The sequence below is a fragment of the Vibrio sp. 1557 genome (assembly GCF_033340175.1).
GTDB classification, from domain to species: Bacteria; Pseudomonadota; Gammaproteobacteria; order Enterobacterales; family Vibrionaceae; genus Vibrio; species Vibrio alginolyticus.
The window spans coordinates 170,847-286,189 of sequence record NZ_JAWOVZ010000003.1 but is presented as its reverse complement, the minus strand read 5'-3'; the positions used below and the strand labels follow the sequence as shown (position 1 = coordinate 286,189).

Genomic DNA, 115,343 nt, shown 5'->3' with positions numbered 1-115,343 from the left:
ATTACCCACAATTCCAAATGCAAGCAGGAGTAACCGGGACTAACACAATCCGTATTTATAATCCGATCAAGCAAGCCCAAGAACATGATCCTAACGGTACGTTCATCTACAAGTGGGTACCTGAGTTACAAATGGTTCCTCCCCCTCTTTTATTCGAGCCCTGGACAATGACCCAGATGGAAGCTGTCATGTATCAATTGCAGCCAGATAGCCGTTACCTTGCACCTATTATCGCACCAGACAATGCAGCTAAGGCAGCAAGAGAGCGCTTATGGACGTGGCGGAAACGAGCTGATGTGAAACAAGAAGGCAGACGAATTCTTGCGCGACATGTTAGACCCTCAAAAGAAAGTAGGACGCGATGATCATCTTTCAATCACGATGCGTACAAATGCAAACACACTCCAGGGAACCCGTTGTACCCTCAACTAGTAAGGAACACATTATGTTCAAACGTATCTTAGTTATCGCGGCGACACTGATGGCGACATTATCTTTTATGCTTCCCGTTCAGGCTCATGAGCATGGCATGATGAAAGCCGATATTGTCGACGTTGCCGCTGAAAATGGCTCTTTCAATACGCTTGTTGCTGCGGTGAAAGCAGCGGGCCTGGTTGACACTCTCAAAGGGGAAGGCCCATTTACTGTTTTTGCACCAACGGATGACGCTTTTGCAAAACTGCCAGACGGCACAGTCGACATGCTCTTAATGCCGGAAAACAAAGACAAGTTAGTATCTGTTTTGACTTATCACGTCGTCCCAGGGAAAGTGATGGCTGCCGATGTTGTTAAGCTAGACAAAGCGACTACGGTTCAGGGGCAAGATGTGATGATTAAAACCATGGGCGATAAAGTCATGGTTAACGATGCAAATGTCATCGCAACCGATGTGAAAGCTAAAAACGGTGTCATTCACGTGATTGATACTGTCATAATGCCGAAATAACACCATCCAGAGGGCGGTACACTCCGCCCTTTAGACAGAACTTCTTCCACCCTTAGCACGATTCCTCTCCATTTATCCCCAACAAACCTCCACTCATTCTCCATGATTATTAATAAGATAAAAACAAAATTAAAATCAATATCTTGCAATACGATACTGCATAATATTGACGAGGTTAAGATATCGTATCTTTCAATTTGAGAACAGGATTCCATGTCAGTGACGTTTACTTTTCCACATGTAAATTCTTAAGCTAAATTTTGGCTGCTCAATCACATTTCGGCAAACCATTCGAAAGGGTGGGACGCAAAGCTTCCGGTCTGTCAGCATTTAAAAATCTAAAAGAATGCTCATGATAGCGGGGTTACCATGACTCAGTGTTACAGAAGTCCAATTTCTGTAGCGTTGCTTTATGCTCAGCATGCGCCGGGGTGTGACATTAGTTTGTCAGTCATAACAGAGGACATGTGATGAAATCATTTCCAACCAAATCCGTACTCGCGTTAGCACTTGCAAGCATTAGCTCAGGTGCTGCGGCTCACGGTTATGTATCAGAAACCAATGGTGGTGTCGCTGCAAGTCGCTCGGCACTATGTAAGTATCCATCGCCAGATACTAACGAAAAAAATAATAACTGCGGTGCGATTCAATATGAACCGCAAAGCGTTGAAGGCCCTGATGGCTTTCCCGAAACAGGGCCTCGCGATGGTAAAATAGCGAGTGCCGAAACCGCTTTAGCAGCTGCCCTTGATGAGCAAACTGCCGACCGTTGGGTAAAACGCCCTATTCAAGCAGGTACACAAACTTTTGAATGGACATTTACCGCTAACCACGTGACGCGCGACTGGAAATATTACATCACCAAGCCTGATTGGAACCCAAACGCTTCACTATCACGAGACTCTTTTGATCTAACTCCTTTCTGTGTCGTCGACGGCAATATGGTTCAACCCCCGAAACAGGTAAGCCATCAATGTAATGTGCCTACTCGCGAGGGATACCATGTCATCCTGGCAGTATGGGATGTTGGCGACACTGCAGCCTCATTTTATAACGTGATCGATGTGAAATTTGATGGTGGCAGTCCCGTTATTCCAGATTGGAAGCAAGGCGGTCAAATTATTCCTACAATGGATTTAAATATTGGGGATTCGGTTTATACACGCGTATTTGATCAAGCAGGTGAAAACGTGGCGTATAGAACTGAACTAGAAATTACCGATGCAGCAATGGGCCAAGCGAAAAACTGGTCTTACGCACTCGCGACTAAGCTAAACCAAGAACAAGCAAAACTGCAAGCCGGGCAGTATGCAGAGGATAAATTCACTCCTGTTTATGGTACTAATCCGGTGTATCTGCAAGCAAATAGCGGCCTTGAGCGAGTAGAGATCGGCTATAACATTGAAACTCCTGTTCCAGAATACTCACTCACAGTAGATGGCTTAGCAGACGAGTATATCATTGAGTCAACACCGACAACGTTGGATCTGACACTAACTGCTGAAGGCGATTTAAATGCAGAACTCACCGTTTACAATCACCATCGCGAACCACTTGCAAGTTGGGCAAACGAAATGAAAGACGGCTCGGTAGAGGCGATATCGCTCGCTTTAAGTAAATCGGAGCCGGGTCACCATATGCTCGTAACACGTATTAAGGATAAAGATGGCAACTTGGTGGATCAGCAAACACTCGACTTTCACTTAAAAGAAGAGTCAGTTACTCCACCACCATCTGATGAGTACGATTTTGTCTTCCCTGAAGGACTATCTAGCTACACGGCGGGCACAAAAGTGCTTGCCAGCGACGGGGGCATTTATCAATGTAAACCTTTCCCATACTCTGGTTACTGTATGCAGTGGAAAGAAAGCGCAAACCATTACGAGCCTGGAATAGGTTCACACTGGGAGATGGCTTGGGATAAAGTCAACTAAATCACCCTTTGAACGTTATGCAAAAGAGTCTCACTATGAGGCTCTTTTATAATCAAACGCAAAAATGACAATTTTCCCGGTCTAAACCATGAACACCAGATAAACTAGTGAGATGCGCTCGCCCCTCAATCAGTCCCATTTCATACCCTTCTAGTAAAACGGATTGTCGCATTGATAAGCGCTGAACATGAAAATTATCTGGTGGGGCAATTACCCTAACATGTGTTCCTGGTGGAGGGTTACGAATAAACTCTAATGATTGATTATAGTTATCTGCACGTCTTAACATCGCATCCGCCATTTTGGGGTGCTCCGCAAACAGTTTCTTCATCAGCCATGTGGTCTTAACTGGCTTTTTGGCATAATTCAGCGGGTGAGAGAGTACTACGGTTATGTCGCGAGCCCCTCGACGATAAGCTTCACGCACTGGGATAGAATCAGCGACCCCACCATCGGTATAACAACCACCAGAAAAACAAGGGGTATGCTTGTAGGCAATCGGTAATGCTGTTGTCGCTTCAATCGCATGGTGAAAATTATCACGTGTCACGCGATAGTAATCTGCCTGCCCTGTATCTACATTTGTTGTCGCTGCGAGAAAAGGAACGCCATTAAACAGTTTATTTTCATCGACGGGATACAAGCGATTAGATTCTTCAAACAACCACTTCACATCGATGAGGTCCCCACCTTTAACGAAGCGAGTCGGGTCAAAAAAGCGTTTGCTTGTGGCCAGCTTAGTAATGACGTTAATACTGCGATGCGGGTAGTCGGTCAAATACCCAATCAAATTTGATGCACCAGCAGATACACCGATTGCAAAATCAAACGGTTTATAACTCTGCTCTAAAAACGCATCTAACACTCCGCTTGCGAAGACGCCTCGCATCGCGCCACCTTCTACTACAATTGCTTTTGTTGCCATATTTCCCCCATTCTCCTTGCCAAAAGAGTAATGAAATTCGTGCAATCACAACAATTGAATATTCTTATTATTGAAATAGGTGAAGTCTATTTATTTCTCTCTTAGAAAATGAAAACTAAAGTTCAAAAAATCCGTACCCGTTAGAAATGTAATTGCGGGCTTAACCAAGGTGGCAAGGTCTAAGAGAAATCTAGGAGAAAACCGTTTTATAGGCTTCGCCCGCGCCATCAATAAACATTTGAGTACCAATAACCGCTAGAATTAAGCCCATCATTTTAGTCACAACATTTAGAGCACTTGGTCCAACCGCTTTGACCAATTTGTCTCCAAACAAAAACAGTACATAGGTGATCACACAAAGGACAGCGAAAGAAACGATAGTAATAATGGTTTGATCGAAACCACCCGCTGTCGCAAAGTTCATCGCGGTAGCAATCGTTCCGGGCCCAGCTAATATTGGCATCGCCAATGGAGACACTGCAATACTCAATGCCGCCCGTTGCTGAGCTGGTGAATACGCCTTCTCTTTGGTTTTCTGATGCGTCGAATCACCTTGAAGCATGTTAAAACCTATCAAAAACACCAAAATACCGCCTGTTATTCGCAATGCATAAAGCGTGATACCAAACAAATCAAAAATTAACTTACCGGCAATAGAAAATATCGCGATGATAATAAATGCAATAAAGACTGAGCGGAGCGCAATGGAACGGATGGTTTCTTTATCTTCATCAGCAGTTAAACTCAAAAAGATGGGGATATTGGCGATAGGGTTCATGATGGCAAAGAAGCCCATAAACACCGTAACTGTATGAACAATGAGTTCTTTCATATTTTCCACTGCATTTAAATTATTGATTCTAAAAACAGTATATACGCTCTCAAACAGAAAGAGTGGTGTATTCTCGATTCGCCTTCACACTTATGCGCCAAGCATTGTTTTTCTTTTGAGATAGTTTACCGACTCATCAAATGTCGCTAAGGTGAGTCTTCAGCCTTTACACGTAACAGGGGATGTTAAGTCACCATGAACAGCACGATTCAAACAATTCTCAATCACCGCTCAATTCGAAAATTCACCTCACAACCGATTGAGAGCGAACAATTAGATGCCATTCTTCAAGCCGGCCTTGCGGCGTCCTCATCAAGCATGTTGCAAGTCGTTTCAATTATCCGCGTGACCGACAAAGAAAAACGTACACTATTAGCTCAATATGCCGGAAATCAAGGGTACGTTGAAAGCGCGGCTGAGTTTTTGGTGTTTTGTATTGATTACCAGCGCCATGCCAGTATCAACCCATATATTCAAGCTGATTTTACCGAGTTAACACTAATAGGCGCTGTAGACTCGGGGATCATGGCACAAAATTGCTTGCTTGCGGCGGAGTCGATGGGACTAGGAGGCGTGTATATTGGTGGTTTACGAAACAATGCCCCAAAAGTAGACGAATTATTAGGTTTACCTAAAAATACCGCCATTTTATTTGGTATGTGTCTTGGTCATCCAGATCAAGCCCCTGAAGTAAAACCTCGCCTACCTAAGCATGTCGTGGTGCATGAGAATCAGTATCAAGACCTAAACTTGGATGATATTCAGACGTATGACCAAACCATGCAAAACTACTATGCAAACCGTTCGAGCAATCAAAAACAGAGTACTTGGTCGCAAGAAGTCACCAGTAAACTGGCTGGCGAATCACGTCCGCACATCCTGCCTTACTTAAACAGAAAAGGGCTCACTAAAAGGTGATGACTACAATACGATAGGATCAAAAAAGGCCTCTGAAGAGGCCTTTAGAATTTATCAGCAAAAACTTGCTTAGTTACCGCCTGTCGCGCCAGTGCCTGGACCCGGTGGATCTTCAGGTTCAATTGGCTCACCGACTTCCGCATCTGGGATTTGTGGTACTTCAGGTTCGATATCTTCTAGTGGAGTGTCGTTATCAATAGCCTCTTGTACATCAGCAACAACTTTCTGAGTATCTTCAGCTGGAATCGTTACGTAGATAACATCACCCGAATCATTCTCAGGATAATTTGGGTTCGCCGCGATTACATCTTCTGTTATTGCTTTTGCAGCAACAGCTACAGCTTCAGGCGAAGCTGTTGGGTTCGCTTTGATGATATCTGATACAACGTTTGCTGTTGCAACTAGCTGAGTAGCAAGTGCGCTGTTACCACCCTCACTACCAAGTCCTGCTACTACAGATTCTGTATCACGAAGGATTTCGTCAACTGTTTTACCACTTGCATTGATATCGATACCCAAATTCTCGAATACTTTTTCAGCGATATCAGAAGAGTATACTTCACCATCTTTTAAAGAGTTAGCAACCAAAGTCGTAAATGGAGAGCCTGTTACCAATGAATCCGTCTGGGCTAGGCCTTGAGGGATTTTGTAGTCAGATGTAATAGGTTTACCATTTGACGCGTCTTTACTATCTTCTGTGTGCGTTAATACGAAAGCACAATCACCTGGCGCATTTACAACGTTGATATTTTCAAAACGCGCTTTACCAACCATACCTTCATAGTTTGTTGTATTTTCAATAGCGTCGTATGTCTCACCACCACATACTGCTTGAACTTTCATGCCGATAACAGCTGGGTCATAAGCCTGAACTGAGTATCTTTTTACCTCAGGATCGCTGTCACTACCACAACCTGCTAGTAGGACTGCTGCCACACTTGCCGTTAAAAGTTTGATTTTCAAAATTAGCTCCAATATTTGTTGTTATATCCGACCGCAACAGGAAGCATAACGGCAGTTGCATATAGTGTAAATAGGATGCATACAACTTTGGCATGAGTTTTTTCACATTCTTGCCTGTTTGCTTGTGCAAAATCATGCATTCATCTCATTAACGTTAAATAGACACAATTTTGTCATGTATTCGTCAGTATTTTTTCAAGTAACTTGTTGCCTTTATTGCAACCAGATGGATAATAGTTGACTATTTTTTGTGGGTCGGATTTTCACACCTTCATTAATGAAACTAAGAGCTCTAAGTCGCTAGCAGCCATTTGGAGTGTTTATTACACAAATAATTCTGAATGGACTCGCTTTCTAAAGGCTTAAAACTGCAGTAAATCATCAATATTGATGAAATGCAGTTCAATTAGAATGAATCAATTTCAGTCGGCAAACTTTCTTTCGGTAGTTATAAACCAATGAACACATTTAATAAATTTTTGGGGATATCAGTACTTCCTATCCTTCTTACAGGGTGTACTTTGCCTGGTAGCCACCTTTCGGTCAGTGACAAAACAGTCATGAGCACTGAATCGAGTGATATAGAGTCTCAGGTTACCGTTTATCCCTTAACTTTGGAGCGCGTAACGTCTTTAAATTCAGTGGACCCTTTTTCAAAACCAAACCCAGAGTTAGATATTGAAATCGCAAAATATGAATACGAAGTAGGACCTGGCGATATCCTAAATATCACTATTTGGGATCACCCAGAGCTAACGATCCCAGCGGGCTCATACCGAAGCTCAGCCGAAGCGGGTAACTGGGTGCATTCGGATGGCACGATCTTCTACCCTTACATAGGTGTCGTACATGTTGAAGGCAAAAACGTACGTCAGATTCGTGCAGACATTGCAAGCCGCCTTGCAAAATACATTGAGAGCCCACAGGTCGATGTAAGCGTTGCGGCATTTCGCTCTAAAAAGACTTATGTAACTGGCGAAGTTAACAAGCCAGGACAACAACCAATTACAAACATCCCCCTTACACTTCTAGATGCTGTGAATAGAGCTGGCGGACTGGCTGCCGAGGCTGATTGGCGTAATGCGACACTGACACGCAATGGCGTTGTTGAAAACGTCTCTTTGTATGCTCTGATGCAACAAGGCGATTTAACTCAAAACCGCCTTCTAAAGCCTGGCGATATTGTTCATATTCCTCGAAACGATGCGCAAAAAGTATTTGTTATGGGCGAGGTTAACGATCCGAAATTACTCAAAATTGATCGTAGCGGCATGAGCCTTACTGAGGCTCTTAGCAGCGTTGGTGGTATCAGTGAAATCTCCGCAGATGCTACCGGTGTGTTTGTCATCAGACGTTCAAAAGAAGAAGCTAAAATGGCGGACATTTATCAGCTAGATGTTTCTGACGCTTCTGCTTTGGTGATTGGTACTGAGTTTGATCTCAACCCTTACGACATAGTCTATGTGACGGCTGCACCTGTTAGTCGTTGGAATCGTGTGATTGCTCAGCTCGTTCCAACCATTTCCGGCTTTAATGAACTAACTGAAGGTGTACTACGAGTACGCACTTGGCCGTAAAACAACGTGCCGCAAGAAAATTATCTCTTGCGGCACGTAATCGATAGCTACTCAGCTCAATTGCGCAATATAAAGAAACCAGCAATTCAGTTGAGATCATAAGCATACAACTTAAAGTAGGGTAAGCATTTGTTTTCTAATATTCTTGTCGTCTGTGTCGGTAATATTTGCCGCTCTCCAACAGGAGAGCGGCTTTTGCAGTCTTTACTACCAAACAAACATGTCGCATCAGCAGGAATCGCAGTAGATAAGAGCCATCTAACGGGAAAAGCTGCTGACGAGATGGCAACCACTATCGCGAACGAACATAGCGTAAGCTTAGATGGACACGAAGCACGACAATTAACACCTGAGCTTTGCGCTCAATACGATCTGATATTGGTTATGGAAAAAGGTCATTTAGAAGCCTTAACCAAAATCGCTCCTGAGGCACGAGGTAAAACGATGCTGTTTGGACAGTGGATAAATGAACAAAACATCCCTGATCCATACAGACAAAGTAGAGAAGCTTTCGAACATGCATATACGCTTATAGAAAAAGCAGCAAAAGCGTGGTCTCAAAAACTATAAGCCGCAAGGCTAAATAAACGCCAATGGCAAGGTATTTAAGAAGTTAAAGTAATGACAACACAAACTATTAAGCAATCACGTCAAGCCGACGATGAGATCGATTTGGGAAAGTTATTTGGGATCATTCTCGATGCCAAATGGCTCATTCTATGTACCGTAGTCCTATTTTCGATTATAGGCGTCGGCGTTGCCATTCTATCAACACCTATCTATAAAGCTGACGCTCTTATCCAAATCGAAAGTAAGAGTTCAGGTGGTATTTCAGCGATGGTTGGTGATATGGGAGAGCTGTTTTCAGCAGAATCATCAGCGACAACAGAAATAGAGATCATCAAATCTCGTATGATCTTGGGCGGTACTGTTGATAAGTTCAACTTAACGACTGTCGTTTCTCCAAACTACATGCCAATTATTGGTAAAGGCCTAGCTCGACTACAAGGTGAGCAAGTCAGTCTGAGCGTTTCACGATTTAATGCTCCTTCTTACGCAGTTGGCGTTCCTTTAACTCTTGAAGTTATTGATTCTGAAAAACAGACGTTCAGGCTCTTAGAAGATGACAATAACGTCATTTTAGAAGGTAAAGTTGGTGAACTGCTTGAGAAGAATGGATACCAATTTTTGGCGACTGAACTTGTGGCTCAAACTGGTGACTCATTCACGGTCAGCAAAATCAGTAAATTAGATGCAATTAATAAACTTCAAGAAAACTTATCGATTAGCGAACGTGGTAAGCAAACCGGGATTATATCTTTAAGCTTCTCTGGTGAAGACCGCGCTAAGATTCAAGATATCTTGAACGACATTAGCCAAAACTACTTCTTACAAAACGTTCAAAGAAATTCTGCAGAGGCAGAGCAAAGCCTCGAGTTCTTGAAAGGTCACCTCCCAGACATCAAAACAAAACTGACCGCTTCTGAAGACGTTTTAAATCGATTCCGTCAAGAAAATGAATCTATCGATTTAGGCCTTGAAGCTCAGTCAACGCTGAAAGTAATGGTTGAGTTAGAAGCACAGCTAAATGAGCTTACATTCAAAGAAAGTGAGATCAGCCAACGCTTCACACAGGATCACCCAGCTTATAAGTCGCTACTTGATAAACGTGAAACACTACTAAAAGAGAAAGAACGTCTTAATAAACAAGTTCAAAAGTTACCGAAAACACAGCGTGAAGTTCTACGTATGACACGCGATGTAGAAGTAAACCAACAAATCTACATCCAACTATTGAACAAGGTTCAAGAGCTCAACATTATTAAAGCCGGAACAGTTGGCAACGTTCGAATCTTAGATAACGCTCAATCTTTCTCTAAGCCAATCAAGCCGAAAAAAGCGCTTATCGTTGTGCTAGCAACACTGCTTGGCGGTATGGCAGGCGTGGCTTTCGTATTAATTCGTGCAGCATTCCACCGTGGTGTGGAAACACCAGATCAAATTGAACAGATTGGCATGCCAGTTTACGCAAGCGTTCCAAAATCTATTCAACAACTGGAATTTGCAAACAAGCTTAAGCGCAACAAAGGCAGCAACAATGAGCTAGTCCTTCTAGCGGAAGCTAACCCAGCCGATCTTTCCATTGAGGCTCTACGTAGTCTTCGCACTAGCTTGCACTTTGCAATGATGGAAGCGAAGAATAACGTTCTTATGATTTCAGGTCCTGCACCATCTATCGGCAAAACATTTGTATCGACCAACTTTGCGGCCGTCGCTGCGAAAACCGGTCAGAAAGTGCTGCTTATTGATGCGGATATGCGTAAAGGTTATTTGCAGCAATGCTTCGGTCTACGCTGGGACAACGGTCTTTCTGATTACTTGAGCGGTAAGACATCCCTTAGCAACATCATTAAATCTACATCCATTGATAATTTAGATGTTGTGACTCGCGGCCAAGTACCACCAAATCCGTCAGAACTTCTTATGCACCCTCGCTTCAAGAGCTTTGTTGACGAGATGTCTGCACAATACGATCTAGTCATCATCGATACGCCGCCTGTACTCGCAGTTACCGACCCAAGCATTGTTGGCGCGCTTGCAGGAACAACTCTGATGGTCGCTCGTTTTGATCAAACGACTTTGAAGGAGATTGAAGTCGCGCAAGGTCGCTTCGAGCAATCAGGCGTTGAAGTTAAAGGTGTGATTCTCAATGCAGTTGAGAAAAAAGCATCTAACTCATACGGCTATGGATACGGCTACTATAACTACGCGTACAAAAGCGAATCATAACTTGAATTTAGATCGCTAATTAAACCAAATATGACAAAGCCCTGCTAGAAACAGCAGGGCTTTTTCTATTGCACTCTTAGTTGCTTGTACGTAATCAAACTAAGCAAGACAAAGAATATTGGGTCACTCCAACCAAAACCGACAAATACTCCGATAATGCCGGCATAGGTAGTAATCACTGCCCCTAAGCCATTAGTAATCAATAATGCTTTAAACAGCTGTTTCGCAGTATGCCCTGATTCCACATTACGTAACATCAAACTCACCGCTGCGATTCCACCTAAAAAGATCGAAGTATGCTGCGATAAAAACAGCGCGTACTGGTCGTTAATTTGTACTCCATACATCGGCCACATTATGGTTGGTACAAAAAACAACGCAAAAGCGAATACCGTATATACGACACCATGAACGGTTAGAAAAGTGCGGTTGGTCATCATCTCCTTATCCTCTAATAGGCCCTTGATTGAGCGTCGTTAACGGCACATTGATATCGAAAATTTGACCTCGTACTTCGACTACGCCCATTTTTCGTAAGCGTGCGGCATGCATTTCGAGATAAGCTTGCGCCGTGGCTTCATCTTCAAAAAGATAGATACCACCACCGAGTTTGTCTTTTTCGCTTTCCGTCCAGATTTTCCAAATCATGCCCGGCTCTTGGTTAATCGACTTAGCTAAGTCGACCAGAGCATTCGACATCTCGTCACCAAACGGACCATGAAATTCAAAATCAACTTGCAATAATTTCGCCATCTTGAGTCTCCTCTTCTTATTGACTCGTTTTCGATGACAAGATTATTACCTTTATAAAACTGACAGAAAAGTTCATAATTTCGCCATTAACTGTCTAAAAAATTGACTCATGAGACTAAAAACGACCTTAGAACAATGGCAAACGCTACAAGCGATTAATCAAGAAGGCAGCATTCAATCCGCAGCTTTACTGCTCAACAAGAGCCATACTACATTGATCTACTCGGTGAGGAAGTTAGAAGACCAACTTGGTATTCAACTCATCGAAGTACGAGGGCGCAAAGCGGGTTTGACAGAGCACGGCAAAACCATACTGCGTCGTGCACAATCCATGCTTGAACAAGCGCGGGAACTAGAAGTCATCAGCGAGCAGTTAAAAAGTGGGGTGGAATCTCAAATCACGGTCGCAGTAGATCATCTTTGTGACCCTTGTTGGCTTTATGCACCACTCAGTCAATTTTTGGAGGACAACAACACGACCTCCGTTCAAGTGGTTGAAACGTCACTGAGCAAAACAACCGAAATGGTCGTAAATGAGCTCGCTGACATCGCAATCATCAACTTACCGATAACCAACTACCCTGCCGAAGCATTTGGCGTAACAACCATGCTGCCTGTAATCGCAGCACACCATCCACTCGCTAAAAAGCCGCATGTTTCCATCGACGATTTTGCAACCACCAGCCAAATTGTCATCCGTGACTTAGGTGATTCAGACAAAACGAAAAGAGATGTGGGTTGGTTACGCGCACGTCAGCGTATTACCGTCGATAACTTCGACCACGCTTTTCACGCCGTAGAGCAAGGCGTTGGGTTTTGTCGGCTACCAGCGCACTTAGTCTCAGCCCGAAAGAGCGATAAAATTAAAGTATTGGAGCTCGAACACTCCCATCAATATCAAGTTGCGCTGCACCTCACTTTGCCCAAAGGAGCCAAAAGTGGTCCTGCGACTCAAGCGCTTTATCGTATTTTACTCAAAAGTGTAGAAACTCGAGTCTAGCAACAGTGGTATTGAGTTGAATCGCTAGTGTTATCGCCTATTGATTCTCCCTAAACATAGAGAAACGGCCATTTTGTGACGCTACACTCTCACAAAAGGTTGCACGAAGGATAGCGACCACCTACTATCACTCTGCTCATGCCTAAAGCACCCAACACTCGCGGAAAGAACTCGGTTCACGGCAATATCCTCACCTGCTTGGTTTAGCAGGCACAATCTGTTTTTACCTTCTTTTTAGCTTCTATTTAGGCGAGTGTGGAAGAAATAAGAAAGGTGAAATATGAACTCTACAAATAGCTTCTCGATCAATATCAATCAGCAAAAATCCATTGCTAAAAAAAGGCTCAAAGCTATCCGCCTATACGATGACGCCACGTTGGAGTTAGTTAAGCGATTTCACTCCAAACCAGAATCTTTGGCTCCCAATACAATTCAATTGGCTGACGTTCAACATGCACTCGCAAGAGAACTGGGCTTATCCAGTTGGAGTAAACTAAAAGTTCATGTCGAAGAGCTAGAAGCGCACAAACTAGCCATCAAAGAACAAAAACCGCCCCTAGATGCAAAAGTAAAAACGCTACACGTTCGTTGTGGCCACGACATTCAACAACAACTTAAAGCCAGCGGATTTGAAGGGGCATTTTTAGCCCTGATCGATCCGCTTTGTATTGGCCCCATACCTGCAACACCACAGAACTTCCTTGCCATTCGTGCCCAATATGTCGTAGAGACTCTGCTGCCTGTGATGAAGCGTGAAGACTCGGTTCAAGATATAGTCACATTGGAACAATCAAACCTCGATCTGTTGCAAAGTGATGTATTTGAACGAATCGTCTTTTGGGTCGAACATGACAGTTATGATCAATTGATGCTAATTCGTGCTCTAACACAGTTAGAGAATGTAGAGAATAAAGTGATAGAGGTCATTGAGTTGAACCAGTTCCCGGGCACTGAACGATTCATCGGCTTTGGGCAGTTGCCTGAAGAAGCTATTCGTTCTTGTTGGCGATACCGTAAACCTGTGACAGCAAAATTATTCAGTCAGGCTAAACGGTGTTGGCACGCTATTACATCACCGACACCTATTTCCATAGTTAATTTGATTCAGCTGCATAACCTGGATTGCTTGCCCAATATACTCAACGTGCTTAAACGCCATTTGCAAGAGTTACCTAATTCACAAACTGGATTGAGCTTGACACAACACCTCGCACTAAAGGTTTTGAACTCGCAAAATCGTTCAATTCCCATCAAAGATTGGTTTGAGCAATATCAACAACTAGAACCTCTTCCTTACCTAGGAGACGTGATGTTTTACGCGTTACTCCTCCCTCTAGCACAGTGTCAAACACCTTTGATCACGATTGAGTCACGTGAAAGGCACTGGTGGGAACAAAGCGTCCGTATCACTGAGGCTGGCAAGCAGTGTTTGGAAGGCTTAATACGAGCGAAACAATGCTATTGGGTTGGAGGGATTAAAAATACCAGTCAAAGTTATTGGAGCTGGGATCACCTCCAACTAACTACACTTGCCAACCATCATTGAGTTGACAAATATGAAAGCATAACGGGTTCGTTGGCTCTGATGAACACTCAATACTAAATTATCCCTAAAGAAGCGACCGCTAGCCTGAATATAACTTAAATAGTTATGCAGAAATGCATCCACTCAAAGAGAGTATGCACTCTATCTCTTATTAAAATTTATTGTAAATCCTCTTTGTTATCGGTTGTATATTCGATAAAAGTGTTAAAATACAAACTTTTCATCCGGCCAATTCGTTAATATTTGGTTAAAATCCCATTTTTATTAGTGATAAAGTTCACATCTATTAACCATTTAGAGGATTATTCTTTCGTATTTTCTCACTCCGCTGCTAATCTGCTCGCCGCTTTGAAGTGAACTCAAGGTGCATAACTATAAGGAGTGTTCTCATGAATACCAAGAAACCGATGTCGCTTACCAGCCGCGTAATTTTAGGTATGGTTGCGGGTATCTTGACAGGATTTGCAATTCGCACACTTTTTGCCGACAACGGATTTGTCGACGCATACATTGTTAATGGATTATTCGAAGTTGGTGGACAGATCTTCGTTGCCAGCTTAAAAATGCTTGTTGTACCGCTAGTATTTGTTTCGTTAGTTTGTGGTACTAGCTCTCTCAAAGACCTCTCTACACTGGGTCGCATGGGCGGTAAAACCCTCGCTTTCTACGTTACGACAACGGCTATCGCGATTACGCTTGCTCTAACTATGGGTACTCTATTCCAGCCAGGGGCAGGGGCAGATCTAACGGCAGCAAGTTCATTCAAATCAGCCGAAGCGCCATCTTTAGGTCAGGTGATCATCGATATGTTCCCGACCAACCCAATCAGCGCAATGGCAGAAGGTAAAACTCTGCAAGTTATCGTGTTCGCCGTGCTATTCGGTATCGCGATCAGTGCAGCGGGTAAACCAGGCGAACGCATCGCAGCATTCTTCTCTGATCTGAATGAAGTGATCATGAAACTGGTCGCGATTTTGATGAACTTGGCACCTTATGGTGTGTTCTTCTTAATGGCGAAGCTATTTACTGGTCTTGGTCTGGGCGCGATCGTCAATTTGGCAGAGTACTTCTTAGTACTGGCTGGTACGCTTGTCCTACACGGTCTAGTTACTTACAGCTTAATGTTAAAAGGTTTCACAGGTCTAAACCCAATTACGTTCCTACGTAAGATGGAAGACGCGATCATGTTTGCTTTTTCTACAGCATCATCGAACGCGACGATTCCAGTGACAATGGAAACAGCAAAGCACCGCATGGGTGTTGAGAACCGTGTATCATCGTTCACAGTACCACTTGGTGCAACCGTGAACATGGACGGTACGGCGATCATGCAGGGCGTAGCAACTGCGTTTATTGCTCAAGCTTTCAATATTGATTTAACTATGGGCGATTACCTAATGGTTATCATGACGGCAACTCTGGCGTCTATCGGTACCGCAGGTGTTCCTGGTGTGGGTCTTGTCATGCTTGCTATGGTATTGAACCAAGTTGGTCTGCCGCTTGAAGGTATCGCGCTCATCATGGGTGTTGACCGTCTTCTTGATATGATTCGTACCGCGGTAAATATCACTGGTGACAGTGCTGTAACCGTCATCGTTGCGAAATCAGAAGGTGCATTGGATGAAGCTCGCTTCAACGACCCAATGGCAGGCGTAGCCGAAGAAGAAGTGCACCTGAAACGCGCTGACGCCTAAATCGTTCTACGATTACCATCCTGAAATTATATAGTCCTGTCTAAAAGAAAACCCCGATGGAAACATCGGGGCTTTTGTTTTCTCCGCGTCTAGAAATGCTCTTTCTAATCCACCATCGAATTCAGCTTTTCTCTCGCTTGTTCTTCATGCTCGTCGGTGATGGCATTGCCGACCGAGTTCGCCGCCAGAGTCAGTGCCGCCATATCATCGGTAAAACCGACGCCAGCTAGTACGTCTGGCACCATATCTGTTGGTAGGACGAAGTAAGCCAGCGCGCCACCTAAAATAGCCTTGTGGCGAACAGAGGTGTTGGAATCTGCCATCGCGAGCCATGATTTTATGCCCATTACGGCAATTTCTTCACCCGCTTTCTTAACCGACCCTTTCATTTTTCGCCAGAATGTTTTCTCATCTGGCGCTTGCATCGTTTGATCTTTGGCGTCTTTCGGCGCCGATTTTACAGACATTGTTGTGGTCATCGTTGCCTCCGAAATTTATGACTGTGGCCAACATATTAATAAATCGAACCTGAACGCAAGATTAATAACAAGAAATGATAGTAAAGTGAAACAAAAACACAGATAGAAAATCCCCAAACCGAAGTCTGGGGATCGTGATGTTGGGAACTAAGTTGTCGAGTGCACTACTGAGCTATCTTCTCCAGTACACGCATCAGCATTTTGATTCGCGGTTCGATAGACTCAAGCAACAAGTACTCTTGATCGCTGTGGAAGCCCGCACCGATAGGTCCTAGACCATCCAAAGTTGGAACGCCAAGAATCGCCGTATTGTTTGCATCAGAGCCGCCACCGACTTCTTTCCAGTTGATGTCGATCGCCAGTTCACTTGCCGCTTCTTCAACTAATGTCATTAAGCTTTCTGTTTGTGGGCTTGGCACCATAGAAGGCTTATACGCTTCACGAACCAACTCAATGCTCACGCCATCAACGAATGGTGTTTCCAGCATGCCGTTTAGCTTGCTATCGACATCATCGTATTCTTCGTTGCTCCAGAAACGCACATCCACGATCGCTTCAGCGTGCTCAGGGACGATGTTCGCTCCGTTGCCACCAGAAACAATACCGACATTCAGCGTGGTACCAGATTCAAAGTTGGTCATTGCATTGACTGCTAGAATCCAATTCGCCATCTCAGTGATTGCGCTGCGGCCATTTTCTGGCTCGTTCCCTGCGTGAGCAGCAACGCCATTAAAGGTCATTTTGTAGCGAGCCATGCCTTTACGCGCTTTCACTAAACCACCGTCTGCACGTGCCGCTTCTGCAACCAGTACATTCTTAGCGTTTTTCGCTACTGATTGAATCCAATCCACAGAGTCCAGAGAGCCCGTCTCTTCATCTGGGTTCATGCAGATAGCGATAGACAGCTTATCCAACACCGCTTGGTCTAGATTGCGCATCGCGTATACGATGTTGAGCAAGCCAGATTTCATGTCCGAGACGCCCGGACCGTAGGCTTTCTCTACATCTTGAGACATTGGACGAAGCTCAGCAGTACCCACAGGGAACACGGTATCCATATGACCAATCAGCATCACGTCGATTTGCTCAGCTTCCGGCTTATTTCGAACTTCAAGACCGATGCCCGCTCTGCCACAGTCGATGCGTTTTACGCTCCAACCTGACATCGCTTGGTACTTCTCTTCAAATTGAGAAGCGATAAACTCGATACCATCAGTAGTGTAAGTACCACAATCCACATTGATTAGCGGACGTAGCTCTTCTAGATATTCATTTAGAGAGAATTGCATGATTCACTCCTAGACAAACAGATTCATCACCAGCATTGCGCCAAACGCGTTCAATACTGAGATCGCAATCATAACTGGGATGTAACGACCTTCAGTACCAATTGGGCCCATGATACGACCCATGTACTGAACTTGAGAGCCCATTAGGTAGATAGCAGGTGCAAGAATCGCAATGTGCGTACCGTTTAGGATGCCTTGGTCAAACAGCGTGATAACCACACCCACTGCGCCGCCCATCGACATCCAAGCGCCGATAAGAACAGCAGCCGCTTCACCAGGAAGGCCAAACACCGCCATGATTGGAGAAAACACCGTGCCCATCAGATCCAGCGCGCCAGTGATTTGCAGCGCTTTGATGATAACGAACGCCATCAATACGTTAGGAACCGTAGAGGTAGTCGCAATTACCCAACCTTTCTTAGCACCTTCGACGAAGATATCCGTCACCATTGGTTTTTTCGCTTTAACGTCACCCATTATGCCGTCTCCTCTTTTAGGTTCTCTGATTTGTTTTGGTCTTGTTTGTCTTCTTTACCTTCCGTCATGTTCAGGTAAATACGGAACAGGTTTGCACCGATGATCTTGAATGCGAACATCACCACAACCGCTAAACCAATAGAAGACGTGACCGCTAGAGAGCCGTCAGCCATCGTCAATGTGAACAGCACAGCACCTGATGAGAAGAAGTTCACGATGGTCGCACCTGCAGTAAACTGGAACATGGTAAATACGTCCGTTTCACGCTTAGTTAGGTGACCTTCATCTTTTAGCTGACGCGTCATCGCCGCGCCCGCGTCGGTACTTTGTAGAGAAGCAATTAAAGCCAGACCAGAGTTACCAGGGATGCCCATTAGAGGACGTAGAAGAGGAGTAAGAAGCTTACGAGCTGCTTCAAGTGCACCGTAGTGCTCAAGTACGTTGATCATACCTAAGGCGAACATAACAGTTGGAATCAAAGTAAGTGCGAAAATGAAACCGTCGCGAGCACCGCTACCACCAGTACCGCGAAGCGACGTTGTTGCAACTTGCACACCGTCAGCCGTTTCGGTGACACCATACGCCACCTTGCCGAAAGAGCCATTGAGCGTTGTAAAATCGAATACACCGTACCATTCGCTAGATTGCATCAGGCCAGAAAAGAACACGACCGCAAACGCCAGAGCAACTTAGCACCCCAGTGTAACTTTACGCTCAGTTTGAACAGGAATTTTCATAACATTACCTACACATGTGGAACTTAACACATATGTTCACCTGAATAATGTGCTAGAGAGATGATCAAAATCAATCCGCCTGCCGAACATTATCGCGACTCAGTTATGAAGTTTTGTTTTATGATTCCAATCACAATTGAAAGATAATAAAAATTTGTGCTAACAATTAGGTATATTAATCTATGTCGATAGCTCACGACTTCTTCATCAACTCAACAAATGATTCTGACGAATATTGCTTTCTACAACATTCATGACGTACTTCATACTTTGGCATTGAGGCAATATCGATTAACTCGAAAGTAACATTCAGCCACGAAATTTAGGTTAGGATGGCCCGGTCATATGTAAACGGCATAAACCAGAATTAACAGGACTATACGACCCATTGTTACGCTCACAATATAAAATAGCCAAATGGACACTCGCCCTCGTGCTTTGGGTGGTGATGATATGCTTAAGCCAAAATTCTGGTTTCTCGAAAAGCTGCCCGAAGGCTCACCAAATACAGAGTCAGCAAGATGAAAGCGTGAATTTATCACCATCTTGCGACCTTTCAGAAAAGCTGGTTCAAGCTTACCAACATCAGTTTGATCATATTCTTATTCCATTTTTTCTGTTTGCTTTGATTGTGGCGCTGCCGATGACAACCACAGCAATTCGCTATCTGGAATACACAGAACCGATACCGGAAAAGTATCGGGTTCACCTAAAACTTTGCGTGTTTAGAGAATAAAGCCAGCAAGGCGAGAGACCTTTCGGCCTGACTTTTGTACATATTTTATTCACTTCACATAACAAACAACGAAATTTAAAAGTTTTAGGAAATATTATGACATTCACTCGTACACTTTTGGCGTTAACGATGGCTATCGTACCTGCCGTATCTTTCGCATCAGAAAAGACCGCAGAACAAAAGCTAGAGGAAGTTACTCAGATACTAAAAGAAAACCCTCAAATTCTTGATTCATTGCACCAAAACCTTCAAGAGTACATTGCGTATCAACAGTCATTTGGCGACACCTTGAAGGAGGTTCGTCAATATCTAAGTGATGGCAAACATTCCTCTTTTGGTGCTGAAAACCCTGAGTTAACCATTATTAACGTAACAGACTATAGCTGCCCTTTTTGTAAACGTTTAGAAGGAGAGCTGGTCAAAGTTGGTAAGGAATATCCGCAGGTAAAAGTGCTTAACCTCAATGTCTCTTTTAAAGAACAATACGAGAAAAACGGCTACAACTCGGCAAGTTACGCATTAAATGTTTGGCAAAACCAGCGAGATAAGTACGAACAAGTGCATGAGTTATTGGTGAAAAAACCGGGCGCACATGACGCACGTTCCTTAAATCAAATAGCGAAAAAAACGGGGACAGAAGCACAGCTTGTCGACGACAAAGAGACCAAGGCGTTGCTTGATAAAAACTATCAGTATTTCACGCAACTTGGTTTACGCGGCACGCCCGCGTTGATCATTAATGATCAAGTCATTCCTGGCTATGTGCCGTTTGACGAGCTAGAAAAAGTCATCGACCAAGAACTGGCGAACTAATACAACAAAGCCCTTCCCTGATAACTCAAGGAAGGGCTTTTTCTATCTAGGCTTAAAACGAAGTTCTAACTACTTGTCGCGACCCACAAACGCCACAACGACTTTGTCATTGCCAAGCGAGCGAGAGAACACGTACGCGCCTTCTTGTTCAATTACTTGATGCTGACCCGCACCAATCGCTGGGTGCGCTTTACGGAACTGACCAAGAGTTTGCCAGTGTTTGAGCAGCGCTTGCTTCTCATCAGATAGCTTCCATACCATGTCAGAACGAGTGCCTTGGTGGAAATCGTCCGCGTAAGGACCAATGTTACGACCAACTTCATCACCATAATAAACCTGAACAGCACCAGGACTCAAAAGCAGTGCATTCGCGGCGTTACGCTGCATACCGTAATCTTTGAAGCGAGAGAAGAACAGCTCGGTATCGTGAGAAGACATGTAGCTCACAGGGTTAAAGTCTTTCTCATTGGCGATAGTGTCCGCATAGCTTTGGTAAGTGTCTGCCATTTGGCTGAAACACGCCGCGCCTTTGTCTAACTTCTTCTGCATATCGAAGTTAATCAACGCATCAAAGCCGTCGTCGAAGTAAGGGCTGCGATATGCGGTATGTCCCCATACTTCACCCATCATCCAGAATGGCTGACCTGACTTACCGTTCTCTTTACGCCACTGCTCAAGGCTGCTTGATGCCTCTTCTTTCAAGCGTTTCCACACATCGCCTTCAACGTGCTTCACCGTGTCGACACGGTAACCATCAATACCAAAGCGTTTCACCCAATCAGTTTGCCACTCAATTAGGTAGTCCGAGACGGTGTAATTATCACGCTCCTCAACGCGAGTGCCAGGGTTATCCAATAGCCATTGAGCTGGCTTCACGGCTTTGTCTGATTCAGTGATAAAGTCTGGCAAACCCGCCAATGACATGGTGATATCACTGCTGCCCGGAACTGGGTATCCCGGTAGACCTGTTCTTACCCAGTCACCGCCCCACCATTTCGCCCAGTTTGGACTCTGGTAATCAATATTCTGGTGGTAGCTATGCCAGTTTTCGCCCGCTTTTGGTTTCCAATCCCCCCATTTCTTAGGTAGGTCAGCGTTTGGTTTTAACACCTCAATACCGTCAAATTGCAAATCGGCTAACGTTGAGTAACCAGTGTGGTTGATTACTGCGTCCATCAAGACTTTAAGGCCACGTTTATGTGCCTCTTCCACCAGCTTTTTAAGATCAGCTTCGTTACCGAAGTTCTCATCAATCTTGGTAAAGTCACGCGTCCAGTAACCGTGGTAAGCGTAGAATGGGAATGAGCCGCTATCGCCGCCACCCACAAAGCCGTGTACTTGCTCAACGATTGGCGACAACCAAATCGCATCGGTACCTAGGCTCTTTATGTAATCTAGCTTTTCGATCACACCTTTTAGGTCACCACCGTGAAAGGTACCAATCTCTTCTTTACCGTCTTTCTTGCGACCATAGCTGTTGTCATTGCTCGTATCAGCATTATTGAAACGGTCGACCATCACGAAGTAAATGTTGGCATTGCGGTAATCAAACGGCACTGCTTCTTTGGTTTTCTTCACTGGCTCTAGTAGCACCAAACCGCCTGAATCTTTGCTTGGTGTCAGCGATACTTGCTGATCTTTTACTTCGACCATCTGACCAGAATAGGCATCACGCAACTTGGTGCCATCGGGGAAACTGTCACCCAGCGCGATGGTGACTTCGCCGCCTTGGTAAACCTCACATTGCACTTGTGGGATTGGGCGTTTAAATTCTGTCTTGGCAGCTTTCTTAGGCTCTCGCTTGAAGCGTAGAGTTTTGGCTTCCGCATCAAAAGCAAAAGAGTAATCGCCAGTAAAACGGATTTTTAAAGGCAGTTCTGTTGGCTTTCCACAGTTCAGCGCGATAGGTTTGTTGAATTTGACCTTCTGACCATCAGGCGCGACACAGTCGCCTTCAATACCCGTGATTTTGAGCGTGTATCCGTCTTTGGTTAAGGGCACAACCAAAGGCTGCTCTGCACTTAACGGAAAGTCACGGCTGTTGGTCGTGGTAGCAATGGTGATGTTTGGCTCGGCGATGGCACTTGCCGATGCAAGCAATAAGGTAGTCGTAATCAGATTCAGTTTCATCGTTCAGTCCATTGGTTGCGCATAGGCGCAGTATTCGTGTTGTAGTTTTATTCACACTAATAGTAAATGGATGAAAAACTGAGCACATCATTCTGAAAGGCTACGCCCTAAAGCTTGTGACGCTTCACATTTTGCTTTTATGGGGGCGTAGTTCTACTTATGAGCAGGGTAAAAAGGAGTTTAAAGCTGAATGCTACCAAGGTTACGCATTTGTCTCATCGCCCAATTGACGCGGCTGATGGTGTAAGAAGTCTGAGGGTAAACTTTGATGCGATACGGATTTGGCAGCACCACCGCAAGCCTTGCTGCTTGGCGTGTTGAAAGTTGTTTAGCAGGAATACCAAAGTAGTTTTGCGCAGCGGCTTCCGCGCCATAAATACCTGGACCAAACTCCACCACATTCAAATACACTTCAAGAATGCGTTTTTTACTCCACATTGCTTCCATCAGCAGAGCAAAATAAAGCTCATACGCTTTGCGCACATAAGAGTGTGAAGGAAACAGAAACACGTTCTTTGCAGTTTGCTGAGTAATCGTGCTCGCACCGCGAGAGGGACCGTTCTCGCCAGACTCTGAGATCACTTTAAACAAGGAATCAAAATCCACTCCGTAATGGGTCGGGAACTTTTGATCTTCTGTCGCAATCACGGCCAGTTGAATGTGTTTAGAAATATCACTCAAAGGCACCCATTCATTTTGACTCTCTTCAGGAAATCCTTCAGGAGGAGAAATCATGCGGCTGATCTTCCATCCCCAAATTGGTGGATCGATGTATTTCACTATGCCAACGAGCATCACTGGTAAAAGCAAAAGCACCAATAAGATATTGAACAGAAGGGATTTAATCTTTCTCAAAGTCCGACCTAGCCTGATTTAACAAAACAATATGATGCAAGTATAGAGTATGCAGTCTGTTTATCGTTAGTGAAAACTTGGTCAAAAAAAGCCCGATTTACAATGTAAAACGGGCTTAGAATTTGATTAGACTAAATTATTTGTGCAGCTTGTAGAACACGGTTGAAAGTGGAGGCAAACGAAGCTCAAGTGATTGAGGCAGTGATTCACTTTCAACTTTTTCCGTTTTCACACTGGTCAGCACTTTAAAATCGCTGCCGCCGTATTTGCTGTCGTCTGTATTCAGTAGCAGTTCGTATTGACCTGCATTTGGAACGCCTAAACGAAAGCGCTCGTGTGGTACGGGCGTAAAGTTGGTGATGATCAGAATACGCTCACCTTCTTTACTAATACGCTCGTGCGCTAGGATGCTCGCATCCGCTTCGTCTTGTAGACGCCACTCAAAACCAGCAGGAACACAATCTTGATCGTGCATCGCCGCTTCATTTCGGTACAAGTGGTTCAAATCTCGCATCAGCTTTTGAACGCCTTGATGACGCTCGTATTCTAGCAAGAACCATTGCAACTGATCATCGTGGTTCCACTCAGCCGTTTGACCGATTTCCGCGCCCATGAAGTTCAGCTTTTTGCCCGGTTGACCATACATATAACCGTAGTATGCTCTTAGGTTTGCGGTTTGCTGCCATTCATCGCCCGGCATCTTGTTGTGAATAGAGCCTTTGCCGTACACCACCTCGTCGTGAGAGAGAGACAAGACGTAGTTCTCGCTGTGCGCATAAACCAGCGGAAATGTGATGGTATTGTGGTGGTATTTGCGGTGAACAGGATCTTCTTTGATGTATGAAAGACTGTCGTGCATCCACCCCATATTCCACTTGAAGCCAAAGCCTAAACCACCCATAAAGGTTGGCGCAGACACACCCGGAAACGCCGTTGACTCTTCCGCAATCGTCATCGCATTCGGGAAGTGCTTGTACACTTCTTCGTTCATCCATTTTAAGGTTGCGATTGCGTCGTAGTTTTCGTTGCCACCATCAACGTTCGGGACCCACTGATCGTGGCTACGTGAATAATCGAGATAGAGCATCGACGCAACAGCATCGACACGAATGCCATCAATATGGAATTGTTCAAACCAGTACAGCGCATTCGAGACAAGGAAGCGACGTACATGTTCACGGCCTAAATCGTAAATGTAGGAGTTCCAATCTTGGTGCCAACCGCGACGAGGATCTGGATCATGGAACAGAGGCGTACCATCAAAGTTAGCTAAACCATGATCATCCGATGGGAAATGCGCAGGAACCCAATCCAGCACTACACCGATACCAGCTTGGTGACACGCATCCACGAAGAATTTGAAATCATCAGGTGAGCCAAAACGGCTAGTTGGTGCAAACAAGCCAACAGGTTGATAGCCCCATGAACCATAGAATGGATGCTCAGACACAGGCATCAGCTCAACGTGGGTGTAGCCCATATCCACAAGGTATGGCACCAACTGCTCCGCGAGTTCGCGGTAGTTCAGGAAATCACCGTTCTCGTCGCGCTTCCATGATCCAGCATGTAGCTCGTAAAACGATAACGCTTCATCACACTTTTGTGTCACTGCACGGTTTTGCCATTTCGCATCTTGCCATTGGTAACGCTTGTGATCGTAGGTAATGGATGCGAACGATGGGTATTGCTCAGAGCAGAAACCCCAAGGGTCTTGTTTGTGTGGCAACCCTTCCCCATTTGGCCCTTTGAGCTCAAATTTGTATTGTACCCCCTCTTCCAAACCAGGAATGAATAGGCCCCAGATACCGTAGTCTAAGCGTTGCATTGGATGACGACGGCCATCCCATTGGTTGAAGCAACCCACAAGGCTAACAGCAGATGCATGTGGTGCATAAACAAGGAAACGCACACCAGAGATGTTTTCACCGCCACGCTCTAGCGTGACAAAGTGCGCGCCCATGTAGTGATACATGTCTTTTGGCGTATGCAGATGCTCGTACTCTTGGTAGATATTGTGGTACTGGTACGGGTCATCAATAATTTGTTCAACACCATTCCAATCGACCGCTAAACGGTAGTGGGTCAGGTGTAAATCGCGTTGTTCTTTTAAGATGAAACCGCTGTCGCCATCACGCTCAAGCGCCACGCGAGGTTCACCATTAACAAGCAGTTCAACCTTGTTTGCGCCCGGCATCCAAACTCTCAGCGAAGCTTCGTCGTCAATGAATGGACCCAGCGCCGCAAATGGATCTGAGTAAGCCGCCTCAGCAAGCAGTTCGTATGCGCGTTCGTGTTGTTTCTTTATTTTCTTGGTTTTGGTGGTTTTCAAATCTTTCTCCCTAGAGCCAACATCCTTTTCAAGACCAGAGATCTGAATCAAACATCGGTTTCTCCACAGCCAACGTTGTGAACTCACAAAAAGACTCCGCTTCTCACGTTCGTTGCGTAAACGGCGTCAAAATACAAAAATGCCCGCTATTGTCGCGGGCATAATAACGGTACTTCATCCTAACGGATTGTGTTTTAGGAATGAGTGACCTAGACGGAACTTTCGTACCTCTGAGCTAACAAAATTGGTAATCAGCTCGTCCATCTACGTCACTCTAGGCATCTTACTTACTCGCCTGTGCGCGAACTTCAGTAAGGCGTTTAGAAATACGATTCACATCTTCACGGCTGAAGATTTCATCTAGGTTCATCGACAATTTACGACGCCAGTTTGGATACTCATCCACCGTACCAGGAATATTGACAGGTTGATCCATTTCTAGCCAGTCTTCAAGCTGAACGCTAAGCAGTGCAGAGTCACCCGCGGCTACGTGCAGTTGCAGCGCTTCGCTTAGGTATGAATCCATTGGCACGTACTGAGCATCATGACCAATGCCTTCTGGCAGATAGCCATGCCAGCGAACACTGTCTAGAATGCCTTGTTTGCACTTCAAGCGGTCAGCGAATAGGCCTTCCAACTGCTGCTCATCAGGGTACAGACCAATCTCACGCCCCATCTTCAAGTCATCACAGTGCCAGAAACCGCGTAGTGTTGGCATATCGTGCGTACACAGCGCAGCCATAGACTGCTCAGCGTAGTGCTTCGGAGAAATAAAACCGCCGTCGTCTTTTGATGTTTCGAAGAAGAAGACTTTGTACGAATGCACACCCGCATCACGAAGGATATCAACGATTTCATCAGGTACAGTACCCAAGTCTTCACCGATTACAGAACACTGATGACGGTGAGATTCCAACGCTAGGATTGCTAGCATGTCTTCAACTGGGTAGTACAGGTATGCGCCTTCTGTCGCTTTCTCGCCTTTTGGAATCCACCAAAGGCGAAGCAGGCCAAGTACGTGGTCGATACGCAATGCACCACAATGCTTCATGTTAGCACGTAGCAATTTGATGTAAGCGTCGTAGCCAGTCGCTTCTAAAACCTGAGGGTTAAGCGGAGGCAGACCCCAGTTTTGGCCTAGTGGACCAAGTACATCTGGTGGTGCACCGATGCTTGCATCCAATACTAGCGCGCCTTCATCAGCCCATGTTTCACTACCAGAATCAGCAACACCAACCGCAAGGTCACGGTATAAACCCACAGCCATGCCTTTTTCTTCGGCTAGCGCTTGCGCTTCTTTGATTTGATCGTCTGCGATCCATTGCAGGTACATGTACAAGTGAACACGATCTTGGTTGTCCTTAATGTACTTCTGAGTACCAGCTGCGTCGAATGTGCGGTATTTCTCAGGGAATACAGGCCAACCCCACATGTTTGCATCTTCTGCATGTAAATCAGCATGAAGTGCATCGAATGCAGCTTGATGTAGCAAGCTGTCGCCGCCTTTTTCAACAAAGTCCAAGAAGGCACGAGCGCGATCGGTGTTCTTGTCTAAATGGCGAGCTTTAAACTCACTGAATAGCAGCGGAAGAACGCTCATTTTTAGTTGCGAAACTTCGGTGTAATTCACCCAATGAGAGTCTCGCGCTTTTTGTAAACGTTGTTGGAACTCTGCGCTACCAACACGCTGTTGTGCTTCTGCACTTAGCGCGAATTCAGGTACAGAGCTTACGTCGATGTACATGATGTTCAACCAACGACGAGAAGACGGGCTGTATGGGCTTGCCCCTTCTGGATTCGCAGGGAACAGCGAGTGAATAGGGTTCAAGCCAATGAAGTCACCGCCACGAGAGGCAATATCACTCACCAGTTGTTTTAGGTCGCCAAAATCACCGATGCCCCAGTTATGCTGAGTACGCAGTGTGTAAAGCTGGATACTAGGACCCCATAGCTTTTTGTGTTGGTTTAGATCGTCTTGTTTGAAACACGCTTTCGGCGTAATGATCAATGACATCTCGTAAGGTGTTTTACGACGCTTACGACTGATGATCAGTTTGTGATAACCCCAAGCCAAGTTCTTTGGCAATGCAAACACTAGAGGGCCACCCTCAGCACGCTCATCACGAACAATTTGGGACTGAAGATAGCCTTCAAGTACCTCTCCTTGTTCTGTTTCTAAACGCCAGCTGAATTCACTCTCACGAGCACTCGTACCTAGGTTTAGTTCCACTTCGACTGGTTCGCCGTCGCGTAAAACAAGAACAGGGGCTAGTACGTCTTTTTTATGTTTCTTTTCAGCAGAAGCCAGTAGTTTTTCATCACTGCTAGTATCGTAGCCAAGCGAAGCGAGCAAGCGGCGTAGCGTCTCCTCAGACACTTTAGCCTCATCTCCCCAAGCACTGACATAGCTATCAGCCAATCTCGCCATTTCCGCGACTTTCTTTAATGCTGTTTGTTCTTTCATCGCTTTCTCCGAAGGTAATACCAACACCTTCCATGTAGGGTTTTATTGTTATCAATAACTTCTTTTGGAAAATGACCAAAGGTAGCGCTTGGCTACCTTGGTCTTAACTAGGTTCTATTAGCGTTTCACCGCTTCAAGTTTCCAGATATTGTTCACGTAGTCTCGGATTGAGCGGTCTGACGTGAACTTGCCAACAAGGGCGGTATTAAGAATGGCCTTCTTCGCCCAGCCAGCTTGATCTTTATATTGTTCGCTCATGTCTTCGTGCGCTTTCACATACGATGCGAAGTCCGCAAGACATAGGTATGGGTCACCGCCATCCAGCAGGCTATCGTACGTTGCACGTAGTAGGCCCGGTTGACCTGGAGTGAATTCTTCACCCAGTAGTAGGTCCATGGACGCTTTGAGTAAGTGATCCGCATTGTAGTAATCAAATGGGTTATAACCTTGAGCTTTCAGCGCTTTCACACCTTCAACATCTAGACCGAAGATATAGATGTTCTCATCGCCTACTTCCTCACGAATCTCAACGTTTGCACCATCCATTGTACCGATAGTTAGCGCACCGTTTAGCGCCATCTTCATGTTACCTGTACCTGATGCTTCTTTACCCGCTAGCGAGATTTGTTGAGAAACGTCAGCCGCAGGGATAATGATTTCAGCCATGCTCACGCGGTAGTCAGGGATGAATACCACTTTCAGCTTGTTACCGATGCGAGGATCGTTGTTCACCTTGTCTGCAATCTTATTGATTGCGAAGATGATTTCTTTCGCTAGGTGGTAACCCGGTGCTGCTTTTGCTGCGAAGAACACAACGCGTGGCGTACACTCAAAACCTGGTTCATTAAGAATACGGTGGTACAGAGACAGTACGTGTAGCAAGTCTAGATGCTGACGTTTGTACTCGTGCAGACGCTTGATTTGAACATCGAAGATTGCATTAGTATCGAGCTCGATACCCATGTTCTCTTTCACCCAAGTTGCTAGGCGTTCTTTGTTCTCTTTCTTCACTGCCATGAATTCTTTTTGGAATGTCGCGTCAGTAGCGTACTTCGCAATACCTTCAAGTTGCTCTAGTTTCGCTGGCCATTCTGGGCCGACTTTCTCAGTGATAAGCTGAGACAGACCTGGGTTACAGAACTTCAACCAGCGACGTGGCGTAATACCGTTCGTTACGTTGTGTAGACGTGTCGGGTACATTTCGTGGAACTCTGGGAATAGGTCTTTCTTAACCAATTCAGAGTGAAGTGCTGCTACACCGTTTACTGCGTAAGAGCCGATTACACATAGGTTTGCCATGCGAACCATGCGGTGGAAACCTTCTTCGATGATAGAAAGCTTCTGTTGCTTCGCGACATCACCCGGCCACATTGCACGTACGTCTTGTAGGAAGCGGTGGTTGATCTCGTAAATGATCTCCATGTGACGTGGTAGCAGGTGCTGGATTAGCGACTCTGGCCATGTCTCTAGTGCTTCTGGAAGTAGCGTGTGGTTGGTGTACGCAAATGTCTTAGAGCTGATTTCCCAAGCCGCTTCCCAAGCTAAACCTTTTTCATCCATCAGGATGCGCATTAGTTCAGGAATCGCAATCGTTGGGTGTGTATCGTTAAGCTGGATAGTCTCTTGCTTAGGTAGATCCGCTAGCGAGTAGCCCGCAGCTTCGTGGCGACGTAGGATGTCACGTACAGACGCTGCTGAGTGGAAGTACTGCTGCATTAGACGCAGTGTTTTACCTTTCTCGTGGTTGTCATTCGGGTAAAGCACTTTAGTGATGTTACCTGCGTCGATCAGTGCGTGCTGAGCTTCGAAGTAATCACCATTGTTAAAGCTTGCTAGTGAGAATGGTGCAATCGCCTGACATTCCCAAAGACGTAGCGGGTAAACCGTGTCTGATTCGTAACCCACAATTGGCAGATCCCAAGGCATTGCTCTTACTGTCATGCCTGGTACCCATTTGCGAACTTCTTTACCGTTCTCGTTAATCACTTCAACGTGACCGTAGAAACCGATCTCTTGCGCAAGTTCTGGACGCGCAATTTCCCAGGGGTAGCCCTCTACACCGCGCCATGCGTCAGGTGCTTCTTGCTGGCGACCATCTTTGAATGACTGTTTAAATAGACCGTATTCGTAATGTAAACCATAGCCGACAGTTGGGAATTCTTGTGCCGCACATGAATCCATGAAACACGCAGCCAGACGACCAAGGCCACCGTTACCCAATGATGGGTCGCGCTCTTCTTCTAGCAGATCAGTTAGGTTGTAACCTAGTTCAGCCATTGCTTCTGTTACTTGTTCGTACAGACCCATGCTGATTAGGTTGTTACCAGTCAAACGACCGATAAGGAATTCTAGCGAAAGGTAGTTAACGCTCTTCGCACTTTTAATGCGCGGATCTTCTTCTGTCGCAAGCAAATCTAGAGTAGTAAATTCAGCCAGAGCATGCCCCATTGCTAGGTACCATGCTCGGCTGTCTGCGTTTTCAATCGTATGAGCGTAAGTTACAGATAGGTGTTTCTTTACGCTTTCTTGGAACGACTTCTTGTCAAATTGTTTTTGTTGAGTAGGTTTCATTACGAAATTCTCACGTCTTTTGGTAATTCATCTGCCATACATCGTGCATTTACCTCTGTGAATAAACATCCTCCTAATTCTCATCCTTTGAAGGAGGAGGGCTGAGGGCGTAGAGGGGGTACCATTGCTAGGTTAGTGATCCAAATCTCAACAAAGTGAACTTTGCACCAGTTCTTAGTGATTTTGATCACAATGGAATGTGAGAAAGGTTAAAACCCGTTCATGACGCTTTTTATAGTCCACTCATCTGATGATGTGAAAATTGTAATATCGGTCACATTAACTCGGTCAGCGTAGAAGAACTTTTCGTAATCTATGTGCAACGCGATCTTAACGCTAACGAAACAAACGATATTTAAGTGACGACAATCACAAATAAAGGGCGTAGTTGATGGTAAATCCATCAACCCTTGAGAATTAGGAAGTGGATCAAAGTAACGAACATTTCTGATGTCGTAACATCCCTCTCAGCTCACAGGATTGTACGCTTTTTATACAAACTAGAATTAGGCGATGTGAGTTATTTCTAGTTTTCGCTAGCTTTTATATTTAAGTGACCGTATGGAATGGTTTTTCAGACGGACGCAAGCCCCAATAGTAGCGACATTATCCGGTATTCAAACAGTGTTTTTGATGCTGATGGCATCATTCAGTAAGACGGCTTTCAAGGGGGCTTTACTAGAATGATCACGTTGCTGTCATTTGGGTATACATAAATAAGGACATAACTACTAATGTGGATTCCATCTAAGCTTACTCGACCAGGACGCCTGCACAATGCCATCGTGCGCCCACGAGTGTTGGACTTACTACAGCAAGCGCCTTACTACAAATTGGTTTTATTCCGATCCCCAGCAGGTTACGGAAAAACAACAATGGCAGCGCAGTGGCTATCCGATAAGCCAAACGTCGGTTGGTACAGCATTGATGACAGCGATAACGACGGCTTTCGCTTTGTAAACTATCTGCTTCAAGCATTAAACAAAGCCACCAACTTCAGTTGCGCTAACGCACAAAAACTGGCGGAAAAACGTCAGATCTCGTCTTTACGCTCCCTATTTAGCGAAGTATTCGCAGAAATGGCTGACTTTCATCAAGAGTGCTACGTGGTGCTTGATGACTACCATTTAATCACGAATGATGAAATCCATGAATCCATGCGTTTCTTTTTAAAGCACATGCCAGACAACCTCACCGTTGTGGTAACCAGTCGTGCAGCGCCGCCTCTAGGCACTGCAAACTTACGTGTTCGTGATTTAATGATCGAAATTGGCAACGAGATGTTGGCGTTTGATACCGAAGAAACCACTCGCTTCTTTAACCAGCGTATCGCCGATGGTATTGATGAAGACATGGCGAACAGCCTAAGAACCTATGTTGAAGGTTGGCCATCGGCGATGCAGTTGATCGCATTACAAGCCCAACATCAAAACCGCACATTGGCGCAAACTGTAGAGTCGGTATCGCAGTTCAATCACGCGCATTTGTGGGATTACTTGGTCGAAGAAGTGTTTGACTTACTCGATCACGAAACTCGTCACTTTTTAATGCAAGTATCCGTGCTTGACCACTTCAATGATGAGCTAGTGTTTGCCCTTACCCAACGCGAAGATGCACTGGGAATGATTGAATCGCTTAACCGTTACGGCTTATTCATTTATCCGCTCGAAGGGGAACAGAACTGGTTCCGGTTCCATAACTTATTTGGCGAGTTTTTATCGCATGAGCGCCAAGCTCGTATTCCTCAGCAAGAAAAAGATCTCCACCGCAATGCTGCTATCGCTTGGTTACAACAAAAAGCACCACACCAAGCGATTCATCATGCACAAAAATCGAATGATAAGGACTTAGTGGTAGAGATCCTAAACGAATTCGGCTGGAAGATGTTTAACCAAGGCGAACTCAGCACACTGGAAAGCTCAATTAACAAGTTGGACGATGATCTGTTGTTCAGCCACCCAAAACTTACGATGCTCCGAGCATGGTTGGCTCAAAGTCAGCATCGTTATAACCAAGTGGGCCACCTGCTTGAAGAAGCGGAAGAGGAACACAAAAAGCGTAACATTGCGTTAGATATTCATTATCAAGGTCAAGCAAACGCGTTGCTTGCTCAAGTGGCTATCAACAGTAACCAACCAGAAAAAGCTCTCGAATTAGCGGAGCTAGCGCTTAGCCAACTTGATAACACAATTTACCGTAGCCGAATTGTGGCGACTTCGGTTGTTGGTGAAGTTAACCACGTGCTAGGTAAACTAGACCGTGCTTTGCCGATGATGCAACAAACTGAAAAGCTAGCTCGTCAGTATCAGGTATATCACCAAGCGTTATGGGCAATATTGCAGCAAAGCGAGATTTTAATTGCACAAGGTTACGTGCAAGCTGCCTTTGAACTACAAGATTCCGCATTTCGTCTGATTGAAGATCAGCAGCTTCAGCATGTTCCTCTTCATGAATTTTTGCTGCGTATTCGCGCGCAAGTACTTTGGTGCTGGAACCGACTTGATGAAGCGGAAGAATGCGCGTACAAAGGTCTGCAAATTCTCGAAAACCATTCACCAAGCAAGCACTTACATAGCTATTCGATGTTGGCGCGTATTGCGATTGGACGCGGTGAATTAGACAAAGCAGGTAAATTCATTGAGCATATACAGCACTTGATGAAACAGTCGACTTATCACGTAGATTGGACTGCAAACGCTTCACTATCGTTGATTCTATTTTGGCAAGCGCGCGGGAATACCGATGCAATGCAAGAATGGCTCAACACTGCGGTTCGTCCTGAATCGGCATGCAACCACTTTTCTCAATTGCAATGGCGTAACATTGCTCGCGCCCACATTAATTTAGGCCAATATACCGACGCTCGTGCTGCGTTAGATTTTCTCCAAGGTGAAGCTCGTCGCACTAACCTAATCACAGATACTAATCGCAACTTAGTGGTTGAAGCGGTCCTTTCTGCTCGCCAAAAAGATGAGGAGCAAGCCAAGGCTCTGTTAAAAGAAGCATTAGTAATGACGAACCAAACTGGCATGGTCGGAAACTTCCTGATTGATGGTGCAACCATTGGCGGTCTGCTGGAGAAGTTGAGCCTCCGCCATGAACTGGGCGATCTTGAGCGTCACCGTGCTCAACAGTTAATGAAGGACATTTCATCGAATCAACGTAGCCGGTCGATTCACTTTGATGAAGACTTTATTGAAAAGTTGGTGAATCACCCTAATGTGCCAGAGCTAGTACGTACCAGCCCATTAACACAACGCGAATGGCAGGTTCTGGGACTGATTTATTCAGGCTTTAGTAACGAGCAAATCGCACAAGAGCTGGATGTGGCAGGTACGACAATTAAAACCCACATTCGCAACCTGTACCAAAAGCTTAATATTGCTAATCGTAAAGAAGCCATTGTGACAGCTGAAAATTTGCTACAGTTAATGGGATACTGAACTGCTAGATAAACGGGTTAAAACGTAAAGTAAAACACAAGGGTTGGCGTAACACGTCAGCCCTTTTTTATGACTGACAGTAAGAGAAGTGCAATTTGCAAAGCACGTAAGTAACGTTGTTCATATAAAAAAATAGCCAACCGCAATAATCGCGATTGGCTTATATTTAGTGTGAACAAATTGTATTCACTAACAACGTCAGTTGGCTAGGTGACCCTCGGCTTAAGAAGGGTCGAGCAGTATTATGCATTAATCATGCCAAAATGCAAAGACTTATTTTTGGGCACAAGATCTCATATAAGCTGGATTTATTCACGCGCAAATTATCAAAATGCAACTTTGTAATGCAAATTGCAATTGCATAATGCAACCAAGACTGATAATTGATAGTAGAGTTAATCATCTCAAAAATGTAAACCAAGCATTAAAAGCTCGTTACGGCGACATTGTCTCTTGGCGGGTAATAAAGATAGGCAATAGATTGGATATAAAACCAAGTAGTTACAGCACTATTTCATACTTTTTTCATCGCAATGTTTGTATACTCTCTGCCATCGAAACGACTTAGCATTAGAGCAATGAACTACTTAATTACTTTCTTCAAGGGAATCGCCATGGGTGCAGCAGATGTTGTACCTGGTGTATCTGGCGGCACCATCGCGTTTATCACTGGTATTTACGATACGCTGCTTGAAAGCATTCGACGCATTAACCCCTCACTTTTCTCTATCTGGCGAAAAGAAGGGGTTAAAGCCGTGTTTAATCACATCAACGGATTCTTCCTTATCGCTCTGTTTGCCGGCATTTTCACCAGTATTGCAACGCTAGCAAAGTTGATTACTTGGCTTCTTGACACACACCCGATCCCACTTTGGTCATTTTTCTTTGGTCTAATTTTGGTCTCTGTGTATCACATTATTCGTCAGGTTGAGCAACGCGATCTTGTCCGCTTTGTCATTCTGCTCGTTGGTGTCGGGTTTGCTTATAGTATTACTGTGCTCAAACCTTTACACATGGAACCAACGGCCATTAACACCTTATTCGCTGGAGCTATCGCGATTTGTGCAATGATCTTGCCGGGTATCTCTGGCAGTTTTATTTTGCTGCTGATTGGCATGTATGCTCCTGTATTAGCCGCAGTGAAAGGTTTTCAAGTCGATACATTAGCGCTATTTTTGTCTGGCTGCGCGCTCGGTTTACTGTCCTTCTCTCACTTATTGTCGTGGTTACTACGCAAGTTCCGTGATTTCACCCTGATGTTTTTGACTGGATTAATGATTGGTACGTTGCCAAAGATTTGGCCATGGAAAGAAACCATCACTTGGCGCACCAATTCGAAGGGCGAACAAGTGCCATTGCTACAGCACAACCTATCACCATTTGAATTTGAACACGTGACATCACAACCTTCTCAGTTAGTACTTGCTGTCGTGATGATGCTTGCAGCCATTGCTCTGGTTTTGGGTCTAGAGAAATTCGCAGATTCAGATAAATAACTTTGGTATCAAACACATACTGAACCAAATAAAAACGGAGCCAATTGGCTCCGTTTTTATCTATTGGCTAAGGGCAAAACATCTCAATTGAAAACTCTGCTGTATTTGATGCAATAAAGTCCGTCGCGTTACTAAGAAGCTGGTCACCGAGGTATAACGCACAATTTACCGAGGTCACGAGTTGGCGAGCGGCGCATCTGTGCTACGATGCTCGTAATGTTAAGTGATAAATGCTGAACCTTAATGAAACTGTTACAAATCGCCGCTGTTTCAGCCGCATTAGTTGCGGGATTTTATGCCCCGACTCTAATAAAAAACTTTTCTTCTTCCACTCAAAGCAAGTCAATAGATGAATACTGCTTTCTCTCTACAACCTCTTGCGTCCAAGAAAATGTTACGATGACGCTAAACTCAGAAACTGCTCAACCCTTGGTTCCTACCACTCTAAATGTTGAGTGGCATACAAGCGATGCTAAGCAACTCATCCTAAGTCTTTCAGGAAGAGAAATGGAGATGGGTGAGCCTAAGTTTTTGCTGAAGCAAATCGCTCCTGGCCAATATCAAGGTGACATCATTCTCCCAGTTTGCACGGAGGATGCAATGACTTGGGTTGGTGAACTCAGTGATGGAGAGAATACCGTTTACCCTGCTATAAAAATGCAAAGATAAGGAATCGTTATGAGCCGCAATTGGTCCCTATTTCTCGTAGCTGCTTTCGCACTCGGGTTTGGCGTAAAGAGCTATTTAGATAATCAGAAAACGAAGCCAGAGCAAGTGGACAGTTCCACCTCTCAACAAACAGTATTGTTTGGGGAAAATAACCAAGCCATCAATATCTTCGATGTGAATGACCCTCGCATCCGAGTCGTCTATTTTGGCTTTACTCGCTGCCCAGACGTTTGCCCAACTTCTCTTGCAATGCTGGCAGGAGCACTGAATCAAATTGACGACGCGCAAAAAGCACAACTACGCCCGATGTTCATTTCTTTAGACCCAGAGCGTGATGAGGCCGATGCATCAGCAAAATATGCCCATTACTTCCATCCAATGATTGAAGGCCTATCGGCACCACTTGATGTAACGACACCTTTGGCACACAACTATGGTGTCATTTTCCGCAAGACAGAATTGGAAGGCTCGGAACTAAAGTACACGCTGGATCATAGCTCTTACTTTTACTTCTTGAAGCCGGATGGCACGTTAATCACTAAAGTACCGCATACGCTCTCGCCGGCACCGATTGTTGAAGCCATTTCAAAACTAACGACCGAAGGCTCTTCAAATGACGGTTAAGTCAGCGCTGAAGCAATTTTTCAATTTCCTAACTCATACCAACCCCAATGTCGAACAAGACGTCGATACGATCATTGACGCCATTGGGGGCATAGAGAACCTGCTAGAAACTGGTGCATGTGCGACTCGGCTGCGTCTTACCCTCAGAGCGACGTCCGTCATCGATAAGAACGCACTCAAAAATCATGGCGCGCATGGCGTCGTGATATTGGATGATCGTCATGTCCAAATCATATACGGCTTAAAAGCCAACACGTATTCGCAAATTATGGAAGAGCGCATCACAAAACAAAGTTAATATTTTTGCAGTATAGCTACCCTCTTTAAAAAACGGCGGCTATACTCTTTTGGCTTAATTAACTCACTTATTTATTAACCAACGAAGAGGACACAAGATGATTGTATTGAATAACACTAACTGGGCATCGCAAGGGTAACCCTAACAGCACCAACTCTGTGGCATAGCCACAACTCCCCTTCTCTGCCCGGTCTTCACCGGGGTCAACTCTATCCGAATTAGACCCTAATGCGATTTGTATTAAGGCGCTTTGTTGCGTCTGGGATAATTCAATGATGAATCAAACACATACTTTTTGTGACACATTAGTTTCAACTTCAAACCCTCTAAAACAATTGGGTTGGAAACCATTTTTTCAGCAACAACTGACATTAGACGATTACGACAACACTATCTTTGCTCGTGTAATTGCGCATCACCGAAGTGGTTATTTATTGGCAACAGAAACTGGGCAAGTTCATCTTAATGCCCACCATTCTTTACCCAATATGACCGTCGGAGACTGGGTAATCTTAAATGAAGATCAGCAATTTGTTCGCCTACTGGATCGCTTGAGCCTCTTTAGCCGCAAAGCCGCTGGCAGCAAAGTGGCAGAGCAACTCATCGCAGCCAATGTGGATACAGTGTTTATCGTCTGTTCCCTTAACGACGACTTCAATTTAAGTCGTATTGAACGTTATCTTGCCTTGGCTCATGAAGCCGAAGTCGAACCCGTCATCGTGCTTTCCAAAGCCGATTTGTGTGACAATACTGATGAACTAAAAAGCCAAGTACAGAAGCTCGACCCTCTATTAGCGATAGAGACAGTCAACGGCTTAGAAATAGAGAGTGCTTCTAAACTCATGACCTGGTGCAAAGAAGGACAAACCCTCGCTTTTATCGGTTCTTCAGGCGTTGGCAAATCAACTCTTGTTAATGCATTACTCGGGCAACAAGAACAGGCAACTGGGCATATTCGTGAAGACGATAGCAAAGGGCGACATACAACTACATCGCGCTCTATCCATCTATTACCTGATGGCGGCATCTTGATTGATACTCCGGGAATGCGCGAGCTTCAACTAGCAGATTGTGAATCGGGGGTCAGTGAGGCATTTTCTGATATTGAGGCTCTCGCTCAGCGTTGTCGCTTTGGTGATTGCCAGCATCAAACTGAGCCGGGTTGCGCAATTCAAACTGCGATTGAAAATGGCAAACTGGAAGTTCGTCGTTTCAATAACTATCAAAAACTATTGCGAGAACAAGCCTTTAACGGTGCGACTTTGGCAGAGCAACGAGCTCAAAGTCGACAGTTCGGGAAACTCACTCGAAATGCCATGAGTGATAAGCGCAGGCGCCAACAAAGTTATTAATTTGTTGCGTTTGAGTTGTCAATAAAATCAAAGGAGACGAAAGTCTCCTTTTTAACAACTTTATTAAAAACCATTACTCATAACTAATGATAATTTTCAACATAAAAATCTTATTTAAATAACATTGAGCAAACATTTAATCCAAAAACAAACTAAAACTAGACACAAAATATTACCAAGCTAAGATATGTGATATTCAGCAAGAAAATGGCTGAATTTATAAAAACAGGATAATTGATAATCATGTGTCTTAGTGACCAGAAGCAATGCTCACCCCTTGCAATACAAGGGCATTATCGCCGTGTAATGATGGACTATTGCCCTGCCACTCTGGCATAAAATTGCAGGAATGATGTATGCAACACAACAGCCTCGTTGCCCGATATGCTCGTGGTAACCTCGTCGTCCAGATCCTTGTCGGTATCGTCTTTGGTATTTTGCTCGCGACAATTTCTCCAAGCCATGCCGAAAGCGCGGGATTAATTGGTAGCCTTTTTGTCGGTGCGCTTAAAGCGATCGCGCCAATTCTTGTGTTTATTTTGGTTGCCGCTTCAATTGCAAACCAAAAGAAAAACCAACACACTTACATGCGCCCAATCGTTGTACTGTACCTGATGGGTACATTCTTCGCGGCGCTATCAGCAGTGGTTCTAAGCTTCCTTTTCCCGACCAATTTAACGCTTGTCACCGGCGCTGAAGGTGCAACGCCTCCTCAAGGTATTGCTGAAATTCTACGCACATTGTTGTTTAAACTGGTCGACAACCCAGTAAATGCACTAGTAGAAGCAAACTACATCGGCATTCTTGCTTGGGGTGTGGGTCTGGGTCTTGCACTACACCACGCATCGGCAACAACGAAGGCCGTATTTGAAGATCTAAGCCACAGCGTGTCTCACATTGTGCGCTTTATCATTCGTCTTGCACCATTTGGTATCTTTGGCTTGGTTGCTTCAACGTTTGCGACAACGGGCTTTAGCGCGCTAGCAAGCTACGCACACCTTCTGGCGGTTCTTCTTGGCGCAATGATGATCATCGCACTCGTTGTAAACCCGGCGATCGTGTTCGTTAAAACCAAACAAAACCCTTACCCACTTGTATTCCGTTGTCTACGTGAAAGTGGTGTAACAGCGTTCTTCACTCGTTCAAGTGCGGCGAATATTCCAGTAAACATGGCACTATGTGAGAAGCTAAAACTGGACGAGGATACATACTCAGTATCTATCCCTCTAGGTGCGACCATCAACATGGCTGGTGCTGCAATCACTATCACAACGCTAACGCTTGCAGCTGTGCACACTATGGGTATCGAAGTTGATCTACTGACTGCGCTACTTCTAAGTATTGTAGCTGCGGTTTCTGCATGCGGCGCATCAGGTGTTGCAGGCGGCTCTCTACTACTTATCCCACTTGCGTGTGGCCTGTTTGGTATCTCAAACGACGTAGCAATGCAGGTTGTAGCGGTTGGCTTCATTATCGGTGTGATTCAAGACTCTGCAGAAACTGCGCTAAACAGCTCAACAGACGTTGTCTTTACGGCAGCAGTTTGTAAATCAGAGCAGCAAAAAGCTCAGTAAGACTGACAGAACAAATAGAAAGGGGAGCCGATGATGGCTCCCCTTTTTTGTTTAATTGCGCTCAATTATGCGGTGACCAGAGCCACTTCTTCAATCGGGAAGTGTTTGCTTGGTTCAACAAACTCTTGCTGCGCCGCGATAGTTTGCAGCTCCCATTCGCCTGCATGATACGTTGCACTTAACACCCCGTAGCACGCGTCATGACAATGTTGGAAAGCTTGTTTAGGAGACCAGCCTTTTAAGAGTCCCGCGGTAAAAATAGCTGAAATAAGATCGCCCACGCCAACAGGTTGTTTAGCAAACTCAAATTGAGGACGCTTCGCAAGGTAAATACCTTCTTGCGTAGCCAATAGCATGTTAAAGCTGCCATTTTCTAGGCAGTAAAGGTGCTTAACTAGCACCACTTTTGGACCTTTCTCTAGCGCACGTTGGCATGCGGTGATCGCATCGTCTAGTGAGTGGATTTCCATCTCAGCAAATTGACTTAGCTCGAATTGGTTCGGAACGATCACGTCCGCCATTGGCATCAAACGCGTTAGAAGATTTTCAGCAATGCCCGGAGCCACAATGCAGCCTTTGTCTGGCGCGCCCATCACAGGGTCGCAAACGTAAAGTGCGTTCGGGTTCGCTTGCTTCACTTTCGTCACGGTACCTTCAACAGCAAGGCACTGCTCTGCGCTACCTTGGTAGCCCGTCAATACCGCTTGGCACTTTTCCAGCGCGCCGATGTTACCAAGTCCACGAACTAACTCGCTGATGTCTTCAGCCGCAAACGCTCGCCCAGTCCAGCCTTCTTGATACTGCGTGTGGTTAGAAAATTGAACGGTATGAATCGGCCATACTTCGAAACCCATGCGTTGCATTGGGAAAACAGCACTGCTGTTACCAGCATGACCAAAAGAAACATGAGATTGTATAGAGAGGATACCTTGCATAGTACCTTACCTCTTATTGTAGTTATCGATAGTTCAAAGACAGCGGCAAGCGCCAGTTTTGCGAAACCAGTAGTGTATCCGACAAACCAAGATTCTCTAACTCAATTCTCCTCAATATCTTCAGAGTAAGTTGGAGCGTTGGTTTTCAACACCATCTTCTTAATTTCCATTTTGTCTTTATTCAGTGCGATTTCTAGGGTATCTCCTTCCCTTATCCTGAGCTGAGCTAGGATTACGCTTGGAATGACTACGGCGGTGTCGTCACCGATTTTAACAGGTTGACTTATCATCTTTCGTCCTCCAAATGTCGAAAATGAGTTTTCACGTCATTGGATGTCTAGCCTCAAATACGTTGAGCTGACTTGGGTTTGGCGTAAATGCCTAAAAACAAAGAGCCTTCCACACCGCGTTTGGGAAGGCTCTTTCTGTATTATTTTTTAATTTGCTAAAGGCTCATGCTTCGCAGCAATCAGACCGTAAGCACTCCAGCCTAGGAAGGTTACGATAGACCCCCACATCATCGCTTCGTAGCCGGAGCCGTAAAGCGCATAGAAGCTGTACAGAGAGCCAATCAGAGCGATAACGTTGGTGGTTTTCATCTCGCGCTCTGGCACGTGCGCCACTTGCTGCATAATAAAGATTGCGCCCATACATAAGATGTAAGGAATAACGTTTGTTACTACCGCTAGGTTAACCAGTGCTTCGAACTGCTCGTTCAGCGTTGGAGAAATCGTCATTAGAGACAATACTGATTGGATGATAGTAATCGCGATCATACCTTTGATCGGTGTGCCGCGTTTGTCCACTTGAGAGAACAATTTAGGGAAGAAGCCCGCATCAGAAGACGATTTGAACACTGACGCGATAGTGAATTGCCAACCCAATAGAGAGCCCGCACAAGCCAATACCGCCATACCCGCAACCACTTTACCTGCTGCTGAGCCAAGCATCACAGACCATACGGTTGAGAATGGTGCGGTAGAAGCGGCAAGCTCAGAGTTTGCAACGATACCAGAACAGATGTTTGTCGATACAATGTAAACCACAGCCGCGATTAGCGTACCGCCTAGCACTGCGATTGGTACGTTCTTCTCTGGGTTTTCTACCGCTTCAGAGTTCGCACAAGCTGATTCAAGACCAAGGAATGCCCATAGAGTCATCGCAATAGAAGCACTCACCGCTTCACCAAATGGCAAGCTGTGTGGGTTCCAAGCTTCAATGTACATGGTTGGGTTAAACCAGAACCAACCAACAATACCCAATGAACACACTGGTAGGATTACGCCCCACACGGTGAATGTACCAATTTGACCTGTGATTTTCGCGCCACCGAAGTTAGCGAAAGTACAAATCCAAAGAATGGCGATGGTGTACAAACAGGTTTCGACCGGAGATAGGGTCACTTCAAAGAATGCGGAGCCGTAACCCACACAAGTAATCGCGATCGCAATGTTCGCAATAAGGAGCGACAAACCGTAAGTCCAGCCCGCCATAAACGCACCCGATTTACCGAATGCGTAAGACGCGTAACCGTTCATACCGCCGTCTCGTTTACTAAAGCGACCACATTTTGCAAACACATAAGCCAACGCCAAAGAGCCCGCTGCCGTGATCAGCCAAGACAACACTGAAATGGTACCCACTTGCGCCAGTTTACTTGGCAGCATGATAATACCGGAGCCAGCCATATTGATGAACGTCAGAATGGTTAACTGCACCACCGACATTTTTTTAGTTTCAGTACTCATAAATTATTCTCCACGAATAAGCGGTTCGCACCGACGCCGGAGCGTGGTGCGAACGGGTAGATTAATCTTTTAGGACATAACAATGTGCGGTAGTGCGACCGTTAACATCTTCAAGGTACACACCTTGAATTTCTGGCGCGAAGCCTGGGAAGCGGTTAATGCCTTCTTCTAGAGATAGGAAGTAATCCACCACCTGTTGAGTCCAGACTTCACCAGTGATCACACAGATAATGCCTGGAGGGTAAGGAAGTGCACCTTCAGCGGCTACGCGGCCCACGGCCTCTTTAAGTGGTAGGTAATTGCATTCACCACGGAAGTATTTGCGTGTTGCTACGTCAGGTTTGTGAACCATTTGTGGGAAGTACTCGCTGCGGAACATCGCTTTTTGTAACTGTTTCACGTTCAGCTCTTTGTACATGTCATGCATTTCCTGACATAGCTGACGGATGGTGTAGCCACGGTAGCGTTCTTTATTCGCTTCGTAGACGCTTGGAAGTACGATACTTAAAGGGGCATCATCACGGATGAATTTTTCGAATCGGTTAATTTGAGCCACAAGGTGACGGATCTTACCCATATCTTCCGCAGGAGTGAGTAGGAACAAGATAGAGTTCAAGTCGCACTTTTCAGGGATGATGCCATTTTCACGAAGGAAGTTCGCTAAAAGCGTTGCAGGAATACCGAAATCTGCGTAGCTGCCATCTTCTGCAATACCTGCTGTGGTTAGTAGCAATTTACATGGGTCAACGAAGTATTGACCTTCACCGTACCCCTCGAATTTGTGCCAGCTTGCGTTTGGCTCAAACATGAAGAATTTCTTGTTCGTTGCTATCACGTCAGTGTCGTAGCTGCCCCAAGGTTGACCTTCGACTTCATCAGGAATGAACGGACGAATCAGTTCACAACTCTTAAGGATTTCTTTACGCGCTTCGATACCAGTCTTAACCGCATCGCGCCATAAACGCAGACCTGCTTCGCCATCGTGGATCTTCGCGTTCACATCAAGCGCAGAGAACAGTGCGTAGAATGGTGAAGTCGATGCGTGCATCATAAACGCGTTGTTAAAGCGTTTGTGGTTACAGTAACGAGCTTGACCTTTGATATGGCGGTCTTTTTTGTGGATTTGCGATGTTTGAGAGAAGCCAGCTTGTTGTTTGTGAACAGACTGAGTCACGATCACACCTGCGTCTTCTGGTTTCAAATCCAGCAGCAGTGGTGAACAGTCTTTCATCATAGGGATGAACTGCTCATAACCAACCCATGCAGAGTCAAACAGGATGTAGTCACAAAGGTGACCTATCTTATCCATTACGTAGCGAGCGTTGTAGATAGTACCGTCATAAGTACCAAGTTGGATAATAGCAAGACGGAAAGGACGTTCATCGCGTGCACGTTCTGGGTCCACTTTCGCGATTTGAGCACGAATGTATTCTTCATCGAAACAGTGTTCATCCATACCACCGATAAAGCCCCAAGGGTTACGCGCCGTTTCTAAGTAAACTGGCATACCACCCGCTTGGATTAACGCACCGTGGTGGTTCGATTTGTGGTTGTTACGGTCGAACAGTACCAAATCACCTTCAGTTACCAGCGCGTTACAGACTACTTTGTTTGAAGCAGAAGTGCCGTTAAGTACGAAGTAAGTTTTGTCCGCGTTAAATACTTTTGCAGCGTGCGCTTGCGCTTGGTGTGCAGAACCTTCGTGGATCAGCAAGTCACCTAAATCCACGTCCGCATTACACAAGTCACTACGGAACAGGTTTTCGCCGAAGAAATCGTAGAACTGTTTACCAGCTGGGTGTTTTTTGAAGAACTGACCACCTTGGTGTCCCGGACAGTCAAACGCTGAGTTACCCATCTCAACATAGTGCGTTAATTGCTTGAAGAAAGGAGGAAGCAGACGACATTCGTACTTGGTTACTGCTTCGTTGATTTGACGACAGTAGTACTCAATAGATTGTCTTTCTAAATCGATAACGCCAGTTAGCCAAACGTAATCTTCTGCCGAAACTGGGTTTTCATCCGTTACTAAGAAAACTGGAATACCGTAACCCGTTTCGGAAATCATTTTATGCAGACCTGCTTTAATGTCTGCTGAAGTAATAATAGCCGCACCAACGTCGGTTAATTCAACTTGCTCTAAAGGTTGTAAATGACGATTAAATTGTTCATCTAAAGATTCAGCTAATAAACTGAAGTCTTCTGGCATGTAATTACTAACACCTATAATTAAACTTTTCATTTGGAATATCTCTGTTTTGTTCTTTAAAATTGACAAGTACAGATATTACAAACGAAAACGATATTTAAAATTCAAAAAACAAATTTCGTGATTAAATTTTCACATTTAAAAGACTTATTTCCTCGAATTAAAATTTCGCGACCTTCATCACTTTACAATTGATAGTCCAATGATATTGAAACCAGAATTAAAAGGAAAAATAATTAAAAATTGTGTGACCACAACCATTATTATTAGAAATAAAATATCAAGAAAATAATTTTTTGAGATGTCCATCACTATATAATTATTAGGACTATATTATTAGGAATGATAAATATTTTAATTTTAACTAAATTTAAACACATAATAAAAAAGCCATCAACACATGTATTGATGGCTTTTTACTTTAGGTGCAAAGGAAACACAATTCAATTAAATAAATGACTATCTAGTTTGACTCCATCATTCGACCATTGCTGATAACGTTTTACAGACATGCCTGACGAGTACATAGTGTGTTTACAATCCATGCACTCGACAAAATACAAGCCACTCATGCCAGCCATAACGTGCAGTCTACGGCTATCGCAACGCTTACAGGACAAGCGTTTTACTTTGGTATTGACGTCAATACGACGAGCAAAGTTTAACGTTTCATGAGAACATAAAGCATCAACAGCACTATCTTTAAATGGATGTTCACTCAACAAGTAATTAATGGCGTAATCATACACCGGGGCGATTGGAGATTTTCCACTTTCAATATTACTTATTTTAGCGACGGAAACACCTAATAAAGAAGCGAACTCAGCCTTACTGTACTCTAATATAAACCTTGAAGAGATAAATTTATCTGCACTAATGATTCTCAACATACACAAATCTCTAATATAAATAAAAACAGAGATAAAAAATTTTCTCTATTTATTATGAAACATGTAATGAAAAAGTTACTTCCTAGTGTAATTCTGCATATTAACTATGCTATTTTATTTTTACGTTATCTTGCGCCTAATTAATCATAAAATCAATAATCGACACCTAAATATAAAAGAACAATTTAAGATTTATAATACATTTTTTAATTTACATTATTAGATAAAGTAATGAGTACTATTCACCTATAAATCGGGGCATCAAGTATTGCACTTCAATCATTATTACTATCAATTAAAAAGGCTTGATCTAAGCCCAATAGCGGAAGTAAATAAAGAGGGAAAAACCTCTTTTTTAAGGTAAACAGATCCCATCTTAGTTAAGTACTAAAAATATGTTGAAAAATCGCATAAATAGTATGCACATCAGTAAAATGACTGCTTAAGTAAGTTTACATTCTGTTGTCGTGACTGATAGAGATACTGGCAAAAGAGCAAAAGAAAAGCCTCAATCTTGAGGCTTCTGGATAAGATAGGTTATGGCTGAAGGAAGTTTTGAGTGAAATCGAGCGCATCTTTAGAGAGTTTTTTTTCGTTGGGCGATGTGCTTGCCTGGTCTTCTGCTGTTACCGTTGTCATCTTAGGCTGAAAATCTAGTGTTGATGTCTCCTCCCAAGCTTCGGAGGCGTCTTTATTCTCATCATTCAACACCGCATTGAGCTCCTCTTCCGCAGGAAAATACGCTTCGCGTTTGTACACTTTGTTAAGGGCTCGAATAATAGAGTGCTTTCTCACCATTCCTGAGGCCAGTTTTCTTTGCAACGGCTTCGCTATGGACTGCAATCCAACGACAACATCAACACCAATATTGGTTGCCACTTCATCACGTAACGTACGCGCAGGTTGGTAGCCCATATTGGCAGCAAGAAACAGCCAAACGTAAGCAATTGCATTACCCGTTTTACCTTTATCCTTCCACGCTTCGCCAGCATGATACATCGCTTTAGCACTGCCACCTTCCGCGGCCCGTTCTAGCCAGTAGCAACCTTTAACCATGCTTTTTTCTGTACCAATGCCATTTAGGTAACATAAGCCGACTTGGATCTTGCCATCCGCACTGTCTTTTTCCGCCGCTTTCATAAACCAGTAAAGCGCATCTGCACTGCGTCCTGCACTATTGTCTGGTGAAAGCTGCCATTCCCCCATATAAATCATGGCATCAATGCAGCCTTCTTCGGCGGCAGTTTCAATCAGTTGGTTACCTTTTGGGATATTTTTTTCAGTTCCTCGACCAAAGACCAAGGCCTTGCCCGTCGAAAATTTCGCTTCGGTATCCCCTTCCATTCCCGCAATTGCGGTACGCCAGAAGTTTGCCTGCTCTTTTAAAATCACATCTTCGCGCATGCGTTCACTTAAGCGAACAATGCCATACATCCCCGTCACATTGTCCAGTTTAGCGGCTTTATCATACCAATACAGCGCTTGACGAATGTTGTCCTTTTCGGCTTCTTTCGCTAGAAATAAAATGGTGGGGATATGCCCGGTTTCTGCTTTGAACTCTCGCTCTTTACGCTCTTGCTCTCGCGCTTTATGCATCGCCTTTCGATAAGCGGCTTCGCGAGCTTTCCTCTCTGCCTCGAGTCTCTGTTTCCGCATCGACAACGAGATCATCCACACAAATATCAGGACGAGTGAAAGGCCAGTTGCCGCAATGGCAATGCCCATACTACTCATAAATAGCCTCTTTTGGTTTCAGGGCCCAATTCAACTCCCTTTCAGGGAAATCTTATGATTACGCGCCGACGTAACGCCGACTACCTTCATTATATAACGACCACTTAGCGAAAATCTGAAGCTTGCGAATACTTAATGGCGGTATTTTACTCAACATCACTGCAACTTATTTTTAAAAGAAAAATATGGCCCTCATTTTTATAGAACTTAATCACGGTTTTGGGGCTGAGATATTCTCATCCCCTATCATCCCCCCTTACTCCTCCCATAAAAATTCACATTTTAATGATGTGCAGAATCTCTCACTATGCGCCTGTTTTATTATTTAATTTGTGAACAAAATCGACTGTGACAGAAAATTTGCACCTGTAAAAAACTTAACAGCCTGCTCTCACATTTTGCTGATGATTCAGTGTATTAGCATCTAATTGAACATTTCCTTTTTTGGCATCTGCCTTTCTAGCGTGTGCAAAACCTTCTTGATGATTGAGTCAGCGAAGGCAGCGCGCAGCTCAATATCAATTCAATAACAATGGATTTGTAAACGTGGACAATAAGACATTTAAATTATCAACAATTGCCAAAACCGTACTGCCTTTGATTTCCGTCGCGGTAATCAGCGGTTGTGGTAGTGATAGCACGAACGAAGATACGACGAACCCTGGCTCAGGCTTGTACCCTGCGGGAGAGAACGAAGTCGTCATTTATTACAAACGTGACGTAGCATCAGCTTCAACAGCAAGCGACTACGAAGGTTGGGGCTTGCACCTATGGAACGGTGAGGGCTGTACCAGCACAGATTTAGACGCAATGGGCATTCCGGGAACAGGAACGGATTGGTCTGCGCCACACCCATTCGATGGCATCAACGACACCTACGGTGCTTACTACGTACTGAAAATAAACCCTGACGCCTCTGACCCACACGAATGCATGAACTTCATTCTGCACAAAGGTGATGAGAAAGCGTTCGGCAGCGCAAACTCAAAAGTAGAGTTGACGAAAATCGGCGAATCGAAAGGTTTGTTTGGCTTCCACGGCAGCAGTGAACTTTACTACGAGCCAATAGAAGAGCGCCCTGTTGATATTGATGGTCAAAAAGCCCATTGGTTAGACGCCAACACCATTGCATGGGAAGCGGCGACCAGTGCGGATTCCATGAAGCTGTTCTACAGCCTTAGCAATGACATCAAAATGGATGAAGATAAGCAAATCTCTGGCGGTACAGCGGTTGAGCTGACAAAAGCTGGTGAGTTGTCTGATGGTCTGAAATCACGCTTCCGTCACCTTGCTAGCCTTCAAGCTGCGGGTATCGATGTCGATGACGCGACCTTGCGTACGATCCTGAAGTCACAAATCGTTATGGTGGCTTACAACGCAAATGGTGACGTCATTTCTGCAACTGAAGTGCAAAAACCGGGTGTTTTGGATGCGGTGTTTGCCGATTCCAAGGCAGGTAACGCGATCGGTCAAGAACTCGGTGCGATTGTGGAAGGCGGTGCCGCAACCTTCAAACTATGGGCACCAACTGCCCAAGATGTTGATCTGATAATCTACGATGAAAACTTAGCAGAAGAAGCGACCGTTGCCATGACGGAAGACCCAGCAACAGGTATCTGGGTTTCTGAGGCACAAAGCAACGTTGTCAACAAATACTATCGCTACCAAGTTAAGGTGTACCACCCTACAACAGGGGTCGTTGAAACGCGTTTGGTAACAGACCCATATTCAATGAGCTTGTCTAAAAACTCGCGATACTCGCAAGTGGTTGATTTAGATGATCCAAGCTTAATGCCTCAAGATTGGAAAAACTACGCACGCCCAACGGTTAAAAAAGACGAAGACCACGTCCTTTACGAGTCACACATTCGTGATTTCAGTTTTAACGACAGTAAAGGCACACCAAGTCTTGATGGCAAATATCTGGCGCTTACAGAACCTGAGCGTGAGTCTGTTTCTCACTTAAAAGCCCTGAAAGATGCTGGCCTAACAACGCTACATATCCTGCCAGCATTTGATATTGCAACCGTGGATGAAGACGCTGACAAGCGAGTCGATATCACCGACACCGTGGGTAAACTTTGTGGCATCAAGCCAGAAGCCTCCATTTGTGAGACCGAAGATGACGGCAAAGTGATTGAAGAGGTATTAAATAGCTACGACCCAACAACGGGCAAAGCACAAGCGTTGATGAACGATCTTCGCATGCTAGACAGCTTCAACTGGGGTTATGACCCTTACCACTACACCGTGCCAGAAGGCAGTTATGCGACCGATCCTAACGGATCTAAGCGTATTCTTGAGTTCCGCGAAATGGTTCAAGCGACGCATAAAATGGATCTGAAACTGGTCATGGACGTCGTGTACAACCACACAAATGCATCTGGTGTGAACGAAAAATCAGTACTGGATAAGATTGTCCCTGGGTACTACCACCGCCTAAACGTCAACACTGGCGGCGTCGAAAACTCAACCTGTTGTGATAACACCGCAACCGAGAACTTGATGATGGGTAAACTAATGGTTGACTCATTGATGGTATGGGCGGATGACTATAAAGTCGATGGTTTCCGTTTTGACCTTATGGGCCACCAGCCGAAAGATGTGATGGTTTACGCACTTGAAAAAGTCCGTGAAATTGACCCGAATACCTTGTTCTACGGCGAAGGTTGGGACTTTGGTGAAGTCGCGCAAAACGCTCGCTTCGATCAGGCGACACAAGTCAACATGGCGGGGACAGAAATCGGTACTTTCTCTGATCGTCTGCGTGACGCAGTTCGTGGCGGAAGCCCGTTTGATGGCGGTGTAGATTCTGAAGGTAAGCACCCACTTCGCTTTAACCAAGGCTTTGGTAACGCCGCTTACCCTAACGAAGAAACCAAAACTGACGCAGAGTCGGTGAATGGTCGTTTACACAACCAAGATCTGGTTCGTCTAGGTATGGCTGGTAACTTGGCTGACTACATCCTTCTTGATTACAAAGGCGAAACCAAGCTGGGTAAGAACGTTGATTACAATGGTGCGCCTGCAGGCTACACAAAAGTGCCATCAGAGAACATCTCTTACGTGTCTAAGCACGACAACCAAACATTGTGGGATAACAACGCCTACAAGATTGCGACAGGCACTTCATCTGCCGAGCGTGCACGTATGCAGTCTGTGTCCCTATCAACGGTGATGCTTGGTCAAGGCATTCCATTCATCCACATGGGTTCTGAGCTATTGCGCTCTAAATCTATGCAGCGCGACTCGTACGATTCTGGTGACTGGTTCAACCGTGTATTCTTCGACGGAAGCGACAATAACTGGAACGTTGGTCTACCACGTGAAGACAAAGACGGTGCAAACTGGGAGTTGATCAAAACCATCGTTGGTGACAGCACGGCGAAACCAGATTCAACCGACATCGAGCTGACTAAGCAACAATTCCTAGAGCTACTAAAAATCCGTAGCACAAGCGAACTGTTCCGCCTAGATACCGCGCAAGAAGTGATGAACCGTGTGGACTTCCGCAACGTAGGGAAAGACCAAGTGGAAGGCTTGATTGTGATGTCTATCGACGATGGTACATCAGCGGGTGCCGATTTGGATTCGAACTACGATGCTGTCGTGGCCGTTGTGAACTCAACATCAACTGAGAAATCTTTCAAAGTTGCTGGCGCAACTGGTTTCGAACTGCATGAAGTTCAACAAAACTCTGCGGATGACATCGTCAAAGGTGCAAGCTTCACCAATGAAACGTTCACAGTACCAGCACTGACAACAGCGGTATTCGTGCAGCCACAAAACGGCGCGCAAGGTGCTGGCCTACCAGTAAACACGGATAACAAAGACGTATCGAGTATTCCTCCTTACGGCGAAACTGTTGTTTACGTGAAAGGCACGATGAACGAGTGGTCTGATAGCAGTGATTGGGCGATGACCTTTATTGGCAACGGTATGTACTCTGTAACTGGCGTTCTTGAAGTTGGTGAACACGAGTTCAAATTCGCGGACTCTGGTTGGGCAAATCCAAACATCGGTTGTGATGCTGCGAATATAGCTTCTGGTTCACTAGAATTAGGTTCAGAAGGTAACTGTAAGCTGTCTGTTGCTGAAACAGGTAAGTACAACTTCACTCTGAACGCGCTGCATGTTCAAGATGAAAGCGTAGAAAAACCGGTCGTGTCAGTGACCAAGTCAGCAGATGCACCAACATTCGGTGAAACAGCACTTTACTTACGTGGCACTATCACTACATGGGATGCTCCAGCACAAGACTCAACAGCGAAGTTCAGCTATGTTGCAAATGACGTTTATTCGCTAGACATTGACCTAGCGGCGGGCAACTACGAGATGAAAGTTGCGAGCGCAGACTGGGCAGCAGACACCAACTTCGGTGGCGAAGGCAGTGTTGAGCTTGGTAAAGCGCTAACGATGGAAGTCGGTGGCGGTAGTGCAAACCTGAAAATTGCGATTGCAGAAGCAGGAAATTACAACTTCCACTTCAACGCGGCTGACAAGTCAGCGCCAATCGTAACCGTCACGAAGAACTAAGTTCTCCAATTTTCACTACATCCGTAAATATAAGGGGGAAGCGTTACGCTTCCCCTTTGTTTTATTGGCGTCACTAAATGGTGGATACCAAAATCAAGAAGGTGTTAGTTTCCCCAAATCTGTTCAACAAACTCAGGGTGATCAATGAATGGGTTGCGGTTGCCTTGAAAATCAAACACTTGTTGATTGCGATTTCGTTCTTTTTCACTAACAGGATCATTTTTGTGCCAACGCTTAAGCATGTTTAACACCCAAGGTTCAAAAACCGTCGAACTTGAACCATCAAGGACAGCATCCGCATTGCTTGAGTTACCTTCCCAATTACCTACAACATTTTCATAACGGGTCGCCATGTAGAAATAAGCACGGGCGAAGTCGCCCTTAAACTCATCAATCGGCTCAAACACCGTACCGGAGTAGCCCAGACTAGTGCTTGCTTGGCCAAGTTTAGAGCCATTACTAGACACGTAGGTCGCGGTGCCCACTTCACCAAATGGCCAATTACTGCGCTTCGCGTTTACATAACCATCAGTCGCAAACAAGTGATGACCGTCTGAGTTCATCGGCTCAACCTTACCGCCAAACCAGCTTTTCGGAAAAGAGTGCTCACGATTGTAGCAATCCCCTTCCGTTTTGTATTGGCCACATTGGTCTGTGACTTTGGTAAAGCTTACTGTATCGCTACCAGATGGCTTTTCAGAATACATATCGAGAATAGAGCCATCATTTTCGTAATAACGATCAATATCGGCATCTTTTACCAAGGTCCAGACCGCAGAATAGCCTCGGCTGGAGTGATTATTGATAATGTTAAACAACGCTGTTTTTAGAGCGTATCCCGTCTTACCAGATGCCGCTTGATAGTAACCATCAACCACTGGTGGGGTCGTCGTTGTGTCACCTAAGTTAAAATCGGTGGTTTCACTTTTCGAGAATTCAGCGCCAGAAGCAAGAGTCTTATCTCCCTCAGTCAGAATGTACGACCCCGCGCCACTGCCACAACAAATGCCGTCACCATACTCGTCTTGAATCGTGAATTGGTAGTTACCGTCAGCTAAGCACATGCTCTTTTCAATGGTGGTTGCTGACTCATATCCCTGACCAAAAAACAGTACTTCGGCTTGGTTGTTTTTTAACGTCCAGCTAGTTTCTGAACCATAGTTTTCGGTTGTGAGAGTCAAGACCACTTGGTGATCACTACAACTTTCTACAGGAGGTTGTGTACTCGTCTCAGTCGGTTGAAAATTATCGACGTAGACAACTTCTGAGCCATCAAAACTGGCTTCATCGTAAAAACGCAAACCGACGTTGATGGTCTTGTTCGAACTCGCTGTGTAGTTGTGCGCGAGCTCTTGCCACTGGTTTATCTGTTGTGGGTTCGAGTAATTGTGATAACCATCAACCACCAGACGTGCTTTTACATTTCCTTCGGTGTGATAAACCGAGACAGAAAACGGATAGGTTTTCCCTTGCTCCACATTAATGGTTTGCAAAAGGTCAGTGTTGCTTTGGGTACCTGTATTCACGACGACTTGAGCAGCCAGGCCGCCCGATTTGATTTGTTCGCTGCTTGGCGACACCGCGATGCCAGCGTCAATCACTGACCACTGCGTAGGTGCATTGCCATTCCACTGTTCAAAGTCACCGTTGATAATTTGGCTATATGCAAACGGAGAGCTAACAGCAGCAAGGAGACAGAGGGAGTTCATTATGGATTTCATTATACTTTTCCATTAGTTATATAAATCCCAAACACGATAAACATATTAGCGGGGCATAAGTAATCCTTCAGTCACATTTTTACGTTGCACAAGTGTTAATTTACTTTTTAATGTGCAGCTTATCTCACAAATATCCATCTGCTGAAAACAAATGCCAATACAAAAAGCGAAGCAACTTGTTGGCTACATCGTCGTAAAACCATTAAGGGAAAAGTAAAACAGACAGAAAAAAGCCAAGTGTGAGCCTATGGGGGTCAGCAACAACACTTGGCTTGTTTATAAGAAAGCTTGTGGTCAGCTCAACTGGTGAGCATCAATTCTGGATAATTCCTTAAGGTTTTACCGCAAAGAATCGTCCTTGTAGTGGCGACATCAGAATCTGATATTGACCATTACTCGGAGTAATTTTTTCATTCGTGAGCAAATCCACCAACTCACCAGTACCAACACTCTCCTGAGTAAGAGTGACGCTTCTAGCGCTCTCTAAGGTATTTAGCGCAAACAAGACTTTGTCCGAACCAGATTGTTTCAAGTCCACATAACTGCCGTTACTCGCAACTAAATTCGTGCGTGACCCTTGATAAAGTGCAGGATGCGCATCGCGCATTGTCATCAGCGATGTCACATAAGATTTGAGATCGGCTTGGTTTGCATCAAGCGTCGCCGTCACGCCTTCAATTTTCGCACTACTGCGCGCAACGTGATCATCGCACAAACCTTGAATGGCGCAGGTGCTGTTGTCTTCTTTTGCGGCAAAACCATCCACTTGATCCCCGATTTCATCACCGTAGTACAACGTGATTGGCCCGGTGTACGCCGCTTGGAAAGCAAACGCGGCTTTATGGCGTAACCAATATTCTGCATCATTCACATCCGCCAAGTTTCCGCGCTGTAACAAGTCACCAAAGCGCACTAAATCATGGTTGCCGATCATCAAATTCGGCTGCGCATGTGTTGGATATTGGTTGTGTGTGCTGTAGCCGTTGTCTAACCAATCCGCACCGCGACCACCCACGCCGCTCTCATTCACGGCCAAAGTTTCAACGATGCGATATCGCATAGGGAAGTCAAACGCAGAGCACAATGCTGGATCGCTGTTCGATCCATACGCCTCATTCGCGATTTCAGACTCCCCTTTCCAAATCTCTGCCACCATATAGCCCAACGGATTCACTTGTTCGCCTTTGCTATTGGTGTACGTCACACTTTGTGAGGCTTCATCGACGGCTTTACGAAGTTGTGTCCAAGCGTCTGTCGGAACTTGATAGGCTTGATCTAAACGCCAGCCGTCAATCTTCAGTTCTTTGATCCAATAGGTTGCCACTTCTTTGTAGAAATCGAGACTGGCTGGGTAATCAACGGGATTGCTCGATCCCGATGGCAACAAACCGGAAGGAGATGGTTTGATCAAACCATCTTTGTGATGACCAAATACACCATCAAAAAACACGTATAAGCCGCGTTTGTGTGCTTCCTCGACCAAGGTTCTCGCCGTTTCTAAATCACCAAAACGTGGATCAATGGTGAAGTAATCCGTTGCAAAGTAGCCCGTGGCATCCAGACGATCGGCCCAGTGTTCTTGGCCCGCTATCGCTTCCGATTCAAAAACTGGCGTCAACCAAATCGCGTTCATCCCTAAATCTTGGATGTAATCGAGTGAATCAATCACTCCTTGCAAATCGCCGTTATGATGGCTGGTGCCATAACCTGTACCGTGACCAATGCTCGCATCACCATCCACAAAACTCTCTACCATGATTTGATAAGTACGAAGTTGGTTACTTTGCGCCATGACATTGGCTTGGCAAGCATAACTGGTATCCGGTAGCGGAGTGCTGCTATTAGTGTCGCCACCACCAGAAGAATTACACGCAGATAAAGCACCAATCACACTTAACGCAAGCAACGATCGAGACAGGCGATGGTTACGTAGGATATTACGCATTTTATTCTCCCTAACTTACTCAAATAAACTACGGAAATTTGAGTAATAAAATTAACCCCGACATGTGTTTCATGCAGGGGTTAATAAATAAAAATAGATTTTAAATAACTGAATGGAATATTATTGGCACTTATTTACCATGACATTAACAGGTTTACCTTTTCCTTCAAACTGAAGACTCCATACATATTTACCATCTTCTTTAATATCAACCGAAGTATCCGTACCATAACCACCAAATGTTAATGGTGTTAATTCACCAACGTTCATTCTATTACCTTTTGCGGTAAATTGTGGGAACCACAACTCGGTCGCGTACTGCATTTTGTAGGAGCCTACTTTTTCTTGAACCACGGCTTGGTAGAAATTATTCCCTTTGTAGGTGTATTGACGCTGAGGCACGTGTTTCCAATCGGAATCCGCAAAAGTACCCACCACAAATAGTGGTTTAGAAATAGGTCCTTTTGCTGTGCTATCTGGGTTGTCACACGCTTTCATGAAAGCAACCACTTCGTCTTGAGACATATTAACAACAGGCTCTGCGGCCGCTTCTGGTTCTGCCGTCGATTGACAACCTACTAAGGCAACAAGTAGGGCAGCAGCAAGAGAGGTCTTCATCATGTTCATTTCACGTAATTCCTTTTTAGTATATCCAAAGCAAAATAAACTCAACGGTTAAAAGAAATATTAATCGTTATTAAAATGGAAATATCAAACGCCAAATAAATATCGTCAGATTGTGAATTTAAATCACTTCGAGAAGTTTGTTTATTTCCTAAGTACACAAAATAAATTAGGAACTGCCATTAATTATTGATCCAACCTATATAAAAAACAAAGTAATAAAAATAATTATGTGAATAAGGTAACTCTATGTAGGGGTATTTTTATTGGTTTATTTTCTATGAAAAAGGTCAGCATTTCGCTGACCTTTTTTATCTGATTATTTTCTATTTACGGCTTTCACAAACACTTGTTGCGCACCTTCGATACCCAGTTCTTTTGCTTCATCAAGCAAAGTGAGCGCTTTCGGAATATCATTCGCTGCGACTGCTGCTTCAATTGAGCTGTAGTAGTAGCTAGTAAGGTCCGTACCTTGGGGAATGTTATCGTTTTTCGCAACAATCTTAGTATTCACAATATCATTCGCGGATACCGAAAAGCGGAACTGACCAAGTGGGCTATGTTTCGCTAGAGGGTCTGCAATATCTGGCGGCTGAGTGTGGCGCGCCATGGCGAAGGCTTTTGCAGGGTGTAAAACTTGTGTACTTCCTTTTAGATCGGCGGAAGTCGTGTAAACCAACACATGCAGATCGTTACCTGTCATGTCTGGAATCACATTGAGATCAAGTACGAATTTATCATTGTCCAACAGTTTTGCTGGTTCGTACTTAAACTTTGAAAAATCTGCTTGGTAAATGGTTTCTCCTGCCGAGTTCATCACTGCGACATTAGGAGCATAAAATTGAAGTTCTTTACTTACGAATGTCTCTAATTTGATATCGAGACTGCCACGGTTACCTGGAAGAGCAAACGCTGCAATAGCGCCAGCACTGTTACCATCCAACAACATTTGGCTTTTATCAGTCAAAGCGAATTCAGTAACCACAGGCACGTTAAGCGGTACCCATTGAATATCACCCGATTGCGTGATCACTTGTTGCTGACCTTTTGGACTCATCTCTACTTGTTCTACAGACGCACAACCAGTAGCCAACATGCCCAGCAGTACGGGAGCAAGCCATTTTTTCATTACTGTCTACCTCGACTCTTTATTGTTTTTTAAATAAATACAGCCAGATAAGTTCTGGCTGTATCATTCTAGGACAATTTAGGACTTAGTGGTTAGATGATTACCACCAAGCTTCAGCTTGTACACCGAACTGGAACGTATCGTCTGAACGACCGTTGTCAAATGTGTTTGAATTGTCTTCTTTGTCAGCCGTTAGGTAAGAAGCGTAAACACGGATTTCAGGACGAGCCCAGAAGCTAGAGCCAGCAGACCATGCTTGAGCAACAGTTAGCTTACCGTATTTGTTTTCTTCGCCGTCGTTATCGTCGATAGCGTAACCAGCTTCGAAGATAGTTTTGTGGTTGTCATCCCATTTGTACATTGGACGAACAACAACAGACATTGTTTCCCACTTGTCTTGGCCAGCCCACATGTCTTCACCAACACCGTACACTAGCTGGTGACCCATTTCCCAGCTGTCGCCCATGCCGATTACACCCCAGTTGATTAGGCGGTAACCAGATGCACCGTTATCAGCTTCTGCGCCGTACCAGCTACCGTCGCCGTAGAATGCCATTGTTTTTGAGTAACCTTCAGTACCGTACTGAAGCACTGTTTTGTTGAAACCAGCGTCTAGACCTTGAGTCAATTCTGCTGTGAACATTACGCCGTTTTTCGCATCTTTAGTGCCGTTTGGCGCAGCGTCAGTTTCGTTAAGAATTGCGTAGTTCAAGCCCATTTCTAGAGAGCCGTTGTCCCATAGAGGAAGACCTGCGTAACGTACGTCTAGAGTGTTTACGTTTGTTGCGCCACCATCGTTGCCTGGGTCAGCGATATCGCCGCGGTCGTTACGAACCCAAGCGAAAGAAACTTTACCAGGACCAGCTTCGATACCTTCAACACCAGCGCCCGCGCCAGAGATGTTCCAGTAGTAGAAGTCAGAGATATGAATGTCGTGACGTTGGTAGTAGCGTTTACCTGCCCAAAGCGTTGCTTCAGGAGCAAAGTTTAGTAGGCCTTTAGCTTGAACGTTGAACTGACGTAGTGCGAATTGTGCATCGTCTACACATTTCACTTCGCCGTTATCCAAACCACAGTTAGCAGAAGTGCTTTCCCAGTCGTTTGAACCGTTAGAAGTCATTGCAACCATAGAGTCTACGTAGAACGTTTTGCCGTTGTTGTTGTAAACTTCTTTACCTAGTTGAATCTCGCCGTAGATATCGCTTTCATTACCTAGACGACCGATCTTGTTCTTTTCGAATGTTAATTGTTGACCACCGTCAGCGTTCACGCCAACGCCAGCACGCATGTAACCGTGGAAATCCACTGCGAATGCAGAACCAGCAGCTAAAGTTGCAGCTACAGCAGCAGCAATTGCACTTACTTTTTTCATTCTTAACTCCATTAAGGGTATTTATAATTCTGTCTTCCCTGCTCACTCTTTTAGGTGAATATAGGCAGTAAAAACACACCTAAAGAAAGAGAGGTAAGATGGGAACGAATCCCCGTTTGTTTCAACAGTTGTGAGATTACCCGAGGCGTACAAGGATGACTTCCTCCGCCCTAAACTAATTTAAGGGGGATGAGAAGGGAGTAGAAAATTTACCGAATGGTGTTTTTTCGAGTCAGATCACCAATCTAGGGAGGAATTAGTAAGTTTGTTCGGTTTTGAGCCGCTACAAAGTGATAGCCATTTCATATTTTTGACTCTAAGCCGTCACATAAAGTAATTAAATTACACGAATATTTTTATATTTAGGGTGGTTGACCTTAGTAAGACAAAGTTTTTAACTTATAGTTTCCTAAAGGTAGCAATAAATATTAAATAAAGTATCTCCGATGACACGACTTCTCTCTCGCCCCTACCCCCTGGGCGCAACATTGAATAAAGAAGGCTGTAACTTCTCTATTCATGCTCCAGGCGTAAAAGACATTCAACTGGCATTGTTTGCAGACGATGGCAGCTACGAGCTTCACGGTTTACCGAATGAATACGCTGGCATACGTCATACTTTTATTCCAGATATTAAGCCGGGGCAAAAATACGGTTACCTTGTCTCCCACAAGGAAGAGCCACTGTTAATTTCTGATCCGTACGCAAAATCAATAGATAAAGCCCTCCACTATCACCCTCCCTACTCTCCAGCCAAAAGTTTCGATATGCCGAAGTGCGTCGTTATCGAAGATGATTTTGACTGGCAAAACACGGATCACCCGCGTATACCCAGAGAAGAGATGGTGTTGTTTGAGACGCACGTCAAAGGGATTACCCAACGCCACCCAGAGGTTGAGGACAAGCTGAGGGGGCGCTATTTAGGTCTTGCATCACCTGAAATGCTGGCCTTTTACGAACAACAAAACATCAACACGCTGCAATTGCTACCTGTCGCAGCATGCATGCATGAGCCTCACCTACTAGAGTTGGAAAAGGTCAATTATTGGGGATACAACCCTTATCTCTTTATGGTGCCCGATCCGCGCTACGCAGAACAAGACGCCGTTACGGAATTAAAAACAACAATTCGCGAATTGCATAAAAACGGCATCGAAGTGATTCTCGACGTGGTTTACAACCACACTGCTGAAGGTGGTGAAGGGCCTACAATCTTCAACCTGAAGGCCCTCGATTCCTGTTTTTACATCAAACATGGCAACCACTTCGCCAATTACACTGGCTGCGGAAATACAGTCGATCTCACCTACCAACCAGCGTTAAACCTTGTGATGGATACATTGCGCTACTGGGTTAGCGAATTTAAAGTCGATGGCTTCCGTTTTGACTTGGCTGCAACGTTAGGTCGACAGGGCGATGATTACAACCCAGAAGCAGCTTTCTTTAAAGCCGTTGCGCAAGACCCAATTTTGCGTGAAACCAAATTGATTGCCGAGCCTTGGGATATTGGTCCAAATGGCTACCAAGTGGGTAACTTTCCATTTGGTTGGAACGAATGTAATGACAAACTGCGTGATATTTCCCGCAGTTTTTGGCGCGGTGATCAAGGCTATTTAAAAGAGTTTGCCACTCGATTAATGGGCTCTCGTGACATTTATAGTGCAGCGAACTGGCCATACAAACTCACCGTAAATTACATCACGTATCACGATGGCTTCACACTGCAAGATTTAGTGTCTTACAAGCACAAACATAACGAAGCCAATGGCGAAGAAAATCGCGACGGTCACGGTGACAATCGTTCAGAAAACTACGGTGTTGAGGGCGAGACAGAAAATCTGATGATCATCGCCACGCGTGAGAAGCAAAAACGCAACCTTATTGCTAGCTTGCTGTTTGCCTTCGGTATCCCACACATTCTCACTGCTGACGTGTTGTCTCACACCCAAGGTGGTAACAATAATGCCTATTGCCAAGACAACGAAACCAGTTGGCTGAACTGGGAAGAGACAGAACGTAAGCAACATTTCAAAGCATGGATGTCACAAATGGTCGCCAACCGAAATCAATACATGGTGCCATTTATCCGAGCTTTCAGTGGCGAAAACCGCAATAACAACCGTATTTTCTGGCGCCGTACAGACGGTCGCTTAATGGAGCACGATGATTGGAACCGTTTAAGCTCTGTCGCACTTCACCTTGGTATCGGTAAAGAAGGGCAAGAGCTGGTCTACCTCATCAACCAAACTAACGCCACAGCGCGCTTTAAGCTCCCCAATGAGCGAAAGCAAGAATGGGTGACGATCTGTGATACAAACGTACGTAATCTCAACCCAGGACATGCTGAAGGCGAAGTCTTGCTGTCACCCACCTCGATGGTGATTTTGCACTATCAACCAAACCAAAGCACACCAAAAGGTGAGCAAACGCATAGCTAAGTTATAAACGCTCCAAAAAAGGAAAGCCGATGCATCTCAGTGCTTCGGCTTTTTTGTTGGTTAGATTTGCCTAACTCATTATTCGCAAGGCGGCGCTAGGTGGATCAAAGCCAATCCACCCAGTGACGTCTCGCGGTATTTCTTGTTCATGTCTTTGCCCGTTTGATACATGGTTTCAATCACCTTATCCAACGAGATCAAACATTTACTATTACGTTTTAATGCCATGCGAGAAGCATTGATCGCTTTCATTGCACCCATTGCATTACGCTCAATACACGGTACTTGCACTAAGCCACCAATCGGGTCACACGTCATGCCTAGTGAGTGCTCCATGGCGATCTCGGCCGCAATACAAATTTGCTCATTGCTGCCACCACGCAGCGCGGTCAAGCCAGCTGCCGCCATGGAAGAAGACACGCCAACTTCGCCCTGACAACCCACTTCGGCACCCGAGATAGACGCATTGGTTTTGTACAAGATGCCAATCGCACCGGAAACAGCAAGAAAGTCTTTAAGCTGTTTAGTATCAAGCTCTTTGATGAAGCGATGGTAGTACATCAATACTGCCGGAATCACACCCGCCGCACCATTAGTTGGTGATGTTACCACTTGTCCACCAGCCGCGTTTTCTTCACTCACAGCAAAAGCAAACAGGTTAATCCAATACATGATTTCCATTGGATCGTTTTCAATCGCTGCATTTGCTTCAAGCTTCTTCAGCAAGTTAGGCGCACGGCGGGTCACGTTCAAGCCGCCATCCAAGATGCCTTCTGTTTCGAAACCACGCTCCATGCAACGCGTCATCACACGCCAGATCTGTTCTGCACGTTGATTGATGGCTTCCATATCCTGAAACGCTTGTTCGTTTTTCAGAATCATGCCGCCAAGGCTCATGCCATTCTTCTCTGCCTGTGCCAACATTTCGTCTGCACTGGAGAATGGAAGCTCAACTTCTACGGGAGCAGTCGCACTGCCATTTTGCAGTTCATCCGCCGTTGCGATGAAACCACCACCGATAGAGTAGTAAGTTTCAAACCCAACCTGATTGCCGTGCGCATCTAACGCAGTAATCGTCATTCCATTCTCATGCAGAGGAAGGTTCTCTTCATGGAACAACATGTCCGTTTTGTAGTTGAATTCGATTTCATGACGGCCATCGACAGACATCATGCCCTCTTCAATCGCCTTGCGCATCGCTTTGTTCGCAGAAGCGATTTTGATGGTATCTGGTTTGTTACCCAACAGACCCAAAATGGTTGCACGGTCAGTATGGTGACCAATCCCCGTTAACGAGAGTGAGCCGTATAAATCGACTTGAATACGAACCACTTTTGCCAAGTTCGATTCAATCAAACGAGTGAAGTGGTAACCCGCGATCATTGGACCATTGGTGTGAGAGCTAGAAGGGCCCACACCAATCTTGTAAATATCAAAGATGGACAGCATAAACTCACCTATTACGACAATGCAGCATAAAGCCAATCAGGGAGAACCATACAAGCAGCGATGGTCGCCACGGCGAACACCAACAGCCCATAATGGCTTGCGGTTGGCTTTGCAAAAAGATGTTTTTGATTATTGATAAAAATTTGTTGCTCGGCAGTCACAGCGCCCCAACGACGGCTCACTAACACACCAAACAAAAGGAAGACGAACGTACCAATTGGCGCGAACCACGGCCAAGCCACGTCGAGATACATTGCAGTAAACACCGCAATCACACTCATGATACTGCCAACGATCACGCCTTTCTCATTGGCTTTCGCCCAGAATAAACCAAGCACGAATGAACCCAGACGGATACCAACAAAGATAGAAGTCAGACTAGCGATGGTTTTGAGTACCGATTCATTCGATACAGCCAGAAGAGCTGGCACTACCACCATAGCCGCAGCGAGCAAACTCATCTTTCTTGCGACTTTTTCGTAGTGCTCATCATCGGCACTTTTGCGAACGAAACGCTTGTAGATATCGAACGTTGCGACGGTCGCCATTGAGTTGTAGGTCGAGTCCAGCGTCGACATTGCGGCCGCCGCCAATGCGGAAATGATCAAACCAACCACAATAGGGTTAGTGTGGTTGAATACAAAATCCAAAATCACTTCATTGCTGTTTTCAAACGATTGCTCTTGATAGAAAACACTCAAAAGAACACCGAGTACCGCGAAGAACAAGTACACGAAAAACGCACCGTAACCACACAACAGCATCGACTTCTGCGCCGTCTTTTCACATCTCGTCGCTAACGTGCGTTGGATGATCAATTGGTTGGTGCCGTACACACTCAAATGCAAAAAGCTCACGGCAACCACGCCAGCCCAGAGTGTGGTATCCACGCCCAAATCAAAGTCTAAGTTGATGATATTCAGGTGATCACGAGAAAGGTAATCTGCCGCATTAATCTCTGTCATTAGAATGGCAAAGATAGCGATGCTGCCTGCTACCAATACTGCAGATTGCAACATATCGGTCCAGATAACCGTGGAAATTCCGCCCGCATAGGTATAGCAAGCGGTGAAAATACTGATGTAGATAATGGCTTCAGAAATACTGATAGGCAGAACTTGCACTAAGATCAGCGCCACGGCATACAGAATCACACCCGCAGATATACATTGAACCACAATGAACACAATCGAGTTGATGGTTCTTGCATACACCCCAAAGCGGTGCTCAAGATATTCATAAATCGAAGTCAGACCCAGCTTATAAAAGACAGGCACAAAGAAAATAACAGTGAAAAAGATAACGATGGGATAGTTAAGGTGAATACTCATCGCTTCCATGCCAGAGCTATAAACCCAACCAGGCATCCCTACAAACGTCATCGCACTAATGTAAGTCGCAAGTATCGAAACACCTGCCGTAAACCAGCCAAATTGCTTTCCACCCGTGGAAAAGTCGCCACCATTGCTGTAGCGCTTATTCACTAAATAGCTGATTAATATGGTGATTAACACGTATAACGCAATCACCACAAAACTTGAGTACGTAACCATTTCAGGGTTTCCATAATTCTGGGTGCTAATTATTTGTGCTTGGATATTACTTTAAAAAAGCATATCTAAACGATAATCCCGCCATAACTGTGACTATAATCACCAATATAGACGGTTATATATTCAAAAATGCCAAAAAGACCGATTTAATGAGACTCCCATCACTAAAAACCACTAATTGGGTACGCATTCATTTTAAAATTGATATTGATCACGGATCTAATGACCTTAAAAAAACTATGATTCACCACGACACGAAATCGAAGATGATCCCAATAAGATCGTGTTCTTTAAGTTTGAATAGCAACAAATCCTAAGTGAAATAGAGGTTTATCGGTCATGAATGCCAAAAGACACATGAGCGAAGTTCCTATGATTCAAAGGGTAGCTGCCTATCTAGCGATACTGGTTGGTTACTTTTTCTATTGTTATAACTTTGTAATTATTGACTACGTACGCCCATACATCGTTGAAGCGTATGATGGTATTAGCCTGTCAGACACTGCCCAGTTCTATACATGGCAGTCGGTTGGTGCACTTATCGGTGCATTGAGCTGTGCTTGGTTCGCAACAAAATTTGGTAAGAAATCCACTCTTATTACCATCACAGCCCTAAACGGTGGCGCAACGATCATCAATATGATGTTCACCGACTACACAACATGGGCAGCAATGCGTTTCATCATTGGTTTGTCACTGGGTGGTTACTTCACCGTGGCAGTAAGCTTGATGATCGGCCTATTTACGCCAACGGTACGTGGTAAGTTGACGGCATTCGCGTCTTCTATGTTCTCTGTAGCACTGATGGTAATGGGTGCGTATGCAGCATTTATTGCAAGCATCGATGCACCATGGGAAAGCCTAATGCTTGTTGGTGGTATCCCACCATTGGCAGCCGCTGTGGTCATGATCTTTGTACTACCTAGCGACAGCAAAGTAATTGCTTACGGTGAAGAAGAGCAAGCAAAGGCAGAAGAATCAAATGCACCAGCGAAAAAAGGCTCTTGGGGCGAAATGTTAAGTAAGCCTTACCGTAAGATCACTCTAACGTGTCTATTGCTGGCTGGCCTTAACTTCTACGGTTTCCAATTCTTTGGTGGCTTCGTAACCACTTACCTACGTGATGTGCGTATGTTCGACGGTGCAACCATCGGTCTCATCTTCTCTATCTCAGCGTTTGGTTCACTGTTTGGTGCGTGGTTCTGGGGTTGGGTAGCTGACAAATTCGGTCGTAAGGTGAACGCATTTGGCTTCATCCTAGCGGGCATCATGGTTTCAATCTTCTTTGTTGCACCTGGCGACATGGTGATTGGCGGCCTAAACATGCTGGCTCTACTTGGTCTGATTTACAACTTCGGTCTGTCTTCTTCTGCGGTATGGGGTGGTTACTTCTCAGAACTGTTCCCAGCACACCTACGTAGCTACGGCGCGGCGCTATTCCACGGCGGTCGTATCCTCGGTATGTGGGCACCAATGGTACTTATCTTCATCCAAGAACGTACCGACCTACAAACCGCAATGTGGGGTTCACCAATCGTATGGATCCTTGCTGGTCTTCTATGGCTATCACTGCCAGAGACACTAAAAGGCGGCGTGTTCGATAAGAGCAAAAAAGCCGAAGCAGCAAAAGCGTAACTGAATTTCAAAAACTCCGGCTGGCTCCCCGGCCGGATGAAAAAACTTAATTTCGAGTCCTGTTCCCAAAGCCGACTCGACAGCAAATAAGAGAGTTTATTATGTCTAAATATCAAGAAGCGAAACGCGTTGTACGTGAATACTTCAGCGCAATGGAAAACGCAACTCACGAGAACGTGGCAGAAGTACTAAAAGCACACACTTCAGAAGATTACCTATGGCGTGGTGTTTACCCATTCCGTGAGCAACAAGGCGCTCAAGCAGCGGCTGACGTTTTCTGGGCTCCTTTGATGAAATCAATGACTCGCATGCAGCGTCGTCAAGACATCTTCATCGGTGGTGAGAACGAAGTAACATCAGGTGAAATCTGGGTAATGAGCATGGGTCACTTCATGGGTCTATTCGACGCTGAATACCTAGGCATGCGCCCAACTGGCAAAATCATGAACATCCGTTACGCAGAATTTAACTGTGTTGAAAACGGCAAGATCACTAAGACTGGCCTATTCCTAGACCTTCTAGGCGCGATGGACCAAGCGGGTTGTTACCCACTACCACCATCAACAGGTAAGCACTTCGTATACCCTGGTCCTCGTAACCACGACGGTCTACTGTTCGAAGACGCAGCACCAGAAGAAGGCGTAGCAACACTAGCACTAGTGAACAAGATGGTTGATGACCTATCTGCACTAAACGACAGTGGCGCTATGGGTTGCCCACCAGAAGTTCTTGAGAAGAGCTGGTCTAAAGACATGATCTGGTACGGTCCATGTGGTATCGGTGCGTCTTACACAATTCCTCGTTACCAACAGCAGCACCAATTGCCGTTCCGTAACAACCTAAAAGACAAGAAGTTTAACGGCCACGTATGTCGTTTCGCAGAAGGTAACTTCTCTTGTTTCTTCGGCTGGCCAAACCTATCTAACACGCCAATCGGTGGTTTCCTAGGTATGACAGGTGGTGAAGTACGTGCAGACATGCAAGTGGTTGACGTTTACTACCGTGACGGCGACAAGCTATCTGAGAACTGGGTACTGATCGACCTTCCTTACTGGCTAAAACAGCAAGGTCTAGACGTGTTCGAGCGTACTCAACAGATCCTAAACCCTTCTCTATAAGAAGTCCTAGGGGCGGATTGTCAACCCGCCTTTATGTTGCCTGAATCCCCTCTCGGTTCAGGTGACATGCTCCCAACTCGTGCCTCAAGGATGGGGCACAACCTCAAGATAGAACCCTTATTCACAACGGGCATGAACGCACGGTGGCTTTCTGCGCCCTGAATAATGAGATTGATGATGAAAAAGTCGACCCTTTCTGCAGTGATTTTAGCAGCGCTTACTTCTAGCTCAGCCTTTGCTGCACACACTTTTGTTAATGACGCTGGCGACAGCCTAACCATCGATGGCCGTTTCGATCTTCGCTACCAAGACCGTGGCGGTGATGACAACGGCGAATGGAACAGCGGCAGCTCACGTTTCGGTTTGAAAGGCCAAATGGGTCTAGATAACGGCTGGACTGGTTTCGGTCACGCGGAATGGGGCTACAACTCTGGCGCGAACGGCGACAACATTTACGACCGCTTGCTATACGCAGGTGTTGATCACGAAAAATACGGCAAGATTGCTGCGGGTACTAAGCAGTGGTCTACCTTCTACGACGTAGCATGGTACACCGATTTAGGTCGTGTATTCGGTACTCGTGGCTCAGGTGTTTACAACCTAGCTGACTGGGGTATCGCTTCCGGTGCTGGTCGTGCAGAAAACTCAATTACGTACCGTAATTCAATCAATGAAAAAGTGAGCTACGGCTTTACTTACCAAACCACGCGTGAAGATGTTGCTCTAGCAAGCAATGCGACAGCCTCACTGAAAAACGGCATGGGTGCGTCGATCACTTACAAACCGGTTGATAGCGTAACACTTGGTGCGGCTTACCATCAAAATGAAGTTGCGGATCTAGACGCAAGCGTGGTTGGCGTAGAAAACGGCGACAACATGCGCATCATGCTATTGGGCGCAAACTACAGCAACGGTGGCTTCTACGCGGGTGCGACATTCCACGTTGGCGAAAACTGGGAAGCAGTGAGCCAAGGCGGTACGGACGTAATGTTCGATACCCTAGGTGGCGAAATCTACACTTACTACCACTTCGATAACGGCCTACGCCCAACGTTGAACTACAACTACATGGAAGATCGTGGTGACGAGACACAAGGTTACGAGCGTAACTTGCTGATCCCTGGTCTTGAATACCACTTCCAGAAGAACAAATTCCTAGTTTGGACTGAATACCAGTTCGATCTAGGTAAAGATCAGTACGATGGCAGCAAATTCGAAAACCGTGATGATCAATTCGCGGCAGGTATTCGCTACTACTTCTGATAATACTCATCGCTCACCACCTATACCCAAGTAACCTTAAGGTGGTGAGTGATGAAGTTCTTATCAACACTAAGCAAAGTTATCTTGAAGCCAAGTAGTCATCACTTCACTAATAATTAAAGGCTGCTCAAGCGTAGATAGATGCCCACACTCAGGGATAACATGAAGCGTGACGTTTGGGATGCATCTCTCCATGAGCAGATGATTGTCTAGCGGACAAAGCTTATCTTCTTTACCTGTTATCACCAACGTAGGAGCTTGAATGTCCGCCAATAAAGGTCGAGCATCCGGGCGAGTTGCTAACGCTTTAGCATGTGCTTCAAATGCCTCCAAACCTACATTGATCGCCATGCCTTCTATACGCTCAGTTAACGCTTTGTCTTGCAAACGGGTTGGATGAATCAGCACTGGCATTAGAGTATCAGGCGTAATGCTTTCAAATTCACCACTTAACGCTCGACTAACCAGTGCGTCGCGCTTTTGTGTCACCTCTGGCTTTTCATCCGCCGCGTTGGTGTCCATTAGCACCAAACCTCTGACTCTGTTTGGCGCTTGACGGTACACCTCAAAGGCAAGAATCCCACCCATTGATAAGCCACCCAAGACAAACTCCTGCGGTGCGTCTTGCAACACTTTCTGCGCCAGCTGTTCCATTGACGGCAATGAGGCCAGCGTCGGGCATGAAGGCTCAACCCAACTTGGCAACGCTCGGTTGACTTCCTCAAACAATGTGCCATCACAAAGTAGTCCGGGTAGCCAAACTAACGAGGTGGGTTGCGTCATTTTATTCTCCTGCAAGCGGCTTTGGTTGATCAGACCCAAGAATGCAATACGTCAAACTATTACCACGCAAGTTCGTCAGTGAATAAGACGCACCTTCTGGAACATTCAGCACATCACCGCGCGTTAAAACAACACTCGCTTGTTCGCCTTGATGCGTGAGGACGACTTCAGTATCGCCATCAAAGTTGATAAGCACTTGTTTTTCTTCTCGGCAGTGTTGAGGAATCGAGCCACCTTCAGAAAGCTCATAAGCCATGATGCTCACTTCATCTTCACTCTTTACTTGGAAGTCATAACTCGCCAAAGGATGACCCGTTAAGGCGTATTGTTTCACGTTGCTTCCGCCGAAATCGCCTTTGATTTCACGATAATCTTTTTGCAGAGCGACAAATGGCATCATCTCTTCTGCGGTGTAGGTATCGAAGGTCGCGAGTTCTTCTTCGGTAAGCAGCGGCATCAATTCTGATTCTTGTGGCACCGGGTCGCCATTAATAGTGTCCACAAGTGTGCCATCGGCTTTGAGGTATAAACCATAACCTTGACTGTCTTTGATAACGTTTGGATGCCAAATAACGCCGCCACCTGAATCGTCGCCGCCAAGTACCGAGAACATAAAGCCGTAATCGCGGCCAACCACTTCAAATCCACGGAAGAGATTGGTTGGAATCGAGATGACGTCACCGTGAGACAACACCGCCTCATGCTCTCCATCGTTCCCCCAATAAAAGCGGAACTGACCTTTGAACACCAAGAAAAGCTCAGCGGTGCGATGAGAATGTAACGAATTTTTGATGCCCGGCGGTTGGCCTGCGGCACCAATATTAAAGCCCGCCGTATCGCGAATATGAACATGCTGACGACTGCTCTCTGCCACCCCTGCACCGATAATACAAAAGTTATCTTTGAGATCACTGCCTGGCGTGCGCGCATCAATAAACGCACTCGTACCCGGAATCAGTTCCATGTAGCGGACCAGATTATTATTCATTTTAGATTGTAGAGTCATTGTAAATCCTTGTTGTCCTTGTTTGGACCTAGCCTTTGAATTGTTAGTTACAGACCGAAAGTGTGTTACAGACCTAAAGGTCGCCCACCATCAACCGCGATGGTATTGCCTGTCGAGAAGGTCAAAACTTCTGCTGCGGCGTACACGGCTTGAGCGACTTCTTCATCATTGGCTAAACGCTTAAGCGGTGTGGATTGTTCTTGTTGATTACGCCATGCGTCATCCAAGCCTTTGACAAACTCAGTGTCGACAAGCCCTGGAGCAACAGCCAAAACGCGAACCTCGGGAGACAGAGCGCGAGCTAAAGAACGGGTCATGTTCTCCGCGGCAGATTTACTTGCACAGTAAGCAATGTTGCTCCCCATCGCAGTCTGTGCCGCGATAGAAGTAATGTTCACCACACAACCATTGGCTTGCTTAAGCCAAGGCTCAAACGCTCGAACCATGGCAAAAGGCGCACGGACGTTCACTTGGAAAATTTGGTCAAACAGTTGATCATCTAAGCTTTGCAAATCAGAGTGCGCGACGAATTTCGTCATCCCCGCACAGTTGACCAACAAATCCAGCTTGTCGCTTATTTCACTGACTTGATGTTTAAGCTGTTCAATCGCACTAGAATCTGCCACGTTCAATTTGAATGCTAGATGCTCGTTACGTGGCAGCGAGGAAAGTACATCCTCGGCCGCTTTATGATTACTGTTGTAAGTCAGAATTACGCGATATCCCGATTCAGCTAGCTTGCGACAAATGGCGGCACCCAGTCCGCCACTGCCGCCTGTGACTAAGGCAAGTTTCGACATATTACGCCTCTTCTACTTTGCCTTTGTAACGGCGCACACGAATATCCGCTTGCTCTTTGTGGCCAGCAAAACCTTCGAGTGCACACAAGCGAGAGCAATACTCACCGACTTTGAGGGACGCAGCTTCCGTTACACGCTGGTAAGTACAGGTTTTGATAAATTTACCTACCCAAAGACCACCGGTGTATCGCGCCGCTTTCTTCGTTGGCAGTGTATGGTTGGTACCAATACATTTATCGCCGTAAGAAACGTTGGTTTCACGACCTAGGAACAAGGCACCGTAGTTGGTCATGTTATCTAGGAAGTATTTAGGATCTTCCGTCATCACTTGAACGTGTTCAGAAGCGATATCGTCTGCCACTTCCACCATTTCTTCGTAGCTATCACACACAATCACTTGTCCGTAATCTGCCCACGCTTTACCCGCGACTTCAGCCGTTGGAAGAATGGTTAACTGACGTTCGATCTCTTTGATGGTCTGTTGCGCAAATGTCTCGCTATTGGTCAACAATACAGCGGGAGAGTTGTAACCGTGCTCGGCCTGACCAAGCAAATCTGCCGCTGCCAACTCTGGGTCACAGCCTTTCTCATCGGCAATGACTAAGGTTTCCGTTGGGCCTGCAAACAAATCGATACCGACGCGACCAAACAACTGACGTTTTGCCTCTGCTACAAATGCGTTACCCGGCCCTACAATCATATCGACCGGTGCAATAGTCTCCGTCCCCAGAGCCATTGCACCTACCGCCTGAACACCACCGAAGCAATAGATTTCATCCGCACCCGCCATTGCCATCGCAGCGACAATCGCCACATTCGGCTGGCCATTAAACGGTGGCGCACAAGCAATAACACGTTTTACGCCCGCGACTTTCGCCGTCAGTACACTCATGTGAGCGGATGCAACCAATGGGTATTTTCCACCAGGGATGTAACAACCCACGCTGTTGACTGGAATATTTTTATGCCCCAGTACCACACCAGGCATGGTTTCTACTTCGACGTCTTTCATTGAGTCACGTTGAATTTGAGCAAAGTTTCGAACTTGTTGCTGAGCGAACTCGATATCATGACGAGTCGATTCATCAAGCGCATCCACACAGGCTTGGATTTGCTCTTCTGACAGGCGGAATTGCTCCGGCGACCAGTTATCAAACTTTTCAGACAACTCACGTACAGCGCTATCACCTTTCGATTCAATATCAGCAAGAATGTTTTCAACAATCTGACGCACTTTTGCGTCGTTTGATGCTGATGCTTCTTCAGTGATTCCGTTTTTTAAAATGCGTGCCATTGGGTTTCTCCTTGAACATTGAGGCTGACGAACGGTTATTTTTATGCTTTTGGATACGAATGCAAAATCAGATTAAACACCTAATTAATATTTGACAAGTTAAGTCAACAAACCACAAAAACCACCCTTAAGCCTTTGTATTAATTAATTTAAACAAAGAAAAGCAAGTAATAAGGACCTTGATTTGGTTTAATTTTTAATCAAAAATGAGTTTTAGATCACATCATTTTTACTCATCATTTACATTTCACCGTGTTAGTTTTTGCATACCTTTGCAAAGGAGAGAATTATGAGCAATTTTAAGCAACGTCTGACTAAAGAAACGCTATTAGGTACATTTGTTAAAACCCCTCATCCTCACATTATCGAGGTATTGGCACTGGCAGAGTTGCCTTTTGTGGTACTGGATGCAGAGCACGCACCTTTCGATCGTTCCTCGCTTGATCTGTGCATCATGGCGGCCAGAGCGAATGACCTCGCGTGCGTGGTACGAGTACAAGACAGCGCTCCTTCAACCATTTTGAACGCGCTTGACTGTGGCGCGGCGGGTGTACAAATTCCCCATGTTTGTACTGCTGAGCAAGCGACGCAACTGGCGAAAATCTGCCATTACGGAGAAGGTGGCCGAGGGTATGCTGGTTCCAGTCGAGCAGCGCAATACGCCACTAAGCCCATGGTTGAACACTTAAAAGACAGCCGTGCGAATACGATTGTCATTGCACAAATTGAAGACCCTCAAGGGGTCGAAAATGTTGAAGCGATTGCCAATGTTGAAGGTATTGATGCGCTCTTCATTGGCCAAGTTGATCTCACTGTCGCTTATGGTGCTGATAGCGTTCATGATGAGAAAGTCGCACAAGCAAGTATGCGAGTAATCGAAGCGGCCAGAGCCGCCAATAAACCTGTTGGCATGTTTGTCGCGACGGCTCAACAAGCTCGGGAATGGCGTGAACTCGGCGTTAGCTTCTTTTGTGTTGGCTCTGAACACAAAATGATCATTGATGGCTTCAAACAAGAGAGAAATGTGATGAATTCTTGAGTTTTCTCTGATATTTACGCCTTATCAATGTAATGCTCTAGACACAGAAATCCCCTAGCCCATACACTCAGCACGTATGAGAAGGTTCAATGGCCTTAAATAAGGAGTATCACCATTAAAGCGAAAGTAACTTCGATCGACGTCGCGAAGATGCTCGGCGTCTCTCAATCGACGGTATCTAGAGCATTCAGCCCGACTGCGAGTATTAGCGAGAAGAAACGCAAAATGGTGATGGATGCCGCAGCTAAGCTCGGATACACACCGAATGCCATCGCCCGAGGTCTGATTTCGAATCGTTCAGGCTTAGTGGCGATTGCGTTAGATAGCGAATCAAACCCAATGTACGACATGCAATCTCGTGCTTTGGCTGTCGAAATTCAAAAGCGAGGCGGACAAGTTGTGCTTTGCCCTATCGACAAGGACGACCTCGATCTCGCCATTTCACGCGCCATTGAATACCAAGTGGACGGACTCGTTATCGCAACCAGCCGTTTAACCTCACGCGCGTTTGCCCAATGCGAAAAGTTTGGCGTTCACTTAAGCTTGATCAACCGCTACGCCGAAGGCATTAATGCCAACAGCTCTGGTATTGATAACCGCTTGGCGGGCCAACAAGCTGCGGAGTATTTAACGCAGAAAGGCGCAAAACAGTGTGCTTATATCAGTGGCGATGCTGGCTCCATGACCAGTGAAGAGCGTTGGCTGGGTTTCTCTTCAAAGTTGCAAGAACTCGGCGCTCCATCACCAACGTTTATCCAAGCCAAGTACAGCTTTGAAGCAGGCTTAGAAGCAGCGAAAGCGATCTTGTCGCACACTAGCAAACCCGATGCAATTTTTTGTGCAAACGACATCCTCGCCATGGGTGTGATGGATGGCTTGCGACAAGCCGGAGCAAAGATCCCCCAAGACTTCTCTGTGATGGGTGTAGATAACATTCCGATGTCTGCATGGCCGAGCTATGATTTGACCACCATTGCTCAACCAGTCGACAAAATTGTTAAACGAGCGGTTGAAGATTTGATGAATCGAATCAACGGCAACCTGGATGCAACTGGCGAATACCTTTTCGAGCAAGGCACCTTGATCGAACGTAGTAGCACCATTTAATAAATCCATTTTTATTCATTCTTCATAAACAAAATGCCTTGCTTTCGAGTAAGGCATTTTCTGTGATCACGATTAAATTTTCACCAATCGTTATTTAATTCCTCATCAATTCATCAATCTTGTTATTGACTTGTTACTTTAATGTTTTATTTTGGATTCGTATGCAAAATGGATATGAATTGCTCAACTAATTTATAAAAACATAAAAAGTTGTGTGACTTGCCGACGAATGCCAATGGCAGGTCATACCAGAAACAAGGAAGAACGATGAAGAAAGTAATCCTTACTTCACTTACCGCACTGGGGCTTGCATTTAGCAGTATGAATACGTTTGCAACCAGTGTTATTCGTCTTGCTCATGACAGTCAAGAAACCTCTCCCGTACACAAAGCAATGCTCTATTTCGAACAAGAAGTGGAAGCTCGCTCAAACGGTGAGATAGAAGTTGAAATCTATCCGGCAAGACAACTAGGCGATGTGCGTGAGACGACTGAACTCGTACAGCAAGGCAACTTACAAATGACGTTTGGTGCGTCAGTTTTACTCTCTCCCTACGTCCCAGAGTTTAACGTGCTCGACGTGTTCTACCTTTTTGATAGCGAAGAGCAAGCACACAAAGCGCTCGACAGTGAGAAGATCGGACAACCATTGTTGAATGCTATGGAATCAAAAGGCTTTCATGGACTTGGCTTTATGGAGGTCGGCTTTCGTAGCGTGACCAACAACAAACAGCCAATTGATAGTATTGAGGACCTGAAAGGGCTAAAGATTCGCTCGGCATCTAACCCCACTCAAATAAGCGCGTGGAAATCTATTGGTACTGCGCCAACACCTCTGTCTTGGGGAGAAATTTTCACCTCGTTACAACAAGGCCTGATTAACGCTCAAGAAAGTGCTATCTACTCTATTTATGCCGAACGTTTTTACGAGGCACAAAAGTACCTCTCTTTAACTAACCATATATACACCAACTACGTGTTGTTCATGAACAAATCGTTTTGGGATTCACTGCCGGCCGCACAACAAGCGCTGATCAGTGAAGTAAGCAAAGAAACCATCGCAAAACAGCGTGAGCTCGCCGCGCAGCAAAACCAAGAAGTAATCAAAGAGCTCGAAGCAAAAGGCATGACGGTTAACATCGTCCCAGACGAGGTACGCAGCATCATGAAAGAGAAAATGAATGCGGCCGTGTACCAGGACTTGCGCAGTAAAACGGGTAAAGACTTGTTTGACAACGTGATGGCCGAGATAGAACGCCTATAACTCCCACTCTTTTGCACGATCTGGCAACAGGTCGTGCTTTCTCGTTTTGGAGGTGAACATGAAGTGGTTTCGCTTACTAGACAAATACCTAGAACCTACCCTTATCGTTATCGCGATCTCGACGATGACAACTTTACTGTGCTTGCAAATCGCACTACGCCTATTTGACGCAACGATCGCGTGGGCTGAAGAGCTGGCACGTTATTTATTCGTATGGGCGATGTACCTGAGCATCAGCTATTGTATCCGAGATGATCGACACATCCGCATTCGTGTGTTCATAGATAAACTTCCGGGCAATTGGACGCAATTCAGTTTGATTGTCTCTGATCTTATCTACCTTGCCTTTAGTGCCACTGTCGCCTGGTTTGGATTTAAGGTTATAAACCGCAGCCTGCAACTCGGTCAGATTGCACCCGCAATGGAAATTCCTATTGCGTGTTTGTATACCTCTGTTTTAGTTTGCGCACTATTAAGCTGCGCGCGCCTAGTGACAAGCATTTATCAACGTGTGAACGCGTGCTCCACCAGCAATGAACGAGTTCGCTTTTCTCGCCAACGCTATCGCCATATCAAAGCAAAGTATCGTACTTCTAACCGACTATTGGAGTTTAACGCATGACGTCTGCACTTTTGTTTGGCAGCTTTGGTCTGCTTCTGCTCATTGGCGTTCCGTTCGGTATTGCTCTGGCGGCAGCCAGTATGGTCGCGATACTCAGTCTGCCATTTCTTAACATCGAGTTTTTAGTCCAAGGGATGGTAACAGGGCTCGACTCTTTCCCTCTCCTCGCCGTCGTTCTTTTTACCTTGGCAGGTAACCTTATGAGCCAAGGAGGGATCTCAAAACGATTATTGCATGTGGCGGAGGTCTTCTTTGGCCACTTTACTGGCGGGCTTGGCATCGTGGCCATTGTGGCGTGTATGTTCTTCGCTTCCATCTCTGGTACAGGGTCTGCCACTGTTGCCGCTATCGGCCTGACGATGATTCCCTCGATGGTGAAGAAAGGCTACGACCGCAGCTTTGCAGGTGCCTTGATAGCCTCTTCCGGCGGGATTGGTGTCATTATTCCGCCTTCTGTGGTGATGATCGTCTACGCGATCACTGCTGAGGTCTCGGTCACCAAGATGTTCATGGCGGGCATCATTCCTGGCTTGGTCGTTGGTATGGTATTGATCGGCTACTGTCTGATTGTCTCCAAAATGCGGGGCTACACAGGTAACGAGCACAAAGCGACTTGGGCAGAGCGTCTTGATGCGCTAAAAGAAGCCAGTTGGGCAATGCTACTACCCGTTATCATTCTCGGTGGCATCTATTCCGGCATTTTCACGCCTACCGAATCAGCCGCCATCGGAGTTCTCTATGGCTTATTCTTTGGCATGTTTGTTTATAAAGAACTCAAACCAACGCAAGTGGTGAAAATCATTCTAGAGTCGTCACTGTTAGTTGGCGCTGTGCTCGTCATTGTGGGTGCGTCCGTGACGTTTGGCCGCATATTGACCCTAGAACGTCTACCGACCGAGATTGCTCAGTTCATTCTATCGATTACTGAAAACAAACTTCTGATACTGCTTTGCATCAATGTCCTGTTGTTGCTTGTCGGTACCTTTATGGAAACGCTGGCAGCCATTGTTATTCTCACGCCAATTCTGTTACCCATTACGTCAGCACTCGGCATGGACCCCGTTCATTTTGGGATCGTGATGATCGTGAACTTGGCCATTGGCTTTGTTACGCCTCCTCTGGGTGCCAACCTGTTTATGGCAAGTCAGGTAGGCAAAGTACCGATAGAGTCGCTCTCTAAAGCCATCATGGGCTGGATTGGTGCAATGATAGTGGCCTTGATGTTGATTACCTTCATCCCTGCCATCTCGCTATCATTACCTGCGCTTTTATCCTGATCGTTGCACTCATAGAGCGCTTATGACTGTTATAGCCACTAGATAAACACCTTTCTAGTGGCTTATTCGTTATTTACTTCCGATTTAATAAAAAGCCTTTAAGCATTCGTATGCAAAAGGAAAATTTGAAAGATATAAGGATAATTGACACCAAAATAGCTGAATGTTAGCGATAAAGTCTATTTGGGTGCCTTGATCTGCATGATTATCAGTTTTGGCTTAATCATTTGTTTCCATTCAAACAGATAAAAATAAATTAAGCGATTAAAAACAATAAGATATTAGGAAATTCATACAAAAAACTTTGACTTCCTTTCTTATTAACACGTCTAGATAAGAGATAGCTTCCATCTCTCCTGTACTTTTTTAGTTTATTTTCCGCTCAATTGTTAAAAATCTGATCATCAGCACGCTATTTAAACAATTGAAAAACAATCCGTTGACAAAATTGCAACATGATATATTTTGAATACGTAATCAAAACATAATTATTCAATTACGGAGGTGATTTATGGCCATGGTTGGCTTCGATGAAAAGTGGCGTGATTTTCCCGACTACATTCTTGGTATCACAAAAGAGATTTGGGAAGACCGAGGTTTAAACACCTTAGAACACTACTACTCTCCCGACATTGTTGTGCGTACTCCACTCTCTATCGTTCAAGGAAACGAAGGGGTGATCAGTGCAACAATGGCGACACTGGCCGAGTTTCCCGATCGCACGCTATATGGCGAAGACGTCATTTGGTCAGGCACCCCGGAACAAGGCATGCTTTCTTCTCATCGAATCATCTCTACTGCAACACACAGTGGCAACGGCTTCTACGGGCAAGCCTCGAACCGCAAACTTCGTTTCCGTATTATCGCAGATTGCCACGCTATCAATAACCAAATCAATGACGAATGGTTGGTTCGCGATCAAGCCGATATCGCGAAACAACTGGGTATGACGTCAGAAGAGTTTGCACGCCAACAAATCGAATTTGAAGGTGGCGTGGAATCAAGCCCATTTCCGTTCACACCTGAAGTCGACATTCCTGGACCTTATTTGGGCGTAGGCAACGACAACGAATATGGTCAGCGCTATGAAGCAATTCTCAGAAGCCTTATGAATGCCGAGTTCTCTATAGTACCGAAAGAGTACGACCGCGCTTGCATCGGCGAATACACTGGCGGTCAAAATGCCCTATCATACTCGGAAGTCGATCATTTTTGGATGGCACTTCGTGCGTCTTTCCCAAATGCTCAATTTACCGTTCACCATCGTATTGGCCGGGATGACGACATGATGTCACCACGCGCGGCAATTCGATGGTCTTTGCACGGTAAGCATGAGGGATATGGGATGTTTGGTAAGCCTTCAGGAAAAGAGGTTTACATCATGGGGATCAGCCACGCTGAGTTTGGCCCTTGGGGTCTTCGTCGCGAATTCACTTTGTTTGACGAGACCGCAATCTGGAAGCAAATCCTGCTACAGCAAGGCTAACGGCTGACTAAACACTATTTATTAAAATCACAGACAGTAAGGAAGCAACATGTCACTCAACATCATCGAACAGTTCTACCAGAACTACTTCAAAGCCGCAGACATCGAGCAAAAACAGGCCGCTCTGCAAGCTTTGAACCCTGACGTAAAATGGTGCGTGGCGCACCCTGTGAACGATCTTAATGGCCCAGATGCAACCCACGAATCTTTCCTCTCACCACTTGTTAATGCTTTGCCTGACGCCGAGCGCCGACCAGTAATTGTGATGCACGGCGAATACGAAGGCCGCACTTGGTACAACTCTACCGGCTACTTTATCGGTACATTTGAACAACCACTATTTGGCATACCAGCAACAGGGAAAACACTCTACTTGCGTTACACCGAAATGGTGTGTGTGGAGAACGACCAAATCACCGAATCTTACATGATCCCAGACTTCATCGACGCGATGAATCAAGCAGGCTGCAACCCTCTTCGTAAAAGCTTAGGTCACGATGGCTTGGTTCCTTCTCCTGCAACTTCTAACGGTATTCAACAATCTGTTGTGTCTTTGGAAGAAAGTGAAAAAAGCGCCCAGCTGGTTGAAGATATGCTGTCTTGCTTGGGTCGTTTTGATGGCAAAGATCTTTTCTCGATGGATCTTGAAAACTACTGGCACAATGACTTTATGTGGTACGGCCCAGCAGGTATTGGCACGACGCGCGGTATCAAAGGTTTCCGTAACCAGCACCAAGCGCCATTTGTGTTTGCGTTCCCAGATCGAAGTGTCGATATTGAGGTCAATTTTTTGGCCAAAAATGACTACGTATCCACAGGTGGTTGGCCACATATGCATGGTACTCACACTGGTCACAGTGGCTGGCTCGGTCTTGCCCCAACCGGAAAACACATCGAACTTCGCGTTATGGACATTTGGCGACGCGAAGGCGATTTACTGAAAGAAAACTGGGTGGCGATCGACATCGTTCATATCCTGCTGCAACTTGGCTATGACGTGTTTGCACAAATGAAAGAACAGTTAGAAGGACCTAATTATGCATGAGTTTGGCGCACTTAACTGGAGCATCCTTGGTGGATACATAGCCCTAACGCTAGTATTGGGTGCGGTGATTGGTAAGCGAGTAACTTCAGCTAGCCAATTCGCTTTGGGTGATAAGAGCATCCCTTGGTGGGCGATCGGTATTTCTGTCGTTTGTACTTACGTGAGTGCCATGTCGTTCCTTGGCGGGCCAGCTTGGTCTTACAAAGAAGGCCTGTCGGTTATCGCGATTCACCTCAATTATCCGCTGGTGATCTTCTTCATCGTGGCTGTGTTTATGCCGTTTTTCTACAACAACGGTTTAACCTCTATCTACGAGTATCAAGAACGACGCTTCGGTAAGGCTTCACGACTGACTTTGTCGTTTATCTTCCTTATCAAACAAGCATTGAGCTCGGCAGCCGTACTCTACGCGACAGCAATGATTTTAGAGTTCATTACTGGTATCGACGTGATGTACTGCATCATGATCGTCACTGCAATTGCCCTTATCTACACCGTAATGGGCGGTATCGCGGCTGTCATTTGGACCGATGTGATTCAAGCAGTAATCTTATTTATTGGCGCATTCATCATCATTGAAGCCGTTTGGAATGGCATGCCTGCTCCAATGACGGAGGTCATGGCAGAACTCAAAGCGAAAGGAATGACCGATGCCCTACAAACAAGTTTTGACCTAAGCCAAGTAACGACGGTATGGGCCGGCGTTATCGCAATGACGATGTTCCACACCACCGTGTATGGCGGTAACCAGATGATGGTACAACGTTGTATGGCCGCGAAAAACATGGGCGATGCGAAAAAGGCAATGTTGATGATGGGCTACGTGGCCTTCTTTATTTACTTTGTCTTTATCTTGCTTGGTGTCCTGTTCAACGCTTATTACGACGGTAAAGAGTTTGAAAACGGCAACACCATCATTCTTCATTATGCGAGTGAATATGGAATGCCAGGCTTGATGGGCATCATTGCCGCTGCGATTCTGGCGGCAAGTATGTCGAGTCTCGACTCTGCGTTCAACTCAATGGCGACCGTTTCTGTGGCTGACTTTTACAAACGCTTCTACAAGCAAAACGAGTCGGAAGAGCATTACTTGAAGGTATCGCGTTTCTTCACGGTGGCGTGGGCGATTTTGGTCATCATTCCAGCGATCATGTTTGCCACCAGCACAGGCTCGGTACTGGAAGTGCTGAGTAAGGCAGGCTCTTACTTTGTCGGTGCAAGCTTCTGTATGTTTGTCCTTGGGTTCTACTCAAAACACATTACTGAAAAAGGCTTGTTGATTGGCGTTGCTGCTAGCTTCTTGGTGATTTGGTATGTAGCCGTTGCGACCGATATTGCGTGGCCTTGGTATTGCGTGATTGGCGTCCTTGTGAATGCCGTTGTCGCTTACATTGCTAGCCTTCTCCTGACGGGTAAACAAGATGAAATGCATCTTTACACAGTGAAAGGCCAGCAAGCGGAATATGCTCGTCTAAATAAACCAATCAAGGAAGATGGTTGGTATGTCGTTCCCGGCAAAATCGATGCTCCATGTTATGGCTTACTAGTGATGTTTGTATTCTCGATCGTGATGCTTTGGGGGATCAACGCGTTTACCGACAACGCTCCTATGCTGATTAACTTTATGCGTGGCTGCTCTATTCTTGTTGCTACCGCTTGCATCGGATACATGGGGTATTCACTCCTCTCCCCGAAACGTAAAGTTGCAGTCAAACAAGCAAATTAATGTTCTTTACGTAGATACTGTACGTCCAACAAACGGACAGTATCTACGCTCTAGATCTAGTGCTAGCTCAAAGCAAACCAAATGGGTTAACCCACATTTTGCTTTTTAACACTCCAAAGCCATTATTCTACTTAGGATACCCCGTCAGAACATTTATGAATACGTACCTATTTATGCTAGTCTTATGACCTCAATTACTGGCAACTAAGTTTTATTCATGAAATCAATTAAACACGTAGTCACATCAAAAGATGTGGCAAAGATGGCAGGCGTCTCTCAATCTACTGTATCGCGCGTGTTTGTTCCGGGTAGCTCAGTATCCGAAAAGACCAAGCAAAAAGTCTTTGAAGCGGCTAAAGCCCTTAACTACCGCCCTAACGCCTTTGCACGTAGCCTGACCACAAACGAATCGAAATTGATAGGTTTGGTGTTTCCTGATGCGGATTACCCTATCCATATGAAAACACTGCAGTTAATTTCCAGTGAGTTACAGAAAAAAGGTTATTCTGCCGTATTGATTCCATGGCAAGTGGATGAAGAAGAGGGCCACTCAATCCCAAATATCTTCCAGTATCGCGTCGATGGTGTCATTGCTGCTTCCGCAACCTTCAATAAGTCCCTTTATGAAGAATGTGAAGAGTTTAATATCCCAATTGTTCAATACGCACGAGTTGTTGAAGGTACTAGGAGTAGCTACGTTATCAGTGACAACTACGAAGCAGGCCAACAAGCCGCGCAACTTCTGCACAAAAGTGGCGTGAAGAACGCGGTTTATTTGACGGGAGAAGTGCCAACCTTTACGAATGACGAACGCCAAAGCGGCTTCTGCTCTGAATTTGAAGACCTAACCGGCAAGACGCCACGCATCATTGAAGCCAGCTATGACTACGCGAGCTCACTTGATAAAGTCCGTGCCATACTGGCAGACAAAAATCGGCCTGAAGCAGTGTTCTGTGCAACCGATAACCTTGCGATGGCGGTCATGGATATCGCCCGTATAGAATGCGGGTTGAGGATTCCTCAGGACTTACAAGTCATTGGTTTTGATAATATTCCTCAGACAGAATGGTTAAGCTATCAATTAACCACGTTCCGCCAGGATTTCCGTCGCCTCGCTCGCGAGTGCGTGAAGATCATTGTTGATCAAATTAATACGAAAAACGGCAGCCTAGTAAAAATGATGGTGCCAGTGAAGTTAATCGAGCGCCAGACAACAAAAGCTTAAATAGCTATAGCCAGCCATTCGGTTGGCTTTTTTATTTGCCTCTGACTCCCAAACGGCTCATTTAGTGTTGTAAGCATTAATGAACCCATGTATATTTATGAGCCATTACACTATATGAAACAAAAAAAGGCTCATAATCCTTATGACCACGTATCTTTACACTCGTTATTCGCCAAAAAATCGAGCTTACCAAGAGCACCTTAATACTCTAAAAGCTTTTGCACCCGAAGCTCAGCATTTTGAGGATAAGGTTCGTGGTTGCATGCCTCCAACCGAGAGAGAGGCATTCTTACGACTGCTCGATTCCGTCAGAGCTGGGGATACGATTGTGCTCTGGTGGCTGACCGCATTTGGTCGCGACTTTAGTCAAGCATTGAACACGATAAAAATGCTACTCGATAAAGGTGTAACATTGAAAACCGTATGTGAATCACTAACTTTTGAGCCAGGTTCTGTTCAAACTCAAACACTACTCACAGTGTTATCTGGATATGGGAAAGTGCAGACTGAACATCGCCTGTTTGCCGCAGAGCAAGGGCGACAGGCCATTAAAGAGCAGCCAGAATTATGGAAACAGAAGTTTCGCGGCCGCCCCGCAAACAAAACCAAACACCAACAGATCGCAACGTTACTGCTAGAAGGCTACACATTGCAAAACGTGGCAGAGCAATGCGAAGTCAGTCTATCGACTGTGAAGCGGGTCAAAGCAAAGCTAAATGAAGTGGATGACGAAGGCGGCTTAAGATCACGACGCCAAAAAGGTTGTTTGAATGGAGACCAGTCATGAGTCGCCCAATCAACTTTCATACTATAATACTCGCCTGTCTTGTTATTAGCGTTGGCCAGTTGAGCATGGGGCTAGTTATGCCCTCTTTGCCATGGATAGCAAAAGACTTTTCCATCTCCCTCGACCAAGCTCAACTACTTGTGAGTATTTATTTGCTCGGCTTTGGCCCCTCTCAATTTATCTACGGGCCAGTGTCAGATGCTTTAGGACGAAAAAGAGTATTACTTACCGGTTTACTCATCGCGATGTCTGGTCTGCTGATGATTATTTTCTTCAGTGACACATTTACAGGGATGGTGATGGGGCGCTTTTTACAAGGGTTAGGTACAGGATGCTGCGCGGTACTCGCGAGGGCGTCGACTCGAGATAGGTTTAGCGGGGACGAACTCCCAGTGGCAATGTCTTACATCGCCATGGCGGCTTCAATCACGCCACTTATTGCACCTGTGATTGGCGGCTTTATCAACTTCCACTTCGGTTGGAGTATGGTGTTTATTTCTCTATTGGGCTATGTCTCGCTGGCCTGGGTAATCATCGCCTTTAAGTTCACAGAAACCATCGCAAAACGTTCTGTCATTCCATCACCCCGAAAAATGTTACTACAATACAAGAGCTTACTTACGTCTCGTTACTTTATGAGTTTCGCCAGTATCAGTTGGTTAAACTTCAGCTTAATGATTACGACAGTCTCTGTGATGCCATTTATCATGCAAGATCAAATTGGCATGACCTCCGCTCAATATGCGATGTGGGCACTCATTCCCGCTTTGGGTATGTTATGTGGTACCACGATTTGTAACCGAGTAAGGCCAATTATTGGCAATAAGAAAATGCTGCTCTGCACCCCATTTCTTCACCTCGCTGCAGCAATATGGTTATTTTTCTGCCCTGTTGAGCCTCTATTTCTGATGCTAGGACAGCTATTAATGATCTTGGGTAATGGTATTGCCCTACCTTGTGCACAAGCGATGGTAATGCAACCTTATAAAAAGCAAGCAGGTGCCGCAGCGGCAATGTCTGGTGGTGGACAAATGGTCGTCTCCTCATTGGTCAGCTTAGCTCTGGTACAGCTTGGATTGAGTCAAGCATGGCATCTAGCGATCGTTATCGTAATATTTGCATCGCTTACCTTCACCAACATTCAACGTGGCTTCAGTGCAGAGCAACCTTCAGAACGATAACAAAAAACATACTATTGTCCTTATAGTTACGACAAATCGTATAAACTTAAATTTAGGAAAAGTTGGCGGATACTAACATGATGTTGCATTTAAGAATTGGCGCCGTAACACTCGCCACATTGATATCCGCAGGTGCTGATGCGAGCGCCAACGAGAACTGGCAGTTCGAGAGTGACAAGAATGGAATCACAATTTACTCCCGAGAACATAGTGACGGTTTAGTTGAGATCCGTGCCCGGATGTTCACACCCACCAGCTATGGTGCATTTTTAACGCTACTGGAAGACAGTGACAACATCCCGAACTGGATTGACAATGCCAGTCATAGCCGGGTTTTAAATCAGATATCGGCCACCGAGAACATCGTTTACACCCAGTTTAAAGCACCATGGCCTGCCAAAAATCGGGATATGGTCACCTACTCAAAGTACTGGGTCGATGAGCTGGGATTCACGATAGAAATCAAAAGCGCACCTGACTCATATCTTGCTGAACAAAATGGTTATGTTCGAATTCGCTCGGTTGATGCGACTTGGGAGTTACAAAAACTCACAAACGATACAACACTCGTGGAATACAAGGCGTTTGCTGACCCCGGAGGTCTATTGCCAAACTGGCTGATCAACAAACTCTCAAAAGAAAGTGCATGGGCGACATTTAGTAATTTAAGAAAAGAGTTACCTGAATATCAGCAATACTCTCATCCTCAAATAGATGAGTAAGCGTCGCTCTTCCCACTCGCTTTTTAATACGGTACATAATAACAAAAGGCGGCTTCAAGCCGCCTTTTTCTACGCAATGTGTTACTGCTGTGCAACCGTTACAGGTTTAGTTGCACCGCGGTAATCAAACTCAAAACCAATACCTTGGTCTGTCACGTCCATCGTCATACCACCAACAAGCTCGCCTTGTAAGCTTTTGGCAACATCATCCGGAACCGGCTCCCCTGTGATTGACGACGCACTCTCTAACACTTCCAAAATACGCTCTGAATCAAAATCAAAGCTGAACAAGCCATTTGGAGAAAGTGATTGCGCCATCACTTCTTTGCTTGCTTCCGCAGCACTATCACCACTGTAAAGGGTGAAATGGTTTTCGTTTAGACGAGCAAACACGTCCACCTTCATGCCAGTATGCATTTCTAATAGGTCACTGACATTAACAGGTTGGTTATCCGGTTGAATTTGCAATTGAGCAAGTTCAGGAACGAACATTTGCGCAGTTTGAATAAGCATCATTGGATCATTGGCAGAAAGAGACAACATACCATCTAGCTGGCTAAATACTTCACCATGCTGAGCATTAGTATCTACTTTGATATCAAACATTTGCAGGCTTAACCCTTTAAGGCCATTAACCATGCCTGACCCCATGCTTACAGCGGCTGCTGGATTCTGGCCGCCCATCTCTTGCTGCATTTGTGTCAATAAAGAGCATTGATATTGAGGCTGGGTCAAGTCAGCCCAAATCTGACCAATCGATGGCGCTAGAGTATTGATGTCTAAACCAAGCGCCATACTAAAGAAACTCTTATCACTTTTAGACTCTGCCAATACACCACGAATCGACTTGAGCGCATCTAGAATCACTTTATTGTTGGACTCAACAACAAAAGAACCTTTAATGAACGCCTGATCGCCTTTCATCTTGTATTCTGCAAACGCGACGGACTGAGGCCAGTTTTCTGCAACTTGAGTAAGCTCAGTATGGCAGGCTGGTGAACGCATTTCCTCAATAGTTGGTTCAGGATCTATTGCATCCAACGTGCTGATTTGACGAGCAAACATATTGCCATCTTTCGTCGTCAAACCTTTAATCACTTCGCGATGATCAAAGTAACCAAAAGAGTTGTTGTTTTCACCGTATTTGGCTTGCAACGCCTCAAGACGTCCACTCTCAGCAATATTTTGACTTGGTGCTTCAAGCCCTAATGCCATTTTAATCGGGTTTTGAACGCCCAGTTGCGGAACATCAACCGTTAACGTAAGCACGTTATCAACCACGGCTACAACCAAGCCAATACCGTCCTGCGGGTCAATTGAATCAGTCATCTCGTAACGACGATACTCGACTTCACCAAGCTTAACCAACTCATGCTTAGCGCCGCTCATCTGCTCTTCATGATCCAGTGTTTTCCATAACGCGGCAGGGTCTTCAATATCCACTTTGTACACCGGTACCATACCAATTGTGTACAACACAGGATTAATGTTTTCCCCGGTGCCCAAATAAGCTTTTAATGTTTCTGGCGACGCAGCACTCTCTAGGTATCCATCGAATAAATTAACTGCAAACTGCTGTTGTGGAGACAGTGGTTCATCGGCAAAAAGTTCTGCAATCGAGCCTTGGTTCGCCGTACCGAATGCGTTCATGTATTTATAATGGTTAAAAGGTTCAGTCTGATACGTCACCATAAGTGAATCTGCAGGAACTTGCGTTAACAGTGAGCCTGCATCACTCGCGGTAGTATTGTTTTGGTACAGGTAGCCAGCGCCCCCTGCTGCTGCGACCACTGCTGTAGCCAATAGTAGTTTTTTCACGACCAACTCCGTTGTCATAGTTATGTGTTCCTAAACGAAATGTAACGCTTAGGTTTAAAGCCAATGAATAGTGCTTTATATCAACCGCTATCATAAACAAGTTATCGATGTAATGAATGTCGGTTTGATAAATTATCCAACATTTATAAGGCAAACCGTGAAGTAAGTTGAATTGCGTGCGGATGCTATTGGCAATATTCACAATCCAATTTCTCGGATAACCGCCTTAAAAATCATAATATTCAGTTAAATGAAGCGATTTGGAGTAATTACGACCAAAATCAGCAGAATATTAAATCTTTATTGAGTCTTTTATCTAATATCTGAAAACGCCTCACGACCTGACACTTCTTTCCAATTTGCCTCTGGCAGTCCCTACTCGTTTTCCTTACATTCCTACTAACTCAGTGACGAGACGTATACCAAATACGAGCAATAGAAGACGATGAAAGACCAGTTGACGATCTCTATATCAACTATCAATGGCTCAAGACATTGGTACTTCAGTAAAAGGATGCAACGCAACATAAAAACGTTTTTCGTTTTTTTTGTTGTTGCTCTGGCCGCGACCGTAATCTTAATTCATCACTTGTACACTCGCGTTGATAATGCAGCGTTAAAACAAGCTGAATTGACAGAGCATTCACGCACCATGGGTGAAGAGCTCAGCACACTGAAAACACTTAAATCAGAGCTAGAAAATGACCTTTCAGAACGGGAAGAACGGGTACAACTTGTTTCGGAACGTTTGGGTGAATTAGAGAAAGTGCTTGGGGTTGGAGAACATACCTCGACAAATAACTTGGATGCTAGGCTCGATGCAGCGGCGATAACCTCAAACGTTCGCATGGTGTTATTAAACCAAATACCAAGTGGCTCTCCAGTCGGCAACGTACGGCTATCTTCCGGATTCGGTAAGCGTATCCATCCGGTGACAAAAGTTGCCAAAATGCATCGTGGGCTCGATTTTGCCGTAAATATCGGTACCAAAATTTATGCCCCTGCCGATGGGGTAGTGGAAGTTACCCGCCGCAGTAATAAAGGCTCTGGTAACTTCCTCAGGCTACAACATTCTTTCGGTTTTTCGAGTTCTTATTCGCACTTGAAAGCGTTCAAAGTAAAAAGTGGTCAGTTCGTCAAAAAAGGGCAGCTGATTGCAATTTCCGGCAACAGTGGGCTCTCTTCTGGCCCTCACCTGCATTACGAGGTGCGATTTGTTGGGCGAGCACTGAATCCGAAACCATTTGTCGATTGGAGCCTTAATGATTTCGAAGACATTTTTACTAAGGAGCGAAGAATACGATGGGAATCTTTAATCAAAACAGTGGAACAACGAGTAGCTCAGCAGCTTCAACTCTCATCGCCAAAGGCTGTTCTCTTAGCGGAGAACTCAAAGTAGAAAACGATGTCCAGATTGATGGCATCGTCGATGGTCAAATTAACGTGGAAGGCACTCTCGTTGTCGCAGAAAGCGGGCGAGTAAACGGTGAAATCTACGCTAAACAGCTGATCATTAACGGCATGATGGACGGAAACTGTCACGCAGAACACATTCAAGTGCTTGCCAAGGGACGCGTAAGCGGTAGGATCTGGAGCAATAACCTCAGCATTGAACCTGGTGGCAAATTCTTTGGTGAAGCAGCCGAATTACCTGAAAAGGAAGTGGTAACGTTAAAGGGTAAGGCTCAAGACAGTGCGAACACAAAAGAAAACAACACCAACAATGAAAAGCGACTTGCGCGTAAATCAGCATAAAACGCTCTGATTAAAGTGCTTAAAAAAGACGGCTTTCACGCCGTCTTTTTATTACTATTGCCACGATTTTCGTCAGAAACTACGTGATTATTCGGCCGGATTTAAAACCATCACCGAGCGTTTTGCTTGTGGACCAAAAGCTGATTTTGCATGCGCTTTCACTTCATCTAACGTCACACTTTTAGCCACTTTCTCAACGTCAAGTAACACATCGACGCCGTAATCATGCACCAAATAACGAGTATATGCCCATGATCTCTGTGCTGGGTTATCATCCAATCCTTGCATCGCGACTGCCAGTTGTTTCGCGGCCGTATCCACTTCTTCTTGGGTAATATTTGACGCTAAATCATCAAACACTTTGCCCAGTTTACTCTCTAAAAGAGCCACGTCTTCGGGCTCGACTTGAGACTCCAAGAGCCAATCAGAGATGGGTTCGCGATCTTGTGTCATGGTGTAAATGCTCGGGCTGTAATCAAGGCTAGACTCTTCTCGCACAATATCCAAAACACGTGCATTACTAATACGTTGCAAAATATCTTCGATAACCGTGTCTCTTGCCGTACGTTGGTAATCGCTCGTATTAGTCAAACGCATTACATACAACGATGAAGGTTCATGCCCATCCGCAACCACAGTTCGCTCCGGCACTTCCGGGTTAAACGCAACGTGATAATCAATCGAACGACTCGGTTTCATTTCGATAGAGGCCACATATTTACGCAAAAGTGGTGTAATTTCTTCCGGCTCTACGTTTGCAACAATAACCATCTTAAAACCATCATTGGTTTTGAAAAGTTGCTCATGCACCGCTAGTATCTGCTCGGAAGTCACTTGTTCAACATCATCACTGGACACTATACGATGACGACTACCCGGCAAATAAGAATTGCCGTTTGCTTTTTGAATCAGTTTTCCCATCGGTGATTCAAAAAAAGCGCCGCTCTGCTGTTTAAACTCTTGCTTCGCTGCTGCCATCTGGCGCTCGTCGACTTTAATCTCCGTCGCTAGGTTGTATAGTCCATTCAAAGCATCAGTTAGGTGCGTATTTGGCGCCGTAATTTGTGCTCCGTGACTGGTCGCATCAAGCATCGCGCCAAGCGCAATGTTGTTTTTGCGTAAGTAGCTATCTAGCTCTGAACCAGAAAATGCCCCTAACCCACTGCGTATTGCCGTTGTTGCTGCGATTTCATAAGCGGCATACAACGTCGGATCAACAGCGGCTTTACCACCTTGGCTCGCATAGTAAATATACGCTCGACCACCCGCTTTAGTATCTTTTTGGAACCACACTTCGACACCGTTTGATAGCGTATAGACTTGAAAACCACCCGCTTCCTGACGCATGCTCGTGATGCTGCCTTCCTGGGTAGGCTTTAAGAATCCATCCACTTTGTCATAAATCTCTAACGGTTTTTCGCCAGTTTGAAGATAGGCACTGTTTAGAGCGGCAAATACACCATTGAACTGTTCTGACGTTTCGCTTTTCCCCAAACCAATAAAAAAGCTTGGCTGCTGAGATAACAAAGCCGCCAATTGTGTGTTAATGCTCTCTAAATTCTCGTTGTTGATGAATTCTGCCAAACTCTGGGCATAACTCTCTTTTGATTGGCTGACACTGTCTTGTCCAATTTGAAAAACACGTGCTTCTGCGTAACTGTTTGGCTTACGCTGACTCCAATCTGAATCAATATTTGCAAGTTCACCTTGCCAATTTGACATAACGCTATCTAACTCGGATTGAGTCGCACCATAATCTCTCAACGACGCCAAGGTACGAATGAAAGTCTGGTGCATTTGTTCGCGGCGATCTGGTGCAAACGAAATCCCTGCCGACATCATACGCTGATAGTTAGAGTAATAGGGCTCTGCATAAGCGTATTGAAAAGGTTCAGCGGCATCACTGAGTACACGGATCAAACGCTGTTGAATGAGTTGTGTTGCGACTTCATCACGCCACACTTCATGTTGTTGCTCAATCGTCGTGCCGCCACTTAGACCACGCTCAATCACTAAATGAAGACTTGGTGATTCCATCGTGTTACTTGGCAAGATTCTGTTTTCGTTGTTCACTCGAATATCACGGCGCTTCTCTATTACCGTATCCGAGGTACTTTCCCAGTTCGAGAACTTGCTTTTGATAATCTTGGACAGTGAATCTACGTCGATATTACCAGTCACAATCAACTCGGCATTTTGTGGCTGGTACCATTTGTCGTAAAACGCCTTTAACTTACTTGAGGAAGCATTTTGAATCGCTTCGCGAGTACCAATTGGGTCATGCTCACCATACATAGTGCCTTCAATCGAGGCTTGGTAAGCATGCATAGAAAAGGACTTATCATCTGGATTAGCACGTCGCCATTCCCCGAGAATCACCCCTTTTTCTTTCTCTACTTGCTCAGGAGCAAACTCAAGTCCGTTACCGATATCTCTCATCCACTTCAGGGCATCTTCTAGCTTCGTATTATTCGCAAGGTCAAGTTGGTAAGACGTTTGCTGATAACTGGTAAAAGCGTTGATATCAGCGCCAAAGCTACCACCAGATTGCTCAAAAAGTTTGACAACGTCGTTACCGGTAAAATGCTCACTACCATTAAACGCCATATGCTCAACAAAGTGAGCGTAACCCTTTTGAGAAGATGTTTCTTGGAATGAGCCGATATTCATCACCAAACGGACCGAGACTTCTTGGTCTTCTGTTGGATAGAGATGGTATTTCATACCGTTCGATAACTGGTCCACGTGCCAGTTGGCGTCAGGTTGAATCGGCGTCGACTGTTGTATCAGAGCACACCCTGACACTAATAACGCGGGGACTAACAATATACTGCGCATAACGATTGCCCATAACAATGATTAAGCTAATCAATATATATCCGGTGCTATAACCTTCACATTTTTAATGGATTATCAGACACGCAAATGTGATAAAGATCACCATTTATTGAAATCAATTCTCATTTACAAAAATCGACAAATCCTTACTTTACAAATACATAAATAATATCGTTCCAAGTCCTTTTGCTTATTTGGTGTAAAACTCAAATTCGCGACATGGAGTCAGTATTTATTTTGAGCAATAAAATATAATTATTGAACAGATTCGAATCTGACTTTCTGCTGCATATTCAACAGCGCAGAGAGCACTGATGAGAATAAAAACACAACAACTATTATTCAAAGATCTATTATTCGCTTTATGTTCAAAAATCTATCATTAAAAAACAAACTGGCAATCTCTGCCAGTGCCGCCATCATTCTAGGGGGAGTGCTGGTAGAGGGGCTGTCTTTTCGAGATTCATTAAATAGGCTCGATGTCGAAGTCGCACAGCGACTAGAAAGCACTAGCGCATCTTACAATCAATACGTAAAGGACTGGCTACTCTCTAAAGAGCGCGCACTAACTTCACTCTCTTCTGATTCAGAGAAACGTTCTCTGGTTACGCATTTGAAACAAGTCCGAGACTCTGGCGCGTTCGATAACGTTTTCCTCGCTTACCCGGACGGGTCACAAGACAACGCTAATGGGGTGGTTTTGCCACCAGGTAATAACGATCCTCGTAAGTGGGGCTGGTACACCAATGCAATCGCCAACCCATCGAAAGTCTTTATGGATAACCCGACCGTCGCAGCTGCCACGGGGGCTAACGTCGTGTCGCTCGGTAAAGCCCTGCAATTGCATGGTCAAACCGTCGTTCTGGGTGCTGACGTAGAGATCGGTGATATCCTGAACAGTCTCAACCAAGTGATCCTACCGGGTGAAGGTTATATGTTTATTGCCAATGAACAGGGCAATATTTTCACTCATAACAACGGTAAACTGCTGAATCAACCGGTTAGCAAGCTGGGCCTCAACAACAACGACATTACGTCTGCCGCACGTTCAGGTACAGAGCGTCGCGTCTCTATTAACGGCACCGAATATGTGATTTACGCGCGCCACATAGAGGGTACCAAACTCACAACGGTCACAGTGTTAGATCAAAACTCGTTGGTTGCCCCACTCTACGATGCTGTTTGGGATCAGATCATCGCAACCACCATCGTCGTCGTTATCTGTGTAGCTTTGTTTAATCTGCTATGTAACATCTTGTTCCGTCCGCTCTACAACGTTTCGAATGCGCTTGCACAAATCGCAAACGGTAGCGGCGACCTAACTCGACGCATCAAAGTAGAAAACCGTGACGAAGTTGGTGAGCTGGCTGAAAACTTCAACCAGTTCGTTGAAAGTTTGCAGCAACTTATTGGTCACATTCGTCACCAAGCGGAAGAACTGAGCCAACAATCGGAGCTGAGCACGACTCGCGCGAATCAATCGGTTTCCGATCTGAACCATCAGCAACAAGAAATCACTATGGTGGCGACCGCTGTGACTGAAATGGCATCAGCAACGCAAGAGATTGCAGCACATGCAGAGCAGACGGCTAAAGCCGCTCAAGACTCTTCAGCAAGCACACAAAACGGTCATGAGTTGGTGATCAATTCCAAATCGTCCATCAATAATTTGTCTTCTGAAGTCAACCAAGCGAGCGTTGTCATCGGCGAGCTCAACCAGCACGCGCAAGACATCTCAACCGTACTATCAACGATTCGAGACATCGCAGAACAAACCAACTTACTGGCTCTGAATGCGGCGATTGAAGCGGCGCGTGCAGGTGAACAAGGTCGCGGTTTTGCCGTTGTTGCAGACGAGGTTCGCGTGCTATCACAACGCACACACACCTCAACCGAAGAGATTCGCTCGACGATCGAGACCTTGCAGCAAACCACACAACGCGCTGTGACCATCATGGATACAAGCTCTCAGCTCGCGCAAGGTTCGGTGGAAGATGCAGATCGCGCAGCACTGGCTCTGGATGAAATCAACGCGGCCGTTGCGCTGATCAGCGATATGGCAACGCAAATCGCGACCGCCGCCGAAGAGCAAACGCACGTAACCAATGAAATCACGCAAAACGTCACGTCCATTAAAGATGTGACCGATCACTTGGTAGTTGGTGCCGAAGAATCGATGAATCAATCTGCTGAGCTGAAATCGCAAGCTGAGGATCTCAACTCGAAAGTGGCGACGTTTAAACTGGCTTAAACGCCACATTAAGGACGCTCTTAAAAACAACAAACCCCGCTAGCAACTTGTTACTAGCGGGGTTTGTTTTTATGGATCGACGTTTTTATTGCAGATAGCTTTCCAAAGACGTAAACCTACACCGCCACACACATCGGCGTGCCTGAGATTGGGTCATTAAATACTCTCGCTTGTAAATCAAACACCGATGACAACATGCCTTCTGTCATTACCTCTTGCGGTGTTCCCTGCGTGACTAACTGACCTTTTTCCAACACCACCAAATGATCGCAGTAACGGCACGCTTGGTTTAGATCGTGCAGCACTACGACCACTGTTTTGCCTTTGTCGTTCATCTGCCTCATGAGTTTCATCAGCTCAACTTGGTGAGAGAGATCCAAGTAAGTGGTTGGCTCATCAAGCATCACTACGTCGGTATCTTGCGCCATTACCATCGCAATCCACGCTCTTTGCCTTTGACCGCCAGACAACGATTCAACTGGCTTGTCAGCAAACTCAATCACGCCAGTATCTTGCATTGCTTGCTCGACTAAGGTCTTGTCTTGTTGACTTAACCGGCCCCAATGAGAGAGATAAGGCGAGCGGCCATATTCGACCAGTTTTCTGACGGTAATACCTTCAGGACTGACAAGAATCTGCGGCAGCAAAGACAACGAACGCGCCAAGCGTTTATCACCGTAGTTGCTTAGAGGTTTGTCGTCATACAATACTTGGCCAGAAGCGGGTTTATTGATGCGTACCAAGGTTTTTAATAGTGTCGATTTACCGCAACCATTTGGGCCAACAAGCGCGGTAATTTTACCTTGAGGAATCGACAAAGAGAGATCTGGAATGATGGTCTGTTTGCCGTACGCGACGGATAAGTTCTGCGTTCGTAACATGCTTACCAACCTCTATAACGATACAAAAGAAAAATGAAATATGGTGCGCCAATAACAGATGTCAGCACTCCCGCTGGTAGCTCAATTGGTGGCTGTAAGCCTCTCGCTAAACCATCGGCGCAAATCACCAACAAAGCGCCAAGGGTTGCAGCGGCTGGAATCAACAACTTGTGGTTGTGGCCAAACAGCAAACGCGCAAGATGCGGCGCAAGCAGGCCAACAAAGCTGATCGTGCCTGCCACAGACACACTGATACTCGCCAATAGCACGGCAGCAATCAACGCAATAATTTGGATCTGTCTTGGTTTCGTGCCAAGTGTAGTGGCGCTTTCTTCTCCCAGTCCCATAACATCTAGCCGCCAAGCCAGCCAAAACGCCAATGGTAGTAGCAGCAATAAAGCACTCCAAATAAACGGCACTTGTTGCCAGTTTCGTCCCCACAAACTGCCGGTTAGCCATACCATCGCCGTGTTGATTTCAATAGGGTGCACAATCAGAAGAAAATCGATACCGCTAGCTAAAAATGCGCTGACAGCAACACCAATCAGCGCCAAACGTGCTGGTGTTGGTTTCGACCAGTAAGCCAGCACAGCAATAAAGCCAGCAGCAAGCAAGCCTCCCGCCATAGCGACCATCGGCAACATTGCCACTGGCGCATTCGGATACAGCACCAAACAAGCGGTAGCCGCCAGTCCTGCTCCGGCGCTTATCCCCATTAAATCTGGTGAGGCAAGTGGGTTACGGATGACGCCTTGAACTAAAACGCCTGACAGCCCCAACCCAGCGCCCACGCCAATGGCGAGCAACATTCTCGGTAATCGATATTGGTGAATCACAAAGTCCGAGTCAGAGAAAGAAAACAGTAATGCAAAAACCTGTTGAGCCGACATGTTCGCCGCGCCAACAAACAGCGTGAGAGAAGACGCAATCAGCAACAATCCAACTAATGCAAACAGTTTGGTTTGATTCATCATGATGATTTCCTCATTGCAATCGCGATAAAGCAAGGTGTGCCCAACAGCGCGGTAATCACGCCCACTGGCGTTTCAGCCGGAAAGGCAATCGCTCGTGATAAAGCATCTGACCACGTCACCAATGCCGCGCCACACAAAGCGGAAACCGGAATGAGAATGTGATAGTTGTGACCAACAATCGGGCGTACCAAGTGCGGCACTAACAACCCGACAAAGCCAATTGGCCCAGCAATCGCCACGCTAGTACCCGCCAACAGCACAACCGCTAAACCACTGATTAATCGCGTAAGACGAATGTTACCACCCAACCCGACAGCAACTTCGTCCCCCAACGCGAGTAAATTTAAGTTTCGCGCTAATCCCATTGCGAGCACCAAACCTAAAGTCGCAAAAGGCCACAGTTGCTGCCACTGCTGAGAATCTACCGCAGAGAGTGAACCCGTTAACCAATGCAACACGCTGTAAGCCATGTCATCCGCCAAAATTACCGACGCACGAGTTAACCCTATCAGCAGCGCACTGATGGCAATGCCTGCCAGCACCAAACGCAGTGGGTGAGAACGCGCGGAGAAAAAACCGCCCAACAACATGACCGCACCACCACTTAGTAGCGCGCCGAGTACTGCGTTGATGATTGGGTTCAATTGACTAAAGAATGGTACGCCGATAGACGCCAAGGCCATAAAACAAGCCGCACCAGCATTAATGCCGAGAATGGATGGCGACGCCAAAGGGTTACGAGTTAATCCTTGCATCAGCACTCCGGATACCGCAAGCGAAGCGCCAATTAATAACCCAGCATAGGCACGAGGCGCACGCAGCGTCGCGAGGATTTGATGCAGCATATTGCCCTCATCAAACGCAAACCAATAGCTTGTCAGATCATTAACGCTCAAAGAAAAGTTGGACCAGCCAATCATTGAGGCTGCATAGCCTGAGAGCGTACACAACGCCATAGCACAGACAAACAAGCTCGCTTTCCAATGCGATTTGCTAACCGAAGACGCGCTTTCCGAGCTTATCGCCGAACTCATGAGCGCTCCAATAACGCTTCAAGATTGCGGGCAATTTCTTCCGCAGCCAACATGCCGCGATTTAACGACCACAGTTCAGGAGAGACCTCAACAAGTTGCTGTTTTTTCGCAGCGGTTAGCAGCTTAAATAATGGGTTTTTGCGCCACTCATCCACAATATTTGGTTGAGAGTAAAGTCCAACTAACAACCAATCAGGGTTGGTTTTTAGTAAAAGTTCAAAACTGGTTGGGATATACGCTTTTTGCTCAGATGGAGCCAGCGGGCTTTGGATGCCCAGCGTACTCAAAACGCCCCCAGCGTAAGAAACCGGGCTATGCAGCCACATCCCTTTGTCAGAAACCACACCAAACTGAATGGTTTCTTGTGTTGCAAAATGCTGTTTGAACTCCGCCATTGTCTGTTTGTGCTGCTCAATGCGTTGTGTCATTTTCGCTTGTTTGCCAATTGCCACGCCGATTTTCTGTGCAGATTCGAGGTTTTCTTGATATGTCTCACCACGACTTTTTAATAGCAAAGTTGGCGCAATTCGCTGCAAATCTTGATAAATAGCGCGATGACGTTCGGCATCGGCAATGATCATATCAGGCTTGAGCACCGCGATCGCCTCTAAACTCGGTTGTGAACGCATGCCGACCGATTGCCAAGGTTCAATCTTGGCGCGAACAGCAGGGATGACTCGTGTGACATCGTTGTCATCGGCAACGCCTACCGGTGAGACATCGACGGCCGCCAGAGCGTCCACAAACGAAAACTCCAAAACCACAATACGTTGAGGTATCGCTTCTAGCTCAAAAGTGCCTTGCTCATCTTGCACGCTGCGCACCTGAGCACTTGCGGAAAATGACATAAAAACTGAGCTCAACAGCATCAGCAAAACGGTTGAAAAGTGTTTGATCGTAAATTGTTTTTTATTTTTCATCTTGCTTTTTTCCAGTGCTAAGTGTTTTCCAGTACCTAAGATCGGCAAAGTCGCCAAGGTAAATTGGCGACTTTTCTTTTCAAACTCGGTGAACGAAACGCTTAAAACTGATAGTTCAGATCCAGTGTGTAAGAGCGTCCTGGAGCTGGGTACCGACCAACTGGGCTTGTATCAATCCCGCGGAAGTAATACTCCTCGTCAAACAAGTTGTTCACCGCAACATTCATGCGTAACTTGCCTTTGTCGTCTTTGTATAAATCCGTCCCCAAATTGAAATTCCACACCATGTAAGATGGTACTTTACCCGTTGCGCCTGTTGCATCTTCGGCACTGGTGTTGGCGTTATCGGTATACGAGTCACTGAAGTAGAAGCCCGATAGCGTGGTGTCCATGCCGTAAAATGCGTAGGTTGCATCCCAACCAAGCTGATGCTTAGAGGTGTAAGGCAGTTGATTACCTTTATTCTCGCCCTCTTCTTCAAGCGTAGCGTCGAGGTAGTTGTAACTTGCGCCCAAGCTCAGAGCAGGTAGAACTTCAGGCACGTAACGAGCAGAAAGCTCTAAACCTTGGTGAAGGGTTCTACCTATATTTTCAGACGTATTTGTCGCACTCCGCCACTGCAACTGATCCTTAAAGTCAATGCGATACAAAGCTGCATTGAAGCTTGTTGAATCTTGAACATACCGAACGCCCAATTCGTAGTTCCAAGCCAACTCACTGCTTTCCTCACCGACCCCTCGAACATTAACAAGCTGAGGAACGCGAAGAGATTTCTGGGCATTGGCATAGCTCAGCCATTGTTCATTCCAGTTATATGCGATCGTCACACCAGGCAATAATTCAGTCACCTTATTTCCAGATTCTTGCCCGCTGCCCAAATCTTTATAGGACATATCAACAAATTCATAACGAAGTCCGGGCGTGACTTTTAACGCACCATTAAACAACCCGACTTCGTTGCTCACATAGCCTGCGTACGCATCGGTATCAAGGTGCCAATTTCGCGGTACATTTGTGGCTCCGCCTGACACTGGTGTTTGTGTCACTTTATATTGAATGTCTTCATTAATGTAACGAGTCCCTATAATCCAGTTTTGCGTAATGGCACCTCCATCAACAAAAACAGCAAGCTTAGGTTCGATACCATAAACACGGAACTCTCGTGGTGAAGTACTTACTTTCGTAGAAGGCAAAGCCGGATCAGCCCAATGGCCACCCGCGCTGTTAAAGCCCCACTTGAAAAGACGCTCTGACTTATGGCCAAACGTTAGCACTTCTAGCTCGGCACTGTCGGCAAATGGCAAATCGTGGATGTACTTAACACTCCAGCGCGTCGACTTACCTTCATAATTATCGTAAGGACGTTTCGATTGGTGACGATCTTGCTCGTAATCTTGTGGCGAAAGTGCGCCCGGCATTTGCGTTTCAGCATCGTAACGTTGCAGGAATGCTTGAATCTCTTGAGTGTCACTCAGTAGCCACTGTGCTTTGGCTTGGAAGTTCTTCACGTCCGTATCGGAATGTTCACGGAAGCTTTCACCTTTTAGGAAGTTACCTTCCAACTGTAGTGCAAATGTGTCGCTTAACCAGCCGCCCGTGCGTAGGTAAAAATCATTCAGCGGCGCATCACCGCCATCAAACACGGTAAGGCGGTTACTGATTTCAGTTTGCCACGTGTGTGGAATCGGTTTGGTCACTAAGTTGATCACACCACCGACGTTGTTTGGGCCGTACTGTACTGCGGCACCACCGCGTACAATGTCAATACGATCAAGCATCGACAGTGTTGCTGGGAAGATAGACTGACCAGTGTGACCATATGGCGCAAGTGTTAGCGGTACACCATCCATCAAGAACTGAGCATGACCACTACGGCTTGCTTTCAAACCACGTACGGAAATGTTAGGCAATACGCCCGTTCCGCTTTCATCCTGAACTTTAATACCCGGCACGCGCTGCAGCGCGTTATCAATCGAACCTGCGGCGGTTTTCTCAATTTGATCACGGGTAATGACGGTACGAGCACCAGGGTACTCTTTGACGTCTTCAATTTCAGAGTTACCAATCACACTACCAGTGACAACGACAGTTTCCATCGCGGTAGTTTGTTCTTTTTTAGCAGGAGCGGCAACCGCGCTCATGGATGTGGCAGAAGCGATTGCAATCGCAAGCACACTGTAAGTGGTAGACAAACCAGCACGTACACGCACTTTACCATCCAAATTCTGGTAAGACATTAAGATCTCCTTTGCGAGAAATTGAGCCTCGGGCAGAATACATCCCGTAGGCTCTCGGGGCTAAACATCCTCAATATGAGGAAAAAATCGGCTAACAGGCGCTAACTACGCACAAAAAACCTAGAACTGATATCCGTAGCTGAGCATGAACTCGGCTGGTGCGCCGTAGCCAATCTGGTTTAAGCCAGACGTGCCGTTTGTTGCGCCAAGAATGTATTTCTCATCCAAAATGTTGTAAGCGTTCGCTTGGATTTTGTGACGACCAGTGGTGTACGCCGCCATCATATCCACCGTTGTGTAATCGCCAAGTGCGACGGCTTCGTCGTTACCTGCGTAACGGTCGCCCACGTACTTCACCCCACCGCCTAAACGCCAGTTGTCATCCAATTGGTAAGTGCTCCAAAGAGAGAACAAGTGGTCTGATACATCGTTAGGCTTTTTGCCTGTGGCTTTGTCTTCCGCATCTAAGTAGCTGTAACCAACAGAGATGTCCCACTGTTTGGTGATTTGGCCGCGAGCCTCTAATTCAATGCCTTGGTGACGCACTTCAATTTTATCGATCACATCGCCGTCCACGTTAGTTTGTGGTTGCTCTTGATCAATCTGGAACAGTGCCGCATTCAACATTAATGCGTTATCCAAAAGGTACGCTTTCGCACCCACCTCTTTTAAGTCGGTGTGGAAGAATTCCGCCAATTTTGGATTGATGTAGATACCAGCGTACGGTAACTGCCAAGAGCGCGCTAAACTGGCGTATACGGATGTGTCGGAATTGATGCGGTATACCAAACCAGCACGGTAGCTGACTTTGTCATCATCCAATTTTTCCTTATCTGAGCCCGCTTTTTGTTGTTCGAGTTCCATCGAGTCGTAACGCACGTTACCGATCAAAGAAAGGTCACCCCACGTATAGACGTCTTGCACATACAAACCTGTCGTGGTGGTGGTATTGTCACGAAATGGCTTAAAGCCCGGATCAGGCGTTGGACCAACGACTGGGTCGTAGATATTTTGCGGAGGAAGCGTTTTGTCACTTGCCAACGTTAGGTCGATATCGATCTGGTTGAAATCTGCACCCACCATCAATTGATTGTCCCTGGTTTCCCAAACCAACTCAGATTGTAAAGTGGTCGTAGTACGTGGATCGTAACCAAAGTTGTTGACGGTTTGAGACACTTCATTACCCGTCACTTTGCCCTGACGCGTGCCTTTTTGCTCAAGTTCGATATGGTTGAACGCCGCTCGGTTGTTCCATACCCATTGATCATTCAGACGCCATTCGTAATCCACCGCAATACGGAGACTGTCTGACTCCTGATAGTCGTTTGTGCCGCCAAAGTAAGTGCTTACTGGCAAATCAACTGGCTTGCCATTTTTTGATGGCACACCACGATATGGCACTAATTCTTGATGGGCGTATTCCACGTCAACATCAATGGTGTGACCATCCGCTGGTAACACACGAATGGTCGGTGCAATGAAGAAATCGTTTGAATCAACATGATCAACGTACGAGTCGGCTTGACGGTATTCCAAGTTAATACGCCCGTTGACCTTATCTGTAAACGCCATTGAGCTGTCGACCTGACCAACATATTGGTTGTTGCTGCCTACACTACCGTTTACGTGAGTAAAATTCTCACCGTTAGCGCGTTTCGTCACCAAGTTGATGATGCCCCCAGCCGAACCACGGCCATACAAAGATCCCGCAGGGCCTTTCACAATTTCAACGCGTTCAACGTTCGCTAAGCTACGGTAAGACTGCAACGTACCGTCATCTCGCAAGCCATCACGGTACATATCGTTGAGTGAATCAAAACCACGGATCATGAACTGATCGCGGCTGCCTTCGCCCAAGGTGTTATTGACCCCGGCTACCCCATCTAGCGCATCCACTAAACGCACCGCGCCTCGGTCTTGCATTTCTGTTTTCGTTACTACGGATACCGCTTGTGGCACATCAAGCCATTCCACATCGGTTTTGGTGCCTGATTGAGGCATGTGTTCAGCATAACCTTCGTACTGATGACCGAAGACTTGAATCGTTTCAGTTGCTGATGGGGTTGAGTTCGTCTCTTCTGAAGCCACTGCGCTTGGTGCTACTAATGAAGAACCAATCGCGACCGCCAAGGGGGTCAGGGTCAATAATTTATTCATTCCATAATTCCGTTTAGTTGTTATAAAGCCAACGGATGGAAATAAGAACAAATATTATTTCTATTTGCAATATTAATTTTATGCTCTATATTTATTTACCCTAAAAACACAACTAACAACAAAAAAAACCAAATATCATAACAATAAATACTAAAACTTCTGCCCTCCGTCTCGAGAGAGGCACATTGGAAGACGACCGTGAGCGACTTTATCAACGTTAGAAGAAAATGTTAGAAAATTAGGAAAGCTCATGAAATCTACGATGATTATCGTAAGTCATGTCGTTAACGATGCAGTCACTCACGGCTTTGTGCCTGCAGCTAAAGCGATGGACCTTCACGTCGTTCTTATCACCGACCATAAGCTCAGCCATTTAGAGTTGGCGAGTCATGATAGTCACTTTAATCCGGATACCATTCTAGAATGTGATGTCTTCAACCCATTAGAACTCATCGAAACCATCACGGAGCATGAATTAAAGCCAGACGCTATTTTCAGCAATAGTGATCACTTACAAACTTCCACCGCCATCTGCGCGCAATTTTTTGGCCTCCCATCCAAAGATTGGTCTGTCACGTTAAAGGCCAAAAACAAACACTTAACTCGACAAGTGTTAAATGAAAAATCCTTACCCAACACACAAAGCTGTTTGCTGCATCGCCATTCGAATGTGGCATTAGGCATGGCCTTCCCTGTCGTAGCAAAACCCAAAGAAGGCGTGGCAAGTTTAGATGTACAGCGCTGTGACTCCCAAAGCGAGCTCGATGCTTACTGCGAGGCGTTTTGGCAAAAGCACCCAAACGCCGCCATTCTGGTGGAGCAGTTTCTTCAAGGACCGTTGGTTACGCTCGAAACTTTAGGAGACGGTAACCAACTTATCGCCGTGGGCGGTTTTGATGTGTCGCTCTCTGAGCCGCCTTACTTTATCGAAACCGCCGCAGACTGGAACGGACCAAACGGCATTGCTCACCGAGAAGCTTGCTTGGCTCAACTGAAAGCGTTCGGCGTTGGTTTTGGAGTTTGCCACAGCGAATTTATTATTACGGAAAATGGCCCGGTTCTGGTGGAAATTAACTACCGCAGTATTGGAGATGGCCGCGAATTCTTGCTCAACAATCTCGCTCCCTTCGGTTGGTTTAGCACGATTTTGGGTCTGCATCTGGGTCGAAGATTGGACGGCGATTACCAAATTCATGGGTCAGCGCACGTGCACTACGTAGTTGCGGAACACAGTGGTGTTATTGACGGAGGTTCGACGTCGTTCATCCAACACGATGACGATATCATCACCCAGCAACAGGTACTAAAAACCGCTGGAGAACACTTCCAACAGAGTTATTCCAATAAGGATTATCTCGCCCGAATTTCGATTGTCTCACCATCAGGGCGAAATCTCGACCAAGCGCTGCAGAACGCGCTTAGCAATTTCGATCTAGCTCCGACTCGTGAGGTGGCAGCATGAATGACAACGCTTTGTATCTAACGCAACGATTGATCGACACTTGCTTGCGCGAAGACATGTTTGGCATTTTGTCGAAGGCCAAGTTCAGTAGAGACACGCCAAAAGGGGTAATTGTTCCTCAAGACGAGCAAGTCTGGCTGATATTTGCCAACTCTGATTTCACGTTGTATTTACCTGTTGCGCCAACGTATTACATGCAGCACTGGCGCTACGGTCACGCCAATGACGAAACACCACCAGGTTGGTGGGTGGAGAAAAATGGCCAAGTCGAGCATCAACAGCATTACAAAGAGTGGATTGCGCTACTAACGACACTGGCGCACGAGAGCTCTCACGAGTTGCTGGCGGGATACCTTCAAGAACTGGAATGTGCAGAGAAACACAAAGCGCTGTGTGACCAAGCGTTTCATCATCATGCAGACCACATTTCTCAACCAATATCCGAGCTTGGTTCTTGGCATCAAAAACTGCTGCTAGCCGACCAGATCGCTTCTTACCTTGACCATCCGTACTATCCAACTGCGCGGGCGAAGTTTGGCCTGAGCGATGAAGACCTTGCTAAGTACGCGCCCGAGTTCGCACAAAGCTTTGCTCTGCATTGGATTGCGATTGAAAAATCACTGGTAACATTAACCAGCGGACAACCTGATTGCTGGCCAACCATGGAGCAAGTGGGGCTTCCTGCTGATTTTGCACTGAGCCACGTTCTGTTCCCTGCACATCCGCTCACCCTGCGATCTTTAGAAGCCTTACCCGAAGGTGTGATAGAAGCGCCTTTAACGTATCTAGACGTGACGCCGACGCTTTCCGTTCGTACTGTGGTCGTCAACGAGGCACCGCACATTCACATCAAGGTTCCGCTGATCATGCGATCGCTAGGCACGAAAAATATTCGCTTAATCAAGCCTTCAACACTGTATGACGGCCACTGGTTTGAACGCCTACTCAGCCACCTTGAACAAACGGACGCCGATTTAAACAGTCGCTTGTTCCATTGCAACGAAAAACACGGTGGACACATCGGCGAGGATAAAACCTTCGCGTACATCGTACGTGAGTACCCACTTACTCATTGCGAAGACAAAGCGTTAGTTCCGGTTGCAGCACTAGCAAGCCCAATGCCTGACGACCGCTTGTTCTTAGAACATTTGGCAGAACATTACTATCAACAAGATACGCTGGCGTGGTTCCAAGATTACGTCGATCTATTATTCCAAGTGCACCTCACCTTGTGGCTTCGTTATGGCATCGCATTGGAGTCCAACCAGCAAAACGCCATCATTGCATTTGATCAACAGGGCAAAATGACGCTCGCGATGAAAGACAACGACGCGGCGCGAATTTGGCCAGAGCGCTTCCACTTTGCAACAGAGCATGCAGCCCAAAAACACGGCGCAAAACTACTTCCAGTGGATTGCGATGAACTGCTCGACCAACGCATCAAAGTCGACAATGAATTGGCGCTCGGTCAGATGTTTACCACCATCACACTGCAACTGGATATCGCAGCGATTGTAGAATCTATGGCAGCGAAGGGCATTGCCTCTTCAGCATCGCTTTACGCCATCGTGGCCAAAAGCATTGCAGAGCAACTCAACCGATTGGAAGGCGAAGGGTTAGAGACAAAACTGGCACGCGAGTTACTGCAAGAGGCGCCTGATTTGTACGCCAAGTACTTGTTGAGCTCTGGCAGTTTGCTCTCGAAAGAAGCCTCCGGCGCGAGTGACATCAATAAGTTCTATGGTTTGTCGGCTCCGAACTTCTTGCTGCTTTCTAACGAAGAAGCGCAACGCGCCTACTTAGAAGCCATCAAAAAAAGCGTACGTTAAACGATTATGACCAAACTCATCTACAGTGTGTTGTTGTGCCACTTTATCGCTGCGTTTGCCGCGTTAGGTATGCCGCTATTTCTACCCGTCGTGTTGCCAACGTTAGGCGCAAGCATTGATGCGGACTGGGCAGGGGTATTGTTTATCCTACCTACGTTTTGTACTGCGTTGGCGGCGCGATTTTGGGGCAACTTTGCCGATCGCTACGGTCGCCGCCTCTCACTCTTGCGTGCGCAACTTGGCCTTGCAGCAGGGTTTGCGCTGTGCGGCTTGGCAGACAACCTCGCCATGTTTGTGTTTGGTCTTATTGTTCAAGGAACCTTTGGCGGCACCATGGCCGCCTCGAACAGCTACTTATCTAGTCAAATTAAAGAAGCCAAAACACTCGGCAAGTCACTCAATAAAACCCAACTATCTGCTCGCTTGGCGCTGATCGTTGCGCCCATTGGGCTCGGCTGGAGCTTGTCAGAGACCAACCCGCTCAACGCGTACCTGTGGTTATGCGTTTTGCCTTTAATTGCTATGGGCATCACGCTAACACTGCCAGCGGATAAACCCGCCGACCAAAACCTCGAAAAGCCAAACTCAGAACCTCAGCAAGAAAAACCGGTTGCACAGAAAAACGCAATGCATGCCATTCGTTGGATCTTCTTTGCTCAATTCGGGTTTGCGTTTTCTATGGTGGTGACCTTTCCTTACTTCTCGCCGTTTGTGCAGCAATATGGCATCACTAACCACGCATGGATCGGTTTTTTGTACGCACTGCCGCATGGCGTCTATCTGTTGCTGGCAGGAAAAATTCACGTGTTGTCAGATGGGTTGAATCGCCATCAACCGCTGCGCACGTTGTGGCTTGGGTTTGCATTGCTTGCCGTGAGCTCTGCCTTGCATTTGATTGCGTCCGAAACCGCACTCATTGCTGCGAGAATTATCTTCGGCATCGCGATGGTGTGTTGTTATCACGGATTGCATCAGCATCTTGCGAGCAATCTGGATCGCAAACTCAGTGGCAAAGTATTTTCTCGCTTTGATGCCATGTCCAAATGGGGTGGCGTGGCAGCGGGATTTTGCGCTTCTTTCATTTCTAGCTTGGGGCTACTTGAGGTTCCTTTCCTACTTTCTGCGATAGTCAGCGTAATCACCTTGATCGCGCTGGTTCTCCACTCAAAATTTGGAAATCAACATGTTACAAACTCAATCCTCTCAGACTAGCGAGTTGCGCGCACATGAGGTGCAGCTCAACCGTGAGAAAGCCCAACTCAACACGATAATGGGTGTTCTTAATTGTTACTTACGTGAATTTGCGCTACCGAATCAACAAGTGGAATGGCACTACCAATCGACATCGCTACCCCAAACGTTAAAACGCAACTATCCCGCTAAACAGCGGATAGCCGTTCATCTTTCTCAACAAAATGGCGTGCTGGTTTTGCCGATTCACTACGCGAGCAAACTGGGCAAAATCAAATTGGCAGAACTGCCTTGGGCGAAAATGCCGGGATCTGGTTGGGCGAAATTGGATGCCACGCAAACTCTTACGCTTTTGCTTAACTATCTCAAGCAGGTATTGGCGATCCCGTTTAACCATGAGCTGATCGAACAACTAGAAAATAGCGTGCTGGTTACCGAGCAGTTTCTCAACGTCGCGCCCAAATCGCATCACAACGAATTTATCGCTTCGGAACAATCTCTGATTTGGGGGCATACTTTCCATCCGACCCCGAAAAGTCGTTCGGGCGTCACCATGGATGATCTCTTGGCGTTTTCTCCAGAAGTCGGCGCGCAAGTCCCGTTGTACTGGTTTGAAGTGGATACGTCCTTACTTGATGTGCTGAGTTCCGACGGAGAAGCTAACCCTGCGCAGCGCATGCTACAACGGCTCGCGCCACAACACGCCACCAGCAATGGGAAGACCCTCTACCCTTGTCATCCTTGGGAAAGCTACACCATTTTGAGTAACCCAAGCGTGAAGCGCGCCATTGAACAAGGCAAGATCACGCCACTGGGTTTAGGTGGTGAAAAGATGCAGCCGACCTCTTCAGTTCGTACCCTCTACCACCCTGACATGGACTGGTTTGCGAAATTCTCCATCAACGTACGATTAACCAATTGCGTGCGCAAAAACGCGTGGTACGAACTCGACAGCGCCGTGCAACTCACGTCGATTCTCAAACCAATTAGAGAAAACGAACAGCTGCACAACCCCGTATTTAAAGTGATGACAGAGCCTTACGCCACCACGTTGAATCTAGAAAGTGTCGCTGAGCACAACTGGGACGACAACACCAAAGCACGCGAATCGTTTGGGATTTTGTATCGCGAAAATTTCTCGCTGAGCGAAGTCGACATCTTGAAACCAACCCTCGCTGGCGCTCTGTTTGCTTACGATAATAACGGCAACAGTCGCATTGCTCAACGCCTTAAAAACAAAGCGCGTACTACGCAAAATCGCTATTCCGACATCGCGACACTTTGGTTTGAACGCTATTTGCATTGCCTGATCCCGGGCGTATTTAATTACTACTTCAAACACGGGGTGGCGTTTGAGCCGCATTTGCAAAACACCTTGATTGGCTTTGAGCAAGAGATGCCGTGTTGTGTTTGGATTCGTGATTTGGAAGGCACTAAATTACTGCCAGAGTTCTGGCCAGCAGAAACATTAACTGATTTGTCTGAACGCGCGCGACAATCGGTTTACTACAGTCGCGAACAAGGCTGGAATCGCATCGGATACTGCACCTTTATCAACAACATCAGCGAAGCGATTTTCTTCATCGCAGAAGGTGATGAGCCACTAGAGCAAACGCTATGGAATGCGGTGCAAAGTGCCATTGTGCGTTGGCAATCAGTGAATGGAAAACAGCCGGAACTAGAAGCGTTGCTGAATGGCGGTCACTTCCCGAGCAAAAATAATTTCACCACGCGTTTGATGCAAAAAGCCGATAAGGAGTCGGGCTATACCCAAGTCGCCACGCCTTGGCAGCAACACGAAAAAGGAGCGCAACATGTCTAATTCCCTCTCTCTACCGACACTCGTTTGCCAACAAGTTCACACACTCGCACAGCAGCAAAGTCAACCCTTGTGCGCATACGTGTATGACCTAAGCGCCTTAGAAGAACACATCAAACAACTGCGTCACGTTTTGCCGAGAAATGTCGAGCTATTTTACGCAGCCAAAGCCAATCCATCGGGCCCGATTCTTAAAACGCTCGCGCCGTATGTCGATGGTTTTGAAGCGGCATCTGGCGGGGAGTTGACACACCTCCACCAGCAACAACTCGATAAGCCATTGATCTTCGGTGGCCCCGGAAAAATGCTAAGTGAATTGCAACAAGCGATTGAGCTTGATGTTGATGCAATTCATGTCGAAAGCCTCACCGAGCTACAACGCATTGGAGCACTAACCGAGCGCCTCAACCGCCCTGCTTCGATCTTTTTGCGTATGAACATCGATATTGGCGACATCACGCTCAGCAAGTTGGCAATGGGCGGCAAGCCGACTCCGTTTGGCTTGGACGAGTCCGAACTGAGCAATGCTTTGATGTTGCTGCGCGATTTCCCGCAAGTGTCACTCAAAGGCTTCCATTTTCACTTGATGTCGCATCAGCTTGATGTTGAACGCCACTTAGCGTTAATGCAGCGCTATTTCCAAGTCGTGAAGGCGTGGCAGCAGGAGTTCGAACTCGGTGAGCTGATGATCAACTTGGGCGGCGGCATGGGCATCAACTACCAAAACCCTGAGCAACACTTTCCGTGGATGGAGTTTTGCGACAAGTTGGAATTCCTCATCGCTAAAGAGCAAGTTCAAGATTGGACACTGCGTTTTGAATGCGGACGGTTCATCACAGCGGCATGCGGTTATTACGTGATGGAAGTGCTGGATATTAAGCAAAATCTTGGCGAAAACTTTGTCATCGCGCGCGGAGGAACCCACCATTTCCGCACGCCAGCAGCGCAGAGCCATGATCATCCATTCGTCATCCTGAAAAGCGAGCAACACCATGAGATTTCTCACCCAATTCAGCATGCACAAGCGACCTTTGTCGGCCAGCTTTGTACGCCCAAAGATGTGCTGGCACGCAATCAACACGTCGCCCATGTCGATATTGGTGATTATGTTGTGTTTACCTTAGCAGGCGCCTATGCGTGGAACATCTCCCATCAAAACTTCTTGATGCATGAACCGCCGATCTTTCACTATTTTTAAACGGCATACTTCGCTTCATTCAAGCCCCAATCATTGGGGCTTTTTTATTCTTCAACATAACAAGCAGCCCTAATACTGCACCCTACTTCGCCGCCGCGTGGGTTAAATTGCCCAGCACGCCGCTGATTTTGTTCAATACCTCGTCACAGCCTTCAATATGATGGCGCTGCTTTAAATACATCGGATCGTTGTAAGCTAACCACGTTTTGCCTTCAGCATCTTCATACACCAACACTTTTTGGGGTAAATCGAGCGCCACCTCCTGCGCACAGATCATCAGTGGTGTGCCCACTTTAGGGTTTCCAAACACGATAACTTCAGTTGGTCGCAACGTCATATCGACTTTCGTGGCATTCTCTTGATGGTTAATGCGCGCAAAGACGTTCAACCCTTTTTCTTGCGCGATAGCGACAAATTTATCCGCCGTATCTTTTGCTGAATGCGTGCTCGCAACGGTTACCACGCCCTCACCAGCCAACGCACTCAATGACGTCAACGCCACTACCAACCCGATGATTACTTTTTTCATTTGTCGTCCCTTCCTCTCTCTGAGTCGAAAACTAAATATAGAAAAACCAAGTGTAGGAAAACTATAGAAGTCAAATTCCGCTCTCGCGAATTGCACTCTACCCACTCAAGAGTCGACCGTGTAACACGGATTAATTGATTCAGATTAATAAAGTATTAACTAGCCGAGCATCAAAAGCGTGAAATACGTAACATTTGCCGCCTATTTTAGTAAGAAAGAGAAAAGTAGTGACACGCGATCAATTTGAGTTATTAGCACCCGGTGGTGATTTAGATTCCATCAAAGCCGCCATTGCCGCTGGCGCCGATGCAATTTACTGTGGGCTCGACCGCTTCAATGCTCGTAACCGAGCGACCAACCTCACCTTAGATAACTTAAATGGCGTGTTAACGTTGGCCCATCAGCACAGCTGTAAGATTTTCCTAACGTTGAATGTGCTGATTTTAGAAAGTGAAATTCCAGCGATTGTTCGCTTGCTCAGCCAACTGAACACCACCAAAATCGATGGCGTGATCGTACAAGATCTCGGTCTGGCCTACATTCTCAAACATCACTTTCCCGATTTGGATGTGCACGCTTCAACGCAACTGAACACGCATAACGAAGGCCAAATCCTCTTTCTCAACCAGCTCACCGCAAGCCGAGTAAACTTATCTCGCGAACTTAACATCAGTGAGATAAAACATCTGGCGCAATTTGGTCGCGAGCACAACGTAATGATGGAAGTGTTTGTCCACGGCTCATACTGCATCGGATTCTCCGGAATTTGCTACATCAGTTCCGCTCGCAATGGCGCATCAGGTAACCGTGGACGCTGTAGCCAACCTTGTCGCGAACAGTACGAAACGACCAAAACAGGCAACAACTACCCACTCAATATGAAAGACAACTCCGCCTTTGGGGACTTGGAAGCGCTTGCCGATGCTGGCGTGTATTCTTTAAAAGTAGAAGGGCGAATCAAGAAATCGCACTACGTCTATGCCGTGGTCGACAATTGGCGTCAGCAAATCGATCGCATGTGCGAGGGTTTGGAACTCTCTGAAGACACCACAGAGTTATACACGGTGTTCAACCGTGATTTCTCCAACGCATTTTTGCAAGGTGATTTCGGCAAGGCGATGTACATCGACAACCCGCGCGACCACGCTGTAAAACATTTTTCGAAGGTTTATCAATGCCAGTCTGCTGATGATGTGCAAGCGGTGAAAAAGAAACTCTACGACGACAAAACCGCGATCATTGAGAAAGTGGCAGAGCAAACTAAGTCGTTCGATGTCGCTTCGAAACAAGTATCCGGCAGCAGCTTGAAAGGGGCGATTGATGTGCCAACTCTGCCAGCGTTACCTCAACCAGAAACTCGCCAAAGTGCGCCAAAATTATCGGTTCTGATCTCGTCAGCACAAGAAGCTATGCTGTGCGAATACCACGACGTTGATGTTTACTATCAATTGCCAATGGGATTGTCTGGCGAACTGAGCGCGATGATTGAGTTATTCCAAGCCAATCCAATGCTCAAACCATGGCTCCCGGCCATTTTGATTGGCGAAGACTACCACGCCGCGCGCGTATTTTTGGAAACCATCCAACCTGAGTTGTTGATCACCAACAACTCAGGCGTCGGCATGATCGCAAAAGAGCTCGGCTTAGGCTGGGTGGCAGGCCCACAAATGAACACGGTGAACTCATACGCGTTTAAATGCCTTCAAGACGAGTTCGCGGCAAGTGGCGCGTTTGTTTCTAACGAGCTGAATATGAAGCAGATGCGTCACATAAAGCGTCCGAAAAACATGCGCAGCTTCTACAGCATTTATCATCCAAATACCCTACTCACGAGCCGCCAATGTTTGTTCCAACAAACCGAAGGATGCCGTAAGGTGAAGGTCAACAAAGGTTGTTTGAAACGCTGTGATAAACGCACGTCTATCATCAACTTAAAAGACAATCCTTACGTGGTACAAAAACAAAAAGGCAGCCACAATTCAATCTACAGCGAGCACAACGTCTTAAACCTGCAAGTGCTGCACGATCTGCCGCAATTGTTTACCGATGTGTTGATCGATCTGCGTGATATCCAGACAGATACGAAAGTCTCAGCAAGCAAACCTGAGTTGATTGACGCGTTCTTAGCTCTACTTGAAGAACACAGCGAACAAACCGTCCAAACGCTGAATGCCATGATTCAACCAACAGCCAACGCGCAGTATTTAAAGGGGTTGTAGGAGTTACTTGAAAGTTAAACAACGCATCGACTCTCAACATATCTTGAACACACACAGTGCACTGACTACAATAGCGCACTTTTTACGGAATTTAGGTCACACAAAATGACAGACACAGCTAAACCAGCTCTACCAGATCGCCTAGCGGGTAACCCACGTAGCCCATTCTTCATCAAAGAATGCTTCGAGCACCAAATCGGTATTCGTATCAACGGCCAAGAGCGTACTGACGTAGAAGAATACTGCATCAGCGAAGGTTGGGTAAAAATTGCTTCTCCTAAAGCAAAAGACCGTTTCGGTAACCCAATGCTAATCAAACTTAAAGGCGAAGTTGAAGCGTACTACGTGTAAGCTGACCACGCTGAATGTATTTGAAAGCTCGAGTTTGACTCGGGCTTTTTTAATGCCTGTCATATCCCTCCTCATTTAATCTCTTCCCTCTTCTTTTCAGTACAAGTTATTAAGAAATCGATGTAAATCGCTGTTTTTATCTGATTGTTGTCTAAAGTTTCTAAAGAACGAACAGCAATAAGCATTGCCAAAAGAAACGACACCTTTTGAATACAGGGAGAGGAAATGGAAAGCCCACTTGTCACACTCAAACACGCCAGCAAAAGCTTTGTCGATGGCAAAGAGACACATCGCGTGTTGGAAGGCGTCGACTTCACGTTGAACACAGGAGCGAGTGTTGCGCTGACGGGCGCAAGTGGCAGCGGCAAAAGTACTTTGCTCAATGTCATCGCTGGCTTTGAGCCGCTTTCCGATGGTGAGTTGTGGTTAGATGGCGATAACACGGCGGCTTGGAAAGACCCACAATGGAGCCGATTTCGACATCAAAAACTCGGTGTTATCTTCCAGCAATTCAATCTATTAACGCCGCTCAACGTGCAGCAAAACATCGCCTTCCCTCTGCATTTGAATCAACAGAAATGGAACGACTGGTGCGATTATTTGGTCGAGACTCTAGGTATCAGCCAACTTCTCGACAGGCATGTTTCTGCCCTTTCCGGAGGTCAACAACAACGAGTCGCGATTGCGCGCGCATTGGCACACAAACCTAAGCTTCTACTCGCCGATGAACCCACAGGTAACCTCGACCAAAAAGCAGGCTTGGAAGTGATGAAACTACTCAGTGAAATCACCACCCAAGGCAATACCGCCGTGCTCTTGGTGACCCACAGCCATGAATGCGCTGAATTTATGAAAGCACGGCTGCGATTGGATAACAGTCAGCTACAGAACAGCCATCAAGTAAACAAACATGAGCTTCACCATGAAGCAAACTAAGCCATCAAACAACAGATTCACTCATACTCGACTCGCCCTGAATCTGTTTGCAGCGCACTATCGGCAGGCGCCACTGCAAGCCGCCGCGATTCTGATCGGTATCGTGTTGGCTGTGACCTTATTCGTTGCGGTGCAAGCCATCAACCTCAATGCCAAACGAAGTTATGCGGAATCTACCGAGCAGCTTAGCGCACAAGCTCAGAACTTAATTATTCCACCAGCAGGGCAAAACTATCTGCCCGAGTCTCTTTATTTCACCCTTAGACAAAACGGGCTCAGTGCAGCACTACCTGTAATCGAAGGGCGAGTGAGAGACGAACAAGGGCGTCGCTGGTCAGTGCAAGGTAGTGAGTTGATTGCCGCAATTTCCTCACGTTCGCGCTATTCGTCAGAAAACCAACAAAACGTGTCTTTGTTCGACAGTGCTTTACCTTTACCTGAGCTTTTGGCCGGTAAGCCGATCGTGATGATGAGCCAATCTCAACATCAAAACTTAGGGGAAGTAGAAACCCTAACTCTGGATGACATTCCAACCCAAGTGGTGGTGCTACCTGACGAATGGCAGTTAGGTAGCCGAATGTTGATGGACATTGGTTTTGCCCAGCAACTGCTCAATAAACAAGGACAGCTCAGTTACATTGCGGTTTTCCATTCGGGTGATAAAGGGAATAAAGACAAACAAACAAAATGGCAGAAGCTGATTGGCGAACATGGACAATGGATTTCCAATAATCAAAGTACAGACCTTGGTTCGCTGACCGACAGCTTTCACCTCAATCTCACAGCAATGAGCTTACTCGCCTTTTTAGTCGGGCTGTTCATTGCCTACAACGGCGTAAAATACAGCTTGCTGAAACGCAATCGGCTGTTGGTGCAGATTCAACAGGCGGGTGTTGCGCCGAGCATTGTGTTCTCAGCGCTGTTAGTTGAACTCACGATTCTCGTTACCATCGGCGCTTCCCTCGGTTTTGTATTGGGCATGCAGCTTAGCCACTGGTTACATCCGACCGTGGCACTGACTCTAGAACAACTTTATGGCGCGACACTGCTTCCCGGCACTTGGCAATG

Annotated in this window: 88 protein-coding genes and 1 riboswitch (2 of these 89 cut by a window edge); of the genes, 48 read left to right on the top strand and 40 right to left on the bottom strand. The window is 45.9% G+C overall.

The genetic code is table 11. From position 1 onward, the window contains the following. The 3 genes from R7070_RS06950 to gbpA all read left to right on the top strand — a co-directional run. Nucleotides 1-365 carry the 3' end of a cryptochrome/deoxyribodipyrimidine photo-lyase family protein gene (locus tag R7070_RS06950; RefSeq protein ID WP_225477312.1) on the top strand. The gene continues 1,117 nt to the left of window position 1, outside the view, so 365 of the gene's 1,482 nt are visible here — the last part of the coding sequence; its start codon lies off the left edge, out of view; its stop codon occupies nucleotides 363-365. 80 nt (nucleotides 366-445) lie between these two features. Continuing rightward, nucleotides 446-946: a fasciclin domain-containing protein gene (locus tag R7070_RS06945; protein WP_005374896.1), complete on the top strand. Its 501-nt coding sequence runs from the start codon at nucleotides 446-448 to the stop codon at nucleotides 944-946. A gap of 271 nt (nucleotides 947-1,217) precedes the next feature. After that, a riboswitch (cyclic di-GMP riboswitch) is annotated at nucleotides 1,218-1,318 on the top strand. Nucleotides 1,319-1,416: 98 nt separating this feature from the next. Further along, nucleotides 1,417-2,880 (top strand): N-acetylglucosamine-binding protein GbpA, encoded by a 1,464-nt coding sequence (gene gbpA / locus R7070_RS06940; RefSeq protein WP_017634444.1) that lies wholly within the window; start codon nucleotides 1,417-1,419, stop codon nucleotides 2,878-2,880. A gap of 52 nt (nucleotides 2,881-2,932) precedes the next feature. Here the strand turns inward: gbpA and R7070_RS06935 are convergent, their stop codons facing one another. Next, the gene (locus R7070_RS06935) at nucleotides 2,933-3,805 is read right to left on the bottom strand and encodes a patatin family protein (protein WP_017634445.1); all 873 of its coding nucleotides are present in this window, start codon (nucleotides 3,803-3,805) and stop codon (nucleotides 2,933-2,935) included. Between the two features lie 190 nt (nucleotides 3,806-3,995). Beyond that, on the bottom strand, nucleotides 3,996-4,637 hold the full coding sequence (locus R7070_RS06930; protein ID WP_005374889.1) for a MarC family protein: 642 nt from the start codon (nucleotides 4,635-4,637) through the stop codon (nucleotides 3,996-3,998). Between the two features lie 195 nt (nucleotides 4,638-4,832). Between R7070_RS06930 and nfsA the strand changes: the two genes are divergently transcribed. Further along, entirely contained in the window at nucleotides 4,833-5,555 is a 723-nt protein-coding gene (nfsA, locus tag R7070_RS06925) for an oxygen-insensitive NADPH nitroreductase (RefSeq protein ID WP_318141172.1), read from the top strand. A gap of 69 nt (nucleotides 5,556-5,624) precedes the next feature. Here the strand turns inward: nfsA and R7070_RS06920 are convergent, their stop codons facing one another. Further along, nucleotides 5,625-6,518 (bottom strand): hypothetical protein, encoded by an 894-nt coding sequence (locus R7070_RS06920; protein ID WP_017820140.1) that lies wholly within the window; start codon nucleotides 6,516-6,518, stop codon nucleotides 5,625-5,627. A gap of 458 nt (nucleotides 6,519-6,976) precedes the next feature. Here R7070_RS06920 and R7070_RS06915 point away from each other — a divergent pair, with 458 nt between their 5' ends. The 3 genes from R7070_RS06915 to R7070_RS06905 all read left to right on the top strand — a co-directional run bounded on the left by R7070_RS06915 (nucleotide 6,977) and on the right by R7070_RS06905 (nucleotide 10,885). Continuing rightward, nucleotides 6,977-8,095 carry a polysaccharide export protein gene (locus R7070_RS06915; RefSeq protein WP_017820139.1) on the top strand — a complete coding sequence of 373 codons (1,119 nt, stop codon included), beginning with the start codon at nucleotides 6,977-6,979 and terminating at the stop codon, nucleotides 8,093-8,095. 129 nt (nucleotides 8,096-8,224) lie between these two features. Continuing rightward, a complete protein-coding gene (locus R7070_RS06910) occupies nucleotides 8,225-8,665 on the top strand; it encodes a phosphotyrosine protein phosphatase (RefSeq protein ID WP_031780905.1) in 441 nt (146 codons plus the stop codon). Between the two features lie 51 nt (nucleotides 8,666-8,716). Next, complete coding sequence (locus R7070_RS06905) at nucleotides 8,717-10,885, top strand: polysaccharide biosynthesis tyrosine autokinase (RefSeq protein ID WP_262649568.1); 2,169 nt, start codon at nucleotides 8,717-8,719, stop codon at nucleotides 10,883-10,885. A gap of 65 nt (nucleotides 10,886-10,950) precedes the next feature. Here R7070_RS06905 and R7070_RS06900 read toward each other — a convergent pair whose 3' ends face one another. Next, the gene (locus R7070_RS06900; protein ID WP_017634450.1) at nucleotides 10,951-11,322 is read right to left on the bottom strand and encodes a hypothetical protein; all 372 of its coding nucleotides are present in this window, start codon (nucleotides 11,320-11,322) and stop codon (nucleotides 10,951-10,953) included. Between the two features lie 7 nt (nucleotides 11,323-11,329). Further along, nucleotides 11,330-11,638 carry a monooxygenase gene (locus R7070_RS06895; RefSeq protein WP_005374871.1) on the bottom strand — a complete coding sequence of 103 codons (309 nt, stop codon included), beginning with the start codon at nucleotides 11,636-11,638 and terminating at the stop codon, nucleotides 11,330-11,332. A gap of 109 nt (nucleotides 11,639-11,747) precedes the next feature. Between R7070_RS06895 and R7070_RS06890 the strand changes: the two genes are divergently transcribed. The 3 genes from R7070_RS06890 to R7070_RS06880 all read left to right on the top strand — a co-directional run bounded on the left by R7070_RS06890 (nucleotide 11,748) and on the right by R7070_RS06880 (nucleotide 15,878). Continuing rightward, nucleotides 11,748-12,638, top strand: coding sequence for a LysR family transcriptional regulator (locus tag R7070_RS06890; RefSeq protein ID WP_033906667.1), 891 nt, complete (start codon nucleotides 11,748-11,750; stop codon nucleotides 12,636-12,638). Between the two features lie 280 nt (nucleotides 12,639-12,918). Continuing rightward, nucleotides 12,919-14,184, top strand: a complete 1,266-nt coding sequence (locus tag R7070_RS06885; protein ID WP_158155521.1) for a DUF1835 domain-containing protein — start codon at nucleotides 12,919-12,921, stop codon at nucleotides 14,182-14,184. A 389-nt stretch (nucleotides 14,185-14,573) separates the two neighbouring features. Further along, nucleotides 14,574-15,878: a dicarboxylate/amino acid:cation symporter gene (locus tag R7070_RS06880; RefSeq protein WP_017820133.1), complete on the top strand. Its 1,305-nt coding sequence runs from the start codon at nucleotides 14,574-14,576 to the stop codon at nucleotides 15,876-15,878. Nucleotides 15,879-15,982: 104 nt separating this feature from the next. Here the strand turns inward: R7070_RS06880 and R7070_RS06875 are convergent, their stop codons facing one another. The 4 genes from R7070_RS06875 to R7070_RS06860 form a co-directional block, all read right to left on the bottom strand. After that, on the bottom strand, nucleotides 15,983-16,357 hold the full coding sequence (locus tag R7070_RS06875) for a YkvA family protein (RefSeq protein WP_047102406.1): 375 nt from the start codon (nucleotides 16,355-16,357) through the stop codon (nucleotides 15,983-15,985). Nucleotides 16,358-16,521: 164 nt separating this feature from the next. Further along, on the bottom strand, nucleotides 16,522-17,646 hold the full coding sequence (locus R7070_RS06870; protein WP_047102407.1) for a M20 family metallopeptidase: 1,125 nt from the start codon (nucleotides 17,644-17,646) through the stop codon (nucleotides 16,522-16,524). Nucleotides 17,647-17,655: 9 nt separating this feature from the next. Next, nucleotides 17,656-18,123: a YjiG family protein gene (locus R7070_RS06865; protein ID WP_005374849.1), complete on the bottom strand. Its 468-nt coding sequence runs from the start codon at nucleotides 18,121-18,123 to the stop codon at nucleotides 17,656-17,658. Next, nucleotides 18,123-18,806, bottom strand: a complete 684-nt coding sequence (locus tag R7070_RS06860; protein ID WP_318141178.1) for a nucleoside recognition domain-containing protein — start codon at nucleotides 18,804-18,806, stop codon at nucleotides 18,123-18,125. Before R7070_RS06860 ends, R7070_RS06865 begins: the two co-directional genes overlap by 1 nt. A 502-nt stretch (nucleotides 18,807-19,308) precedes the next feature. On the opposite strand from R7070_RS06860, the gene R7070_RS06855 reads away from it, so the two are divergent. Together R7070_RS06855 and R7070_RS06850 are read left to right on the top strand one after the other, a co-directional pair. Further along, the gene (locus R7070_RS06855; RefSeq protein WP_049872671.1) at nucleotides 19,309-19,596 is read left to right on the top strand and encodes a hypothetical protein; all 288 of its coding nucleotides are present in this window, start codon (nucleotides 19,309-19,311) and stop codon (nucleotides 19,594-19,596) included. Between the two features lie 96 nt (nucleotides 19,597-19,692). After that, the gene (locus R7070_RS06850; protein WP_005374842.1) at nucleotides 19,693-20,409 is read left to right on the top strand and encodes a DsbA family protein; all 717 of its coding nucleotides are present in this window, start codon (nucleotides 19,693-19,695) and stop codon (nucleotides 20,407-20,409) included. 69 nt (nucleotides 20,410-20,478) lie between these two features. Here the strand turns inward: R7070_RS06850 and R7070_RS06845 are convergent, their stop codons facing one another. The 5 genes from R7070_RS06845 to R7070_RS06825 all read right to left on the bottom strand — a co-directional run bounded on the left by R7070_RS06845 (nucleotide 20,479) and on the right by R7070_RS06825 (nucleotide 30,758). Then, a complete protein-coding gene (locus R7070_RS06845; RefSeq protein WP_042522184.1) occupies nucleotides 20,479-22,539 on the bottom strand; it encodes an alpha-amylase in 2,061 nt (686 codons plus the stop codon). 180 nt (nucleotides 22,540-22,719) lie between these two features. Beyond that, complete coding sequence (mtgA, locus tag R7070_RS06840) at nucleotides 22,720-23,394, bottom strand: monofunctional biosynthetic peptidoglycan transglycosylase (RefSeq protein WP_025768637.1); 675 nt, start codon at nucleotides 23,392-23,394, stop codon at nucleotides 22,720-22,722. A gap of 136 nt (nucleotides 23,395-23,530) precedes the next feature. Next, on the bottom strand, nucleotides 23,531-25,723 hold the full coding sequence (glgB, locus tag R7070_RS06835) for a 1,4-alpha-glucan branching protein GlgB (RefSeq protein ID WP_411912989.1): 2,193 nt from the start codon (nucleotides 25,721-25,723) through the stop codon (nucleotides 23,531-23,533). A 283-nt stretch (nucleotides 25,724-26,006) separates the two neighbouring features. Further along, on the bottom strand, nucleotides 26,007-28,187 hold the full coding sequence (gene malQ / locus R7070_RS06830) for a 4-alpha-glucanotransferase (RefSeq protein WP_005374838.1): 2,181 nt from the start codon (nucleotides 28,185-28,187) through the stop codon (nucleotides 26,007-26,009). Between the two features lie 117 nt (nucleotides 28,188-28,304). Continuing rightward, a complete protein-coding gene (locus tag R7070_RS06825) occupies nucleotides 28,305-30,758 on the bottom strand; it encodes a glycogen/starch/alpha-glucan phosphorylase (RefSeq protein WP_005374836.1) in 2,454 nt (817 codons plus the stop codon). Nucleotides 30,759-31,492: 734 nt separating this feature from the next. On the opposite strand from R7070_RS06825, the gene malT reads away from it, so the two are divergent. The 7 genes from malT to sstT all read left to right on the top strand — a co-directional run bounded on the left by malT (nucleotide 31,493) and on the right by sstT (nucleotide 40,214). Then, nucleotides 31,493-34,201, top strand: a complete 2,709-nt coding sequence (gene malT, locus R7070_RS06820) for an HTH-type transcriptional regulator MalT (protein WP_005374834.1) — start codon at nucleotides 31,493-31,495, stop codon at nucleotides 34,199-34,201. Between the two features lie 578 nt (nucleotides 34,202-34,779). Beyond that, the gene (locus R7070_RS06815; protein WP_318141171.1) at nucleotides 34,780-35,697 is read left to right on the top strand and encodes a DUF368 domain-containing protein; all 918 of its coding nucleotides are present in this window, start codon (nucleotides 34,780-34,782) and stop codon (nucleotides 35,695-35,697) included. Nucleotides 35,698-35,940: 243 nt separating this feature from the next. Beyond that, on the top strand, nucleotides 35,941-36,366 hold the full coding sequence (locus tag R7070_RS06810; protein ID WP_017634464.1) for a hypothetical protein: 426 nt from the start codon (nucleotides 35,941-35,943) through the stop codon (nucleotides 36,364-36,366). A 9-nt stretch (nucleotides 36,367-36,375) separates the two neighbouring features. Then, nucleotides 36,376-36,990, top strand: a complete 615-nt coding sequence (locus R7070_RS06805) for an SCO family protein (protein WP_017634465.1) — start codon at nucleotides 36,376-36,378, stop codon at nucleotides 36,988-36,990. Further along, entirely contained in the window at nucleotides 36,980-37,288 is a 309-nt protein-coding gene (locus R7070_RS06800; RefSeq protein ID WP_017634466.1) for a PTS transporter subunit EIIB, read from the top strand. Before R7070_RS06805 ends, R7070_RS06800 begins: the two co-directional genes overlap by 11 nt. A 275-nt stretch (nucleotides 37,289-37,563) precedes the next feature. Further along, the gene (rsgA, locus tag R7070_RS06795; protein ID WP_054574875.1) at nucleotides 37,564-38,640 is read left to right on the top strand and encodes a ribosome small subunit-dependent GTPase A; all 1,077 of its coding nucleotides are present in this window, start codon (nucleotides 37,564-37,566) and stop codon (nucleotides 38,638-38,640) included. A gap of 356 nt (nucleotides 38,641-38,996) precedes the next feature. Continuing rightward, entirely contained in the window at nucleotides 38,997-40,214 is a 1,218-nt protein-coding gene (sstT, locus tag R7070_RS06790; RefSeq protein ID WP_005374821.1) for a serine/threonine transporter SstT, read from the top strand. Nucleotides 40,215-40,279: 65 nt separating this feature from the next. Here sstT and pdxY read toward each other — a convergent pair whose 3' ends face one another. The 6 genes from pdxY to R7070_RS06760 form a co-directional block, all read right to left on the bottom strand. Continuing rightward, nucleotides 40,280-41,149 carry a pyridoxal kinase PdxY gene (gene pdxY / locus R7070_RS06785; protein WP_213869933.1) on the bottom strand — a complete coding sequence of 290 codons (870 nt, stop codon included), beginning with the start codon at nucleotides 41,147-41,149 and terminating at the stop codon, nucleotides 40,280-40,282. A gap of 101 nt (nucleotides 41,150-41,250) precedes the next feature. After that, nucleotides 41,251-41,439 (bottom strand): AbrB/MazE/SpoVT family DNA-binding domain-containing protein, encoded by a 189-nt coding sequence (locus R7070_RS06780; RefSeq protein ID WP_042522194.1) that lies wholly within the window; start codon nucleotides 41,437-41,439, stop codon nucleotides 41,251-41,253. A gap of 147 nt (nucleotides 41,440-41,586) precedes the next feature. Then, on the bottom strand, nucleotides 41,587-42,897 hold the full coding sequence (gene potE, locus R7070_RS06775; RefSeq protein ID WP_042522196.1) for a putrescine-ornithine antiporter: 1,311 nt from the start codon (nucleotides 42,895-42,897) through the stop codon (nucleotides 41,587-41,589). Nucleotides 42,898-42,958: 61 nt separating this feature from the next. Then, nucleotides 42,959-45,139 (bottom strand): ornithine decarboxylase SpeF, encoded by a 2,181-nt coding sequence (gene speF / locus R7070_RS06770; RefSeq protein WP_176311362.1) that lies wholly within the window; start codon nucleotides 45,137-45,139, stop codon nucleotides 42,959-42,961. Between the two features lie 410 nt (nucleotides 45,140-45,549). Then, nucleotides 45,550-45,996: a helix-turn-helix domain-containing protein gene (locus R7070_RS06765; RefSeq protein ID WP_182016030.1), complete on the bottom strand. Its 447-nt coding sequence runs from the start codon at nucleotides 45,994-45,996 to the stop codon at nucleotides 45,550-45,552. Nucleotides 45,997-46,533: 537 nt separating this feature from the next. Beyond that, nucleotides 46,534-47,730, bottom strand: coding sequence for a tetratricopeptide repeat protein (locus R7070_RS06760; protein ID WP_033906656.1), 1,197 nt, complete (start codon nucleotides 47,728-47,730; stop codon nucleotides 46,534-46,536). Nucleotides 47,731-48,276: 546 nt separating this feature from the next. On the opposite strand from R7070_RS06760, the gene pulA reads away from it, so the two are divergent. Further along, nucleotides 48,277-52,266 carry a pullulanase-type alpha-1,6-glucosidase gene (gene pulA, locus R7070_RS06755; RefSeq protein WP_205391338.1) on the top strand — a complete coding sequence of 1,330 codons (3,990 nt, stop codon included), beginning with the start codon at nucleotides 48,277-48,279 and terminating at the stop codon, nucleotides 52,264-52,266. A 104-nt stretch (nucleotides 52,267-52,370) separates the two neighbouring features. Here the strand turns inward: pulA and R7070_RS06750 are convergent, their stop codons facing one another. The 5 genes from R7070_RS06750 to R7070_RS06730 form a co-directional block, all read right to left on the bottom strand. After that, nucleotides 52,371-53,987 (bottom strand): endonuclease, encoded by a 1,617-nt coding sequence (locus R7070_RS06750; RefSeq protein ID WP_318141170.1) that lies wholly within the window; start codon nucleotides 53,985-53,987, stop codon nucleotides 52,371-52,373. A gap of 331 nt (nucleotides 53,988-54,318) precedes the next feature. Further along, nucleotides 54,319-55,932 carry an alpha-amylase family glycosyl hydrolase gene (locus R7070_RS06745; RefSeq protein WP_047102415.1) on the bottom strand — a complete coding sequence of 538 codons (1,614 nt, stop codon included), beginning with the start codon at nucleotides 55,930-55,932 and terminating at the stop codon, nucleotides 54,319-54,321. A gap of 120 nt (nucleotides 55,933-56,052) precedes the next feature. Beyond that, complete coding sequence (locus tag R7070_RS06740) at nucleotides 56,053-56,559, bottom strand: glycosidase (RefSeq protein ID WP_253657550.1); 507 nt, start codon at nucleotides 56,557-56,559, stop codon at nucleotides 56,053-56,055. A 316-nt stretch (nucleotides 56,560-56,875) separates the two neighbouring features. Then, nucleotides 56,876-57,685, bottom strand: a complete 810-nt coding sequence (locus tag R7070_RS06735) for a MalM family protein (protein WP_005374786.1) — start codon at nucleotides 57,683-57,685, stop codon at nucleotides 56,876-56,878. 100 nt (nucleotides 57,686-57,785) lie between these two features. Then, entirely contained in the window at nucleotides 57,786-59,057 is a 1,272-nt protein-coding gene (locus R7070_RS06730; RefSeq protein ID WP_005374784.1) for a maltoporin, read from the bottom strand. A 446-nt stretch (nucleotides 59,058-59,503) separates the two neighbouring features. Here R7070_RS06730 and glgX point away from each other — a divergent pair, with 446 nt between their 5' ends. Next, a complete protein-coding gene (gene glgX / locus R7070_RS06725; RefSeq protein WP_256900218.1) occupies nucleotides 59,504-61,495 on the top strand; it encodes a glycogen debranching protein GlgX in 1,992 nt (663 codons plus the stop codon). A 78-nt stretch (nucleotides 61,496-61,573) separates the two neighbouring features. Here the strand turns inward: glgX and R7070_RS06720 are convergent, their stop codons facing one another. After that, nucleotides 61,574-62,944, bottom strand: coding sequence for an L-serine ammonia-lyase (locus tag R7070_RS06720; RefSeq protein WP_256900217.1), 1,371 nt, complete (start codon nucleotides 62,942-62,944; stop codon nucleotides 61,574-61,576). Between the two features lie 11 nt (nucleotides 62,945-62,955). Beyond that, on the bottom strand, nucleotides 62,956-64,497 hold the full coding sequence (locus R7070_RS06715; RefSeq protein WP_104980220.1) for a sodium:solute symporter: 1,542 nt from the start codon (nucleotides 64,495-64,497) through the stop codon (nucleotides 62,956-62,958). Nucleotides 64,498-64,836: 339 nt separating this feature from the next. Here R7070_RS06715 and R7070_RS06710 point away from each other — a divergent pair, with 339 nt between their 5' ends. From R7070_RS06710 to R7070_RS06700, 3 genes are all read left to right on the top strand, one after another. Then, nucleotides 64,837-66,132, top strand: coding sequence for an MFS transporter (locus R7070_RS06710; RefSeq protein ID WP_017634479.1), 1,296 nt, complete (start codon nucleotides 64,837-64,839; stop codon nucleotides 66,130-66,132). Nucleotides 66,133-66,233: 101 nt separating this feature from the next. After that, nucleotides 66,234-67,250 carry a nuclear transport factor 2 family protein gene (locus tag R7070_RS06705; protein ID WP_005374772.1) on the top strand — a complete coding sequence of 339 codons (1,017 nt, stop codon included), beginning with the start codon at nucleotides 66,234-66,236 and terminating at the stop codon, nucleotides 67,248-67,250. 177 nt (nucleotides 67,251-67,427) lie between these two features. Beyond that, complete coding sequence (locus R7070_RS06700) at nucleotides 67,428-68,513, top strand: porin (protein WP_005374770.1); 1,086 nt, start codon at nucleotides 67,428-67,430, stop codon at nucleotides 68,511-68,513. Nucleotides 68,514-68,582: 69 nt separating this feature from the next. Here the strand turns inward: R7070_RS06700 and R7070_RS06695 are convergent, their stop codons facing one another. The 4 genes from R7070_RS06695 to hisD all read right to left on the bottom strand — a co-directional run bounded on the left by R7070_RS06695 (nucleotide 68,583) and on the right by hisD (nucleotide 72,396). Next, nucleotides 68,583-69,296, bottom strand: a complete 714-nt coding sequence (locus R7070_RS06695) for an alpha/beta fold hydrolase (protein WP_042522209.1) — start codon at nucleotides 69,294-69,296, stop codon at nucleotides 68,583-68,585. A gap of 1 nt (nucleotide 69,297) precedes the next feature. Continuing rightward, entirely contained in the window at nucleotides 69,298-70,302 is a 1,005-nt protein-coding gene (locus tag R7070_RS06690; RefSeq protein ID WP_005374765.1) for a cupin, read from the bottom strand. A 65-nt stretch (nucleotides 70,303-70,367) separates the two neighbouring features. Continuing rightward, a complete protein-coding gene (locus tag R7070_RS06685) occupies nucleotides 70,368-71,102 on the bottom strand; it encodes an SDR family NAD(P)-dependent oxidoreductase (protein WP_033906644.1) in 735 nt (244 codons plus the stop codon). Between the two features lies 1 nt (nucleotide 71,103). Continuing rightward, complete coding sequence (hisD, locus tag R7070_RS06680; RefSeq protein WP_225455610.1) at nucleotides 71,104-72,396, bottom strand: histidinol dehydrogenase; 1,293 nt, start codon at nucleotides 72,394-72,396, stop codon at nucleotides 71,104-71,106. A gap of 289 nt (nucleotides 72,397-72,685) precedes the next feature. On the opposite strand from hisD, the gene R7070_RS06675 reads away from it, so the two are divergent. The 12 genes from R7070_RS06675 to R7070_RS06620 all read left to right on the top strand — a co-directional run bounded on the left by R7070_RS06675 (nucleotide 72,686) and on the right by R7070_RS06620 (nucleotide 85,876). Further along, complete coding sequence (locus R7070_RS06675) at nucleotides 72,686-73,435, top strand: HpcH/HpaI aldolase family protein (protein WP_005374748.1); 750 nt, start codon at nucleotides 72,686-72,688, stop codon at nucleotides 73,433-73,435. Nucleotides 73,436-73,585: 150 nt separating this feature from the next. Continuing rightward, entirely contained in the window at nucleotides 73,586-74,542 is a 957-nt protein-coding gene (locus tag R7070_RS06670; RefSeq protein ID WP_005374746.1) for a LacI family DNA-binding transcriptional regulator, read from the top strand. A gap of 267 nt (nucleotides 74,543-74,809) precedes the next feature. Further along, the gene (locus R7070_RS06665) at nucleotides 74,810-75,805 is read left to right on the top strand and encodes a TRAP transporter substrate-binding protein (protein WP_005374744.1); all 996 of its coding nucleotides are present in this window, start codon (nucleotides 74,810-74,812) and stop codon (nucleotides 75,803-75,805) included. A 58-nt stretch (nucleotides 75,806-75,863) separates the two neighbouring features. Then, entirely contained in the window at nucleotides 75,864-76,427 is a 564-nt protein-coding gene (locus tag R7070_RS06660; RefSeq protein WP_005374742.1) for a TRAP transporter small permease, read from the top strand. Then, nucleotides 76,424-77,704 carry a TRAP transporter large permease gene (locus R7070_RS06655; RefSeq protein ID WP_318141169.1) on the top strand — a complete coding sequence of 427 codons (1,281 nt, stop codon included), beginning with the start codon at nucleotides 76,424-76,426 and terminating at the stop codon, nucleotides 77,702-77,704. The genes R7070_RS06660 and R7070_RS06655 overlap by 4 nt, the downstream gene beginning before the upstream one ends. Before the next feature lie 511 nt (nucleotides 77,705-78,215). Further along, on the top strand, nucleotides 78,216-79,190 hold the full coding sequence (locus tag R7070_RS06650; RefSeq protein ID WP_005374738.1) for an ester cyclase: 975 nt from the start codon (nucleotides 78,216-78,218) through the stop codon (nucleotides 79,188-79,190). A gap of 49 nt (nucleotides 79,191-79,239) precedes the next feature. Next, nucleotides 79,240-80,235 carry an ester cyclase gene (locus tag R7070_RS06645; protein ID WP_005374736.1) on the top strand — a complete coding sequence of 332 codons (996 nt, stop codon included), beginning with the start codon at nucleotides 79,240-79,242 and terminating at the stop codon, nucleotides 80,233-80,235. Beyond that, nucleotides 80,228-81,961 (top strand): sodium:solute symporter family transporter, encoded by a 1,734-nt coding sequence (locus R7070_RS06640; RefSeq protein WP_005374733.1) that lies wholly within the window; start codon nucleotides 80,228-80,230, stop codon nucleotides 81,959-81,961. The genes R7070_RS06645 and R7070_RS06640 overlap by 8 nt, the downstream gene beginning before the upstream one ends. Nucleotides 81,962-82,178: 217 nt before the next feature. Next, the gene (locus R7070_RS06635; RefSeq protein ID WP_017820101.1) at nucleotides 82,179-83,186 is read left to right on the top strand and encodes a LacI family DNA-binding transcriptional regulator; all 1,008 of its coding nucleotides are present in this window, start codon (nucleotides 82,179-82,181) and stop codon (nucleotides 83,184-83,186) included. A 142-nt stretch (nucleotides 83,187-83,328) separates the two neighbouring features. After that, the gene (locus R7070_RS06630) at nucleotides 83,329-83,973 is read left to right on the top strand and encodes a recombinase family protein (RefSeq protein WP_005374729.1); all 645 of its coding nucleotides are present in this window, start codon (nucleotides 83,329-83,331) and stop codon (nucleotides 83,971-83,973) included. Then, on the top strand, nucleotides 83,970-85,154 hold the full coding sequence (locus R7070_RS06625; RefSeq protein WP_238972310.1) for a multidrug effflux MFS transporter: 1,185 nt from the start codon (nucleotides 83,970-83,972) through the stop codon (nucleotides 85,152-85,154). Before R7070_RS06630 ends, R7070_RS06625 begins: the two co-directional genes overlap by 4 nt. Before the next feature lie 77 nt (nucleotides 85,155-85,231). Next, entirely contained in the window at nucleotides 85,232-85,876 is a 645-nt protein-coding gene (locus tag R7070_RS06620) for an START domain-containing protein (protein ID WP_213867929.1), read from the top strand. 81 nt (nucleotides 85,877-85,957) lie between these two features. Here the strand turns inward: R7070_RS06620 and R7070_RS06615 are convergent, their stop codons facing one another. Next, the gene (locus R7070_RS06615; protein WP_318141168.1) at nucleotides 85,958-87,712 is read right to left on the bottom strand and encodes a hypothetical protein; all 1,755 of its coding nucleotides are present in this window, start codon (nucleotides 87,710-87,712) and stop codon (nucleotides 85,958-85,960) included. A gap of 427 nt (nucleotides 87,713-88,139) precedes the next feature. Between R7070_RS06615 and R7070_RS06610 the strand changes: the two genes are divergently transcribed. Then, on the top strand, nucleotides 88,140-89,093 hold the full coding sequence (locus R7070_RS06610) for a M23 family metallopeptidase (protein ID WP_005374721.1): 954 nt from the start codon (nucleotides 88,140-88,142) through the stop codon (nucleotides 89,091-89,093). After that, nucleotides 88,997-89,449: a polymer-forming cytoskeletal protein gene (locus R7070_RS06605; RefSeq protein WP_080659230.1), complete on the top strand. Its 453-nt coding sequence runs from the start codon at nucleotides 88,997-88,999 to the stop codon at nucleotides 89,447-89,449. Before R7070_RS06610 ends, R7070_RS06605 begins: the two co-directional genes overlap by 97 nt. 87 nt (nucleotides 89,450-89,536) lie before the next feature. Here the strand turns inward: R7070_RS06605 and R7070_RS06600 are convergent, their stop codons facing one another. Next, complete coding sequence (locus tag R7070_RS06600) at nucleotides 89,537-92,287, bottom strand: M16 family metallopeptidase (protein ID WP_256900213.1); 2,751 nt, start codon at nucleotides 92,285-92,287, stop codon at nucleotides 89,537-89,539. Between the two features lie 364 nt (nucleotides 92,288-92,651). Here R7070_RS06600 and R7070_RS06595 point away from each other — a divergent pair, with 364 nt between their 5' ends. After that, nucleotides 92,652-94,538 carry a methyl-accepting chemotaxis protein gene (locus R7070_RS06595; protein WP_256900212.1) on the top strand — a complete coding sequence of 629 codons (1,887 nt, stop codon included), beginning with the start codon at nucleotides 92,652-92,654 and terminating at the stop codon, nucleotides 94,536-94,538. Nucleotides 94,539-94,654: 116 nt separating this feature from the next. Here the strand turns inward: R7070_RS06595 and fecE are convergent, their stop codons facing one another. The 6 genes from fecE to R7070_RS06565 all read right to left on the bottom strand — a co-directional run bounded on the left by fecE (nucleotide 94,655) and on the right by R7070_RS06565 (nucleotide 102,741). Further along, a complete protein-coding gene (fecE, locus tag R7070_RS06590; RefSeq protein WP_054865921.1) occupies nucleotides 94,655-95,419 on the bottom strand; it encodes a Fe(3+) dicitrate ABC transporter ATP-binding protein FecE in 765 nt (254 codons plus the stop codon). A 2-nt stretch (nucleotides 95,420-95,421) separates the two neighbouring features. Further along, a complete protein-coding gene (locus R7070_RS06585; protein ID WP_047102431.1) occupies nucleotides 95,422-96,393 on the bottom strand; it encodes a FecCD family ABC transporter permease in 972 nt (323 codons plus the stop codon). Next, on the bottom strand, nucleotides 96,390-97,349 hold the full coding sequence (locus R7070_RS06580) for a FecCD family ABC transporter permease (RefSeq protein WP_373415545.1): 960 nt from the start codon (nucleotides 97,347-97,349) through the stop codon (nucleotides 96,390-96,392). Before R7070_RS06580 ends, R7070_RS06585 begins: the two co-directional genes overlap by 4 nt. Nucleotides 97,350-97,423: 74 nt before the next feature. Continuing rightward, nucleotides 97,424-98,347 (bottom strand): Fe(3+) dicitrate ABC transporter substrate-binding protein FecB, encoded by a 924-nt coding sequence (locus R7070_RS06575; RefSeq protein ID WP_047102526.1) that lies wholly within the window; start codon nucleotides 98,345-98,347, stop codon nucleotides 97,424-97,426. Between the two features lie 101 nt (nucleotides 98,348-98,448). Next, the gene (locus R7070_RS06570) at nucleotides 98,449-100,584 is read right to left on the bottom strand and encodes a TonB-dependent receptor family protein (protein ID WP_256900209.1); all 2,136 of its coding nucleotides are present in this window, start codon (nucleotides 100,582-100,584) and stop codon (nucleotides 98,449-98,451) included. Nucleotides 100,585-100,704: 120 nt separating this feature from the next. Continuing rightward, the gene (locus R7070_RS06565; protein ID WP_256900208.1) at nucleotides 100,705-102,741 is read right to left on the bottom strand and encodes a TonB-dependent receptor; all 2,037 of its coding nucleotides are present in this window, start codon (nucleotides 102,739-102,741) and stop codon (nucleotides 100,705-100,707) included. Between the two features lie 250 nt (nucleotides 102,742-102,991). Here R7070_RS06565 and R7070_RS06560 point away from each other — a divergent pair, with 250 nt between their 5' ends. From R7070_RS06560 to R7070_RS06540, 5 genes are read left to right on the top strand one after another with little or no spacing between them, the layout of a single operon-like run. Beyond that, a complete protein-coding gene (locus R7070_RS06560) occupies nucleotides 102,992-104,203 on the top strand; it encodes an acetyl-CoA carboxylase biotin carboxylase subunit family protein (RefSeq protein ID WP_005383468.1) in 1,212 nt (403 codons plus the stop codon). Further along, nucleotides 104,200-106,032: an IucA/IucC family protein gene (locus R7070_RS06555; RefSeq protein ID WP_256900207.1), complete on the top strand. Its 1,833-nt coding sequence runs from the start codon at nucleotides 104,200-104,202 to the stop codon at nucleotides 106,030-106,032. Before R7070_RS06560 ends, R7070_RS06555 begins: the two co-directional genes overlap by 4 nt. Nucleotides 106,033-106,038: 6 nt before the next feature. After that, nucleotides 106,039-107,244: an MFS transporter gene (locus R7070_RS06550; RefSeq protein ID WP_005374702.1), complete on the top strand. Its 1,206-nt coding sequence runs from the start codon at nucleotides 106,039-106,041 to the stop codon at nucleotides 107,242-107,244. Next, nucleotides 107,216-109,045, top strand: coding sequence for an IucA/IucC family protein (locus R7070_RS06545; RefSeq protein ID WP_256900206.1), 1,830 nt, complete (start codon nucleotides 107,216-107,218; stop codon nucleotides 109,043-109,045). Before R7070_RS06550 ends, R7070_RS06545 begins: the two co-directional genes overlap by 29 nt. Continuing rightward, complete coding sequence (locus R7070_RS06540) at nucleotides 109,038-110,240, top strand: type III PLP-dependent enzyme (RefSeq protein ID WP_256900205.1); 1,203 nt, start codon at nucleotides 109,038-109,040, stop codon at nucleotides 110,238-110,240. Before R7070_RS06545 ends, R7070_RS06540 begins: the two co-directional genes overlap by 8 nt. An 82-nt stretch (nucleotides 110,241-110,322) precedes the next feature. On the opposite strand, the gene R7070_RS06535 is transcribed toward R7070_RS06540, so the two are convergent. Then, nucleotides 110,323-110,769: a DUF302 domain-containing protein gene (locus tag R7070_RS06535; protein WP_017634511.1), complete on the bottom strand. Its 447-nt coding sequence runs from the start codon at nucleotides 110,767-110,769 to the stop codon at nucleotides 110,323-110,325. Nucleotides 110,770-110,996: 227 nt separating this feature from the next. On the opposite strand from R7070_RS06535, the gene R7070_RS06530 reads away from it, so the two are divergent. The 4 genes from R7070_RS06530 to R7070_RS06515 form a co-directional block, all read left to right on the top strand. Further along, entirely contained in the window at nucleotides 110,997-112,988 is a 1,992-nt protein-coding gene (locus tag R7070_RS06530; protein ID WP_256900204.1) for a U32 family peptidase, read from the top strand. A 105-nt stretch (nucleotides 112,989-113,093) separates the two neighbouring features. Further along, nucleotides 113,094-113,339 carry a DUF3297 family protein gene (locus R7070_RS06525; protein WP_005374689.1) on the top strand — a complete coding sequence of 82 codons (246 nt, stop codon included), beginning with the start codon at nucleotides 113,094-113,096 and terminating at the stop codon, nucleotides 113,337-113,339. 225 nt (nucleotides 113,340-113,564) lie between these two features. Continuing rightward, a complete protein-coding gene (locus tag R7070_RS06520; protein ID WP_017820083.1) occupies nucleotides 113,565-114,275 on the top strand; it encodes an ABC transporter ATP-binding protein in 711 nt (236 codons plus the stop codon). Beyond that, nucleotides 114,262-115,343, top strand: the start of a protein-coding gene (locus R7070_RS06515; RefSeq protein ID WP_256900203.1) for an ABC transporter permease. 1,429 nt of this gene lie beyond the right edge of the window; only the first 1,082 of its 2,511 coding nucleotides appear in the window; the start codon lies at nucleotides 114,262-114,264; its stop codon lies off the right edge, out of view. The genes R7070_RS06520 and R7070_RS06515 overlap by 14 nt, the downstream gene beginning before the upstream one ends.

Coding starts and splice junctions, on each gene's coding strand:
- speF (WP_176311362.1), bottom strand. CDS start 45,139: ATGAAAAGTTTAATTATAGGTGTTAGTAATTACATGCCAGAAGACTTC.
- R7070_RS06715 (WP_104980220.1), bottom strand. CDS start 64,497: ATGGTTACGTACTCAAGTTTTGTGGTGATTGCGTTATACGTGTTAATC.
- R7070_RS06720 (WP_256900217.1), bottom strand. CDS start 62,944: ATGCTGTCCATCTTTGATATTTACAAGATTGGTGTGGGCCCTTCTAGC.
- R7070_RS06890 (WP_033906667.1), top strand. CDS start 11,748: ATGAGACTAAAAACGACCTTAGAACAATGGCAAACGCTACAAGCGATT.
- rsgA (WP_054574875.1), top strand. CDS start 37,564: ATGAATCAAACACATACTTTTTGTGACACATTAGTTTCAACTTCAAAC.
- R7070_RS06565 (WP_256900208.1), bottom strand. CDS start 102,741: ATGAATAAATTATTGACCCTGACCCCCTTGGCGGTCGCGATTGGTTCT.
- R7070_RS06630 (WP_005374729.1), top strand. CDS start 83,329: ATGACCACGTATCTTTACACTCGTTATTCGCCAAAAAATCGAGCTTAC.
- R7070_RS06670 (WP_005374746.1), top strand. CDS start 73,586: ATGCTCGGCGTCTCTCAATCGACGGTATCTAGAGCATTCAGCCCGACT.
- R7070_RS06945 (WP_005374896.1), top strand. CDS start 446: ATGTTCAAACGTATCTTAGTTATCGCGGCGACACTGATGGCGACATTA.
- R7070_RS06650 (WP_005374738.1), top strand. CDS start 78,216: ATGGCCATGGTTGGCTTCGATGAAAAGTGGCGTGATTTTCCCGACTAC.
- R7070_RS06760 (WP_033906656.1), bottom strand. CDS start 47,730: ATGAGTAGTATGGGCATTGCCATTGCGGCAACTGGCCTTTCACTCGTC.
- R7070_RS06905 (WP_262649568.1), top strand. CDS start 8,717: ATGACAACACAAACTATTAAGCAATCACGTCAAGCCGACGATGAGATC.
- R7070_RS06600 (WP_256900213.1), bottom strand. CDS start 92,287: ATGCGCAGTATATTGTTAGTCCCCGCGTTATTAGTGTCAGGGTGTGCT.
- R7070_RS06665 (WP_005374744.1), top strand. CDS start 74,810: ATGAAGAAAGTAATCCTTACTTCACTTACCGCACTGGGGCTTGCATTT.
- R7070_RS06825 (WP_005374836.1), bottom strand. CDS start 30,758: ATGAAACCTACTCAACAAAAACAATTTGACAAGAAGTCGTTCCAAGAA.
- R7070_RS06545 (WP_256900206.1), top strand. CDS start 107,216: ATGTTACAAACTCAATCCTCTCAGACTAGCGAGTTGCGCGCACATGAG.
- R7070_RS06550 (WP_005374702.1), top strand. CDS start 106,039: ATGACCAAACTCATCTACAGTGTGTTGTTGTGCCACTTTATCGCTGCG.
- malQ (WP_005374838.1), bottom strand. CDS start 28,187: ATGAAAGAACAAACAGCATTAAAGAAAGTCGCGGAAATGGCGAGATTG.
- R7070_RS06865 (WP_005374849.1), bottom strand. CDS start 18,123: ATGGGTGACGTTAAAGCGAAAAAACCAATGGTGACGGATATCTTCGTC.
- R7070_RS06635 (WP_017820101.1), top strand. CDS start 82,179: ATGAAATCAATTAAACACGTAGTCACATCAAAAGATGTGGCAAAGATG.
- R7070_RS06895 (WP_005374871.1), bottom strand. CDS start 11,638: ATGGCGAAATTATTGCAAGTTGATTTTGAATTTCATGGTCCGTTTGGT.
- gbpA (WP_017634444.1), top strand. CDS start 1,417: ATGAAATCATTTCCAACCAAATCCGTACTCGCGTTAGCACTTGCAAGC.
- R7070_RS06880 (WP_017820133.1), top strand. CDS start 14,574: ATGAATACCAAGAAACCGATGTCGCTTACCAGCCGCGTAATTTTAGGT.
- hisD (WP_225455610.1), bottom strand. CDS start 72,396: ATGGCACGCATTTTAAAAAACGGAATCACTGAAGAAGCATCAGCATCA.
- R7070_RS06850 (WP_005374842.1), top strand. CDS start 19,693: ATGACATTCACTCGTACACTTTTGGCGTTAACGATGGCTATCGTACCT.
- R7070_RS06525 (WP_005374689.1), top strand. CDS start 113,094: ATGACAGACACAGCTAAACCAGCTCTACCAGATCGCCTAGCGGGTAAC.
- R7070_RS06870 (WP_047102407.1), bottom strand. CDS start 17,646: ATGCAATTCTCTCTAAATGAATATCTAGAAGAGCTACGTCCGCTAATC.
- R7070_RS06705 (WP_005374772.1), top strand. CDS start 66,234: ATGTCTAAATATCAAGAAGCGAAACGCGTTGTACGTGAATACTTCAGC.
- R7070_RS06605 (WP_080659230.1), top strand. CDS start 88,997: ATGGGAATCTTTAATCAAAACAGTGGAACAACGAGTAGCTCAGCAGCT.
- R7070_RS06610 (WP_005374721.1), top strand. CDS start 88,140: ATGAAAGACCAGTTGACGATCTCTATATCAACTATCAATGGCTCAAGA.
- R7070_RS06900 (WP_017634450.1), bottom strand. CDS start 11,322: ATGACCAACCGCACTTTTCTAACCGTTCATGGTGTCGTATATACGGTA.
- R7070_RS06810 (WP_017634464.1), top strand. CDS start 35,941: ATGAAACTGTTACAAATCGCCGCTGTTTCAGCCGCATTAGTTGCGGGA.
- R7070_RS06930 (WP_005374889.1), bottom strand. CDS start 4,637: ATGAAAGAACTCATTGTTCATACAGTTACGGTGTTTATGGGCTTCTTT.
- R7070_RS06585 (WP_047102431.1), bottom strand. CDS start 96,393: ATGATGAATCAAACCAAACTGTTTGCATTAGTTGGATTGTTGCTGATT.
- R7070_RS06730 (WP_005374784.1), bottom strand. CDS start 59,057: ATGAAAAAAGTAAGTGCAATTGCTGCTGCTGTAGCTGCAACTTTAGCT.
- R7070_RS06640 (WP_005374733.1), top strand. CDS start 80,228: ATGCATGAGTTTGGCGCACTTAACTGGAGCATCCTTGGTGGATACATA.
- R7070_RS06570 (WP_256900209.1), bottom strand. CDS start 100,584: ATGTCTTACCAGAATTTGGATGGTAAAGTGCGTGTACGTGCTGGTTTG.
- R7070_RS06645 (WP_005374736.1), top strand. CDS start 79,240: ATGTCACTCAACATCATCGAACAGTTCTACCAGAACTACTTCAAAGCC.
- R7070_RS06695 (WP_042522209.1), bottom strand. CDS start 69,296: ATGACGCAACCCACCTCGTTAGTTTGGCTACCCGGACTACTTTGTGAT.
- R7070_RS06745 (WP_047102415.1), bottom strand. CDS start 55,932: ATGCGTAATATCCTACGTAACCATCGCCTGTCTCGATCGTTGCTTGCG.
- R7070_RS06915 (WP_017820139.1), top strand. CDS start 6,977: ATGAACACATTTAATAAATTTTTGGGGATATCAGTACTTCCTATCCTT.
- nfsA (WP_318141172.1), top strand. CDS start 4,833: ATGAACAGCACGATTCAAACAATTCTCAATCACCGCTCAATTCGAAAA.
- R7070_RS06655 (WP_318141169.1), top strand. CDS start 76,424: ATGACGTCTGCACTTTTGTTTGGCAGCTTTGGTCTGCTTCTGCTCATT.
- malT (WP_005374834.1), top strand. CDS start 31,493: ATGTGGATTCCATCTAAGCTTACTCGACCAGGACGCCTGCACAATGCC.
- R7070_RS06885 (WP_158155521.1), top strand. CDS start 12,919: ATGAACTCTACAAATAGCTTCTCGATCAATATCAATCAGCAAAAATCC.
- R7070_RS06620 (WP_213867929.1), top strand. CDS start 85,232: ATGATGTTGCATTTAAGAATTGGCGCCGTAACACTCGCCACATTGATA.
- R7070_RS06660 (WP_005374742.1), top strand. CDS start 75,864: ATGAAGTGGTTTCGCTTACTAGACAAATACCTAGAACCTACCCTTATC.
- R7070_RS06780 (WP_042522194.1), bottom strand. CDS start 41,439: ATGATAAGTCAACCTGTTAAAATCGGTGACGACACCGCCGTAGTCATT.
- R7070_RS06560 (WP_005383468.1), top strand. CDS start 102,992: ATGAAATCTACGATGATTATCGTAAGTCATGTCGTTAACGATGCAGTC.
- R7070_RS06765 (WP_182016030.1), bottom strand. CDS start 45,996: ATGTTGAGAATCATTAGTGCAGATAAATTTATCTCTTCAAGGTTTATA.
- R7070_RS06750 (WP_318141170.1), bottom strand. CDS start 53,987: ATGAAATCCATAATGAACTCCCTCTGTCTCCTTGCTGCTGTTAGCTCT.
- R7070_RS06615 (WP_318141168.1), bottom strand. CDS start 87,712: ATGACAACGGAGTTGGTCGTGAAAAAACTACTATTGGCTACAGCAGTG.
- R7070_RS06540 (WP_256900205.1), top strand. CDS start 109,038: ATGTCTAATTCCCTCTCTCTACCGACACTCGTTTGCCAACAAGTTCAC.
- fecE (WP_054865921.1), bottom strand. CDS start 95,419: ATGTTACGAACGCAGAACTTATCCGTCGCGTACGGCAAACAGACCATC.
- R7070_RS06555 (WP_256900207.1), top strand. CDS start 104,200: ATGAATGACAACGCTTTGTATCTAACGCAACGATTGATCGACACTTGC.
- glgX (WP_256900218.1), top strand. CDS start 59,504: ATGACACGACTTCTCTCTCGCCCCTACCCCCTGGGCGCAACATTGAAT.
- R7070_RS06710 (WP_017634479.1), top strand. CDS start 64,837: ATGAATGCCAAAAGACACATGAGCGAAGTTCCTATGATTCAAAGGGTA.
- R7070_RS06805 (WP_017634465.1), top strand. CDS start 36,376: ATGAGCCGCAATTGGTCCCTATTTCTCGTAGCTGCTTTCGCACTCGGG.
- R7070_RS06675 (WP_005374748.1), top strand. CDS start 72,686: ATGAGCAATTTTAAGCAACGTCTGACTAAAGAAACGCTATTAGGTACA.
- R7070_RS06575 (WP_047102526.1), bottom strand. CDS start 98,347: ATGAAAAATAAAAAACAATTTACGATCAAACACTTTTCAACCGTTTTG.
- R7070_RS06875 (WP_047102406.1), bottom strand. CDS start 16,357: ATGACCACAACAATGTCTGTAAAATCGGCGCCGAAAGACGCCAAAGAT.
- potE (WP_042522196.1), bottom strand. CDS start 42,897: ATGAGTACTGAAACTAAAAAAATGTCGGTGGTGCAGTTAACCATTCTG.
- R7070_RS06740 (WP_253657550.1), bottom strand. CDS start 56,559: ATGAACATGATGAAGACCTCTCTTGCTGCTGCCCTACTTGTTGCCTTA.
- R7070_RS06535 (WP_017634511.1), bottom strand. CDS start 110,769: ATGAAAAAAGTAATCATCGGGTTGGTAGTGGCGTTGACGTCATTGAGT.
- R7070_RS06690 (WP_005374765.1), bottom strand. CDS start 70,302: ATGACTCTACAATCTAAAATGAATAATAATCTGGTCCGCTACATGGAA.
- R7070_RS06520 (WP_017820083.1), top strand. CDS start 113,565: ATGGAAAGCCCACTTGTCACACTCAAACACGCCAGCAAAAGCTTTGTC.
- R7070_RS06580 (WP_373415545.1), bottom strand. CDS start 97,349: ATGGCGTTGTGTACGCTCTCAGGCTATGCAGCCTCAATGATTGGCTGG.
- R7070_RS06685 (WP_033906644.1), bottom strand. CDS start 71,102: ATGTCGAAACTTGCCTTAGTCACAGGCGGCAGTGGCGGACTGGGTGCC.
- sstT (WP_005374821.1), top strand. CDS start 38,997: ATGCAACACAACAGCCTCGTTGCCCGATATGCTCGTGGTAACCTCGTC.
- R7070_RS06935 (WP_017634445.1), bottom strand. CDS start 3,805: ATGGCAACAAAAGCAATTGTAGTAGAAGGTGGCGCGATGCGAGGCGTC.
- R7070_RS06625 (WP_238972310.1), top strand. CDS start 83,970: ATGAGTCGCCCAATCAACTTTCATACTATAATACTCGCCTGTCTTGTT.
- R7070_RS06855 (WP_049872671.1), top strand. CDS start 19,309: ATGATATGCTTAAGCCAAAATTCTGGTTTCTCGAAAAGCTGCCCGAAG.
- R7070_RS06735 (WP_005374786.1), bottom strand. CDS start 57,685: ATGAAAAAATGGCTTGCTCCCGTACTGCTGGGCATGTTGGCTACTGGT.
- R7070_RS06845 (WP_042522184.1), bottom strand. CDS start 22,539: ATGAAACTGAATCTGATTACGACTACCTTATTGCTTGCATCGGCAAGT.
- pdxY (WP_213869933.1), bottom strand. CDS start 41,149: ATGCAAGGTATCCTCTCTATACAATCTCATGTTTCTTTTGGTCATGCT.
- R7070_RS06800 (WP_017634466.1), top strand. CDS start 36,980: ATGACGGTTAAGTCAGCGCTGAAGCAATTTTTCAATTTCCTAACTCAT.
- R7070_RS06595 (WP_256900212.1), top strand. CDS start 92,652: ATGTTCAAAAATCTATCATTAAAAAACAAACTGGCAATCTCTGCCAGT.
- R7070_RS06815 (WP_318141171.1), top strand. CDS start 34,780: ATGAACTACTTAATTACTTTCTTCAAGGGAATCGCCATGGGTGCAGCA.
- R7070_RS06700 (WP_005374770.1), top strand. CDS start 67,428: ATGAAAAAGTCGACCCTTTCTGCAGTGATTTTAGCAGCGCTTACTTCT.